The following is a 115,343-nucleotide window of genomic DNA, read 5'->3' on the forward strand; positions in this document are numbered from 1 at the left end:
CGGTTGAGGGGGCGTGAGCGCCATGGATGGCGCGACCGAGGCTACATGGACGTATTTACGCCGTCCCCCTCAACCGGACCCACCCCGCCATCCCACGGAATGCCCGCTTTTGACGTTGACGTTGACGTCAGCAGGTGCAGGGCTGCAAGCCCTGCGAACCCACCACCCCCTCTCAGTACAGCGTGCGCTCCGGTGCACCGGCCGGCGGCGGGGTGTACTGGTACAGCCAGGTCTCGGTGAGGGTCTTGCCACCACTGCGCAGGAACAGGCGGATGTCGATCTGCTCGGTGCTGCCTTCCGGCGGCACCAAGTCGAACATCGCGCGGTAGCCGTTGATCTCGCGCAGCGGCCGTGCCGACACGATCTCGACCCGGCCGCGGCTGGCTTCCACCACCGCTTCAACCTCGGCCTTGTCGATCAACGAGGCCAGCTCGCCACCTTCGAAGTCCACCGCGAAGCGCCAGCTGAAATACTCGCGCTTCTTGCCGATCACGCCGCCCAAGCCGGTGCGGCTGGCGACGCAGTGCGCCAGCGGCGGCCGTGCCGGCGGTTCGGCGCCCCAGTACAGGCGGTAGCCGACCAGCAGTTCCTGGCCCGGCTGCGGCTTTTCCTTCGGGTTCCAGAACGCCACGATGTTGTCGAAGGTCTCGTCCACGGTGGGAATCTCCACCAGCTGCACCGAGCCCTCGCCCCACTCGCCCTTCGGCTCCACCCACAGGCACGGGCGCTTCTCGTAGAACACGCCATCGTCCTGGTAGTGATCGAAGTTGCGGTCGCGCTGCAGCAGGCCGAAGCCGCGCGGGTTGCGGTCCACGAACATGTTGAAACGCAGGTTGCGCGGGTTCAGCAGCGGCCGCCAGATCCATTCACCGGCACCGGTCCACAGCGACAGGCCGTCGGTATCGTGGATTTCCGGGCGCCAGTCCCAGCCCATGCGGCGGTCGTTCTCGCCCACCTGGTACATGCTGGTGCACGGTGCGATGCCCAGGCGTTCGATGGCCTTGCGCGGGTACAGCGCGCTGTCGATGTCCATCAGCAGCACGTCGCCATTGGTGATGGCGAAGCGATAGGCGCCGGCCACGCTGGGCGAATCCAGCAGCCCATAGACCACGATCGTCTCCGAATCGGCCGACGGCTGTTCCAGGTAGTAGGCGATGAAATCCGGGAATTCCTCCGGCTTGCCCATGCCGGTGTCGATCGCCAGGCCGCGTGCGGACTGGCCATACTGGCCCTCCTTGCCCACCGCGCGGAAGTAGCTGGCGCCGAGGAACGCGGCGAAGTCGCGGTCGGTGTCCTTGCGTGTGTTGAGGCGGAACCCGGCGAAGCCGAGGTCGGCCGGCAGTTCGCCATCCTTGATGCCGCTCTTTCCGTAGTTGAACGCCGCGCCGTCATAGGCCAGCTCCTGCGCCTTGCCGTCGACCACATCGAACATGCGTACCGGCGAGTGGAAGTACAGGCCCAGATGGAAGAACTTGGCCTGGAACCTGCCTGGCTGGTCCGCCCACAGCGCGTGGTCCTGGCGGTAGCCGATCGACTGGTACTGGTCCCAGTCCAGGCCTTCCAGGCGGCCCGGCAGCACCCGCTTGTGGCTCTTGTAGGGCGCCTGTGCCAGCGCGCGTGCCTGGCCCTTCAGGGTGGCAAAGTCGAACGGCTGCGGCTGGCCGAGGCGGCGCAGGCCCATCTGGCCGCTCTTGCTGGCCGCGCATGCGGGCAGGGACGGCAGGCCGAATGCAGCCAGGGCGAGGGAGGCATTGCGGATGAAGTCGCGTCGTTGCATGCAGGCGCGTCAGGCACAGAAGGAAGGTCGGCCATCATAGGCAGACAAACGTTAACGGGCAGCGGAGACGGCCCCTGCCCGTTCAGCTGCCGCTGGCCGCCCGGCTCAGCGCTGGCAGTGGCTGCACCAGACGCTGGCACGCTGGCCGATGGTGGCGTGCTTCAGCGCGCGGCCGCAGTTCGGGCAGGGCAACCCATCACGGCCGTACACCAGCAGCTCCTGCTCGAAGTAGCCCGGTGCGCCGTCGGGGCTGATGAAATCGCGCAGGGTGGTACCGCCACGGGTGATCGCATACCCGAGGATCTCCTTCACCGCATCGGCCAGCCGCTGGTAGCGCTCGCGCGAAATCTTTCCCGCCTCGCGCAGCGGGCTGATGCCGGCCTTGAACAGGCTTTCGGCGGCGTAGATGTTGCCCACGCCCACCACCACCGCCTGGTCCATCAGGAAGGTCTTCACCGGCGCGCTGCGGCCACGGCTGCGGGCGAACAGGTAATCGCCATCGAAGGCATCGTCCAGCGGCTCCGGGCCCAGGCCCTGCAACAGCGGGTGGATCTCGCCGGCCGGCTGCCACAGCAGGCTGCCGAAGCGGCGCGGGTCGTTGAAGCGCAGCAGGCGGCCATTGTCGAGGCTGATGTCGACGTGGTCGTGGGCACGCAGCGGGGTATCGCCAGGCAACACGCGCAGGCTGCCGGACATGCCAAGGTGCAGCACCGCGCTGCCGATGGCGGTGTCCAGCAGCAGGTACTTGGCGCGCCGGCGGATATCCTCGATGCGCTGCCCGGGCAGCAGTTCGGCCACTTCCGGCGGAATCGGCCAGCGCAGATCGGCGCGGCGCAGGATCACCCCATGCACGCGGCGCCCCTGCAGATGCGGCGCCAGGCCGCGACGGGTGGTTTCGACTTCGGGCAGTTCAGGCATGCGGCGATTCTACGCCTCAGCGCCGGGCATCGCCGGGCGCCGGCAGGCGTGCTCAGCGCGGCGGCGCGGCCAGCTCGCGCGCATCCAGGAAGCCGTCGCCATTGGCATCCTGCTTATGGAAGCGCTGCACGATCACCTGCCGCTGCTGATCGCGGCTGATCGCCCTGCCCTTGCCACCGGGCAGCTCATCGGCGGTCAGCATGCCGTCGCCATTGCGGTCCATGCGATCGAAGGCGTACAGCATCCACTGCACGTACTCGGCCTCACTGACCTTGCCGTCGCCATCGCTGTCCATCCGCTGCAGGTAGCTGGCTGTATCGGTGACCTGGGCCAGCGCAGCACCCGGCAGTAACGCCGCCAGCAGCAGCCCGAGCCCTGCCCTCACGCGCCCACCAGGCTGTAGCCCTTCAAGCGTGCGGCGTAGGCCTGCAGCGCCGCGATGCCGCTTTCCTCGGCCTCGCGGCACCAGGCCTGCAGTTGATGCAGGCGCTCGGCGGCATCGTGGCCGCGGGCTTCCAGCAGCGCGGCCAATCGCCCGCGGTACTCGACCAGCGTGCGGATGCGCGGCCGCTGCGCCACCCATTCGCTGAGCTGGGCACGGCTGTCCGGCTTCAGCCAGCGGCCGTCGTTGACCAGGCCACGGCGCAGCCGGCGTGGCAGCAGGCGGCGCAGCTTGGCCCCGGCGTGGGCGGCCTCCTCGCGCAGGGCCGGCATGAATACATTGCGCTGGTAATCGGTCATCGCCTGGAAACGGTGCGACAGCAGCGCCTTCAGGGTTTCGGCATCAGGCACGGCGATATTCGGGCGCACGTCCATGGCCGGCGCCACCCGCAGCACCTTGGCCAGGCGCAGCACCTGCAGCAGGCGGATCGCACTCCAGCCGATGTCGAATTCCCAGCGCCGCATCGCAAAGCGCGCCGAGCTGGGGAAGGCATGGTGGTTGTTGTGCAGCTCCTCGCCGCCGATCCAGAATCCCCACGGCGTCAGGTTGGTGGAGGTATCGGCCGACTCATAGTTGCGGTAGCCCCACCAGTGGCCAAGGCCATTGACCACGCCGGCCGCCCAGAACGGAATCCATGCCATCTGGATCGCCCACAGGGCCACGCCGGGCAGGCCAAACAACACGGTATTGATCGCCAGCAGCAGCACAGGCCCGAACGTGGCGTGCGGGGTATACAGGCGGCGCTCGATCACGTCGTCCGGGGTGCCGCGCCCGTACTGCTCGATGTCCGCGCGCATGCCGCGCGCTTCGCGGTACAGCTCCACGCCGTGCCAGAACACCTTGCCGATGCCGCGGGTGACCGGGCTGTGCGGGTCCTCCTCGGTCTCCACCTTGGCGTGGTGCTTGCGGTGGATGGCCACCCATTCGCGGGTGATCATCGAGGTGGTCAGCCACAGCCAGAAGCGGAACACGTGGGCCAGCGCCGGGTGGAAATCGACCCCGCGGTGGGCCTGGCTGCGGTGCAGGTAGAGGGTCACCGAGAAGATGGTGATCTGGGTGAAGACCAGCAGGACCGCCAACATGGCCCACCACCCCAGGCCGAGCACACCACCGGTCAACAGGGACATCAGGTCATCTGGCATGACGGCGCTCCGGTTCGGTGCGGGGATGGCAGACATCATGGGCGCTTGCGTTGCAAACTGCATCCCTGCGGCGGTGATCTGCACCGCCATCCGTGGCACCGTTCACAGTTGGGGACCCGAGTTGTCGAACCTTGATCCACGCGCCAGCGCCATGACCGCCGCCGCGCCCGCCGCGGCACTGCCCCCGTTGATCGAACTGGACCGCGCCACCGTGGTGCGCGGCCAGGTGAAGGTGCTGCACGGGCTCAGCCTGCGCATCGCGCAGGGCCAGCACACTGCCCTGCTCGGCCCGAACGGCTGCGGCAAGTCGACCTTCATCAAGCTGATCACCCGCGAGCTGTACCCGCTGGCGCAAGGTGACGGTTCGGTGGCCGTCAAGGTGCTGGGCCAGAACCGTTGGCAGGTGGACCGGCTGCGCTCGCAGCTGGGCATCGTCACCGGCGACCTCAGCAGCAACCTGGCCGACATGCCCGGGCTGACCGTGGAACAGGCGGTGCTGTCCGGCTTCTTCGCCAGCTACGTGGTACCCGCCTTCCGCGAAGTGACCGCCGACATGCGCACGCGCGTCGGCGAGACGCTGGCGATGACCGGCGCCCTGTCGCTGCGCGAGCGCGCCTATGCCGAGCTTTCGGCCGGCGAGACCCGCCGCGTGCTGATCGCCCGCGCGCTGGTCAACCGGCCGCAGGCGCTGCTGCTGGACGAGCCGTCCACCGGCCTGGACCTGGTCGCCCGCGAGCAGCTGGTGGCAACCATGCGGGTGCTGGCGCAGCAGGGCATCACCCTGGTGCTGGTGACCCACCACATCGAAGAAATCATTCCCGAGATCGAGCGGGTGGTGCTGCTGCGCGATGGCCGCGTACTGGCCGATGGCAGCCGCGCCGAGCTGCTGCGCAACGAACCGCTGTCGGCGGTGTTCGGCGGCGCGATCACGGTGATCGAGCAGGAAGGCCGGCTGACCGCGTACGCGGGGTAATCGACATGCCGTTGTAGAGCCGAGCCCACGCTCGGCTGCTCGTGATCACGGCAAACGGCAGCCGAGCATGGGCTCAGCTCTACAGGATGCAATGCAGCGGGCCGGAACCCGGCCCGCTGCACGCAACCTCAGAACTGCAACGCCAGCGCGCGCGACTCGATCGGTGCCATCCGGCTCTGGTCCTGCAGCTGCAGGTCACGCAGTTCGTACGGCGCACCGAAGCCCGCGGGCAATGCCGCCTGGTCGAACGGCAACACCAGCTGCCCAGCACCCGGGCCATCGAACCACGCCGCCGCATGTGCCTGTGCCACCGGCTTCAACTGGCCATCGCGGGCAGTGGCATACAGCGTGCCCCGCGCCTCGTAGCGGCCGGCGGCGGCCACCTGCAGCGGCAGCGCCACCTGGCGGCTGGCCGGGTCCGGCGTCGCCTGGCCACTGAAGCGCGCGGTCGGTCGCGCCACCGCGAAGGCCACCTTGCCATCGCGCAGCACACCGTCGGCCTGGGCGAACACCTGCAGCTCCCATAGCCCCTGCACGCTACCGACATCGGCCGGAATCCGCACCTGCGCGCGCAGGCTGCCATCGGTGGTGCGTAACAGGCGCTGCGGCCAGCTGCGGCCGTCCGGCGCGACCAGCAGGGCTTCGCCGCCCAGGCCGCCACGCCGCGATGCCAGCTGCGCGGCGGTGGCGCCGTCTTCCAGCAGGCGTGCCTGCAGCTGCACATTGCCACCGGCCAGCACCTGCCCCTGGCTGGCCTGCACCTCCAGCCGCAGCGGGCTGTTCGGCTCCAGCACCTGCACCACGTAGCGGCCCTGCGCCTGTGCACTCTGCAGCGTGTAGGCACCGGCCGCGCTGGCCGCGCCGGTACGCAGCATGCTGCTGCCATCACCCACCGGCATGCCGGCGTCCTGCAGTGCGCGTGCATCGACACTGCGGGCCACGCTGCTGCGGCCGGCCGGGTCGCGTACCTGCAGGGTGCTGGCCGGCAGCGCGCGGGCACCTTCGGCCGGGCTCAGCTGGATCACCGCATCGGCCGCCGTCAGCTGTAGTGCCAGGCCGCGCTGCAGCTGCGTGCCGTCGACCTGCTGCCAGTAGCTGCGGCTGACCGAGGCATACGGCGTGGCGGCCTGCAGTGGTTGTGCCGGGTCCAGCACCCAGGCAAACGACAACGGCGCGTGTTCGCTTTCATCAACAGGCAGCGGCGCGGGCACCAGTGCCGCAGGCACCTGATCGCCTGCGCGGGCGGCTTGCAGTGGCTGTGCGGCGTGCGCCGCGGACAGTGAAAGGGGCAGCACCGCCAGCACGGCACTGGCCAGCAGGGTGGAATGGATCGTCATGGTCGTCTTCCTCACTGGGCCAGGTCGTTGCGCAGGATCGTGCCGAGGCCGAAGCACTCGCGTCGGCTCTGATTGTGGCTGAGCGGCTCTGCCCCCTGGGTGCGCGCCTTGTCGGTGAACCAGGTGGTGCCGGCGGCCTTCTGGCTGCTGCACTCCAGGAACCCATCGGAACAGGACGACAGCCAGTTCTGGGTGAACTCCAGGCCGACATTGGCGGCATAGCCTCCGCAGTAGCTGTTGCTGTCCCACACCGCCGATTCGACATCACTGCCGACCATCGCGCGGAAGGGTTTGGGCAATGCTGGGCGGCCGGCAGTGCCGTACAGGTTCTGCGCGTTGTAGGTGGCCATGCTCGCCACCTGTTGCTGGCGCACCGCGTCGTTCTTGTAGCCCAGCAACCAGCCCAGCGAGGTTTCGAAGGTGTTGCCATTTAGCACCGCATCGGCCAGTGGCGTGCCCGCCGAAGACGGTGCCAGCGCGTTGACCTTGCGTACCGTGCGGATGATCTTCGGATAGCGGCTGTCGTAGGTCGGGTTGGACAGGATCCAGCGCATCACGTTGCCGCCGTTGGAATGGGTGATCACCACCAGCTGGGTGATGCCGCGGCTGTCGATGAAGCTGGTCAGCTGGTTGGCCAGGCAGCCGGCGGCTTCCGGCTTCCACATGTACTGGGTGAAATCGCAGTTGATGACGACGTAGTTGCTGCTGTTCGGCAGGCCCTGGCGCACGGTGTCGATGATGGCCGGCTGCCAGTAGTCCTGGGTGGCATTGGTCTGCGCGCCGGTGCCGTGCACGAAGGCCACGCCATGGACATCGGCGGCCTGGGCGGGGGTGCAGGCCAGGCCCAACAGCAGGGCCAGGGCGGTACTTCCTGTTGCGGTGCTGCGCATCGCATCTCTCCCTCGTCAGCAGATCCCCCCGGCCCGGCTGTGGGCCGATGCTGGCTGCGAATGCGCGTGAAAGTCCGTGCGCTGCGCCCGTATTCGGGAGATTGGCGAAGATGGATGATGTTGTTTCAGGATGATGACTACCCAGAGCCACCATGCCGGGTCTGGCCGTATGACCGATGGGCGCTGCGGGCGGCGGAAGGGGCTGCGATCATGGCCGCTGTGTTTTCTGTCTCGAGCCTGCCCATGTCGTTGCCCACCCTCCCCGCCCGCCCCCTGCTCGGCCTGGCCATTGCCCTGTCGCTGGCCGGTTGCGCATCCACCGCCACCGCGCCGACTGCGGTGGAAGCCAACATCACCACCAAGACGGTGGGTTACCTGGACAAGGCCGCCGTGCCGGCCAGCATCGCCCTGGTACCGGCACCGCCGGCCGCCGGTTCGGCCGGCGGCGCACTGGACGAACAGGTCAGCCGCGAAGCCCGCGCCCTGCGTGGCACGCCGCGCTTCGCCCAGGCCACGAGCGATGCCGAACTCGGCTTCCCGGCCGGCGCCAACCAGTTCTCCTGCGCGGCCGACATCGATGTGGACGCGGTGAAAACCCCGGCCCTGTACCGTCTGCTGGAACGCAGCCGCATCGATGCCAGCGCGGCCACCAAGGCAGCCAAGAACCAGTACCAGCGTCCGCGCCCGTTCATGGTCAACGGCGAGCCGACCTGCACGCCCGACGACGAAGCCGGGCTGCGCAAGAACGGCTCCTATCCGTCCGGCCATACCTCCATCGGCTGGGCCTGGGCGCTGATCCTGTCGGAGATCGCGCCGGACCGCGCCGACGCCATCCAGGCGCGAGGCCGCAACTACGGTGAGAGCCGCCTGGTGTGCAATGTGCACTGGCAGAGCGACATCCTCGAAGGGCGTTTCATGGGCGCCGCCGCCGTGGCGCGCCTGCATGCCAACGCCGCGTTCAACAAGGATCTGCTGGCCGCACGCAAGGAGATTGCGGATGCGCGCAAGGCCGGACTGCATTCCAGCCGCGACTGCGCGGCCGAGGAAGCGGTGCTGAAGGTGCGGCCGGAAAGCGCGCTGTAAGACATCGCCGCTGCGCTCGCGGTTCCGCGGCGCTACCGACTGCGCCGCGGAACGGCGGCATCGGCGATGGCCTTTGTCAGCGTCGCCTTGTTGCCGCCGCGTGGCCAGCCCACCACCCGCGCGGCGACCCCGCCGTCGCGCAGGATGTAGAACGTGGGTGTTCCCCAGTAGCCGACCTCTGAAAAGCCGGACTGACGGGCCACAATGTGGATCGGCAGGTCAGGATGACGGTCGTTCCAATCCCTGAAGATGCGCGGATCGAGCGTTCCATCCTGTGGCGACAGCCACAGGGCGCGTGGACCGGAAAGCACCCGCATCAGCTCGGGGTCTGTGCGGGCGGCTTCTGCGGCCGCCCGCGTGAAGCCGCAGGCAGGATGCGCGATGACGATGATGTCCAAAGACGCCAGGTCAGCCTGAGCGGAGCTGAAGCGCTCGCCATCGGGACCAGGAGTCCAGTACTCGAGCGGCCTGATGACATCGGGAAATCGCGGCACGGGACGACCATTGAACGCCGCCAGCCACGGCGATACGGGCGTCAACGCAGTGGCATCACGGCTCAGCATGGCAATGGCTGCTCCGGCGCGTGCGTCGGCAGGATGCAGCTCACCTCGCCTGCGCAGCTCGACACCCACGCGCAGTGCAATGGTCGAGTAGCGCGGCTGTTTGCTTGCCACAGCGGCCGCGTGGGTCGCCCGCAGCAGTACCCGCAGGTCAGATGCAGCCAGCGAGGACAGCGTACCGGTGTGAGGCAGGACACTGGTGTCGAATGCACGATCAACCAGTGCCCCGCGCTCGCGCCAGTCATGATCCGGCCCCGAGAGGCTTTCCCACGTTTGCTGCACGATGGCGTGGCCCTCCTCCAGGGATTCGCCGGCAGCACAGGGAAAGGACAGGATCACCGCCATCATGGTGGCGACCGGGAGCAACCCACGCGTGACGGTGCGTGGGCGCCGCAGGGCCGTGATCAGCAGTTGGACGTGCATATGTGCGCCGTCGATTCCTCGCAGGTGGCGTGCGAGATGCACTTGTAGCCGGGATAGTCGGCCTCGTTGCAGTGTTCTCCCACACCACAACGCAGGCTGCGTGCGGTGTCCAGTATCTGCAGAACCGCCTGGTCTTCCTCTGAATTGACCCTGACATCGGGCATGACCGCCACCAGATGCTCAAACCCAAACGGCTTCAGCACGCGATGGAGATCGGCCGCCCCCAGTTCCCGTGCCAGATCGGAGTAATCGAAAGTGGTCAGTCCGAGGTCATTGAACCGTAGCGATGCGGTGAAGCGCGCGCGCGATGCAGGCGTCAGTTTGTAAAGGGGAAAAGTATCGGTATCCCCGAATGTCTTTGCATACGCATCGAATGATCGCTGATCGGTGATCGACGCTGTTCTCTTTTCCAGCTGCAGTCGCTGGTCGTCCAGGCGCGTCGTTGTTGCCGCTCCGTCAGCCTTGAACCCTGCAGATGCCTGCGTCGACAGCAGGAGCATGACGAAGCCGACTGTCAGCCGCGACGTTTTCCTCTTCATTGCAGTACCCCGGTTGCCCGGAAGATTCCGGTAGCCACGGTTGTACGCCGATTCTGTCCGAGCGCGCCGACCCAAGGTCAGGTTCGCGGAAATTGAGACATATCTTTGCCTCCGCTCACACTTTTCAAGCCCTACCCGCATTGCGGACATGTCCATTTGCGACATGGTCGCGCATCAAAAGAAAGGGCCGGCATTGCGCCGGCCCTTCTTCATTGCATCACGCCATCAACCGCATCAGAACTTCGCGGTGAACTCGACGCCGAACGTGCGCGGCTCGTTGAGGAAGCCGGTCAGGTTGTTGAAGTCGATCGCGCCGACCACGCGGGTCTGGTTGGTCAGGTTGCGGCCGAACACAGCCACGTCGTACTGGCCGTAATCCCAGTTGTAGCCCACGCGCAGGCCACCTTCCAGCGAGCTGCGGCTGCGGAACTCCGGCGACTCGTACAGGAAGAAGTTCACCGCGCTCTTGTATGCCCAGTCGGTGTAGACGTAGACCTCGCTGGCGTCGTTCACCGGGAAGCCGGCACGCAGGGTCAGGTTGTGGATCCACTTCGGCGCCTGCGGCAGTGGGTTGCCGTTGACCAGCGCGTAGGTGCCGCCGTTGATGACGGTGGTCGGGTCGGTGATGGTGCAGCCACCGCCACAGATCGCCACGGCCAGATCCTTGTCCTTGATCTCGGTGTCGTTGTAGCTGCTGCCCAGGGTCATCAGCACGTGGTCGGTCAGGTACGCCTCGAAGTCCAGCTCGAAGCCCTGGCCGATGGTCTTGTCGGCGTTGAGCAGGGTGGCGGTGTTGTTGCTGCCACCCACGGCGATCAGCTGCTGGCCATCGACGTTGTAGCGGAACACGTTGAAGCCCAGGCGTGCGCGACGGTCGAACAGGTCGGCCTTGATGCCGGCTTCATACGAGATCACCTTCTCCGAATCGGCCTGGGTGACGCCGCCGAAGGCCAGACGGCCCTGGATCGACGGTGCACGGAAGCCCTTGGCCACGCGCGCATAGGCGTTGATGTTGTCGGTGATCTGGTAGACGCCGCTCAGGTCCCAGCTGACATCGTCGACATCGCTGTTGGCCAGGTACGGACCGCTGACCGGGGTGCCACCCGGCACGGCCTGCAGCACGCTGGCGGTGAAGTCCTTCTTGTCCTGGGTGTAACGCACGCCGGCACGCAGCTTGAAGCGGTCGGTCACGTCCAGATCGCCCGAGGCGAACGCCGCCCAGGCCTTGTTGCGCTGGCTCTGCACGGCATGGCCGGTCTGCGGGTTGCCCGGGGTCAGCGAGTCGTAGTTGAAGCTGTCGATGGTCACGTCTTCATCGAAGTAGAAGACGCCGGCCTGCCAGTCGAAGCGGCCCCACTCGTTGGATTCGACGCGGAATTCCTGCGTCCACTGGCGGTGGTGCGGCAGGCCGTCAGCCGATTCGGACGGGAACGGAATGTTGCCCGGGCCGTAGTTGCCGGCGCCCAGGAACGAGGCACCGTAGCCGCCGTCGACGTCGCCGTGGTTCAGCGATTCGGCGGTTTCATAGCCGGTGATCGAGTGCAGGGTGACGCGGCCGAGGTCCCACTTGATGCGTGCGCTGCCGCCCCAGGTTTCCAGGTTGGAGAAGTTCAGGCCGTCGGTGGAGACCTTGTCGCGGTCGAAGTTCTCGACCAGCGCATTGCTGCCCTTCTGGATGATGTTGGCGCGGAACAGGCGGGCGGTGCCGTTGAGCTTGCGCTTGTGCAGGTTGAACAGCGCTTCGACGTCATCACCTTCGTACAGGAACTGCACGCGGCCCGCGGCTTCGTCATAGCCTTCGAATCCCGAGCTGGGTGCATTGGCAACGGTGTTGTCGACGTAGTTGTCGCGGCGCTGGTACAGCGCCGACACGCGCGCCGACCAGCGGCTGGTCAGCGGGCCGCCGTAGGCGCCCTGCACGTTCCAGGTGTCATACGTGCCGTAGGACATCTTCACGTAGCCATCGGCGTCCTGCGACGGACGGGCCGAATCGAACTTGACCACGCCGGCCGGGGTGTTGCGGCCGAACAGCGTACCCTGCGGGCCACGCAGCACTTCCACGCCGGCCAGGTCGAACAGCGGGAAGCCCTTCAGCAGCGGGCTTTCCTGCACCACGTCGTCATACACCAGCGAGACCGGCTGCGACGCGTTGAGATCGAAGTCGGTGTTGCCCAGGCCGCGGATGTAGAAGCGCGGGAAGGCACGACCGTAGGACGATTCGATGTTCAGGCTGGGCACGCGGGCCGACAGGAAGCGGATGTCATCGCCGGCAGAGCCGAGCACATCCAGCTTCTCACCCTGGATCGCCGTGATCGCGACCGGCACGTCCTTGGCGTTCTCGACGCGGCGCTGTGCGGTGACCTGCAGGGCGTCGAGGGCAACCGGATCCTTGGCAGCGGAGGTTTCCTGGGCAGCTGCTACCAGCGGCAGCAGGGCGGAAAGAGCGGCAACGAGGGGACGCGCGACCGGAAATCGGCCACGGGAAGTGCGGGTCGGAGACATGGCGGTAGGCTGTGTTTGGAGGGGTGGTGAAACGGCGCTACCAGATAATTGTTGCAATACAGCACCTGCGCCGCAAATGCCGATCGTTCATGGCGTTTGCCCGCAGCGCCACCGGCAGGCCGCTAGACTCGGTGTTTCCCCTTGCTACAGAGCTGCTGCAATGACCCAGTGGTACTTCCATGCCGCCGGCCAGGCCGAGCGCATCGGCCCGCTCGATGAGGGCGACGCGCGCCGTTTTGCGCAGGAGAATCCGCATGCACTGGCCTGGAGCCAGGGCATGGACGGCTGGACACCCGTGTCCGAAACAGCCGCATTGCAGGGCGCTGCGCCCCCGGTTGGGCCCACCTCGCCCGTCCCCGCGCCGCCGGTGCCGACTGTTGCCGCGACGGCCGCAACGCAGACCGTCAGCAGCAGTGGCGGCCAAGGCGATCCCATCGATTTCCGCATCGTCGGCCATGAAATGCAGTTCGTGGAGATCGGCCTGGACCCGGGCGAAAGCGCGATCGCCGAGGCCGGCGCGCTGATGTTCAAGGAATCCACGGTGCAGATGGACACCGTGTTCGGCGACGGCTCGCAGGCCAGCAGCGGCTTCATGGGCAAGGTGATGGCCGCCGGCAAGCGCGTGCTGACCGGCGAGAGCCTGTTCGCCACCGTCTACACCCAGAGCGGCCACGGCAAGGGCAAGGTCGCCTTCGCCGCGCCCTACCCCGGCACCGTGCTGGCGATGAAGCTGGACCAGCATGGCGGCCGCCTGATCTGCCAGAAGGACAGCTTCCTGGCCGGCGCGCGCGGCGTGCAGATCGGCGTGCAGTTCCAGCGCAGGATCATGACCGGGCTGTTCGGCGGCGAGGGCTTCATCATGCAGAAGCTGGAGGGCGACGGCTGGGTGTTCATCCACGCTGGCGGCTGCGTGGTCGAGCGCGAGCTGGCGGCTGGCGAGCGCCTGGACGTGGATACCGGCTGCGTGGTGGCCTACCACCCGACCGTGGACATGGATGTGCGCCGTGTCACCGGCGTCAAGAGCATGCTGTTCGGTGGCGAGGGTGTGTTCCTGGCCACGCTGACCGGCCCGGGCAAGGTCTGGCTGCAATCGCTGCCGTTCTCGCGCCTTGCCGGGCGCATGTGGATGGCGGCGCCGCAGGGCGGTGGCCAGAGCCGTGGCGAGGGCTCGGTGCTCGGCGGACTCGGCCGGATGCTGGACGGCGACAACCGGTTCTGACCGCCTCCGGTAGTGCCGGCCGCTGGCCGGCAACCTCATGGACCTCTGCCGGCATCCCAGCAATTGCCGGCCAGCGGCCGGCACTACCTTTATGAATAGGTAACTCCCCCACCCTGCCCGCCCCGCCAGCGCTTCGGTATGCTGGCGCCCTTTCCAGAATCCGGCGCCGCGAGCGCATTGCCGATGAGCCTGTTCCGCCCCCGCATGCTGCTGTCCGTCGCCCTGATCGGCCTGCTGGCCGGCTGCGGCGGCGATCCGGTCCGTCCCACGCCGCCGTCGGCACCGACCGTGGTGCCGCAGGCCAAGCCGGTGAAGATCGGCATCGCGCTGGGTGGCGGCGCAGCCAAGGGCTTCGCCCACATCGGCGTGATCAAGATGTTGGAAGCCAACGGCTTTGAACCGGTGGTGGTGTCCGGCACCAGCGCCGGCAGCGTGGTCGGCGCGCTGTATGCCAGCGGCATGGACGCGTTCCAGATGCAGAGCAAGGCGGTGGCGCTGGACGAAGCCAGCATCCGCGACGTGCGACTGTTCTCCGGTGGCCTGGTGCAGGGCCAGAAGCTGCAGGACTACGTCAACGAACAGGTGGCCAACCGCCCGGCCGAACGCCTGAAGAAGCCGTTCGCCGCCGTCGCCACGCAGCTGGAAACCGGCGAGCGCGCGATCTTCGTGCGCGGCAACGTCGGCCAGGCCGTGCGTGCGTCGAGCAGCATCCCCGGCGTGTTCGAGCCGGTGAAGATCGGTGGCCACAACTACATCGATGGCGGCGTGGTCAGCCCGGTGCCGGTGGATGCCGCGCGCCAGCTAGGCGCCGACTTCGTGATCGCCGTGGACATCTCCAGCAAGGCCAGTGGCAAGGCGCCCACCGGCATGCTCGGCATCGTCAACCAGTCGATCTCGATCATGGGCCAGCGCCTGGGCGAGCAGGAACTGGCGCGCGCCGACATCGTGATCCGGCCGAAGGTACTGGACATCGGCGCTGCCGATTTCAGCCAGCGCGGCACCGCGATCCTGGAGGGCGAGAAGGCCGCGATGGCGGCGATGCCGCAGATCCGCGCGAAGATCCAGCAGCTGCAGAAGGCACGTGCTGCGGCAGCCGCACCCGCGCCGGTGGCGGCGCCGAAGTGCGAGGAAGCCTCGCGCCTGGGCAAGCTGATGGGCCGCAAGGACAAGTGCTGATCGGTTGATGCCTGGCCACCGGACACGCCCGGTGGCCGCTCAGGACTCCAGCTGCGACAGCGGCAGTGCCTGGAAGCCCTTGACCGTGCGCAGCACGAAGCTGGAATTGGCATCGGCCACGCCCCCGGCGTTGAGCAGCCGGTCCAGCAGGAAGTGCGAGAAGTGTTCCAGGTCGCGCACGTAGACATGCAGCAGATAGTCCATGTCGCCGGTCAGCGCATGGCAGGCCACTACTTCATCCCAGCCCTGCACGCTGTCCACGAAATGGCCGATGGCGGCCTGGTCGTGCTTTTCCAGCTGCACGCGCACGAAGGCCTGCAGGCCCAGGCGCAGCTGCCGTGGCTCCAGCCGCGCACCGTAGCCGACGATCACGCCCTCGCTTTCCAGCCGCTGCAGGCGCCGCAGGCAGGCCGAGGGCGAAAGGTTCACCCGCGCCGCAAGCTCGGCGTTGGTGGCGCGCCCATCCTTCTGGATTTCCGCCAGCAGGCGTATATCCGTGCGATCGAACTGGACTTCTCCGGCCATTGTTGCCCCGCAACATGGTGAGTACGCAAGGATATTGCGCCAACAAGGCCAATCGGCGCAACTTTTGCAACCCTGTTGCGCGCGCCCTGCCCTAGTATCGTGGGTATCCCTTCAAGGAGTGCCCCATGGACCTCGCCCAGCCCCGCCGCGTCGAACACCAGCAGACCGACAAGGGCTACGTGCCGGTGTACACCACCGCGCTTGTCGAGCAGCCGTGGGACACCTACAGCGCCGACGACCACGCCACCTGGAGCACGCTGTACCAGCGCCAGCGCGAGCTGCTGGTCGGCCGTGCCTGCCAGGAGTTCCTGGATGCGCAGGACGAGATGGGCATGAGCGCGCACATGATTCCGCGCTTCGACCAGCTCAACGAAGTGCTCGGCGCCGCCACCGGCTGGACCCTGGTCGGCGTTGAAGGCCTGCTGCCGGAACTGGATTTCTTCGACCACCTGGCCAACCGCCGCTTCCCGGTGACCTGGTGGATCCGCCGCCCGGACCAGATCGACTACATCGCCGAGCCGGACCTGTTCCACGATCTGTTCGGCCACGTGCCGCTGCTGATGAACCCGGTGTTCGCCGACTACATGGAGGCCTACGGCCGCGGTGGCGTCAAAGCCCACGCGATCGGCCCGGATGCACTGCAGAACCTCACGCGCCTGTACTGGTACACGGTGGAATTCGGCCTGATCGACACGCCCGACGGCCTGCGCATCTACGGTGCCGGCATCGTGTCGTCGAAGGGTGAATCGCTGTACTCGCTGGAATCGGCGGCGCCCAACCGCATCGGCTTCGACCTGCAACGGATCATGCGCACGAAGTACCGCATCGATACCTTCCAGAAGACCTACTTCGTCATCGACAGCTTCGAACAGCTGATGCAGGCGACCTCGCCGGACTTCACCCCGATCTATGCCGCACTGGCCGACCAGGCGCACCTGCCCGCCGGTGATGTACAGGCCGATGACCGCGTGTTCCAGGCCGGTACCGGCGAAGGCTGGGCCGACGGCGGCGACGTGTAGACACGCGGTCGCGCAGGTAGTCTGCGGGACATGACTGATGTGTTTGCTGCCTTCCGCGTCACCGACGTCGCCTTCGACGACGACTTCATCCTGCTGACCCTGGCCGATGGCCGGCGTACCCGCCAGCCGCTGCGTTGGGCGCCGGCACTGTTCGAAGCCACGCCCGAGCAGCGCGCGCAGTGGGTCGCCACGGCCAATGGCCTGGGCGTGAACTGGCCGGCCCTGCTGCCGCCGCGCGAGGATGGCGTGGTCGATGTTCCCAACCAGGTGTGGGACGACCGCTACGAGGCGGCGCTGGCGCGCTTGAAGGCGGCCGCATGGGCGCTGGATGCGTTGTCCGATGAAGACCAGCAGCTGGTGGCGCTGTGGCGCATGGAAGCGGACATCAACAACGGCGGCTTCATGCAGTTCCTGTGCAACTGGGGTGACCCTACCTGCCAGCTGGCGCTGCGTGCGTTGCAGGCGATGGGCGCGGTGCAGACCCACGCGATCCTGGCCGGCATGCGCGGGTTGCTGGACCGGCTGGAGGACGACCCGGCGATCACGCAGCTGCACGAGCTGTACGGCGCGATGACCGAGGAGGAGCAGGCCGCCCTGCACGCCTTCGACGAAGCCTATTTCGAGCGGCCGGAAGACCTGGCGCGGTTGGGGCTGAAGCATTTCGGGCCGGAGCCGTTGTAGAGCCAAGCGCGGATCGCGTTGATCTGTAGAGCCGAGCCCATGCTCGGCTGCGTTCAATCACGCGGGTACGCCAGCAGCACCACCAGATCCTCCTCACCCACCTGCTGCAGCGCGTGCGTGCTGCCCGTGCGCGTCAGCAGCGCGTGGCCCGCGCGCACGTCATGCTGCTTGCCATCCAGCACGTAGCTGCCCTGCCCGCTCACGATGTAGTAGATCTCGTCCTTGTGCTGCGGGTGCAGGCCGATGCCGGCGCCCTTGTGCAGCACCCGCTTGCGCAGCACTAACGGCAGATTCGCCGCGCCAGCGAAGAACGGATACGCGGTGGTCGGCCCTGCACCACCGTGCGGGCCGGGCTGCGTACGCGCAACCGTGTCTTCGTGCAACACCTGCGAGGGCCACTGCGCATCGGCGCCCTGCCCTGCGCCCGTCACATCGCAGTCGATGTCACGCACCAGCGCCGGTTGCAGCGCCGGCAGCAGCGGCACCGCCTCGCGCAGCACCAGGCAGGCCACCGCATTGGCACCGGCCACGCTGAAGTGTGTGCCGTCGGCCTTGTTCTGCTCGGGCACGAACAGGAAATACGGCCGCGCGCCCTGCTCGCCCAGCGCGCGGATCCAGCGTGTGCTGCGGTCGTTGAGCTCGATCAGCGCGACGTGCTCGCGCGCCGCCAACTGCTGCATCGCCAGCGTGTAGCGCGCGTGCGTGTCCAGCAGTGAACCGAAGTCGTACAGCAGTCGCGCCACCGGCGTGACCAGTATCGGTGTCGCGCCCTTGTCGCGCGCCACCTGCACATGGCGCATCAGCAGGCGCGGATAGTCAGTGTCCGGATCGGTGTAACGCGTGCGGTCTTCGAACTTCGCATCGTTGTGGCCGAACTGGATCAGCAGCACGTCGCCGCGGCGAAGCTCGCTGGCGATCGCCTCCAGGCGCCCTTCGTCGATGAAGCTGCGCGTGCTGCGCCCGCTCTTGGCGTGGTTGTGTACTTCGAAGCGCGCCGGGTCCAGGTAGCTCTGCAGCGCCTGGCCCCAGCCCGCCTGCGGCGCACGCTCCGGCCCGTACTCGGCGGCGGTGGAGTCACCGGCGATGAACAGCCGCACCGGCGCCGCCTGCGCGGTGGTGCACGAGAGCAGCAACAGCAGCAGCAGGTTGCGCATGGCGGAGCCCCGGTAGTGCCGGCCGCTGGCCGGCAACCTCATTAACGATGAAAGCACCGCCTCGATGCCGGCCAGCGGCCGGCACTACCCAAGACCGCGCGTCAGCGCGCCAGCCAACCACCATCCACCGGCAGCACCGCACCGTTGATGTAATCCGACGCCGACGAAGCCAGGAACACGGCCGCACCGGCCAGGTCGTCCGGGGTACCCCAGCGGCCGGCCGGGATGCGGTCGAGGATGGCCTTGTTGCGGTCCTGGTCGGCGCGCAGCTGGGCGGTGTTGTCCGTTGCCATGTAGCCCGGCGCGATGGCGTTGATGTTCACGCCCTTGCCTGCCCACTCGTTGGCCAGCAGGCGGGTGATGCCGGCGATACCGCTCTTGCTGGCGGTGTACGACGGCACGCGGATACCGCCCTGGAACGACAGCATCGAAGCAATGTTGATGATCTTGCCGTGGCCCTGTTCGATGAAATGGCGGCCGGCAGCCTGCGAGATGAAGAACGCAGACTTGATGTTGACGTTCATCACGTCATCCCAGTCCTGCTCGCTGAAGTCCACCGCATCGGCACGGCGAATCAGGCCGGCGTTGTTGACCAGGATGTCCAGCCCGCCCAGGCCCTCGATGGTTTCGCGCACCACGCGCGCCACCGGCTCGATGCTGATCAGGTTGGCCTCGATGGCCAGGCAGCGGCGTCCCAGCGCGGTGATCTTTTCGATGGTTTCGGTGGGCGGGGCGATGCCGGCCACGGCGACGTCGGCGCCAGCGGCGGCCAATGCCACGGCGATGCCCTGGCCCAGGCCGGTATTACCACCGGTTACCAGAGCGACCTTGCCTTCCAGGCTGAAGGGATTAGCCATTGCGTATGCATTCCTTGATAGAGGCGAGCGGGATCAGCGGCAACGGCCGCCGGCACGCGGTGCGTGGCGGCCGGGCAGGGCTTACTTGAGCTGGCAGATGTCCAGCACGTGCATGTCGGTGTAATCGAGGTTCTCGCCACCCATCGCCCAGATGAAGGCGTAGTTGCTGGTGCCGGCGCCCATGTGGATCGACCACGGCGGTGACACCACCGCTTCGTTGTTCTGGATCACGATGTGGCGCTGCGCGGCCGGCTCACCCATGAAGTGGTAGACGCGGTCGCTGTCACCGAGGTCGAAGTAGAAGTAGACCTCGCTGCGGCGGTCGTGCAGGTGCGGCGGCATGGTGTTCCAGACGCTGCCCGGCTTGAGCACGGTCAGGCCCAGCAGCAGCTGCGAGGACTGGCAGGTGGCCGGCACGATGTACTGGTAGATGGTGCGCTCGTTGCTGGTTTCCAGCGCGCCGCGATCCAGCGCCACCGCATCCTTGATCGACAGCTGCCTGGTTTCGAAGCGAGCGTGGGCGGGGGTCGAAGCCAGGTAGAACTGCGCCGGGTTGGCGGCGTCCTGCGAGGCGAACACGACATCCTTGCTGCCCATGGCCACGTACAGGCCGTCCTTCGGGCCCAGCGTGTAGACCGTGCCGTCGACGGTGATGGTACCGGTGCCACTGCCGACGTTGATCACGCCCAGTTCCCGGCGTTCCAGGAACGGATGGCCCGCCGCCGACGCCGGTTCGGTCTGGGTCGGCAGGGCCAGCGGTGCGTCCACCGGTGCGGCACCACCGATCACGAAGCGCTCGTAGTGGGTGTACTTGAGGGTCACCGCACCGGCATTGAACAGGCCATCGAGCAGGTACAGGTCGCGCAGCTGGTCGTTGCTGGCACCGTTGATGGCATCGGGATGGGTGGCGTAGTGGGTCTTGCAGTACATGGCATCTCCAGAGCGGGGGGCGGGCCGACGGGTCGGCCCCGGCACGGTTCACGGTCGATTCTAGCCAGACAGGAAACCGGTGTCATTTTGCGTCGCACGATAGCGGGGGCTGGCCGGGCGGGGCGAGGTAGAGGGGGTGGGAAGGTGAAGTGTCACCACCAACGGTGGTGACCTTCCGGATTGAGGCCTTCGGCCTCAGTCCTCTGGCGGCTGGCAGGAATCGCGCACGATCAGGTGCGGCCGCACGCTGGCAATGGGCAACGATGCCTGGCCTTCGGGCTGGATCAGCATCGCCGCAGCGGTACGCCCGGTGTCGCGGGTATGCCTGCGTACCGAGGTCAGCGAAGGCCACAGGCGGGAGGCCAGCGGGCTGTCGTCATAGCCGACGATGGACAGCTGACGCGGAATGTTGATGCCGGCGCGCAGCGCCACCTTGTAGATGCCGGCGGCCATTTCGTCGTTGCCGGTGAAGATGGCGGTCGGGCGGCGCTTGCCCAGCAGCAGTTTCTCGGCAGCGGCCACGCCGGATTCGAAGGTGTAGCCCGCCTCGATGATGCGGTCCTTCGGCAGCTCGATACCGCGCTGTGACAACGCGTCGATGAAGCCGGCGGTACGTTCATGGGCGGAACGGTAGGCGCTGGGACCGGTCACCAGGGCAATGTCACGGTGGCCGAGCGAAAGCAGATAGTCGGCGGCTTCGGCTGCACCGTCACGGTCATGGGTGACCACCATCTGTGAGCTTTCATCCAGCGGCAGTGCAGCGACGCGGGTGAAGCGGCAGCCGATCTCATCGAGCATGTCCGCCAGCGCCTGGTCTTCCGAGGCGCGCGGCACCAGGATCACGCCGTGTAGCTTCTGCTGCTGCACGAAGCGGCGCACGCCCTCGATGTAACCTGGGCTTCGGCTGTCACAGGGGTGCACCACCAGCTCGAAGCTGGATCCGCGCAGTGCGTCCAGCGCACCGTACTGCATGTCCACGATGTACTGTGCGGTGGGGTTGTCGTAGACCATGCCGATCAGGAAGGAGCGGCGGAAGGCCAGTCCACGGGCCAGCGGATCGGGCATGTAGCCCACTTCACGCATCAACGCTTCCACCTTGTCGCGCGTGTCCTTGCGCACCAGCGGTGAGTTGTTGATGATTCTTGAAACCGTTTTCTTGGATACACCCGACAGTCGCGCGATGTCGTTGATGGTGGCTGCCTTGCCCTTCGCCAATGCCGGCGTAGCGGCATCGTTCTTGTTGCGCACTGACATGTTTTGAACCCGATAAGTCTGGGGATTCCGGCTCCGCGCTCAATCCAGCGCGCGGTAGCGGAAGTTGCGGAAGGTTACCGTACCGTCGCCGGCCGCATACAGCGCCGGCTTCAGCGCCAGGAACCTGCCCGCTACATTGTGATGGTAACCGGACACTTCCATCTGAACCGGATACTTCTGCCAAGTGTGCCCGTCGGTACTGGAGTGGAAGGTGACGATGTGGCGGTTGTTGGTGACCCGCAGCCACAGCCGGCCGCCACGCGCACCGGCCGCCAGTCGGGCAGGGCGCTCCTCGCCGTAGCGATGCATGATGAACGACTCGCCATTGCTGCCCACTCCCGCATACAGGCGGTCGCTGTAGAACAGCAGCGCGCCGCCCACGGCGCCGGGGGCGATCTCCATCTCCACGTCGAACTGGTAGGCCGGGTCGCCGGCGATGGTGGTCAGTGGGGAGGCGTCGCGCGGGCTGTTGCCCTTGCCCTCCAGGACCAGACCGTTGCCGCTGAAACCCAACCGCCGGTACTCATCCGGTGCCGGGTTGAAGAACGCCCACTGCGGGCCGAGCGTGCTGCCTCGGAAATCGTCCGACAGCGCCATGCCATGCGGGGCCAGTGCCTGTCCGGCCGGCTTGCGCAGCGGCTGGCCGAGATCGCCGCCGGTGGCCCGGAACCAGCCATCGCCGGTCCACTCGATCGGCTCCAGCAGGGCCTGCCGCCCCAGCGTCCAGAAGCCGTTCTCGTAACCGTGGTACATCATCCACCAGCGTCCATCGGTGCCTTCGATCACCGTCGCGTGGCCCCGAGACCACCAGGGTTCGGCCGCCGACCGCGTGCGCGTGATCGGATTGTTGGGGGCATTCACCCAGGGACCGTGGATCGAACGCGAGCGCGCGGTGATCACCATGTGCCCGGTCGGTGGGCCGGCAGTACCGCCCACCGCGGTGGTCATGTAGTACCAGCCATCGCGGAAGTGGATCTTCGGGCCCTCCTGCGCGTAGGCCTCCACGTCCCAGCTTTCCGGGTAGCGCCAGCCGTCATAGACATGCGTCGGCGTGCCGACCACGCTCAGACCATCGTCGGCCAGCTGCACATAGTCGCCGCCGCTCAGGAACAGATAGCGCTTGCCGTCCTCGCCCACCGCATGACCGGGATCGATGTAGCCCCCCAGGCCGATATCGATCGGCGCGCTCCACGGGCCCTTGATGTCATCGGCCCAGACCACGAAGTTGCTGCGCCGGCCAGCGGTACGGGCCGGGAAGTAGATGAAGTAGCGCCCCTTGTGCTTGACGATGTCCGGCGCCCAGATCGCGCCGACGTTGCGGGTGATGGCATGGCCGAGCGGCTGCCAGTTCACCAGGTCGCGCGAATGCCAGATCGGCAGGCCGGGATAGGCATCGAACGAAGACAGCGTGAGGTAGTAGTCGTCGCCGTCCTTGAGCACCGACGGATCAGGGCGGTCACCGGCCAGTACCGGGTTCAGGAAAGTGCCATCGCCCCGGTCGGCCTGGCGCTGGTGTTCCAGCCCCCGCGCCCACGGCGTCGGTACCGGCGCGGCATCGGTGGCCGCCACCGGCAACGCCGGCATCAGCAGAGCGAGCAGGGTGGCGGCGGTGACGATACGCAGCGCGTGCATGGCGGCCTCCTCCGGTCTCAGCCGCGCAGCGCGGCTGGCAACCACAGTGACAGGGCGGGGAAGAAGGTGACCACCAGCAGCACGCCCAGCGCGGCGAACCAGAACGGCCAGATGGTGCGCATGCTCTGGCCCACGCTGATCTTGCCGATGGAGGTCCCGATGAACAGCACCGATCCCACCGGCGGTGTCACCAGGCCCAGACCGCCCGTCAGCACCAGCACCAGGCCGAAGTGGATCGGATCGATGCCGTAGGCCCTGGCCACCGGCAGGAAGATCGGCGTGCAGATCAGGATCATCGGCGCCAGGTCCATGAAGGTGCCCAGCAACAGCAGCATCACCACGATCATCAGCAGCACCATGAACTGGCTGTGCGCGAACGACTGCAGGAAATCCACGGCCGCAGCCGGTACCTGCAGGTAGGCCAGCAGCCAGCCGAAAACGGCGGCGGTGGCGATCACGAACAGGATCACGCCGGTACTGCGCGCGGCATGGATGACGGTGTCGAAGAACTCGCGCCAGCGCAGCTGCCGGTACAGCACGGTGGTGACCAGCAAGGCATAGACCACGGCGATGGCCGCGCTCTCCACGGCGGTGAAGATGCCGGCACGGATGCCGACGAAGATCAGCGCGACCAGGCCCAGGCCGGGCAGGGCGGAGACAATGCGCAGCGCCACGGCGCGCCAGCCGGGGAACACTTCCACGCCGTAGCCGCGACGTCGTGCCACCACATAGCCGGTGATCATCAATGCCAGCGTCATCAGCAGCGCCGGTACGATGCCCGCAGCGAACAGATCGGCGATGGACAGGCCCCCTCCCGCCGCCGCCGAGAACAGGATCAGGTTGTGCGATGGCGGTACCAGCAACGCCACCAGCGCAGCGGTGATGCTGACATTGACGGCGAAATCGCGGTCATAGCCGCGCTTGACCATCTGCGGAATCATCGTGCCACCGACCGCCGACACATCGGCGATGGCTGAGCCGGACACGCCACCGAAGAACAGCGAGGACAGGATCGAGACCTGGCCCAGGCCACCGCGCAGGCGTCCGACCAGTGACGAGGCCAGCGCGATCAGCCGCTCGGAGATGCCGCCGCGCATCATGATCTCGCCTGCAAAGATGAACAGTGGAATGGCGATGAGCGAGGCGGAGCCGGTGCCGGCCGAGATCTGTTGCACCAGCACGATGCTGGGAATGTCCAGGTAGAGCAGGGTGGCCAGCGCCGCGGCGGCCAGCGCGTAGGCCACCGGCACGCCCAGCAGAAGCAGCACGGCGAATACGGAGAACAGGATGGTGATGCCCATGGATCAACGATCTCCTTCAGCGTCGTCGCTGCCGGCGTCGCGGGCCTGCAGCGCTTTCCACGCACGGTTCAGCGCGAACAGCACCATCAGCGCACCACCCACGGCCAGCGGCAGGTAGTTGATGCTCTGCGGCAAGTTGGCGCCGGCGGTCTTGATGTCCAGCCCGTCCAGCAGCAGGTCGGCCGACCAGAAGGCGATGAACCCACCCAGCACGGCCACCACCACCTGCACCAGCACATCCACCGCGCGGCGCACGCCAGGGCCCATGTGAGCGTGCAGCAGGAAGAAGCCGAAGTGGCGGTTGGTATGCACGCCGCAGGCGGCGCCCAGGCTCATCGCCGTGGCCAGCAGCAGCAGGGTGACCGGCTCGGTCCAGCTGGGCGAATCGTTGATGACGTAGCGCGCGAACACCTGCCAGCCCTGTACCACCACCAGCCCCAGAAGGGCAGCGACGGCACAGTAGATGGCGATGTCGGCGATGCGGTCCAGCAGTCGCTGTGCGGGCCCGGCGGTGGCCGGCAGGGTCTTGGTCATGGCAGATGTCCTCAGGCAGCGCGGATGCGGTCAACCAGCGCGGCGATGTCCGGGTGTTGCAGGTACTGCTTGAGCAGCGGCTGGGCGGCGGCCCGGAAGGCGGGCATGTCGACCTCATTGGCTTTCACGCCATAGGCCAGCACGGCGCGGCGTGCAGCGTCCTCCGACGCGTCCCAGTGCTCGCGCATCACCGTCACCGATGCGCGTGCGGTGTGCAGCAACAGCTGGCGATCATCCGCGCCCAATCGTTCGAAGCGGGCGCGCGACATCAGCAGCACGTCCGGTGCGTACGAATGGTCGCTCTGCGACCAGTAGTGCGCCGCCTCGAAGTGGCGGCTGGAGTGGAAGCTGCGCATGTTGTTCTCGGCACCATCGATCATGTGCGTTTCCATGCCCGAGAACGTGTCGCCCAGCGACATCGGCGTCGGATTGGCACCGAGCAGGCGCATCAACTGGATGAAGATGTCCGAGGAGGCCACGCGCAGCTTCAGGCCATGCAGATCCTTCGGCGAAATGATCGGATGCTTGGTGTTGTAGAAGCAGCGTGCGCCGGAATCGTAGATCGCCAGTCCGACCAGGTCGCGGCTTTCAAAGCCGCGCAGCACCGTGTCTGCCACGCCGCTATCGAGCGCGGCGCGCTGGTGCGCGACCGACCTGAAGACATAGGGCAGGCAAAGCGCCTGGGTCAGGGGAAATGCATTGTTCAGTGCACCGGCATACACGCGGGTGATGTCGATGGCACCGAAGCGTGCCATGTCGATCGCTTCCGACTCGCGGCCCAGCTGCCCTGAATGATACTGGCGCAGGTGCAGCCGGCCGTTGGTCTCACGCTCCAGCGTTTCGCCGATCCACTTCACCGCAGTGACGGTCGGGTAGTCGGCCACGTGCACGTCGGTGGCGGTCAGCAGGGTGCTGCCGTCCACGCTGCCGTCCGGCCCGCGGCCGCAGGCGGCGAGCATCGGCGTAGCCAGTGCGGCAGCGCCACCGGCCAGGAAGTTACGTCGTGTGATCATCTGCGCCCTCCCGCGCGTGTTCACCAGGGCAGGCCAGCGGTCAACCCGCTGGCACGGCCCGGCAGGCAATGTCACCGAAGCCGGCAAAGCGCACCAGCGCCGTTTGTCCTGCCTCGATGTCGTGGATGCCGGTGGCATTGCCGGTTGCGATCAGATCGCCCTTGCGTAGCGGCCGGCCGCGCAGCGCCGAACGGGACAGTGCGAAGGCGTAGGCCGCACGCAGGCCACCGGGCAGGCGGGGCGCACCACCGGAACCGACCACCTCGCCGTCGATGAGGGTTTCCGCGCGCAGGTCGATCTCATCGCGGGCCGTCCAGCCGGCAATCTCCTGCCCCAGCACCAGCCCGTTGTTGTTGCCGAAGTCGGATACCACGACGCGCGGGCCCAGTTCGTTGATGGTGGCCAGCGGGCTGCTGGCCACTTCCACGCCGATGTAGAGGCGCGCGGGCAGGGCCTCAGCCTGCTCCGGAGACCAGTGCAGCTGACCGGCCGGCGCGTCTTCCAGCAGCTCCAGCACATACTCTGCCTCCACTGCACCGAAACCGCCGACGAACACCGGGATGTCCGTTGTTCCACCGGTATCATTCCAGAGCTGACGTTTGAAGATCGGCCCCAGCAGGCGCTCATCCCCGGAACCATCGCGACGCTCGGCGGCGATGTATCCCACCTTCCAGCCGATCACCTGGTCGTCCCAGAGATCAATCGCCTGGTCCTGGACCAGGTAGGCATTCACCAGATCTGCCGGGATAGCGCCTGGAAACGCAGGCAGGGTGTTGCCTGCGCGGCGTGCGGCGGTGAAGGCGCGGGCGATCGCGGCTGCATCGTCCGGCGTCGGCGTCTGCCCCTGTGTGCCGTGTTCGTTGCTCAAGAACGGTCTCCCTCTGCGTTGTTGCACTGCCCATCGACAGCGTCTGCAGGAGGTGTATATGGTAAACCGGTGTCATCACGCAAGCCGCAGCGCACCACGCCCTCTTTCCCGGCGCGTGCGGCACGCTGCCCACCCCCGCTGGAGCCCGGTCCGACATGCGTTTGCCCCCCCTTGTACTGTGCCTGTCCGTTCTGCTGGCCGCTGCGCCCGCACCTGCCGCCGAGGTCCCACTGCGCGACGGGCAGCGGCTGGGCAGGGAGGTCGCGGGCGAACGCCTGCCCCTATGGCCAGACGGCCGGGTGCCCGGCGAAAGCAGCCCGGCACGGCCGGCGCGCGTGGTTGAACGCAGCCCCGACCCGGCCCATCCGGACCGGTTCGTGGATGGCATCGATGCGCCCTACCTGATGGTGCACACCCCTGTACATCCGAACGGCCATGCCGTGCTGGTCATTCCAGGCGGTGGTTACCAGCGGGTGGTGATCGACAAGGAAGGCAGTGCGCTGGTACCCGACTGGGTGCAGCGCGCCGGGTTTACCCTGTTCGTCCTTCGCTACCGTCTGCCGCAGCCGGGCAGGGACCGCCAGGCCGCGCTGGCCGATGCCCAGCGCGCGCTGCGGGTGGTGCGCGACCAGGCCGCGCGGCGCGGCCTGCGCACCGACGACGTAGCGGTCGTTGGCTTCTCCGCCGGCGGCCACGTGGCTGCGCGGCTGGCCACCGGTTTCGATGCTCCGGTCTATCCCGCAGGTGATGCGATCGATCAGTTGAGCGCGCGGCCGGCGCGGGCGGTGCTGGTCTATCCGGTCATCGACATGGGCGCGCATGCACACAGCGGTTCGCGCGGGCGCCTGCTGGGCGAGCATCCTGATGCCGCCCTGGCTGCGCAGTATTCCCTGCAGCAGCATGTCCGCCCGGACATGCCACCGACGATGCTGATACATGCCAATGACGATCGGGTGGTCAGCGTGCACAACAGCCAGGTGATGGCGCAGGCCCTGGCCGCCGCGGGTGTCGAGCACGAGCTGCATGTGTTCGCCCATGGTGGACATGGCTTCGGCATGCACCTGCAGCGCGGTTCGACGCTGGCGCTGTGGCCGGCCCTGGCACAGGCCTGGCTGGTGGCAGGGGCCGGTGCGGAGGACGGCCGGTGACGGGAGCGCCAAGCGATCTGCAGCGCCGCCGCTTTCTGCGCGACAGTGCGCGCTGGGCGTTGGCCACGGCCACTCTGGCAGCCCTGCCGGCAACGGCGGTGCCGGGCGCACGCGACGACCGCCTGCCGATCGTCCGGCTGCGCGGAGGGCGTGTGCGTGGCCAGCGTCAACAGGGCGTGCTGGTGTTCCGTGGCCTGCGCTACGGCGCCGATACGGGCGCCTATCGCTTCCAGCCACCACGCCGGGAAGCGGCCTGGAACGGGATCGCCGATGCGCTGGACTATGGCGCGGCCGCACCACAGGGCGGCACCGAAGGTCCGGGGAGCGAGGACTGCCTGTACCTCAACGTCTGGACGCCCGCGCTGGGCGATGGCGCCCGTCGCCCCGTGCTGGTCTACATCCACGGCGGTGGTTTCAACAATGGCGCCGGCAGCGACCCCCTCTACGACGGCAGCGCGCTCTGCCGTCGCGGCGACGTGGTGGTGGTCACCCTCAACCATCGCCTGAACGCCTTCGGCTATCTGTATCTGGGTGCGCTGGGTGATGCACGCTACGCCGCGTCGGGCAATGCCGGCCAGCTCGACCTGGTGCAGGCGCTGCAGTGGGTGCGCGAGCATGCGGCCACCTTCGGCGGTGATGCCGGCAACATCACCGTGTTCGGCCAGTCCGGCGGAGGGGCCAAGATCGCCACGCTGATGGCGATGCCGGCCGCGCGCGGCCTGTTCCAGCGCGCCTGGACGATGAGCGGACAGCAGGTCACTGCAGCCGGCCCGCGTGCAGCGGCACAGCGCGCGGCGATCGCCATGCAGGCCGTGGGCGCGAAGGACCTGGCGGCATTGCTGCGGTTGCCCGCCGCCGATCTGCTGGCGGCCACCCGTGCACGCGATCCCTCACGGGTGGAAAGCTCGTCGCTGTACTTCGGGCCGGTACTGGACGAGGTCTGCCTGCCGGTCCATCCGTTCTGGCCGCAGGCACCGCGGCAATCGGCCGGCATTCCGATGGTGATCGGCAATACCCGCGACGAGACCCGTGCGTTTCTCGGCAATGATCCGGCCAACTTCGCCTTGACGTGGGACACCTTGCCGGCGCAGCTGGAACGCCAGCAGTTCGTCGATCTGCTGCCGCAGACGGTGATCGCCGAGTACCGGCGCCTGTACCCGCACTACACGCCGTCGGAAGTGTTTTTCGCCGCCACCACCGCCGGGCGGTCCTGGCGCGGTGCGCTGGAGGAACTGGAGGCGCGTGCGCGCCAGCCCAGCGGCGCGGCGCCCACCTGGGCGTATCAGCTGGAGTGGGGATCGCCGGTGGAAGAAGGCCGGCTGCGCGCCTTTCATACCCTGGACATTCCGCTGGTGTTCGACAACGCCGGCCTGCCGGGGGCCCGCACCGGAGGCGGTGCAGATGCGCAAGCGCTGGCCGCGACGATGAGCGATGCGCTGATCGCGTTCGCGCGCACCGGCGACCCCAATCATCATGGAATGTCGCAATGGGCCCCTTACGGCCTGCCGCAGCGGCAAACCATGCTGTTCGACCGCCACAGCCGCGTGGTCGATGATCCACGTGCGGGCGAACGGGCGCTGTATGGAAAAGTACCGTTCGTGCAGCGCGGCACGCAGTGATGACACCGCAGTGCAAACATTCCGTTAACTCTTCTCGGCTAGAGTCGGGTCATGGGAGAGATGTCCTCGCCACTGTCGTTCACCGGACGGGAGCGCCTGCTCGCCGCGATCGATACCGCGGTGATGCTGCGCAGGCCCGAGGCGATCACCGGGGCGCTGCAGCAGGTCCTGCGTGAGGCCATCGTCGATCCTTCGATCCAGCTGCCACCCAGCGTGCGGCGCCCGGTCGAAGGACACTATGCCCGCCGCGAACTGCACCGCAGCCCGACCCTGGGCTACAGCGTCATCGCGATGTGCTGGGGCCCGGGCCAGGGCACGCCACTGCACGACCACGATGCGATGTGGTGTGTGGAGGGCGTCTGGCAGGGTGAACTGGTCGTCACCCCGTACGCACTGCTGGAGCAGGATGGCGAACGCCATCGCTTCGCCGCCCAGCCGACGCTGTACGGCCATCGCGGCAGCGCGGGCAGCCTGATCCCACCGCACGAGTACCACACGCTGTGCAACGCCAGCGATGCGGATGTGGCGGTATCGCTGCACGTGTACGAGGGCGTGATGGAACGCAGCGCCGTGTTCGAGCCGCTGGGTGAAGACTGGTACCAGCGGCGGGTGAAGCGCCTGGAAACCGAGGCGTCCTGACGGTACCCGCCGGGACACGCCCTGCGAAGCGATGGAATCACTGCGGCACGGCTGCCACGTTGTTCAACCGTGTCACTTCCTCGCCGCCGTCGGCCAGCGCCACGCGCACGCGCAGCCCACTGCGGACACCGGCCGGCAACGGCAGCAGGACCCGCACGGTCTTCGGCTGCAGGTCGGTCGGTGCCGCCATCGCGGGCACCTCGGTGCGTGCGATCTCGCGGCCACGCGCATCTTCCAGCACGGCCACGCCCACGCCACTGCCAACGTGGCCCAGGCTGTGCACGGTCACCTGCAACTGGCGGCCGTCCACATGCAGATCGCCACGGCCCACGCCCAGGTCCGCGCGTGTCTCCACCGCCGTGCCCGCAGACACACGCTCGAACTCGAACACCTCGGTGCGGCCCGGGCGGAACTGCATCGGCACCGAGGCACTGGTCTCCAGCTTCACGCTGCGTTCGACCGGCGTGCCGTCGATGCGGCCATCGCCGTTGGTATCCACGCCACTGCGGATGCGCCAGGTACCGCTGGCCACGTTCCAGCCGGTCATGTCAGCGGCAATGGTGCGCGCCCCCAGGTTGTAGCTGGTCACGGTGAAGCGCTCGCGCGAGGGCGCATGCACCAGCAGGGCGACCTGCTCGGCGGCACCATCGCGGTCGAAGCGCCAGCTGACGGTGTGGCCGGGCCAACTCTGGTTGCGCTTCAGCGCGATGCCGCCCAGGCGTGCGCGCTGCAGGAATTCGCTCGGTGCTTCCACCCGATCGGACCACCAGTGTCCATCGGTGTTCATGTAGGCGCGTTGCACCTTGGACTGGAGACCCTCGGCATGCAGCGCATCGATGTACTTCATGTCACCACTGGCCTGCCACGCCATCAGGCTGGCGAAGCCGGTCCTGCCGGCATCGGCCTCGGCGGTCAGCTTCGGGTACCAGTCCTGCTGCCGGGCGAGCACGTCGACGTAGTTCTCGCCGAGGTTGGCCAGCGCACCCGGGCCACCGCGCGCTACCCGGTAATCCAGCGCCTGCAGGTACTTCGCATCGCCGGTCCAGCGCCACGCCGCCCAGAAGGTGTGCATCGTGTCGCCGCCGCCGGAGCCGTTGTTCAACTCGCCGCCGCGGGTGGCACCGGTGGCCCAGTTGATCTCGTTGGGCAGGGTGAAGCGCCCCTGGTCGTCCTTGCCTGCATGGGCCAGGTAGCCATCGGCCAGGCCGATCACCAGCCTGCGGCCAGTCGGGTCGGCGTTGTACTGGCCCAGCAGGAAGGCTGGGTGCAGCACCGGGAACGAGTACGGCTTCTGCCACTGCCAGTTGGGTTCGCGGTAGATCTTGTTGCCACCGAACCAGTTGCTGGAGAACAGCAGGTGGCCCTGCGGATTGCGCAGGATGATGCGCTCGTCGAAAGCCTTCACCGTTTCCATCAGCCGCTCCAGCGTCAACGGGTCGCCCCAGTTGAGGTAGAGCATGGCGCTGTTGGTGTTGATGCCTTCCTCATAGGAATGCAGTTCGTCGGTTTCGATGGTGCTCAGGCCATTGCTGAACATGCCATTGCGGTACACCGCATCGGATAGCGCGGTCAGCGAAGCATTCAGCCGCTCCGGCTGCACGCCCATCAGCGCCAGCCCCGGCCACTGCTGGGTCAGGTCGGAATCATCGGAAATGCCGCCGCCGAAATCACCGTAGGCCACCTGCCGCTCATCGATCCACCAGTCAACGAACCGGCGCACCTGGGCCAGATCCTGCACCTGGTTGAACGCCCACGCCGGCACGCCCCTGGGTACCTCCGGCGCGGTGTAGGGCGGTCGACCCTGGCTGTTGTAGCTGATGTAGTTCCAGTACAGGCGACCGAGTTCGTGGTCCGGGTCCACGCGCAGCAGATCGCTCAGATCGGCGTACACGCGTGCATAGAGGCGCTGCCGCTTGGAGGTGGTGTGTTCCTCCACCAGGAAGCCCCAGTTGTCGCGCACCTGGTTGAAGCGGTCGGCCACGTGTTCCTTCAAGGCTTCGGCACGTGGCTTGAACACCAGGCGGATCTGCGCGCCGTCCAGCGCGCCGGCATCGAAGCCCGGTGCGGCCGAGGCGATGCTCAACCACAGGCTGTCCGGGGTAAGGATGCGATCGCGCAGGTCCAGCCACAGCGTGCGCTGCTGCCCCGGCGGCACCGACACCGAGACGTCGATCATGTCGCGTGCCGGCCAGATCGGATCCTTGATGCGGATGTTGAGCGGGATCAGCCCATCGTGGGTGGCCGGCAGGTCCAATGCAGGAAGGTCGATGGCCACGCCATCCAGGCCGTCATGCATGTTTTCCCAGCTGTAGGCCCAGCTGCGGATCAGCGGCTGGTTGGCCGGGGCGTCGCCCACGCCGGAAGGAATCAGTACATGCACGATCGGGCGAGGTTGCGCCGGCAGGCTGTCGGCGCTGCGCCGGCGCGAACCGGCGCCCTTGGGCAGGGCCATCACCGTGCTGCGCTCGGACACCGGGAAGCGGCCATCGATGTAGCGCCGAAGCACTTCCAGGTTGGTGTAGTCGGGCAGCGCCTGGCTGTCAATCACGTAGGCCTGTGTCACCGTGCCTTCCGGTTCGGCGCCTTCGCTCACGTTGTAGGCCCAGACTTCCTGGATCGGCGTTTCCTGTTCCACGTTGCTGAAACGCAGCACGCCTCCCTGCTGCGCGGGGATGTCCTGCACGCTGCGCACCACGCCGCGCGGGCGCGTGGCCAGCACGTCGGTGGCATGTTCTGCGTCGGGCCCGTGGCCCAGCGTGCCGAAGGCCGCACCGCGGATCTCCACGCGGTTCACGGTCTCGCCCACCGGCAGGGTCAGGTCCAGGTACTGCCCGCTTTCCACGTAGGTGTTCCAGTCCGGCAGCTGGAAATAGTCGTTGCGGCCGGGCAGGCGCGAGCGGTTGTAGACGCCCGGCCAGGTGGTTTCGGCGATGCCATCGGTGGCCTTCCACATCCATGCCTTCATGTCGCGGGTGTCGGCGAATTCGATCTTGCGGATGCGCGTTCCGCCCGCCGCCAGCGCAGGCGGTGCCGCGCCGTCCCAGCCGAAGCGGTGGCGCCATGCGCGCTGGTCGGAGGCCGGCGCCACCGCGCTGGCCGCGACCTTGCCGGCGGCCAGCGCCTGCACCGCCGCCGCGTCCAGCATGCGGTCATACACGCGGATGTGCTGGAAATCACTGCCGCGCAGGAAGTTGTAGCGGCTCTGCACCTGGTACGGAGCCATCACCCGGCCCGCCAGGCCAAGCTGATCCAGCGCGGCATCGTAATCGCCGGTTGCCTGCGCGCGCGCCACTTCACGACCATCGACGAACAGGCGCACGCCCTGGTCTTCGTCCCAGGCGAAGGCCAGGTGCAGCCACTGGTCCGGCCCCGGCGGCGTGTCCATGCGGAAGGACACGCGGGTGCGTGCGAGGTTGGCATCGGTGACGAAAGCATCGAAACCGCGTCCGTTCCAGTCGATGCGCAGCCAGGCCATGTCCCAGCTGCTGTGGTCGGCGTAACCGACGCGGAAGATCACGAACGGAGCCTCGCCCACCGCATAGCGCGAGCGCCAGTCGAAGGCGAGAGTGCCGCGCTGGGCGAGGATGTTGCCCGGCGCGTCCCAGGCCAGCACGCCATCGTCTTCCCACTGGATCGCCTTGCCACGTACACCGTCGTCGACCACCGCCACCTTGTCGCGGAAGTTCGGTACGGCCTCGCCCTGTGCTGTCGCAGCCTGCAGGCCGTGGTTGGCATCGACGTGGAAGAGCAGGGTGGGAGCAAGCAGGTTGGCGGCATCGGCGGCGGCCGTCGCGGGGCCAGCAGCCAGCGCCACTGCCAACAGCAGGCAGCGAAACACAGTCGTGCGGTGCGGCATGGAGATGTTTCCTTTCAACGGGCCACGGCCGGCGGTGGGCCGCCGGACCGTAGCAAGGCCACGCCGCGACGGCACCTTGCGGCGCAGCAGTGGTCACGGCAAACGGCGGCGCGCATCGATGCGCGCCGCCGGCGTTGCTCAGAACTTGTAGCGCACGCCGAGCAGGAACTGGCGGCCGGTTTCGGTGTACTGCAGCGGCAGGCGGCCGGTCGCCGGCGAGTACACCCACTCGTCCGACGCTTCGTTGGTCAGGTTGATGCCTTCCAGGCTCAGTTCCAGCTGATCGCTGATCTTGTAGCGGATCGAGGCATCAATGACTGTGGTACCGGTCATGCCGTGGTAGCCGTCCAAGTTGAAGCCGGTTTCCTGGCCGGGTACCTGGGTGAGGTAGTCGTCGCGGTTGGTGGCCGAGACGCGACCGGCAAAGGTTTCGCCTTCGTAGAACAACGTCGCGTTCCAGGACGACTTGGACAGCCCCAGCAGATCGTTCTTCATCACCGGCTGGCCGGCCGAGTTGATGTACTGGATCTTCGATTCCACCCAGGTGTAGTTCAACTGCACACCGAGGTTGGACCACTTGCCCGGCAGGAAAGTGAAGGGCTGCGTGTAGTTGGCTTCTGCACCGTACAGTTCACCACCGGGGGTGTTGACCGGGCGGGTGAAGGTGAAATCGTCGGTGGGCGAGGCGCCGGTACCGATCAGCAGTTCGGCGGGCAGGCCGCTGTCGGTGTACGGGCGGTTCTCGCGCAGGGTCTGCACGGAGGTCTCGATGTCCTTGTAGAACAGGCCCAGGCCGGCCATCGCACCTTCAGCGAAGTACCACTCGAAGCCCAGGTCGACGTTGGTGGCGCGCGTCGGGTCCAGGTTGGGATTGCCGCTGGAGATGGTACGTGCACCGCCGGCCACGGCCACTGTTGCACCGGGCGTCAGGCTACCCAGGCCCGGACGGGTCATCACCTTGGCCGCGCCCAGGCGGATCAGGAAATCAGGCGTGACCTCGGCCACCAGGTTGAACGAAGGCAGGGTGTCGTCGTAGGTGCGGGTGGCGGTGGTCGAGGTGGTGCCACTGGCCAGCGTGGAAAGCCCGGTGGACGACTGCTTGGTGCGCACGTAACGCACGCCGACGTTGCCCGACAGCGGCAGCGAGCCGATCTCGGTGCTGAACTCGCCCATCAGGTACACACCGCGATCCTTCTCTTCCACGCTGCGCACGTTGTTGGCGCGCGGTGCGACGGCGTAGATGCCGCTGTTGCTGTAGATGTCGAACTGGTCGGCGATCGCGTCCAGGTTCGGCACCACCCAGTTGGACGGGTTGCCGTTGATGCCCTTCAGGCCGGCGGGGCTGGTCATGTCCACCGGCACGATGCGGCTGCCGTTGGCGAAGGTGGGCACGGCCAGTTCGCTGGCACGGCGCAGCTCGGTGGTCTTGAACGTGTAGTCCTTGGCCAGCACGCCGCCCTTCAGTCGGAAGCCGGGGCTGATGTTCCAGTTGAAGTCGATCTGGCCGGTGTCGAAATCATTGTCCACGTACTGCGGGCGCAAACGGATTTCGGCCAGCTCCCAACCATTGGGATCGGTCGGGTCGATGCCGTAGTTGAGGATGGGGAAACGGCTGTTGCCACGGTAGTCGTAGCTGTAACCCTTGACGTCGTACTTGTCCATGATGACCGTGGTCTGCACCGGGTTCTCGTGCCTGGAGCGCGAGATGCCCAGCTTGCCGGACACGGTGAAATCATCACCGAAACGGTGCTGGCCGTTCAGGCTGATCTGCTTGAACTCGGTACTCCACTCGTCGTGGCGGTTCTCGGTGCGGATGTCGACGTTGTCGAATTCGCCGTACAGCAGCGCACCGTTGCGGATCTCGCCGTTCTTGACGATGGTGCTCGGCTTGCCGACCAGGCGCGGCGTGCTGCTGCTGCCACGGCTGAAGGAGATCGCTTCGATGTACTGCTCATCGCGGGTGGCATCGATCTTCGAGTACAGCACGTCCAGCGAGACTTCTGTGGCGGTGCTGGGCTTCCACTGCAGCGAGCCGGTCACGCCCAGGCGCTTCTGCTCGTGCTCCATCTGTACATAGCGCGGGAAGCGCGGGTGGAAGACATCGGCCGCACGCGCTGCGGCAAACGGTGAGGACGCGGCGAAGTTGCCGTTGCTGGGGCCATTGGCCCAGCGTCCGGTGTTGGAGCCCTCCTCCAGCACCTGGCGCTCGGAGTAGGCCAGCGACAGCAGCGCGCCGAAGGTGCCATCGGCGAAGGTGTTGGAGATCAGCGCGGCCAATCGCGGGTCGGCTTTTTCAGCCATCTGGTTGTAGCCGGCCTGGCCACTGGCGGCGAAGGTGAAGCCGTCATAGTCGAACGGGCGCGCGGTGCGCAGGTCGACCGTGGCGCCCAGCGATCCTTCTTCCACGTCGGCCGAGGCCGTCTTGCGAACCAGCAGCTGCGAGAACAGGTCCGAAGCGAACACATTGAAGTCGAAGCCACGGCCACGGTTGGTACCGCCGCTCTGGTCACCGGCACCCACGGTGGTGAGCGCCTCCATGCCGTTGATGCGCACGCGGGTGAAATCCGGGCCTAGCCCGCGCACCGAAATGTTGCGACCCTCACCGGCCTCGCGGGTGATCACCACGCCCGGGATGCGCTGCAGCGATTCGGCCAGATTGAGGTCGGGGAACTTGCCGATGTCCTCGGCGACGATGGCATCGACCACGCCGGCCTCGCCACGCTTGATGTCCAGGGCTTTCTCGACGCTGGCGCGGTAGCCGGTGACATTCACCGTGTCCAGGTCGGTAGCGGTCTGCTGCTGGGCGGTCGCGTTTGCCGACAGGGCCAGTGCAACGCCCATCGCCAGCAAGGTAACCGGTGTCTTTTTTCCATGGATCCGAGATTGCATGCCTTTCCCCTCTCCCAAAGGTCTGGTATCGCGGCTGTATAGCGGAATGACACCGCTGGTCAAAGTCGACGTTAGCAGCACGATTGGGATCGGGCATCTTGCACCGCAACAGATCTGTAATGTCTCCAAGATGCTTGCGGGACAATGCTTTCGACATCATGACCAAGCACGTTCAAGGCAAACTCGGTCTAGAATGACACCGATAGTCAATTGCCACGCCCCCTCGCGTGGTCCACTTACATGCCATGCAGTGTCCCATGCTGGTGGCGCGCGTGAAGGAGCTGATATGGGTCGTATCGTCTGTTTCGGTGAGCTGTTGCTGCGCTTGGGCGCGCCCGGCCACGAGCTGCTGCTGCAATCGCCCCAGCTGCAGGTTCATGTGGGTGGCGCCGAGGCAAACGTAGGTGTCTCGCTGTCCCGGCTGGGACATCACGTGGCGATGGTGGGCGCGGTGGCGGGCAATCCGCTGGGTGCCCATGCGCTGGGCGAACTGCGCCGGCACGGCGTGGATACCCGTCATGTGCGCGAAGTACCGGACGCACGCATGGGGCTGTACTTCCTCACCACCGGCGCGGTCCAGCGTGCCAGCGAAGTGGTCTATGACCGCGCCGATTCGGCGTTCGCGCGCAGCACCGCGGCTGACTATGACTGGCCCGCGCTGCTGCAGGGCGCACAGTGGCTGCATGTATCCGGTGTCAGCCCGGCACTGGGACCGGAGGTGGCGGCCGCCACGCTGGCGGCGGCATGCGCGGCTCGACAGGCCGGTGTCCGGGTCTCCTTCGACGGCAATTTCCGGCCCCGGCTCTGGCAGCGCTGGGGCGGAGATGCCCAAGCGGTGTTGCGCGAGCTGTTCGCGCAGGCTGACATCGTGTTCGCCGACTATCGCGACATGGAAGTCGTATTGGGCACGCGCTTCAGTCAGCCCGAGGTGATGGAGCGGATCGACGCGGCTGCAACCGCCGCGTTCAGTGCATTTCCGCAACTGCAGTGGATGGCATGCACACAGCGGCAGGTGCTGAGCGTGGACCATCATGCGATGGGCGCGTTGCTGCTGGGTCGTGACGGGACGCGCGCGCACGCCCCGCCGCGCCATCTGCAGGGCATTGTCGACCGCATCGGCGGCGGTGATGCCTTCGCGGCCGGCATCCTGCATGGCATCCTGTGCGGCCTTGATGCCGACGCCACCGTACGTTTCGGCCTGGCCGCCGGGACGTTGAAGCACTCCATTCCCGGCGATTTCAATCCTGTCAGCGAAGCTGACGTGCTGGCCCTGTTGGGCGAGGAGCGATTCGATGTCCGCCGCTGATCCGCGCCTGCGCGCACTGTTGAAACTGGCACCGGTGATTCCGGTGTACACCCCCGAAGATGTGAACGAAGCGGTCAACGTGGCCCAGGCGCTGTTCCGCGGCGGCCTGCCGGTGATCGAAGTGACCCTGCGCACGCCGCAGGCGCTGGATGCGATCAAGGCCATGGTCGAGGCGGTGCCCGACGCGGTGATCGGTGCCGGCACCGTGCTCAACGCCGCGCAGATGCAGGCGGCCAGGCAGGCCGGCGCGCGTTTCGCGGTATCGCCGGGTGCCACGCCGGCGCTGTATGCCGCGGCGCGTGATGCCGACCTGCCGTACCTGCCTGGCGCTGCCACGGCCTCGGACCTGATCCTCGGCCTGGAGCACGGCCACGACACCTTCAAGTTCTTCCCGGCGGTGCAGGCCGGTGGTGCCGCGCTGCTGGCGGCCTGGCACGGCCCGTTCGCCGACGTGCGCTTCTGCCCGACCGGCGGCATCAGCGCGCAGACCGCGCCGCAGTTCCTGCACCTGCCCAACGTGCTGTGCGTGGGCGGTTCGTGGCTGACCACGCCGGCGCTGCTGCAGACCCGTGACTGGGACGCCATCGAGCGCCTGGCCCGCGAGGCCTCGGTGCTGGCCAGCTGAACCAGCGGCACGAATCTTCAAAGGTTTGATCGTGATCAAAGCGCCGGCCCCGGGCCGGCGTCATTCTGTGGGCAAGCGCACTACGGAGATCCGGACATGAATCCAACCATGAAGGCCGCTGTCGTGCGTGAGTTCGGCAAACCACTGGTGATCGAGGAAGTCTCGGTACCGCGCCCGGGGGCGGGCGAGGTACTGGTCAGGATCGAGGCCTGTGGCGTATGCCACACCGACCTGCACGCCGCCGAGGGCGACTGGCCGGTGAAACCGAACCCGCCATTCATCCCCGGCCACGAGGGCGTGGGGCACGTCGTGGCCGTGGGAGGCGGGGTAGGGCACGTCAGGGAAGGCGACAGGGTCGGCATCCCCTGGTTGTACTCGGCGTGTGGCCATTGCGAACACTGCCTGGGTGGCTGGGAGACGCTGTGCGAGACGCAGCGCAACACCGGTTACTCGGTCAACGGCGGCTTCGCCGAGTACGCACTGGCCGATGCCAACTATGTCGGCCTGCTTCCGAAGGAAGTGGGCTTCGTCGAGATCGCGCCGGTACTGTGCGCCGGCGTGACCGTCTACAAGGGGCTGAAGGTCACCGACACCAGGCCCGGTGACTGGGTGGTGATCTCCGGCATCGGCGGCCTCGGCCACATGGCCGTGCAGTACGCCCGTGCGATGGGCCTGAACGTGGCCGCGGTGGACGTGGACGACAACAAGCTGGCGCTGGCGCGGCAGCTGGGTGCCCAGGTCACCGTCAACGCGCGCACCACCGATCCGGCCGCCTACCTGAAGAAGGAGATCGGCGGCGCACACGGTGCGCTGGTCACGGCGGTATCGCCGAAGGCATTCGAGCAGGCACTGGGCATGGTCCGCCGTGGCGGTACCGTCTCGCTCAATGGTTTGCCGCCGGGCAACTTCCCGCTGGACATCTTCGGCATGGTGCTCAACGGCATCACCGTGCGTGGCTCGATCGTCGGCACCCGGCTGGACCTGCAGGAGTCGCTGCAGTTTGCCGCCGAGGGCAAGGTCGCCGCCACGGTCAGCACCGATCGCCTGGAAAACATCAACGACGTGTTCGCGCGCATGCACGCGGGCACCATCGAAGGCCGCGTGGTGCTCGACTTCGCCGCCTGACCGCCTGTGCATGGCCGCCGTTGCACCGTACCCCTCTCCCACGGGCACGGCGGCCATGCCGATCCACCGGTAGCGCCGGCTGCTGGCCGGCAAGCGCAGGCGCTTCGTGCAGCCGTACAATGCGCGCATGCCCGGCCTGCTCAAGACCCTGTTCCTGTCCATCGTTGCCCTGATCGGCGGCGTGCTGTCGCTCGCGCTGGTCAGCAGCGTCGCCAGCTGGCTGCCGCCGCTGCTGGGCCTGTCGCCGGACAGCAACAGCGTGCAGCTGGGCTGGGACCTGGCGTTCAGCGTGCTCGGTGGCGTCGCCGGCATTTCCTTCGCCACCTATTACGCGCCCTGCTGGCCGCGCTCGCATGGCTTCTCGATCTGGTCGCTGATCGCGCTGGGCTGCGGCTACGCGGTGTGGAGCGTGGGCGCGGATTTCCCGATGTGGTTCGTCGTTTCCCTGCTGGTCTCGCTGCCGCTGCAGCTGCTGGTTGGCTGGTGGTTCGGTCGCCGCGCGTCGCGCGATCCGGGCTGAGCGCATACAGGTCGTGCCGGCCGCTGGCCGGCAACTGTGGGATGGCCGAGGTTGCCGGCCAGCGGCCGGCACTACCGCTTCAGCGGCGGCAGCGTCTGCTTCAACCGTTCGATGCCCTGCCAGGGGTCACCCTTCAGCCGCTTCGCACGCGCCAGCGCCCTGGTCATCGGGAACGCATCGGCGGCGGTCACCTTTGCCAGTTCCTCCCAGCGTAACGGCACCGCCACGCCAGCGTTCTCGCGCGCCCGCAATGACCACGAACACACGCTGGTGGCACCGCGCGTGTTGCGCAGCCAATCGATGAAGATCACGCCGCTGCGCTTCGCCTTGCTCATCGTCGCCACGTAGCGATCAGGCTGCTGCAGTGCCATCGCCTGCGCGAATGCCTCGCAGAATGCCTTGGCCTTCTCCCAGTCCGCCTTCGGCTGCAGCGGCACCACCACGTGCACGCCCTTGCCGCCAGACAGCCGCACGAAGCTCTGCAGGCCGATCTGCAGCAGGCGGTCGCGGACATCACGCGCCCCCGCTTTCACCTGCGCCCAGCTCACGCCGTCGCCGGGGTCGAGATCGAACACCAGGCGGTCCGGATGCTCCGGGTCGTCTACCGCCGCACCCCACGGATGCAGCTCCAGCGTGTTCATCTGCACCAGCTGGAGCAGGCCACGCGCGTTGTCGATATAGACGTAGTCCTCGCGTCCGCTCTTCTGCTGCAGGGGCACCGCATGCACGGCATCACCCAGCCCGGGGCCATGGTGCTTCTGGAAGAAGCAGGTCTTGCCGACACCGTCGGGACAGCGCAGCACTGACAACGGCCTGCCGGCAATCTCCGGCAGGATCCAGCGCGCCATCTGCCGGTAGTAGTCGGCCACGTCGCCCTTGCTGAGTTTCTGATCCGGGAATACCACGCGTTCGGGGTGCGTGATCTGCACCTCGCCCACGGTGTCCACGTCTGCAGCGTTCACTTCCAGGTCCTCCACCTGCTTGTCGTTGCGCAGCCGCTTGAAGCTGGCCTGGCGCAGCAGTCCTTCCTTGCCCCAGCCACGGAAGGCGACCTCGGCCACCGCCACCGGCTTCACCCAGCGCACGCTGGACGCACTGAACGGCACATGCGCCGGCAACGGCAGAACGGGGGCCTTCACCGCCAGCGGCTGCAGTGCCTTGTGCAGCGCGCGCAGGCGTTCATCGTCGAAGCCGGTGCCTACGCGACCGACATAGCGCAGGCCGGCCTTGTCCTGCGCGGCCAGAAGCAACGAGCCGAATCCTACCCGCGAACCCTTGGGTGCCGTGTGACCGACGATCACGAACTCGTCGGTGTCCTCGTGCTTGACCTTGACCCAGCTGCGCGCACGGGCATTCACATAGGGCGCGTCGACCTGCTTGCTCACGATGCCCTCGAAACCCGCCTTGCCACTGGCAGCGAACACCTGTGGCCCGTGATCGATCACATGCTCACTGAAGGCGAGGATGCCGGGTACATTGCCCAGCAGCGCTTTCAGCAGCGCCTTGCGTTCCAGCAAGGGGGCGTGGCTGATGTCGGCACCGGCAACACCTGGCAGGTCGAAGACGATGTAGCGCAGCGGCTGTTTCGAACTGCCGTCGATCACCCGTTGCAGTGCTGCGAAGTCACTGCGGCCCTGCGCATCCAGTACCACCAGTTCACCGTCCAGGCGCGCATCGCGCACCGGCAGCGCCCGGATGGCCTGCACGACTTCGGGAAAATCGGCCGTCCAGTCCAGGCCATTGCGCGAACGCAGTTTCACTTCGCCATCGTGCAGATCAGCCAACAGTCGATAGCCATCCCACTTGATCTCATGCAGCCAGTGCTGGCCATCCGGCGCGGTGTCGCGGTGATCGGTCAATTGCGGTTTGAAGGCGCGTGGGTAGGGCGTGTCACGTGCACCGTCCAGTTTCAGCGCCCGCGCATGCCAGTGTGCATCGGCCTTGCGGGTAGTCCTGCGTGCGGCCGGCGTAGCGCGCTCTGTCCTTCCTGCCGTGCGCGCCTTCGCCGCCGATGAGCGTTTCGGCACGGGCGCTTCCAATAGATCATCCGCTTCGGCATCGCGCGCTTGCTCATCATCGCGCTTGATCAGCAGCCATTGCACCTGGCGCCCCTTCATCGCCGTGCGCACCAGCTTCCAACTGCCGGCCAACCGCTGCCCGTGCAGCACGAAGTCGATCTTGCCCGCCGCCAGCGCCTGCAATGGATCACCTTCACAGGCCCAGGTGCCATGATCGAAGACCTCCACATGGCCCGCGCCGTAATGGCCTTCGGGAATGTCGCCCTCGAACCCGGCGTAGGACAGCGGATGGTCTTCCACTTCCACCGCCAACCGCTTCTCGCCAACGCGCAGCGAAGGCCCCTTCGGCACGGCCCAGCTCTTCAGTACACCGTCCATTTCCAGGCGGAAATCGTAGTGGCGCGAACTGGCGTGATGCAGCTGGATGACGAACGTTGGCCGACGCTTCGGGTCACCGTGGGCGGGGGTGTCGTCAGGCTCCGGCGTCTGACCGCTACCTCCGCCGAGGCGACGCTTGCGCCGGTACTGATGCAGCGACATGGCTCAACCTGCCTTGCGCCGCGTGGTCTTCTTGACGGCCTTCTTGACGGCCTTCTTTGCCACCTTCTTCGCAGGCGCCTTGCGGGCCGCAGTCTTCTTCGCCGGTGTGCGCGTGTTCGCATCCAGGCTTTTCTGCAGCAGCGCCATGAAGTCGACCACATTGGTGGCCGCATCCTCATGCGGCGCCGGCTCCTCTTCCACCCGGGTGGTGCCGCCCTTGGACTTGATGCGCTTGTTCAGCACCTGCTGCAGGCGCTCGCGGAACTCGTCGTGGTACTGCGAGGGGTCCCAGTCGCCAGCCATCGACTCGATCAGCTGCTCGGCCATTGCCGATTCCTTGCCGGTGATGCGGTAGTCGGACAGTTTCCCGGCGGGCAGCGCGTAGTCCTCCGGGTCCACCAGCTCCTGTGGATAGCGCAGGATCATCAGCACCAGCGCGTCTGCCTGCGGCATCACCGCGCACAGGTACTCACGCGTGCGTACCACCACCCGCGCGATGCCCACCTTGCCGGTTTTTCGCAGCGTCTCGCGCAGCAGCACATAACCCTTCTCAGCCTTCTTGCCTGGCACCAGGAGATACGGCTTCTCGTAGTAGCGCGGATCGATCTGCGCTGCATCCACGAACGATTCCACTTCCACCGCTTCGTGGCTTTCCGGCGCGGCCGAGCGGATATCGCCTTCCTCCAGCACGACATAGCTGCCCTTGTCGTACTCGTAGGCTTTGACGATGTCCTTCCAGGGTACTTCCTCGCCGGTATCGGCGTTGACCCGCTCGAAGCGGATCGGCTTGCGGTCGCGCGAATCGAGCATGCGGAACTGCAGGTCGACCTTGCGTTCGCCGGACATCAGCGACACCGGCACGTTGAGAAGACCGAACGACAGCGTGCCGGTCCAGATCGGGCGGGCCATGGAGATACCTGTGACGGGGCAGGGGACAGCCAGCTTCAGCCCGGCGATGTAAACCACCCGTGTCGGTGCCGTGCACGTGGGTTCTACGCAGATGCGGTAGTGCCGGCCGCTGGCCGGCAACCCCAGAAAACTCCAGGTAGCGAACCTCTGCCGGCCAGCGGCCGGCACTACTGCAGCAGTGGCCGCACTGCCGCGGCCGGAATATGGTCCAGCGCGCGCCAGGCGTCTTCCACCACCGGCCGCGCCTGCGACCAGCTCAGCCGCGACTGCCCGCGCATCTGCTCCCAGTGCTCGGCCAGTTCCTCGCAGGTATCGGCGGCGTCACCGCGCGGCCAGTCGGCGGCGTGGGTGGTCAGCGCGAAGGCATAGACCGGGCACAGGTCACGCCAGTTGCGATGGCCGGGCCCGCGACGCTCCTCGTAATCGCTGAGCATGTACTGCAGGTAGTCCTGCGCCACCGCCTGCGGGTCTTCATGGCGACGCGTGCGGCGCGGCGCGGTGCGCTGGCCGAGCGGATCGAGCAGGGCGTTGAACACGGACGGTGCGGGTCGTTCAAGACGGGGCATGGCCGGCTCCTGCAGCGGGGGCGGGTGGGCAGGAATACGCGCGGTGCCGTTACCAGCGGGTGAGCGAGATGTTCATGACGCCAGGTTCGCGGCGGCTTTACCTTGCTGGCGGTGTAGTGGAGGCCCCGAGCGCAGGTAGCCAGACCATGAGCCGTGAAACCTCCCGAGACCCGCTGCGGGAAAACCACCCGCCCATTGCCGGCGAGCAGCGTGGCAAGCGCGACGCCGACACTGCCGACTACCGCGGTACCGGGGCCCCCTTCTTCGATGCCGCGCAGGGCGACGAGCACCTGCCGGTGAAGCATGAGGCTGAACAGGCGGCCCAGGACCGCAAGGACGGCGGCGACCGCCATCGCGGCGGCCAGGAAAGCCCGCTCAAGCGCCGCGAGCGCAAGCAGCGGGCCAGCGACAACCAGGACGAGGCACTGGAGGAAACCTTCCCGGCCAGCGACCCGACCTCACCGTTCGTGCCGGCCAAGGCGCCCGATTGAAGGGTAGTGCCGGCCGCTGGCCGGCAACCTCCGCAGATCCCGAACGGCGCGATGCCGGCCAGCGGCCGGCACTACCGGGGATCTTCCCGGCCAACAGCCGGCACGGCCGCTTCAGCGCCACGACCACTGCAGTCCCACGCTGGACCGCCGCCCCGGTCCGGGCTCGTAGAAGCGGCCGTTGCCGTCGTTGACGATCACCGAGCCGATGTAGGCCTGGTCCAGCACGTTCTCCAGCCGGGCGAAGGCACGCAGCTCGCCGCCGGGCAGGGTCCAGCGGCGGCCACCTTCCAGATGCAGCAGGGCGAAGCCCGGCGCTCGCTCGGTGGCCACGTCGTTCACCACCGTGTCGCTGCTGGCATTGGCTTCCAGCGCCCACTGCCAGTCGCCCGGCGTCCACTGCAACCGGGCGAAGGCCTGCTGGCGCGGCACGCCGGGCAGGCGGCTGCCGGTGGTAACCACGGTATTGGAGGTCAGGTAGGGCGAGCGCACCTGCGCCTGCAGCCAGGTCCAGGCCAGCTGCAGTTCCAGCTGCTCGGCCAGCGGCTGGCGGTACTGCAGTTCCAGCCCCTGGCGACGGGTACGGCCAATGTTGCGATAGGTGCTGCGTCCGCCGATATTGCTGGCAACAGCCAGCTCATCGTCGGTATCTGCACGGAAAAGGCTGACATCAAGCTGGGTTCCATCCTGTGCGTGCCACTTGCTGCCCACTTCCACGGAGCGGCTGCGCGCGGCGGCAAGATCCAGTGCCAGTCCCGCCTGACCGTCGGCGCGGTAACCCAGTTCGTTGAAGGTAGGCGTCTCGAAGCCGCGGCCAACGGCAGCGTGCAGGCGCCACTGCGGACTGGCCTCGAAGCTGATGCCGGCCACCGGGGTGGTCGCCTGGTAGCGACGGCGGCCGCTGTCGTCCGGGTTGCGGCCGGTGATGTAGCGATCGTCCGATTCGAAGCGCACGCTGCTGTGGCGCACGCCCGCCAGCAACGACCAGCGCGGGCTCCATTGCCACCAGGCCTGCGCGAACTGGTCCACGTTCTGCACGACGTCGATCTGGTCGCGGCGCAGCTGCCCGCGTACGCCCAGCGTGCTGCCGATGAAGTTCTCGTAGCCGGTGCGGTGCTGGCGCTGACGGTCGGCGCTGAGCCCGGCCACCAGGTCCAGCGGCCGTCCGGCGAGATCGCCGTGCCAGCCCCAGCGCGCGTCCAGCCCGCCGTAGCCTCCGTCCAGGTCGATCACCCCGCCCGCATGCAGGGGATTGGCCTGGGCCGCCGGCGGAATCGGCAGGTACTGACGCACCGCGCGCTGGCCGGCATAGCCCATCAGCTGCCAGCGCTGCGCGCCGGCCTCGCGGGTCCAGCGCAGCCCCGCCTGCTGCTGGCGCACCGATTTGCGGGTGTTGTACTGGTGTGCCACGGCGGTAGCCTGGCGCGGGTCCGCCGCCACCTGCGCGCGGGTCAGGCCCAGCGGATCCTGCGCATCGGGCGCATCCAGCGCATTGAGCAGCAGCTCCAGCCGCCCACCGCCCAGCTCACCGCCGATGCGCGCGTTGAGCGATTCACGGCGCGCCCGGCTGTGGTCACGCCAGCCATCGGTACGGAAGTGGTTGGCGGCGATGTTGTAGTCCAGCCCGTGGCCTGCGCCCTTCAGTTGCGCGCCGACACTGAGCGTGTTGTCGGCGCCGGCATTGAGGCGCAGCCGCCACGGGTCGCCGGCCTGGCCCTGTGCGCTCCACACCTGCAGCACGCCGCCGGAGGAGTTGCCATACAGCGCCGAGAACGGCCCACGCAGCACGTCGATGCGCTCGGCGCCGAGCAGGCTGGCATGCGACAACTGACCCTGGCCGTCGGGCATGGTCGCCGGTACGCCGTCGATCAGCACCCGCACCCCGCGCACACCGAAGGTCGAGCGCGCGCCGAAGCCCCGGATCGACAGCTGCGTGTCCTGCGCGAAGTTCTGCCGGTCGCGCGCGACCAGGCCCGGCACCCCGGCCAGTGCTTCGGACAGCTGCGCCCCGGCCCCGGCGCGGCGGGCGTCGATCCAGACCGTGTCCAGGCTGGCCGGCAGGGCGAACGGGTCGATGCCGGGTACGCGTGCGGCCTGCACCTGCACGGCGGGCAGGGCGGTGGGGGCAGGCTCGGCCATGCTGGCAAATGGCGACAGCAGCAGGGCGGACAGCGGCAGGCAATGGCGTCGTGCGGCGGGATTCATGATTCAGGTTGATGGATCGGGCGGCAACGCACGCCATGGTACGGGCCCGGGGATGACGATGGCGGCGGCCAGCCCCGGCAGGCTTTGTTACGATGGGCTGTTTCCGGCTGGAAAGCCGCAAGCCGCGTGGCGCAATTCCTCCCCCTTTCCGTCTACCGAACGAGTACCGCCGTGTCCTTCTTTGCAAACGTGGAACTGGTCCCAGGCGACCCGATCCTGGGCCTGACCGAGGCGTACAACGCCGACAGCCGCCCGACCAAGGTCAACCTGGGTGTGGGCATCTACTACGACGAGAGTGGCCGCATTCCGCTGCTGCGCGCCGTCAAGCAGATCGAGCAGCAGCTCGCCGCTGAAGCCAAACCGCGCGGCTACCTGCCGATCGATGGCCTGCCGGCGTACACGCAGGCCACGCGTGAGCTGGTGTTCGGCAAGGATTCGCCGCTGCTGGCCGCCGGCCGCGTCACCACCGCACAGACGGTGGGTGGCAGCGGTGCGCTGCGCGTCGGCGCCGACGTGCTGAAGAAGCTGCTGCCGCACGCCACCGTCGCGCTGAGCAACCCGAGCTGGGAAAACCACCGCGCCGTGTTCAGCGCGGCCGGCTTCGAGGTGGTGGATTACACCTACTTCGACCCAACCACCCATGGCGTCGATTTCGACGGCATGCTGGCCGACCTGGGCAAGCTGCAGGCCGGCACCGTGGTGCTGCTGCACGCCTGCTGCCACAACCCCACCGGCGCCGACCTCACCGTCACCCAGTGGAAGCAGGTCGCGCAGCTGCTGAAAGACAAGCAGCTGTTCCCCTTCATCGACATGGCCTACCAGGGCTTCGACAAGGGCATCGAGCAGGACGGCGCCGCCGTGCGCATCATCGCCGAGGCCGGCATTGACAGCTTCATCGTCGCCAACTCGTACTCCAAGTCGTTCTCGCTGTACGGCGAGCGCGTGGGTGCGCTGTCGATGGTCGCCCCGACCGCCGCGGACGCCAAGGCCGTGCAGTCGCAGGTCAAGCGCGTGATCCGCACGATCTACTCCAGCCCGTCCACCCACGGTGCCGCGCTGGTGGCCGGCGTGCTGACCAACCCGGACCTGCGCGCGATGTGGGAGCAGGAGCTGACCGAGATGCGCGAGCGCATCCATGCCCTGCGCCACGGCCTGGTCGAGAAGCTGGCCGCCGCCGGTGCGCCGCAGTTCGGCTTCATCAACGAGCAGGCCGGCATGTTCTCCTACTCCGGCCTGAGCCGTGAGCAGGTCGAACGCCTGCGCGACGAGTTCGGCATCTACGCCGTCGGCACCGGCCGCATCTGCGTGGCCGCGCTGAACCAGAACAACCTGGAATACGTCGCCAAGGCCGTGGCCACCGTCGCCAAGGGCTGAAACAACGCACCAGTGGTTTGATCGCAAAGGCGCCGCGAGGCGCCTTTGTTTTTTTGCATTTGCCCCTGCCTTTGCCACACCCACCGCGCTCGCGGCGAACCCTGAAGCGCGTGGGAGGGGGAGGCGATGCAGGACCGTTGGCGCCATGGATGGCGCCATCGAGCTTACATGGACGTACTTGCAGCGTGTCCTGCATCGCCTCCCCCTCCCACGAGCCTCGACAAAAGGAAGGCGCCACGAGCGCAACGCATCTGGAAACGATTACGCCTTCCCGCGGTCACGCACGTCCCCTCCAGACCGGCGACAATAGGCGTTTTCCCGCTGCCGAGACCTGCCCGCTCATGTCCCGTACTTCGTTGACCCGCTTCCTGATCCAGGAACAGCACGCCGGCCGCATCAATGCCGACCTGCGCCAGCTGATCGCGGTCGTCGCCCGCGCCTGCACCAGCATCTCCATCGCCGTCAGCAAAGGCGCCCTCGGCGGCGTGCTGGGCGAGGCCGGTACCGGCAACGTGCAGGGCGAAGCGCAGAAGAAGCTGGACGTCATCAGCAACGAGATCCTGCTCGAAGCCAACGCCTGGGGTGGCCACCTCGCCGCCTGCGCCTCGGAAGAAATGGACCACAGCCAGCCGGTGCCGGACATCTATCCGCGTGGCGACTTCCTGCTGCTGTTCGATCCCCTCGATGGCAGCTCCAACATCGACGTCAACGTCTCGGTCGGCACCATCTTCTCGGTGCTGCGCTGCCCGACCAACGTGGAACTGCCGGGCGATGACGCGTTCCTGCAGCCGGGCAGCAAGCAGATCGCCGCCGGCTACTGCATCTACGGGCCCAGCACCCAGCTGGTGCTGACCGTCGGCCATGGCACCCACGCTTTCACCCTGGACCGCGAGAAGGGCGAGTTCGTGCTGACCACCGAGAACATGCAGATCCCGGCGGCCACCCAGGAATTTGCCATCAACATGTCCAACCAGCGGCATTGGGAAGCGCCGATGCAGGCCTACGTCGGCGACCTGCTGGCCGGCAAGGAAGGCGCACGCGGCAAGAACTTCAACATGCGCTGGATCGCCAGCATGGTCGCCGACGTGCATCGCATCCTGACCCGCGGCGGCATCTTCATCTACCCGTGGGACAAGAAGGACCCGTCCAAGGCCGGCAAGCTGCGCCTGATGTACGAAGCCAACCCGATGGGCCTGCTGGTCGAGCAGGCCGGTGGCGCCGCCTCGACCGGCCGCGAGCGCATCCTCGATATCCAGCCAGACCAGCTGCACCAGCGAGTGCCGGTGTTCCTCGGCTCGCGCGAGGAAGTGGCCGAAGCCGTGCGCTACCACCACGCGCACGACGGCGCGCAGGGCTGAGGGTTCGTCACTGACAACGGTCATGGCAGTTCGATGACATGACCGTGGGGTGACACCACGGGCGGCAAACGGCACCATCGAGCCATTGCCGCCTAAGGAATGCACGCATGCACGAGCAGGGCCCGGTCGATTTCATCGAAGTCATCCACAATGCCGTCCCCAGCGACGTCTGCGCGGCGATCGTTGAGCGCATGCGTGCAACGCGTGGCCTGCTGCCCGGTGCGGTGGGCAGCGGTGTGTTCCCGGAACTCAAGCACAGCAAGGATCTGCGCATCAGTGGACTGGACGGCTGGCAGGATGTCGACCAGCAGCTGCAGATCGCGGTGTTCAACGGCCTGCTGACTTATCTACGCCGTTATCCACAGGCGTTGATCGCTCCACTGATGTTGCAGATCCAGGACAGCAATGGCCAGCCGCGACGCCTGTCTGCCGAAGACTTCCCCGACATGCCGCCGCAGCAGCTGGCCGACCTGGCACGCACCTGCCTGCGCCCAGGCGCGATCAACCTGCAGTGGTACGCGGCGGGCGAGGGCGGCTATCCGTACTGGCACTGCGAGCTTTACCCGAAGGATGCCCAGGCCGAGACCCTGCACCGGCACGTGCTGTGGACGCTGTACCTCAACGATGACTTCGAGGAAGGCGAAACCGAGTTCCTGTTCCAGGGCCGCAAGATCGCGCCACGCACCGGCAGCCTGCTGATCGCCCCGACTGCGTTCACCCACACCCATCGCGGCAACCGGCCGCAGGGCGGCGACAAGTTCATCGCCACCAGCTGGATCCTGTTCCAGAGCGCGCAGAAGTTGTTTGGGGCGTAGCGTCGAGCTTGCTCGACTTCGTTGTATTCCCCGTAGAGTCGAGCTTGCTCGACTGCTTTTCCGTCGCCAGTCGAGCAAGCTCGACGCTACTCAGAACAACGAGCCCTGCGGCGAATCCTTCTTCGGTGGCAATGGCTTCAGGAACCGGCTGCAATCCAGCTTCGGCCAGTGGCTGTTCTGTGCATTGAACCCGAGGCGCTTGCGCGCCAGCTTGAAGCGGTTGTTCAACAGATCCGCATACACGCCTTCGCCGCGCATGCGCGTGCCGAACTGGCTGTCGTAGTCCTTGCCACCGCGCAGCTGCTGGATGGTGCTCATCACGTGCGCGGCGCGATCTGGATGATGGGTATCCAGCCAATCGCGGAACAGCGGCGCCACTTCCAGTGGCAGGCGCAGCAGCACGTAACCCGCGGTGCTGGCGCCAGCGTCATGCGCGGCCTCCAGCACGGCTTCCAGTTCGCTGTCGTTGATCCATGGAATCACCGGCGCCACCATCACCCCGACCGGAATGCCGGCCTCATGCAGGCGCTTCATCGCGCGCAGCCGTGCATGCGGTGCCGATGCGCGCGGTTCCAGCTTGGCCGAGAGATGCGGGTCCAGCGAGGTCACCGAGAAATGCACGCTGACCAGGTTTTCCGCGGCCAGCGGCGCGAGCAGATCGATATCGCGCTCGACCAGCGCGTTCTTGGTGATCAACGAGAACGGATGCCTGGTTTCCAGCATCACTTCGATCAGCTGGCGGGTCAGCTTGAACTTGCGCTCGATCGGTTGGTACGCATCGGTGTTGATGCCCAGCGCGATCGGCTGCGGCACGTAACCCGGTTTCGACAGCTCCTTGCGCAGCAGCTGCGGCGCATTGGTCTTGGCGAACAACTTGGTCTCGAAATCCAGGCCCGGCGACAGGTTCAGATAGGCATGCGAGTGGCGCGCAAAGCAGTACGAGCAGCCATGCTCGCAGCCCCGATACGGATTCACCGACTGGCTGAAGCCGACATCCGGCGAGTTGTTTCGGGTGATGATGCTGCGTGCGGTTTCGGCGCGCACCTCGGTGCGCAGGCGCGGGGCCAGGAACTCCTCGCTCTCGTCGACCGCCCAGCCATCATCTATCGCCTCGCTCACGGTGCTTTCAAAGCGCCCGGCAAGGTGGGACGTGGAACCTCGGCCCTTGATCGCAATACCCATGCACGCAGAGTACGCCGCGACCGTCTCAACGGCTGCGACGGCCGCCTGAAGGGTTCAGCCCCCTTGTAGAGTCGAGCCATGCTCGACTCCATTTCCCATCCGTCCCGGGGCAGTCGAGCATGGCTCGACTCTGCTGGGTAAGGGTCAGAGCAGCGCCAGGTACCCGCGCACGGTGGCATCCAGGCCGTCATACAGCGCTTCGCCGATCAGCGCGTGGCCGATCGACACCTCCAGCACATCCGGCACGTGGGCCAGGAAGTCGCGCAGGTTGTCCTGCGACAGATCGTGGCCAGCGTTGACGCCCAGGCCGACGGCCTGCGCTCGACGTGCGGCAGTGGCGAACAGCGCCAGCATCGCCTCGGCGTCGCCGGCGGCGTGTGCCTCAGCGTAGGGGCCGGTGTACAGCTCGATGCGGTCTGCGCCGACTTCAGCTGCCTGCTCCAGCAGTGGGTTGCCGGCGTCGACGAACAGGCTGACCCGGCAACCCATTGCTTTCAGTTCGGCGACCAGCGGGCGCAGGCGCTCGGCGTCGCGCTCGAAGTCGAAGCCATGGTCGGAGGTGATCTGGCCGTCGCCGTCCGGCACCAGGGTGGCCTGTGCCGGGCGGGTCTGCTCGCACAGCGGCAGCAAGCCCGGGTAACCCTCGCGTGGCGGAGCGAACGGATTGCCTTCGATGTTGAACTCCACGCCACGGGCGCGGGTCAGCGTGGACAGGGCCAGCACGTCCTCGGCGGTGATATGGCGGCGGTCCGGCCGCGGGTGCACGGTGATGCCATGCGCGCCGGCATCCAGGCAGGCCTGGGCGGCACGCACCACGTCCGGTTCGGCGCCGCCACGCGAGTTGCGCAGGACGGCGATCTTGTTGACGTTGACGCTGAGCTGGGTCATGGAACGGAACTACTTGGAAAGAGGGGACGGATCGTGGTCGTTGCCGTCGTCGTTGCGGCGGGCCCGGGCCTGTTCGCGCAGGCGCCGCAGTTCCTCGGCATCGACCAGGGTGGCAGGGTCGCGCTGCAGGTCGCCAAAGCGGGCCACGTAGCGGCCGCGTACCCAGGCCAGCAGGAAGGCGAGGGCAGCCAGCAGGCACAGGGTCATCAGCCCGGCGCTGGGGGTCTTCAGCGCAAAGGCGAAACAGCCCAGCGCCAGCAGCAGGTACAACCAGTACATAGTCGGGCTCCCCGGATGATCGGCGCAGTGTAGCGCTGCGTCAGAGCAGCGGCGAGGCCAGCCGCGCGAACGCCTCGGGCAGGCGGTGCAGCCACAGCGAGCGGCCGGCCTGGTCGTGCACGCGGGTGGCACGGTCGAATTCGCCCTGCAGCAGCTCGGCCAGGGCGGCGACGCGGTCACGGTCGCTGATCATCATCGACAGCTCGAAGTTCAGCCGGAAGCTGCGGTGGTCGAAGTTGGCGCTGCCGACGATGCAGACATCGTCGTCGGCGATGAAGGCCTTGGTGTGCAGCATGCGCGGGCCGTACTCGTAGATCTTCACGCCGGCATGCAGCAGCTCGTCGAAGTAGGAGCGCGCGGCCTGGGTGACGAACCAGGAGTCACTCATCTTCGGCACCAGCAGGCGTACGTCCAGGCCGCCCAGCGCCGCCGAGGTCAGCGCCATCCGCGCGGCCTCGCCGGGCACGAAGTAGGGCGTGACCAGCCAGACGCGTTCGTGCGCCTCCTGGATAGCGGCCACATGCAGGCGGTGGATCGTTTCCCATCCCGAGTCGGGCCCGGACACCAGCACCTGGGCGTTGATGGGGCCGTCCGCGCGCAGCGGCATTTCGGCCGGCCACAGCCGCGCGATATCGAAGCGCGAATGGTCCTGGCCACTGGCGTAAAGCCAGTCCTCGGCGAACACCAGCTGCAGGCTGCGCACCACGTGGCCGCGGATGCGCATGTGCAGGTCACGGTAGGCGTCGGCCCTGCGGCTCTCGTCTTCGTCGTCGGTGATGTTGATGCCGCCGGTGAAGGCCAGGCGGCCGTCCACGATCACCAGCTTGCGATGGGTGCGCAGGTTCAACCAGGGCCGCTTGAACGGCTTCAGCAGTTGCCGCGGATGGAACCAGATCGCTTCGCCGCCTGCATCCAGCAGCGGCTGCAGGAAGCGGCGGGGCAGGGCGGAAGAACCCACGGCATCCAGCAGCAGGCGTACCTGCACACCGGCACGGGCACGTTCGACCAGGGCATCGCGCAGCGCGGTGCCGGCGTGGTCCGGGTTGAAGATGTAGTACTCCAGATGCACGTGGTCGCGCGCCTGTGCGACGGCTTCCAGCAGGGCAGCGTAGGTGGCGGCGCCATCCACCAGCCAGGTCACTTCGGTGGCGCTGCTCGGTGCCAGCCCGGTGGTGGCCTGGGCGATCTTGGCCAGCTCGGTGCAGTCGGCATCGGGTGGGCAGACGTCGCTGTAGTGCTCCATGCCCGAACGCGCACGGCCACGGCGCAGGCGCTGCCGCTTCACCTTCTGCGGGCCGAGCAGGTAGTAGATGAAGAGGCCCAGGTACGGCAGCAACGCCAGCGACAGGATCCAGCTCAGCGTGGCCACCGGCTCGCGCTTCTGCAGCATGATCCAGCCCGCCAGGGCGAACAGGTACAGCAGGTAGGCCACCGCCAGGATGGTGCCGAGGTGGGCGATGCCGTCGAGCCAGTGGCGCAGGGAGTCGAAGAGGGCGAGCATCCGCCGATCATAGCGGCCCGGGCGGCCAGGGATAAAAAAAGACGCCCCTGTTTCCAGGGGCGTCTGCAGTCGCGTCATGACTGTTGTGTTGCGGTGTAGCGATTACTGCTGCACAAAACCGATCTTCTTCATCTGAGCATTCTTCGCGGCGGCCAGGACCTTGGCCATCACGTCGTACTCGGAATCCGGGCTGGCGTCGATGCGCAGTTCCGGCTGGTTGGTCGGGTCACGCTGGACCTCCTGCTCCATCCGCTGCTGCAGCTCGCTCGCATTGATCGGGCTGTTGTTCCACGAGACCTGGTTGCTGGCGTCGATCTTCAGTTCGATCGGCGGCGGCGGTTCGACCAGCTGCGGCGGTGGGTTGAGCACGCGCTGCGGCAGGTCCACGGCGATCGGGTACGTCATGATCGGCGCGGTCACGATGAAGATGATCAGCAGAACCAGCATCACGTCCACGAGGGGCGTGACGTTGATGTCTGCCATGGGGCCCTTGCCACCACCACTACTGAATGCCATGGCTTATTGCCCCTTTTCTTTGGTCGCGACGAAGCCGACGTCCAGCATGCCCTGCTCCTGCGCGACCTTGGTCAGGTCGTTGATGACGCGCATCTTGGTGGTGCGGTCACCACGCAGGTTCAGCGGCGGCTGCGGGGTCTGCTGGGCGGCGGTCGCCAAGCGCGACTCGAGAGTCTGCTTGTTGATTTCTTCGTCGTTCCAGTAGATCGAGCCGTCTTCCTTGACTGCCAGGGTGATCGGGCCGGCACGCTTTTCAGCGTCTTCCGGCTTCTGGATCAGGTTGGCTTCCGGCAGATCCACCTTGACCTTGTGGGACATCAGGGGCGCCGTGATGATGAAGATGATCAGCAGCACCAGCATCACGTCCACGAGGGGCGTAACGTTGATGTCGGCCATGGGGCCGCCGCTGTTACCACTACTGAAAGCCATAACGGGCTCCGTCTAGATCGTGTTGACTACGTTCTCGCTGGGTACAGCGCGTCGCAATTAGCGGACGCGCGAACCGGTGGCGAAGAAGTCGTGCAGGTCGTGCGCGAAGGTATCGAACTTGCTGATGGTCGCGCTGTTGACCTTGCTGAAGAAGTTGAAGGCGAACACGGCCGGGATTGCGACGAACAGACCGATCGCGGTCATGATCAGCGCTTCACCCACCGGGCCGGCAACGGCGTCGATCGAAGCGGAGCCGGTGGCACCGATCTTGATCAGCGCGCCGTAGATGCCCCACACGGTACCCAGCAGACCGACGAACGGAGCGGTCGCACCGACGGTCGCCAGCAGGGTCATGCCCGACTGCAGCTTGTTGCTTTCGCGGGTGACGGCCTGGCGCAGGGCGCGGTCGACGAACTCCGAACGGCTCAGGTTCTCACCGACGCCGCCGGTAGCACCGCCTTCAGCGCGCTGGTGGTGGGCAGCTGCCTGGGCAGCGTCCAGGGCGATCTTCGAGAACGGCTCGGATGCCGGCTGTTCTTCCATCGCACGGATGGCGTCCTGTGCGTTCGGGGTGTCCCAGAACAGGCTGACGACGCGATCAGCGGCGCTCTTCAGACGGACCGAACGGAAGATGTTGATGACGGTCCAGTACCAGGACATGGCCGACATCACGATCAGGGTCAGCAGCACGACCCAGGAAACCGCGAAATCACCCGGCTTGGTGGTCATTTCGTGGATCAGGTGCTCGAAGCCCATCTGCGACAGGGCGTTGGACGGATTGCCCCCGGCAGCAGCGGCGATGAAAAGTTCCTGCAGCATGACGCTTACCTTTGTTGTGTGTGGTGATAAAGGGTGTAGCTAAGCTAAACAATCGAACCGTGGGCGGGGGTGGCCAGGCGGCCACCCGGCCCATCAGTTCAGCGCAAAGTTGACCGGGACGCGAACGCGACCTGCCGCCTTCTTACCGCCAGATTCAGCGGCGTTGAAGCGCCACTTGCGAGCTGCTTCCATCGCAGCACGGTCCAGGTCGCGGTTACGGCTGGACTTTTCCACCGTGACATTGGTGACGTTGCCGCTGGCATCGACATCAATGATCAGGATCACTTCGCCCTGGATACCGGCGCGGAAGGCTGCCGGCGGGTAGCGCGGCGGATTCATGGCCTTCGACGAGATGTCCACGCTGGCCTCGATCGTGCTCGGCGGTGACGGCGGCGACGGCGGCGACGGCGGGGTGACGATGTCGTTCGGGCGCGGTTCCGGCACGTCCACGACCGGCGCCTGCGGCGGCGGCGGGACCGGCGACGGCTTCGGCGGCGACAGATTCTTCACCGGCGGCGGTGGAGTATCGGTCGGCGGCGGCGGCGGCGGCGGCGGGGGCGGCGGCGGGGGCGCATCGACGATGGTCACCATGACGTTGCGCTCCTTCTCCGCAACGGCCTTGGGAGCCACGGCGGGAATGAGGAGCATCATGAAGGCGGCCAGATGCAGGGCAATTACAAACGCGATGCCGACGATGCGAGGCCAGCTCAGCCCCTTGTCATCGGGTTGTTCGTACCGGTGAACGACTAGTTGTTCCGTCATGCGCCAAGAGCTCAATAGTGGGGCCGGGATGCCGGGGGCGGAATCCCTGATCAGCGGTGCATGACACCGCAGGAACCTCCAAGCTTATACCAATCCTGAGCGCCTGCGCATCAACTGAGCAGGCATTCAGGCGTTATTCCTACTTACTTCAGGTTGATGATTTTTTTGGCATCAGCCTGGTTCTTCACACCCTTCGCCAGCGCCTGCTGGGCGGCCTGCTTGGCCTCCGGGATGCGACCTTCGGCATGCAGGACGCGTGCCAGGTTCAGGTAGGTCTCACCGTCCTTGGAGAGCGGGGCGGCCTTCTGCCACGCATCGATCGCCTGCGGCACCTGGTCGGAGTAGTAGTAGGACTGGGCCAGCGCCAGGTAGACCTGGTAGTCCGGCTTCAGGATGCCCTTCTGCAACCCTTCGTTGATGACCGCGATGACGTCCTTTTCCTTGTGCTCGGTGTTGGCATAGATCGAGTACAGCTGCTTGTACTCGCGCTCGTCGGTGAGCTGGCCGCTGCTGCGCAGCTTGTCCATCACCGCAGCCGCCTTGTCCATCTGGTCGGCCTGCATGTACATGCTGGCCAGGTTCAGCTGGGTCTTCTTGTCGTTCGGGTTCTTGGCCGCCAGTGCTTCGGCTTCCTTGACCGCCTCACCGGACTGGCCGGCTTCGGACAGGGCCGCCATCAGCAGCTGGTTCCAGTTGTCCTTCGGCTCGGTGGCGCCGGCGATGGCCTGCTTCAGCACCGGGATCGCTTCCTGGTAGCGCTCCAGCTGGTACAGCGCCTGGCCCTTGGCGATCAGCTCTTCCGGCTTGGTCGACTTGCTCTCGGCGAAGTACTTGTCGAGGGTGGCCAGGCCTTCGGCGGTCTTGTCTTCCTGCAGCTGCAGCTGGCCCAGCATCAGCATCGACTGGAAGTGGCCGTTGTTGTCCAGGCCGTTGAACTGCAGGACCTGCTTCAGGTAGGCGATCGCCGCCGGGGTGTCGTCGGTCTGGTAGGCGGCCTGCGAGGCCAGCTGCGCGGCCAGCGACTTGTCGTACTCGTTCGAGGCACTGTCGGCCAGGATCGCGTCAGCCTGCGTGCGCGTCTCCGGGAACTTTTCCTTGTTGTAGCTGTCGATCATTTTCTGCAGCTTGCTGCCCATCTTGGCCGAGGCCTTGACGGTCGGCTCCTCGCGGGTCGCGTTCGGGTACAGCGCCTCGGACTTGGCCTGCTTGCTGCCGCCACGGTTGCCACGCTCGGACGAACGCGAGGACTGCGCGAAGGCATCGGTGACCACGGCGCCGGTCAGGGCGGTCGCGACGAGGACGGAAAGCACAGCTTTGTGGTTACGGAAAATCATCGTTCACCTCGATCGAACCGCCGGTTAGCGGCAAAGTCGGACTGTCAGAAAAATCTGAGCCGCCAAACGTATCAGAAACAGATGGCGTGAGAAATCGTTTTATGTGCTGCAATACAGCATAGAACTGCGCACTCATCCGCACTTTGGCCGCAGTCCAGCCGCCTGCGCCTGCTGGTAGACCGGCGTCAGCGCCGGTGCATCGCGTCGCAGCTCCTGGATCCGGTTGGCCGGGTCGGGGTGGGTGGACAGCCATTGCGGGCTGCGACCGCCACTGGCGGCCATCATGTTCTGCCACAGATCGACCGCCTGCGCCGGGTTGAAACCGGCCTGGGCCATCAGTCGCTGGCCTAACTGGTCAGCCTCGGTTTCCTGGACGCGTGAACCCGGTAACAGGAACATCGTTTGCGCGCCCATCCCACCAAACTGGTTTAGTACGTTGGCTGCCGACTCACCTGCATAAGCTCCAACCAAGGCACCAGCAACCGCTAAGCCGGTCTGCGCGCCCATCTGGCGGGTAATGCGCTCTTCGTGGTGGCGCGCGATGACGTGGCCGATTTCATGGCCGATCACGGCAGCCAGCTGGTCCTGGTTCTTCGCCACGGTGAAGATGCCCGTGTTCACGCCCACCTTGCCACCGGGCAGTGCGAACGCATTGGGTTCCTTGTCGACGAACACCGCGGTCTCCCACCGTACACCACGGTATTGAGGCGGCAGCTGCGCGACCAGCGCGTTGACCACGCACTGCACGTAACCGTTCTGGCGGCCGTCGGTGCTGATCTTTTCCTTCTGCTTGGTTTCAGCAAACGCCTGCGCGCCCAGCTGGTCCAGCTGGGCCTGGGAGACGCCGCCCACCATCTGCCGGCGCCCGGTCGGGGACGTCGTGGTCGCGCAGGCGCTGACCAGGGTGGTGATGACAAGGGCCAGCAGCAGTTGTTTCATGGAAGCTCCCCCGTGTTCATGTCCGCAGTGTGTAGCGTACCGGCTTAATCTTTCGTCAAGCGGGCACGGCGTTACGTTGACCCCAGGAACACCATCGCGGCAAGCGCAACGGCGTTGTTCAATGCATGTGCGGTGATGGCCGCCCACAACGTGCCGGTTCGCTGGTAGAGCCAACAGAACGCGGCGCCCATGCCGCCATACACCAGCCACAACTGGAGCATGCCCAGCAGGGAGTTCTTGCTCAGACCCGGCACTTCGTGCACGAGGGCAAATGCCAGGCTGCTGAGGATGATGCCCAGCCAGGGACGGCCGGCTTTCCACAGGCGCCCGAACAGCACACGGCGGAACAGCAGTTCCTCGTAGGCCGGTGCCAGCACCACCGCGAACAACACGAGGAACAGCGGGAAACGCGCAATCGCGTTCTGCATCAGTTCCACGTTGGTCGGCACCGGTTCGATGCCGAACTGCCTGGCCAGGAAGGCGATGCCATTGCTGCCGATCACGATCAGCGCAGCCACCAGCACGGTCCAGCCCCAGGTCGAGGGCCGCCGCAACGCCTGGCGGGAAGTGGAGCGCTCGTCCGTCGTGGCCGGACGCCGCCAGAAGTACACCACCAGTGCCGCGCCACCCGTGGCGATCAACGCCATCAGGATCTGCGCCAGTGCACCCGGCTGGCCAACCGCCGCGCCGATCGCGTCGGGCGACAGCCCGCCACCCTGGGCCTCCGCATTGGCACGGCCGACCACGATCGCGCGGTAGAACCCCCAGAACAGCCCGGTGATCAGGCTCAGGCTGAACAGGGTGACGATGGCGATGCCCAGGTCGATGAAGAAACCCGCCAACGGGGAACCGGCGCGCGGCGCGGCCGATGCCGGCGGAATCGGGGGCGGGGCGGAAACCGGGGCGGAAGCGGACATCAGGTACCTGCGTTCAAGGGGCGAAGGCCGGCGCGCCTCCCCGCGCACCGGCCGTGTCCCGATTGTGTCAGATATCCAGGTTGGCGACCTTCAGCGCGTTGTCCTCGATGAAATCGCGACGCGGTTCAACCACATCGCCCATCAGGGTGCTGAAGATCTGGTCGGCGGCAACGGCATCTTCGATGCGCACCTGCAGCAGCCGACGGGTTTCCGGATTCACGGTAGTGTCCCACAGCTGTTCCGGATTCATTTCACCCAGACCCTTGAATCGCTGGATCTGGCGGCCGCGCTTGGCCTCTTCGAGCAGCCAGTTCTGCGCCTTGGCAAAGCTGTCCACTTCGATCGACTTGGCGCCGCGGGAAATGGTCGCACCTTCGCGGATCAGGCCATGCAGCAGCTTGGAGGCCTGGTGGATCGCGCGCAGTTCGCCGCTTTCGAAGGCCGACATCGGCAACACCTGGATGTGCTGCTCGCCCATATGGCGACGGGTCACCAGCACGGCGGCCGGGCGCTCGTCGTTGGCTTCCTGCAGTTCCAGGCTGAAGCGCGGGCTGCCCAGGCTGCCCTGGTTGAGGCGCTTGGCCAGTGCATCCAGGCCTTCGCCTTCGCCGGCAGTGCGCAGGCTGTCCATGTCCATCGGCACGAAATCGACCAGCGCCTCGAGCAGGTTGCGGTCGTAGCGGTGTGCGTTGCGTTCGATCGAATCCAGTGCAGCCGCGTAGGCCAGCAGCAGCTTTTCCAGCGCCAGGCCTTCGATGCCCGGCTCGCCGGTGGCCGGCACCAGCGCGGCGTTTTCCACTGCGCTGCTGGCCAGGTAGCTGTCCAGCGCCGGGTCGTCCTTCAGGTACAGCTCCTGCTTGCCCTGCTTGATCTTGTACAGCGGCGGCAGGCCGATGTAGACGTAACCGCGCTCGATCAGCTCCGGCATCTGACGGTAGAAGAACGTCAGCAGCAGGGTGCGGATGTGCGCGCCGTCGACGTCGGCGTCGGTCATGATGATGATCTTGTGGTAGCGCAGCTTGTCCGGGTTGTACTCGTCACGGCCGATGCCGGTGCCCAGCGCGGTGATCAGCGTACCGACCTGGTCCGACGACAGCATGCGATCGAAGCGCGCGCGTTCCACGTTGAGGATCTTGCCGCGCAGCGGCAGCACCGCCTGGTTCTTGCGGTTGCGACCCTGCTTGGCCGAGCCACCTGCCGAGTCACCCTCGACGATGAACAGCTCGGACAGCGCCGGATCCTTTTCCTGGCAGTCGGCCAGCTTGCCCGGCAGGCCGGCGATGTCCAGCGCGCCCTTGCGGCGGGTCAGGTCGCGGGCCTTGCGCGCGGCTTCACGTGCACGCGCGGCATCGACGATCTTGCCGGCGATGGCCTTGGCTTCGTTCGGGTTTTCCTGCAGGAACTCTTCCAGGCGCGCACCAAAGGCGTTTTCCACCGCCGGGCGCACGTCGGAGCTGACCAGCTTTTCCTTGGTCTGGCTGGAGAAGCTCGGATCCGGCACCTTCACCGACAGCACCGCGATCATGCCTTCGCGCATGTCGTCGCCGGTCAGGTTGATCTTGGCCTGCTTGGCGATGCCGTTCTGCTCGATGTAGTTGTTGAGCACGCGGGTCAGCGCACCACGGAAGCCGGCGAGGTGGGTACCGCCGTCCTTCTGCGGGATGTTGTTGGTGAAGCAGTACATCGTCTCCTGGTAGGAGTCGGTCCACTGCAGCGCCACGTCCACCACGATGTTGTTGTGCTCGCCGGTGACCGAGATGACGTTCGGGTGCAGCGGGGTCTTCAGCTGCGCCAGATGCTCCACGAAGCTGCGGATGCCGCCTTCGTAGTGGAAGTCGTCGCGACGGCCGTCGCCACGCTCATCGGCAAGGACGATCTTGACGCCGGAATTGAGGAACGACAGTTCGCGCAGGCGGCGGGCCAGGATGTCGTAGTGGAATTCCACGTTGTCGTGGAATGCCACGGTCGACGGCCAGAAGCGCACGGTGGTGCCACGTTTGGTGGTGGTTTCCAGCTTGGCCAGTGGGGTCACGGCCGCACCGTTGCTGAATTCCTGCTGGTAGTGGAAGCCGTTCTGGAACACATCCACCAGCAACTTCTGCGACAGCGCGTTGACCACGCTGACACCCACGCCGTGCAGGCCGCCGGACACCTTGTAGCTGTTGTCGTCGAACTTGCCGCCTGCGTGCAGCACGGTCATCACGACTTCGGCTGCCGAAACCTCACGGCCCAGCTTGGCGCTCATCTGCTCATGCTTGCCGGTCGGGATACCGCGACCGTTATCGGACACCGAGACCGAGCCATCGGTGTGGATCGTCACTGCCACGTGGTCGGCGTGGCCGGCCAACGCTTCGTCGATCGAGTTGTCGACGACCTCGAACACCATGTGGTGCAGGCCGGTGCCGTCATGCACATCACCGATGTACATGCCGGGACGCTTGCGGACAGCCTCCAGGCCTTCCAGGGCGGTAATGCTGTTGGCGTCGTAATTGCCGTTGTTTGCCGGGGTGTTCTGTTCGTCGCTCATTGCGCTTGCCGTAGGCTCCGCAGGTCGGCCACCGCGTGGAGCGATGCGCCGAGAATGAAAGGATTCCAACCCGAATTATACCAGCCGGGGTCGAGCGGCCCTGGTGTGACCACTATGGCACAGCCACGATCTGTGCATGTTCCACGTGGAACCGGGTGATGTCGGCCAGATCCTGCAGTGCCGACGGGGTTTCGGTGGCGGTAATGAAGATCTGCGCCGGGCCATCGAGCAGGCGTTGCAGCACGCGCGCCTGATGGGTGCGATCCAGCTCCGAGGCCAGGTCGTCAAGTGCGATCACCGGCCACTCGCCGCGTTGTTCCGCATAGTCCTCGGCCTGCGCAAGCAGGCACGCCAGCGCGGTCAGCTTGGCCTGGCCACGTGACAGTGCGTCGCGACCGGGAATGCTGTGGAAATCCACGCTCCAGTCCGCGCGGTGCGGGCCCACCGAGGTGTAGCCGGCCTGGCGGTCCCGCTCCCGGGCCAGAAGCAGGGCGTCGGCCAGAGGAAGTTCGTGGCGACGCCAGCCTGGGCTCAGTTCCAGCCCCTGGATTCCGAGTTGCGGAGCAAGGGTGGCTGCCAACGACACCGTGCGCTGCTGCAGTCTCTCCAGGTAGTGCTGGCGGCGGCTGGTCAGCGGTTCTCCTGCCTCGGCCAGCTCGTGATCCCAGGTATCGAGCATCCGCGACGGCCCGCCCTGTTTGAGCAGCGCATTGCGCTGCTTCAGTGCCCGCGAGTAGCGGCGCCACAAAGCGAGGAAATCAGGTTCCACGTGGAACAGGCCCCAATCGAGGAAGCGACGACGGGGTTCACCACCACCACTCACCAGCGCATGACTGCCTGGCTCGAAGGTCACCACGGCCAGGGCGGCGCAGAGATTCCCGAGCTGCGCGACATCCTCGCCGTCCAATCGCCCTTTCCAGTCCTGACCGCTGTGGCGCAGGCCCGCCTTGCGGCGATGGGGCGGGTGATGGGCGCGCTGCTCGTCCCATTCAACGAAGATTTCCAGCGCCTCCTGGCCCTGACGGACCAGACCATCGCGAACCCGGCCGCGAAAGCTGCGGCCATAGGCCATCAGGTGCAGGGCCTCGAGCACGCTGGTCTTACCGGCACCGTTGTCGCCGGTCAGCAGATTCAATCCTGGCTGCGGCAACAGGTCCACCGCGCTGAAGCGACGCAGTTGGTGCAGGGCGAGGCGGCGGATCTGCATGGGGCGCGAAGGACCATCCGCACTGGGCGGTAGAAGGGTGGGTAATCCATCAGCTTACTGCATCGGTCAAGCCGGTCGTGTTGCGGGCACCATCCGCCCCGGAACGCGACGGCTGCCGGCCACTGCTCGCTCGTTTCACGTGGTGTGCGGCTCATGCCTGCGGCCCCGCCGCAATCGGGAAGGGCGCGAATTCCTTCAAATCTGGGCACGGCACCACTCAGTAGGCCCACAGATTTCAGCAGTTTCACGGCCATCCAGTGGGAATCGCGGGATGCCTCAACGGCGATGCCAGCGGCAAACCACCCGGATTCCTTCAATTCTGCGGTCCAGGACCCTGGAGGGTTCCACAGAATTCAACGAATTCAGACCGACAGTTCCACGCTATCCACAGCGGGACGGTATGACTTATACACAAGGTATGGGCAATCTGTGGATAAATAAGCCCTTTTACCGTGCCGGCGAAACTATCCACAGGTTCCCCCCCAGCCCGAAGGCCCTCTATACAGGGGGTTTCAGCCTCATAAAACTTTTTAAAATCAAACAGATAACGCGTTTTTCCACGAAATCTGGCCCTACCATCACCACCATGCTTTAGATTTATACCCAGATTTAGAAGCTAGGCCCAGCCCGATCTGCCTCGAACGGGCCCTGTGGACAGTGGCGTCTGCAGAAACAGGAGTCATTGCTTCGCAGACGATCGCGAGGCCTGCTTCACCTGGGACAAGAAGGCCATTCGACTGAGCATGACGATCCAGCAGCCGGAATCCTGATTGCCTCCAATCCGAGAGCCCACTCGCACCGTCAATGTTGGAACCCAACGACGGGACAGCAGAGATCCCCGTTCCAAGGCGTCGAATCAGCGCCTGTAGCAGGACGAACACTCATGCTCCACGTGGAACAAAAAAAACGCCCGGGAAAATCCCGGGCGTCATTCGGTTCCACGTGGAACAGCGCTGGTGTCAGAGACGCAGCGGCATCACCACATGACGCGACTTCTCGCTGCTGGATTCACGCACCAGCGCCGAGGAGTTGGAGTCGCGCAGCTGGATGATGACTTCCTCGTCGCGCAGCGCCGACAGGGCATCCAGCAGGTAGTTCACGTTGAAGCCGATGGCCAGGTCGCTGACCGTGGTGTCGGCTTCGATCTCTTCCTGGGCTTCTTCCTGTTCCGGGTTGTGCGCGCTGATCTTCAGGTTGCCCGGCGAGACTTCCACGCGGATACCGCGGTACTTCTCGTTGGACAGGATCGCGGCACGCTGCAGCGAGGCACGCAGGGCTTCACGGTCAACCTTCACTTCGCGGTCGGCGCCGATCGGGATGACAGCCTCGTAATCCGGGAAACGGCCGTCGATCAGCTTCGAGGTGAAAGTGACATCGTCGCGCTTGACGCGCACGTGGCTGCGGCCGACTTCCAGCTCGATCTCGCGATCACCGCTTTCCAGCAGGCGCTGCAGTTCGGTCACGCCCTTGCGCGGCACGATGATCTGGCGCTTGGACCCGCTGGGCTTGGCCAGATCGGTTTCACACAGCGCCAGGCGATGACCGTCCGTGGCGACGGTACGCAGGGCGTCACCGCGCAGATCGAACAGCAGGCCGTTGAGGTAGTAGCGCACATCCTGCTGGGCCATCGCGAACGCGGTGCGTTCGATCAGCTCCTTCAGGGTCGCTTCGCCGATGGCCACGCGCTCGGTGGCTTCCACTTCGTCCACCGACGGGAAGTCGTTGGAGGGCAGGGTGGCCAGGGTGAAGCGGCTGCGACCGGCCTGCACGGTGATCTTGTCACCGGTCTGCGAGACGGTGATCCGGCTGCCGTCGGGCAGGGCGCGGATGATCTCGAACAGCTTGCGGGCGGGAATGGTGGTTTCGCCGTCCTGGGCATCTTCAACCGCGATCCGCGACACCATCTCCACTTCCAGGTCGGTACCGGTCAGCGACAGCTGGCCGTTCTGCACCTGGACCAGGAAATTGGCCAGAACCGGAAGGGTCTGGCGGCGTTCGACCACGTTGACGACCTGTGCCAACGGCTTGAGAAAGGCTTCGCGCTGCAGTGTGAAACGCATGTGGTTCCGTGCCCCTATGCTTTAAAAAATGTGGAGTAAATCAAAAGCTTGGTGGTGCTGGTAGAGACAGAATCGCTGGAAAACAACGCTAAGTCTTTGTAAATAAAAGAATTTCAGACCTCGAAACCCTCTGTATTACCGACCCCCAGGGGGTGGGGAAAGCTGTGGATAGAATCGGCGCGATTTCAGACGCCATTTTTATCCACAACGTGCCCCGCGCTTGCTACCGGATTCTGCACCGTTTTGTGCGATGACGCCTCATCGGCATCCGTGCATCATTCGCTCAGCTTCCGGATCAGCTTGTCCCAGTCCTCGCGGAGCTTGCCGTCGGTTTCCATCAGGGTCCGGATCTGGCGGCAGGCATGCAGCACCGTGGTGTGATCGCGACCGGCAAAGGCATCGCCGATCTCGGGCAGGCTGTGCTCGGTCAGTTCCTTGGTCAGGGCCATGGCGACCTGGCGCGGGCGGGCCAGCGAGCGGGTCCGACGCTTGGACAGCAGATCCTTGATCTGCAGGCCGTAGTAGTCGGCAACGGTTTTCTGGATGTTGGGAATGCTGATCGCCTGCTGCTGGGCACGCAGCAGGTCGCGCAGGGTTTCCTGGGCGAATTCGGTGGTGATCGCGCGGCCGGTGAAATTGGCGCGGGCGGTCAGGGTATTGAGCGCGCCTTCGAGGTCGCGCACGTTGGAGCGCATCTTCTTGGCGATCAGGAACGCAACGTCATCGGGAATCTCGGCACCGCGTTCGCGCGCCTTGGCCAGCACGATCGCGGCACGGGTCTCGAAGTCCGGCGGTTCGATCGCGACCGACAGGCCCCAGGCAAGCCGCGACTTCAGGCGCGCTTCCAGGCCTTCGACTTCGCGCGGATAGCGGTCGCAGGTCAGGATGATCTGCTGCTTGCCATCGAACAGCGCGTTGAAGGTGTGGAAGAACTCTTCCTGGGTGCGGTCCTTGCCGGCGAAGAACTGGATGTCATCGATCAGCAGCGCGTCCACCTGCTGGAACTGGCGCTTGAACTGATCCATGGTCTTTTCCTGCAGGGCCCGGATCATCGCGCTGAAGAACTGCTCCGAACGCAGGTACAGCACCTTCGCTCCCGGGTTGGCCTGGCGCATGGCGTTGCCGGCGGCGAACATCAGGTGGGTCTTGCCCAGGCCGGTGCCTCCGTACAGCAGCAGCGGGTTGTGCGCACGGTCGCCCGGCTTCTGCGCCGCCTGGAAGGCAGCGGCCAGGCCCAGCTGGTTGCTGCGGCCTTCGACGAAGTTGGCGAAGGTGTAGTGGTTGTCCAGGTTGCCGGCGAACGGCACCTGCGGTTCGCTGGAGACGTGCGCCGACGGCGTGGAAACCGGCGCGTTCTGCGCCTCCACCGGGCGTGGGCGCGAGCCGATTTCAAGAAAAACGTCGCTGAAACCGGCGAAATGAGCCAGCAGTTCGCGGATTCGGGCCAGGTACAGCTCGCGGACCTGGTCGACGATGAAGGCATTCGGTGCATACAGCACCAGGCTGTCCACGCGCAGATCGGCCTGCAGCGGCTTCAACCAGGTATGAACGTCTTCCGGCGGGAACTCCGCTTCGAGGCGCTCGAGACTACGGGACCAAGCATCCATCAGCAATAATCGTCCGGTGGCCGGGGCGTGGACGCGACAAGGCGCCCAAACACAGGCCGGAAAGGGGGGAAATGGATGGCTCAGACTACCACCGAGCGCCCGCCTTCGGAATGCTTGTCCCCTACTTATTCACAAAAACATCCACAGCTATTGCACAGGGCAGTGAATTGGCGTAGCTGCCAGGGCTTGACTTGGGGCGGGGTACCTCTCTAGAATTTCCGGTTCTTTCCGTCCCATTCATACGAGAGGCCCCCAATGGCCACGAAGCGCACCTACCAGCCCAGCAACCTCAAGCGTAAGCGCGACCACGGCTTCCGTGCCCGTATGAAGACCGCTGACGGCCGCAAGATCCTGTCGCGTCGCCGCGCCAAGGGCCGCAAAGTCCTGAGCGCCTGATTGCCATGCCGCACCTCGCGGCAGACGCAATCCCTTCGACAGTGAATACTGCAGACCCGCGCAAGCGATTCCCTCGCTCTGCGCGGGTTCGCACGCGTGCCGAATACTCAACGGTCTTCAACGGCGCCCGCCGTGTGTCCGATCCGCTGATGACCCTGCACTGGCTGCCGGCCGACCGGCCGGCCAGGCTGGGTCTGGCGGTTTCCCGCAAGGTTGATCCGAACGCCGTCGGGCGTAACCGGATCAAGCGCGTCCTGCGCGACATCCTGCGTCAGACACGTACCGAAATCCAGCCAGGCGACTTCGTCGTCGTGGCTCGTAGTGCTGCGCGTTCTGCCAGCAACGACGAGATCCGCCAGGCCTTCCTGCGCCTGCTGCGTCGCCTGCGTGCATTGCCCACGCCGGGCGTGGACGGCACAATGCCGCCGCCTGATGGCATCGCAACTCCTTCTTTGACCGAGCCGGCATCGCGTCCCGGCCCCGCCGAGCCTGTCCGCTGATGAACCAGACCCGCGTATTCCTCATTTTTGCCTGGCTGATGGTGGCCGTGCTGCTGTGGATGGAGTGGAGCCGTGAAAAGGCTGCTCCGACCCCGGCCCCGACGACCACGTCGGCCCCGGCCGCCGCACAGAGCGTTCCGGGTGCAACCCCGGGCGCCATCCCCAGTGCCCAGGTCCCGGGTGCCCCCGGCCAGGCCGCCGTGCAGGCCCAGGCCAGTGCCACCCCGGCCAGCCAGCGCGTGACCGTCACCACCGACGTGCTGCGCCTGGTGCTCGATGGGGGCCGCGTGCTCGATGCCGAGCTGCTGCAGTTCCCGCAGACCAAGGACGAAGGCAGCCCGCCGGTGCGCCTGCTGACCGAAGATCCCGCGCATCCGTACAGCGCGATCAGCGGCTGGGCCAGCGAGGACAAGAACACCCCGGTCCCGGGCGCTGACGGCTTCAAGCTGGTCGGTGACACCAACGACTTCGTGCTGGCCAAGGGCCAGAACGAGCTGCAGATCCCGTTCGTGTGGACCGCCGACAACGGCGTGACCATCAAGCGCACCCTGACCGTCTCGCGCAACGAGTACGCCGTGCGCTTCAAGGACGAAGTCAGCAACACCGGCACCGCGCCGTGGAACGGTTACGTCTACCGCACCCTGGACCGCACCCCGACGATCCTGTCGCGGAGCATGACCAACCCGGACTCCTTCAGCTTCAACGGCGCCACCTGGTACGACAACGACAAGAAGTACCAGCGTCGTGCGTTCAAGGACTACCTGGAAGACGGCACGCTGAACCAGAACATCACCGGCGGCTGGCTGGCGATGCTGCAGCACCATTTCTTCACCGCGTGGATCCCGCAGAAGGACCAGACCGCACACTACGTGCTGTCGCAGGTGGCCGGTCGTGACCTGATCGAAGCGCGTGGCCCGGCCTTCACCGTGGCCCCGGGCCAGTCCACCAGCACCGAGGCCCGCCTGTGGGTCGGCCCGAAGCTGGTCAACCTGATCGCCAAGGAAGACGTGCCGGGCCTGGACCGCGTGGTCGACTACAGCCGCTTCTCGATGATGGCGGTGATCGGCCAGGGCCTGTTCTGGGTGCTGAACCAGGTGCACAAGCTGGTCGGCAACTGGGGCTGGGCGATTGTCGGCCTGGTGGTGCTGCTGAAGCTGGTGCTGTATCCGTTGTCGGCCGTGCAGTACAAGAGCGGCGCCAAGATGCGTCGCTTCCAGCCGCGCATCGCGCAGCTGAAGGAACGCTATGGCGACGACCGCCAGAAGTTCCAGACCGCGATGATGGAGCTGTACAAGAAGGAAAAGATCAATCCGATGGGCGGCTGCCTGCCGATCCTCATCCAGATGCCGATCTTCTTCGCCCTGTACTGGGTGCTGGTCGAGTCGGTCGAGCTGCGCCAGGCGCCGTGGCTGGGCTGGATCCAGGACCTGACCGCACGCGACCCGTACTTCATCCTGCCGGTCATCAACGTGGCGGTGATGTGGTTCACCCAGAAGCTGACCCCGGCACCGGGCATGGACCCGATGCAGCAGAAGATGATGCAGTTCATGCCGCTGGTGTTCGGCGTCATGATGGCCTTCATGCCGTCCGGCCTGGTGCTGTACTGGGTGGTCAACGGCGGCCTGGGCCTGCTGCAGCAGTGGTGGATGACCAAGCGCCATGGCGGCGATCCGGTCCCGGCCACCACTGCCCCGGCCCCGGTCAAGAAGAAGTAACGGGTAGAGCCGGCCGCTGGCCGGCTGACCTCAGCAGAAGCCCGCCGCAAGGCGGGCTTTTCGCATGCGGCGTTAGAATTCCCGGCACACCGTTCCTCCCACCTTCGAGTCCACCATGCCGCGTGCGCTGTCGTTCCGCCTGTTCCTGCCCTCGCTGTTGTTGACCCTGGCCGTGGCCGGGTGTGGCGACAAGGATGCGAAGGCACCGGCGGCCACCGTCACCCAGCCCAGCGCGCAGGCCGCGGCCGCCGCTGATCCGGCCGCCGCACCGCTGCTGGCCGCGCTGCAGAAGCAGCTCGACGGCTACCGCCGGATCATCGTGCTGCTGGCCGACGAGGAACAGCAGTCGGCCGCAGACCGCGGTACCTCCACGCGTGTGGGGCAGCAGCTGTTCCACGATGGGCTGGAACAGCGCACGGCCATCGCCGCGCAGTTCGACACGCTGTTGCGCGGTTCCAGCCCGCAGCGCTTCGCCACCCTCGGCACCGTTCTGGACTACATCGAATCGGCACCGGAACTGTTCGATGCCGACCGCCTGGCGTTCCGCGAAGTGCTGCGTGATCTGCACGAACGGGTCGGTACCGATTCGTCGCTGCCGGCGGTGAAACTGCACCAGCGCATCGGCGAAGACCTGGAAGCACTCGATGAAATCGAGCGCAACTACAACCAGGAACTGACCCGGATCTTCAGCCGCTTCGAGCGCACCCGTGCCATCGAACTGAAGCGCGAGAAGTGGGACGACTACATCGCCCACCTGCACAAGGACTACAGCCGCGAAGCGATCCTGCGCGACTACGGGGTGATCGAGCCGTACCCGATGTCGATGGAGGACAGCGACCGCGAGATCTTCGGCCGCGACCTGCCGCCGAAGACCGTGGTGCTGACCTTCGACGATGGCCCGCACAAGGCCTACACCGATGAAGTGGTGGCCATCCTCAAGCGCTACGACGTACCGGGCGTGTTCTTCGAGGTGGGTCGCAACCTGGGCAAGGTCGAGGCGGACGGCAAGGTCAGCCTCGGGCCGATGGCCAAGATCAGCCGCAGCCTGATGGAAGAGGGCTATGCGGTCGGCAACCACAGCCTGACCCACGCCCAGCTGTCGCGCACCACCGGCGACGCGCTGCGCCAGCAGGTACTGGACACCGATACGCTGCTGAAGGACGTCGACAGCAAGCGCGCGCCCCTGTTCCGCTTCCCCTACGGTGCACGCAACGCCGAAGGCCTGCAGCTGCTCAACGAGGCAGGGCTGAAGTCGATCATGTGGAACATCGACTCGATGGACTGGGCCGATCCGGTGCCGGAATCGATCGTGCAGCGCGTGTTCGACCAGGTGGACAAGGAACAGCGCGGCATCATCCTGTTCCATGACATCCACGACCGCGCGGTGAAGGCGCTGCCGCAGATCCTCGATCGCCTGATCGCCGACGGCTACCAGTTCGCCGGCTGGAACGGCCGCGACTTCACCGTCGCCCGCGCGCGCAAGGGCGCGGCCAGCGACGCCACCGTCACCACCGGCTACGAGAAGTCGTGGGCGATCGTGGTAGGCATCGACAGTTACGCCAAGTGGCCGAAGCTGGAGTACGCCAGCCACGATGCGCAGGCGGTGGCCGACACGCTGACAGGCCAGTTCGGGTTCCCCTCTTCGCAGGTGATCGTGCTGAAGAACGAGCAGGCCACCCGCAACAACATCCTGGCCGCCTTCCACGACCGCCTGGCCGACGACCGCACCGGCAAGGACGATCGCGTGTTCGTGTTCTTCGCCGGCCATGGTGCGACCCGCCAGCTCGCCTCCGGGCGCGACCTTGGCTACATCATCCCGGTGGATTCGGACCCGAAGGAGTTCGCCACCGACGCGATCGCGATGACCGACATCCAGAACATCGCCGAGAGCATGCAGGCCAAGCACGTGATGTTCGTGATGGATGCCTGCTACAGCGGCCTGGGCCTGACCCGTGGCGGCCCATCATCGTCGTCGTTCCTGCGCGAGAACGCACGCCGCAGCGCGCGGCAGATGCTGACCGCCGGCGGTGCCGACCAGCAGGTGGCCGATGCCGGCCCGAACGGCCATTCGGTGTTCACCTGGGTGCTGCTGCAGGCGCTGGCCGGCAAGGGCGACCTCAACGGCGACGGCCTGATCACCGGTACCGAGCTGGCCGCGTACGTGGCGCCGGCGGTGTCGGCGGTTTCGCACCAGACCCCGGCCTTCGGCAGCCTGCCCGGTTCGCAGGGCGGCGAGTTCGTATTCCAGGTGCCGGACAGCCAGGAGTTCCTCAACGCCGGTACGCGCCAGCTGACCGCCGATGCGATCGCGTTGAACAACAAGGTCGATGCGGCCAGCGAAGCCAAGGGCAGCCAGGCGCCGGTGACCGTGGCCGACCTGCAGGGCGGCAAGGCCAGGCTGGTGGTGCCCAGCGCCGGCCCGGCCTCGGACCGCCAGCGCGCGCAGCAGGCCAATGACCGTGGCCTGCAGCTGTATCGCGAGAAGCAGTACGACCAAGCCGCTGCCGAGTTCACCGAAGCACTGAAGCTGCGCCCGGACTTCGCGCAGGCGGCGAACAACCTCGGTTTCGTCTACTACCGCCAGCAGCGCTACGCCGAAGCGGCGCGCTGGCTGGAGAACACGCTGAAGATCGATCCGTCGCGCGCGGTCGCCCATCTCAACCTGGGCGATGCCTACTTCAACGCCGGCGACAAGCCCAAGGCCAGGCAGGCCTACACCACCTACCTGGCGCTGCAGCCGCAGGGCAGCGGCGCCGCGCAGGCGCGCGCGCAGCTGGAGAAGCTCTGAGCCATGGACACCACGATCCACACGGACACCATCGTAGCCATCGCCAGCGCGCCCGGCGCCGGGGGCGTCGGCCTGCTGCGCCTGTCCGGCCCGCGCGCGGCGGCCATCGCCAACGCACTGGGTGCGCCTGCACTGCGCCCGCGCCATGCGCATTACGCGCGCCTGCGCGACGCCGACGATGAGGTGATCGACGATGGCATCGTGCTGTGGTTCCCGGCGCCGAACAGCTTTACCGGCGAAGAAGTGGTGGAACTGCAGGGACACGGCAGCCCGGTGCTGTTGCAGCTGCTGGTCGCGCGCTGCATCGCGCTGGGTGCGCGCCAGGCGCGGCCGGGTGAGTTCAGCGAACGGGCGTTCCTCAACGGCAAGCTCGACCTGGCCCAGGCCGAGGCCATCGCCGACCTGATCGCCGCCGGTGACAACCGTGCCGCGCGCGCTGCGCGCCGTTCGCTGGACGGGGTGTTCTCGCGCCGCATCGAGGCGGTGGTCGAGCAGCTGGTGCTGCTGCGCATCCACGTGGAAGCGGCCATCGACTTCGCCGACGAACCGCTGGATACGCTCGGTGGCGCGCAGGTGCGGCGCGGGCTGGAACAGGCGCGCAGCGATCTGGCCCTGTTGCGCCGCGACGCCGAGCGCGGCCGTCGCCTGCGCGATGGCCTGCACGCGGTGCTGATCGGGCCACCGAATGCCGGCAAGAGTTCATTGCTCAATGCGCTGGCTGGCAGCGAGCGAGCGATCGTCACCGACATCGCCGGTACCACCCGCGACACCCTGCGCGAGACCATCCGCCTGGATGGCCTGGAACTGACCCTGGTCGACACCGCCGGCCTGCGCGACGGTGGCGATGCCATCGAGCGCGAGGGCATGCGTCGCGCCCATGTGGAAATCGAGCGCACCGACCTCGCATTGATAGTGCTGGATGCGCGGGACCCCACCGCCGGTGAAGCGGCCCTCGGCGAGGCGGTGAGCGCGGTGCCGCACAAGGTCTACATCCACAACAAGTCGGACCTGCTGGATGTGCTGCCGGCGCTGGACGATCCGGACCGCGTGTTCGTCTCGGCCGCCACCGGTGCTGGCCTGGATGACCTGCATGCGCGCCTGCGCTCGATTGCGTCGGCCGGGGCAGGGGAGCAGGTGGACGGCGAGTTCTCCGCGCGCACCCGCCACGTCGATGCGATCGAGCGCGCGCAGGAGCATGCGCAGCGCGCCGACGGTGAGCTGTCCCACGAACACCTGGAACTGGCCGCCGAGGAACTGCGGCTGGCCCACGATGCACTGGGCGAGATCACCGGGCAGATGAGTGCCGATGACCTGCTGGGGCGGATCTTCTCCAGCTTCTGCATCGGCAAGTAACGCTGGTGCCAGATCCCCGAACGGGCTCACGCTCTGGTGGGTGCCAACCTTGGTTGGCACAGGGCATCCGGGGTCATCGACGTCAGCCGGCAGGGCGCCGACCAAGGTCGGCGACTACCGGACGCGTGGCTTCCCCCGCCTGTCACATTGCCGCCGCATACTGACGCTCATCACATACCGCTTGGGGAAGTCGCAGTGAAGTCGTGGGGTTGTGCGTTGCTGTTGTCGCTGGCCGTGGCACCATCGGTGGCCATGAGTGCTGAATCCTCCACCCCGGCCGCACACAAGGTGTCGGTCTATGGCCACCGCGGCGCAAGCGCGCTGCTGCCGGAGCACACCCTGGCCGCCTATGCGCAGGCGATTGCCGATGGCGCCGACTACATCGAACCGGACCTGGTGATGACCAAGGACGGGGTGATGGTGGCCCGCCACGAGAACGAGATCAGCGGCACCACCGACGTGGCCTCGCATCCCGAGTTCGCCAGCCGCCGCACCAGCAAGGTCATCGACGGGCAGAAGGTTGAGGGCTGGTTCACCGAAGACTTCACCCTGGCCGAGCTGAAGACGCTGTACGCGCGTGAGCGCCTGCCAGAACTGCGCAGCACCGCCTACGACGGCCAGTTCCGCATCGCCAGCCTTGACGAGATCCTGGCCTTCCTGGTGCAGCAGGCAGGGCGTGCCAACCGTGGCATCGGCCTGGTGCCGGAGATCAAGCACCCGACCTACTTCCAGTCGATCGGCCTGCCGATGGAAGACAAACTGCTGGCGGCGCTGCGCGGCAACGCCTATACCAACGTCGGCCCGGTCACCATCCAGTCGTTCGAGACCGCCAACCTGCGCTACCTGCGCGGCAAGATCCCGCGCGACAGCAACATCCGCCTGCTGCAGCTGCTGTGGAAGGGTGACACCCAGCCGGCCGACATCGCCAAGGCCGGTGGCACGCTGACCTACGCACAGATGATGACCCCAGCCGGCCTGAAGGACATCGCCGTGTACGCCGACAGCATCGGCCCGGAGCTGCGCTCGATCATTCCGCTGGATGACAAGGGCGCGCTGGGCACGCCCACCTCGCTGGTGCGCGATGCGCATGCGGTGGGGCTGATGGTGATTCCGTACACCTTCCGCCCGGAGAACCACTTCCAGGCCAGCAACCTGCGCAAGGGCGCCGACAACGCACGCAACGCCGAGGGTTCGATCGCCGAGATGCGCGCCTACCTGGCCACCGGCATCGATGCCTTCTTCACCGACGACCCGGCACTACCACACCTCAGCCGCGCGGATCGTCCGGCCGCCGGAACGGAATCACCACGTAGTCCTGGCCCTCGCGCGGCTGCCACAGCACCGGAACGCGCTGCGGTGACGGCGGCTCCAGCTCGCCGTCGGCCAGCGGTTCGGCCTCATCCTCTTCGTCTTCCCAGCTGTAGCGCTGGCGCGGCGGCAGCGGGTCGGCGTTGCGGAACAGCAGCGCGGCAATGATGCCGGCGAAGGCGCCGCCCATGTGCGACTGCCACGACACGCCGTCGGCGTGCGGCAGGACGGTCATCAGCATGCCACCGTAGAACAGCATGCCGATCAGGCCGGTGGCGATCGCCGCGCGGTCGCGGCGCAGCAGGCCGAGGCTGGCGAGCAGGAACATCAGGCCGTGGGTCACGCCACTGGCGCCCAGGTGCACGCTGCCCGGATTGCCCAGCATCCAGGCACCCAATCCCGAACCCAGCCACAGCAGGGGCAGGGCGCGCACGGTGGCTTTCGGATAGACGCTGCCGGCCAGGGTGCCGAGGATCAGGATGGCGATGCTGTTGGCGACGATGTGCTCGACCGAGGCATGCAGCATCGGGCCACCGACCAGGCCGAGCAGGCCCTTGGCTTCCAGCGGCGCTACCGCCCAGGGGCGCCAGTCGAACGTGCCCTGCAGGGCGAACACGGCCACCAGCACCAGCACGGCGGCCAGGCTGACATTGAACGCCCGCAGGATGCGCGAGCGGTCATTGCGGGGGGCCGGTACGTCGCCGGCGGGCAGGGGCGCGTTGTTGTCCATACCTCAGCAATGGCGGTGGTTGCCGCGAAACCAAGGCCGCCGCGGCGGGAGAGTGGAGACGGCCGGCGGGACAATCCCGCCGGCCATGCCGTTCAGCGATTCAGGTTCAGGCGTGGCCCGATCCTTCCTTCGGCGGGTACTTCAGGCTCAGCACCACGGTGGCGGCGATGATCACTGCAACCACGCCCAGCGACACCGGGGTCGGGATCTTGAACAGGTCGATGATCATCATCTTGATGCCGATGAAGCCCAGTACCAGCGCCAGGCCATACGGCAGCAGGTGGAAGCGGTCGGCCATGCCGGCCAGCAGGAAGAACATCGCGCGCAGGCCCAGCACCGCGAACACGTTGGAGGTGAGCACGATGAACGGGTCGGTGGTGATCGCGAAGATCGCCGGGATGCTGTCCACGGCGAAGATCACGTCGGTGACCGCGATCAGGATCAGTACCGCGAACAGCGGGGTGAACCAGCGCACGCCATCGCGCTTCACGCTCAGCGCATTGCCGGCGTAGTCCGGCAGCAGGCGCAGGTGCTTGCGCATCCAGCGCAGGGCCGGATTGGTCTCCAGATCGGGCTCCTGGCCGGCGGCGAACCACATCTTCCAGCCGGTGAACAGCAGGAAGGCACCGAACACGTAAAGCAGCCAATGGAACTGGCTGATCAGTACGCTGCCGGCGAAGATCATGATCGTACGCAGCACGATCGCACCCAGGATGCCGATGATCAGCACCTTCTGGCGCTGTTCCTCCGGCACCGCGAAGTAGCTCATGATCATCAGGAAGACAAAGATGTTGTCGACCGCCAGCGCCTTCTCGACCAGGTAGCCGGTCAGGAATTCGAGGCCGACCTTGTTGGCCACGACCTGGCCGGCGGTCTCATTCAGGTAATACCAGAGGCCGGCGTTGAACAGCAGGGCCAGCGCGACCCAGCCGATCGACCACCACAGGGCCTCCTTGAAGGTGACCTTGTGCGGTCCACCATGGCGCATCAACACGAGGTCGACCAGCAGGGCGATGACCACCACCGCTGCGAAGCCGCCCCACAACCACACGTTACCGATCGTCTGCATTGGGAATGTCCGTTGGAAAGATGAATGCCAGGCCGGACGGCGAGGATCTGCAACGGAGGATCGGGAGGGGATCCAGGGACAGAGCTTCGCCAGTACGGCGAAGGTCTCGCTCGCAGTTCCAATGGCTGGAACTGCCGTTGCACCGGAGCCTGCGGGCTCGAATTGACGGCGACAACGTCTGGGAGCTACTCCCCTTCTGGCGCCGATTCTGCCGTCTGCCCGGGCCGCCGTCAATTGCCGCGCCCGTGCTGGATTTCCGGCCCCCGCCGCCCCCCGGCTACAATGGGCGGATGAATACCCCCCTTCCGATTGTCCGCCTCAAGAACGCGTGGCGTTCCAGCCACCCGTGGATCTTCCAGAAACTGGTCGAGAAGCCGACCGTCCGGCCCAAGCCCGGCTCCATCGTCGACGTGGTCGGCATCGATGGCGAGTTCATTGGCCGGGGGTTCTACAACGGGCATTCGCGCATTGCCGTGCGCATCCTCGAAACCGACCCGAACGTGCCGGTCGATGCCGGCTGGTTCTCGCGCAAGATCGCCCAGGCGGTGTCGCTGCGCCGTGAGGTGCTGAAGCTCGATGCGGTGTCCGATGCCTGGCGCGTGGTGCACAGCGAAGGCGACGGCCTGTCCGGCCTGGTGGTCGACCGCTATGGCGACCTGGTGGTGGTCGAATTCTTCGCCGCCGGCATGTTCCGCCACCGCGAGTGGATCTACGACGCGCTGCGCGAGCAGTTCCCGGGCTGCCGCTTCCACAGCTTCGCCGACGAGCACGTGCAGAAGCAGGAGAGCTTCGACTTCCACGGCAATACCACCACCGAGGCATCGGTGATCACCGAGTACGGCATCAAGTTCCGCGCCGACCCGGCCGGTGCCCACAAGACCGGCTTCTTCGCCGACCAGCGCGAGAACCGCGAGTGGCTGAGCCAGCAGGTGGAAGGCAAGAGCGTGCTCGACCTGTGCTGCAACACCGGCGGTTTCGCGGTGTACGCGGCCGCGCGCGGCGCTTCTGAAGTGGTCGGCATCGACATCGATGAAGACGTGATCCAGATCGCCAAGGGCAATTCGCGCCTGAACAACGTGCGCCCGAAGTTCATCCAGTCCGACATCTTCCCGTGGCTGCGTGATGCCGCCAACCGCGGCGAGCAGTACGACGTGGTGATCCTGGACCCGGCGAAGATGACCCGCGACCGCGACCAGGTGATCACCGCGCTGAAGAAGTACCTGGACATGAACAAGCTGGCGCTGGGCGTGGTCAAGCCCGGTGGCCTGTTCGCCACGTTCTCCTGCACCGGCCTGGTGGCCGAGGACCAGTTCCTCGACATGCTGCGCCGCGCGGCCTATTTCTCTGGCCGCACCATCCAGATCCTGAAGGTGGCCGGCGCCGGTCCGGACCATCCGTTCATGGCCCATGTGCAGGAATCGCGCTACCTGAAGGCGGTGTTCTGCCGCGTGGTGGATTGATTCGCAGGATTCCGGCTACGTTCGGCATCGGGTAGTGCCGGCCGCTGGCCGGCTCATCCTGGTCTCCGACTCTCGCTGAGAGCCGGCCAGCGGCCGGCACTACCGTTTGTTGTCATCTCGGCGCTATGGTCTGACGCTTCCCATCGAGGTGAAGCGTCATGACGTTGCGCAGTCTGTCTTTGCTGGTCTCGCTGGCGCTGTGCGCGCCGCTGTCCGCCCACGCCGTTGAGTTCAGCGCGCAGGAGCTGGCCCGTGCCAAGGCGCTGCAACAGCGCCTGGTCACCCTCGACAGCCATCTGGATACGCCGGCCAACTTCGGTCGCAGCGGCTTCGACATCGAGCAGCGCCACGACCGCAACGCGCTTTCGCAGGTGGACTACCCGCGCATGGTCGAAGGCGCGTTGGACGGCGGCTTCTGGGCGATCTACACCGATCAGGGCGACCGCAGCGCAGCGGCCCACCTGGCCGAGCGTGACCATGGCCTGCAGCGGTTGCTGGAAATCCGCGAGATGCTGGCGGCCAATCCCGAGCGCTTCGCGCTGGCGCTGACCGCCGATGATGCGGCGCGGATCAAGGCCGCCGGCAAGCGCGTGGTCTACATCAGCATGGAAAACGCCAGCCCGCTGGTGGCCGATCCCAGCCTGCTGTCGTTCTATCACCGCGCCGGCCTGCGCCTGCTCAGCACCGTGCACTTTGCCAACAACGAGTTCGCCGATTCGGCCACCGACCCCAAGGGCGCGGAGTGGAAAGGCCTGAGCCCGGCCGGCAAAGAGCTGGTGCGGCAGGCGGTGAAGCTGGGGATCGTCATCGACCAGTCGCATGCGTCGGATGCGGTGTTCGACGACCTGCTGGCGATGATGCCGGTGCCCTTCGTGCTGTCGCACAGCTCGGCCAAGGCGGTCTACGACCACCCGCGCAACCTCGATGACGCACGCCTGCGCAAGCTGGCCAAGGCGGGCGGCGTGATCCAGGTGAATGCCTACGGCGGATACCTGATCGACACCGCCAAGACACCGGAGCGCAAGCAGGCCGAAGAAGCGCTGAGCAAGCAGCTGGGTGGCTGGGAAGGAATGGGCATCGAGCAGGGTGTCGCCCTGCTGAAGGCCGAGCAGGAACTGGACCACGAGCATCCGGTGCGCCATGCCAGCCTGGACGATTTCTTCGCCCACTTCGAGCACATCCTCAAGGTGGTCGGCCCCGAGCATGTGGGGATCGGCCTGGACTGGGATGGCGGCGGCGGCCTGAGCGACCTGCCCGATGTCAGCCAGCTGCCGAAGATCACCGCCTGGCTGCTGCGCAAGGGCTACACCGAGCAGCAGATTGCCGGCATCTGGGGCGGCAACCTGCTGCGGGTGATGCGCCAGGCGCAGGATTACGCGGCAAAACAGGGCGGGTGAAGCGCCCTGCGGTAGTGCCGGCCGCTGGCCGGCATTGCCCGTATCAACAGGCTCCGGGTTGCCGGCCAGCGGCCGGCACTACCGGTGATCCATTTATTTCGCGATCAGCGCATGGCGACGGCTGTACAGGAAGTACAGCACCAGGCCGGCCACGTTCCACAGCAGGAAGTACAGCTGCGTGCGGTGCGGCAGGCTGATGAACAGGTAGATGCAGCCCAGCGCCGCCAGCGGGCCGACCACGAAGGCCAGCGGGGTGCGGAAGGTGCGCTCGCGGTTCGGTTCGCGCAGGCGCAGCACCACCAGGCAGATGCCCACCGCGGTGAACGCGGCCAGGGTACCGGCGTTGGCCAGTGCCGCGATCTCGTCCAGGCGTGCCACGCCGGCCAGCGCCGACACCACCACCGCGGTGAACAGCGTGGTCGCCACCGGTGTGCCGGTACGGGCGTTGACCTTGGACAGGCCACGCGGCAGCAGGCCATCGCGGCTCATCACGAAGAAGATGCGGCTCTGACCGTACAGGAAGGCCAGCAGCACGGTCGGCAGGGCGATGATCGCGATCACGCCGATCACCATCGCTGCGGTCGGGTGGCCCAGCTGGCGCATGATCAGGGCCAGCGGCTCGGCGCTGTGGCCGAACACCGCGTAGCTCATCGCACCGACTGCCGCCAGCGCCACCAGCACGTAGACGATGGTGCAGCCGATCATCGAACCGATGATGCCGATCGACAGGTCGCGGCCCGGGTTCTTGGTTTCCTCGGCGGCGGTGGAGATCGCATCGAAGCCGTAGAAGGCGAAGAAGATGATTGCCGCCGCTGCCATCACGCCGTGCTCGACGCCATCGGGGCCGATCGACTTGGCGAAGCCGTAGGGCATGAACGGCTGCAGGTTGGCGCTGTCGAAGGCGGGCAGGGCGACGGCGACGAAGATGGCCAGCGCGATCAGCTTGAACACCACCAGGATGGCGTTGAGGGTGGCGCTCTCCTTGGTGCCGGCCATCAGCATGCCGGCCACCAGCCAGGTGATGACGATCGCCGGCAGGTTGATCATGCCGCCTTCCACGTGCGGGCCGGCGGCAAGCCAGGCCGGCAGGTGCACGTTCCAGCCGAACTGGGTGTGCACCCATTCCAGGAAGCCGACGAAGTAGCCGGACCAGCCCACTGCCACCGTACTCACCACCAGCGAGTACTCCAGGATCAGGCTCCAGCCCACCACCCAGGCGAACACCTCGCCCAGCGCACTGTAGCTGTAGGTGTAGGCGCTGCCGGCGGCCGGCATCATCGTCGACAGCTCGGCATAGGACAGCGCCGCGCAGGCGCAGACCGCGCCGGCGATGGCGAAGGAGATCAGCACGGCCGGGCCGGCCAGGTTGGCGCCGACGCCGATCAGCGTGTAGATGCCGGTACCGACGATGGCGCCGATGCCCAGCGCGATCAGGTGTGGCCAGCTGAGCGTGGGGATCAGACGCCTGCCGGCTTCGTGGACGGTGACGGAATCTAGGGACTTGCGCCGGAACAGGGACATGCAGGCCTCGGAAGGGGTGACTAAGAACGACAAGTTCCCGAGTGTGACCGAACGCAGCGCAGCATTACCACTGACGGGGGTCGTGCATGTGTTGAATGCGTCAGCGATGGTGGCTCGCCATCAGCTGAAGTGACGAAATCAGCACAATTGCGGGCAAAAATCGAATTCGTCCGAGGGCCCTCCGGTCGGCAGAGCCGATTCAGCGGGCGGGCGTCCAGCGCAGTGGGGTCAACGGGTCGGCCGGTTCAACCATTCAGCCCCAGGCGGATACCGAACCCCACCAGGAACAGGCCGGCCACGCGGCGCAGTGCGTCGCTGATCCGCGGGTGCTGGATCAGGCGGCGACGGGCCAGGTTGCCCACGCCGATCAGCATCGAGCAGTAGGCGATGCTGACCACCAGGATGATGCCGGCCAGCGCCGCGAAGGTGGCGATGCCCTGGTGCGCCTTCGGGTCGATGAACAGCGGCAGGAACGCCATGTAGAACAGGATCGCCTTCGGATTGAGCAGGCTGACCAGAATGGCCTGCTGGAAGTAGCGGCCCGGCTGCATGCGGATCGGCCCGGCGTCACCCCCTTCGTGCTTCGGGGTCCGCAGCAGGCTGATGCCGACCCACACCAGGTAGGCCGCACCGAGGTACTGCACGGCATGGAACACCAGCGGATTGGCCTTCAGCAGTGCGGCCACGCCGGCCAGGGCCAGCCACATCAGGATCTGGTCGCCGACCAGCAGGCCGGCCAATGCGGTGTAGCCGCCACGCACGCCGCCACGGCCGGTGGCGGTCAGCAGGGTGAAGGTACCGGGACCGGGCAGGGCGAGGAACACCAGCACGGCGACCAGAAACGTCCACAGGTCCTGGATGCCCATCCACGGCATGGCGGTGTCCTCTTGTTACGGGGGGCCGCCATTGTCGGCCAGCGCCGCGCTTGGCGACAGAGGGCTGGCGGGGCCGCCGGGCATGCCAGACAGCAGCGGTTGCAGGTGCTGGCGCAGCTGCGCGTGCAGCTGCCGCACCGCCGGCGAGAACTGCTTGCGATGCGGGCACACCAGCTGCAGCGGAATGCTGCTGCCAACGCCGTCGAGCAGCAGCTGCAGGCGCCCGGCCTGCACATCCTCGCGCAGGTCCAGCCAGGACTTGTAGGTGATGCCTTCGCCGGCCACGGCCCAGCGCCGCACCACATCGGCGTCGTCGCAGACCAGCGGACCGCGCACCGGAATCACGCTGCGGCGCCCTTCGACGTCGAATGACCAGCGATCGTAGGCGCGGCCACTGAGCTGGTAGACCAGGCAATCATGCTCACGCAGGTCCTCCAGACGGCCGGGTGTGCCGCGCCGCTGCAGGTAGTCGGGCGAGGCCGCGAGCACACGCCGGTTGCCTTCCAGCAGGGGCAGCGCGACGTAGTTGGCGTCGTCGAAGTGGCCGATGCGGATCGCTACGTCGACGGGATCGCGGAACACATCAGCGACTTCGTCGGACAGGCGCAGGTGCAGCCGCAGCCGCGGATGCGCGGCGCGGAAGGCGCTCAGCCAGGGCAGCAGCAGGTTGCGGCCGAAGTCCGACGGCGCCGACAGCTGCAGGGTGCCGTGCAGCTCGGTGTCCTCGCCCTGCACGCGCGCCTGGCCCTCGCGCAGGGTGGCAAGCACCTCCTGCGCATACGGCAGGTACAGCGCACCCTCGCCGGTCAGGCGCAGGCTGCGGGTGGTGCGCACGAACAGGCGCAGGTCCAGCTCGCGCTCCAGCCGCGCCACGGCGGCCGCGACCTGGCCGGGCAGCAGATCGGCCTCGCGCGCGGCCTGCGAGAAGCTGCCCAGCGCAGCCGTGCGGACGAACAACTGCAGGTCGTCGAAACGGATCATTTTCATTGCCGGAGTGAAAGTGCTGCCCGATTCTGCGCCTTTCTGCGGGAGCGCGCGCGGCGCAACCTGTCGCCTCCTTCCCCACTGGACCGCTGCCATGCGCGCCATTGCCTACACCCAAGCCGGCCTGCCGATCGATGATGCCCAGGCCCTGATCGATATCGAACTGGAGCTGCCGCAGCCCGGCCCGCGTGACCTGCGCGTCGCCGTGCGCGCGGTGGCGGTCAATCCGGTCGACACCAAGGTGCGCCGCGGCGTGGCCACCGATGGCCCGCGCGTGCTCGGTTGGGATGCGGTCGGCATCGTCGACGCGGTGGGCAGCGAGGTGACCCTGTTCCAGCCTGGCGATGCGGTCTACTACGCCGGCGTGATCGACCGCCCCGGCAGCAATGCGGAGTACCAGCTGGTGGACGAGCGCAGCGTCGGCCGCAAGCCGGCCAGTCTCGACGATGCCGCCGCCGCGGCGCTGCCGTTGACCGCGATCACCGCCTGGGAACTGCTGTTCGACCGCCTGCGCATCGCCGAGGGCGGCGGCGAAGGCCAGACCCTGCTGGTGATCGGCGCTGCCGGTGGCGTCGGATCAATCCTGGTGCAGCTGGCGCGGAAGCTGACCAAGCTGACGGTGATCGGCACCGCCTCGCGCCCTGATACCCAGGACTGGGTGTATGCGATGGGGGCGCACCATGTAGTCGACCACAGCCTGCCACTGGCCGAGGGCCTGGCGCGGCTGGGCATCAGCGAGGTACATCACGTGGCCAGCCTGACCCACTCCGATCAGCACTACGCGCAGATCGTCGAGCTGCTGGCGGCGCAGGGCCAGCTGGGGCTGATCGATGATCCCGGCCAGGTCGATGTGATGGCACTCAAGCGCAAGGCGTTGTCGCTGCACTGGGAATCGATGTTCACCCGCCCGCTGTACAAGACCGCGGACATGCAGCGCCAGCACGACCTGTTGAACCGGGTGGCCGAGCTGATCGACACGGGTGTGCTGCAGACCACGCTGGGCGAGCACTTCGGGCGTATCGACGCGGCCAACCTGCGGCGCGCGCATGCACTGCTGGAGAGCCACCGCGCCAAGGGCAAGATCGTGCTGGAAGGCTGGTAAGGCCGGGTCGTTCCCGCGCCCCTGCCTCAGGCCACGCCGTTGTCGACGTGTTCGGCAAAACCGGGTTGCTGGCGCAGGCGTTCGAACCAGGCCCCCACGTTCGGCAGCGCAGGCGTGCTGCCGGGCGTGCTGCGCCAGCGCTGGGTCGACAGGCCCAGCACGACATCGGCGAGGGTGAAGGTGTTGCCCGCCACGTAGCTGTCCGTAGCGGCGAGCTGCGCATCAAGCACGCCCATCAATCGATTCCACTGCACCAGGCTGGCCTCGGCGCGGGCATCATCCGGGTAGTCCGGGTGTTGCCGCACCCGGGCCATGAACACGTGGCGCCAGGCGCTGTTGAGGTCGCTGGCCTGCCAGTCCATCCACTGCTCGACGCGGGCCCGCGCCTGAGTGGTGGCGGGCAGCAGGTCGTCGCGCCCGGCGCGTGTGGCCAGGTAACGGCAGATGCTGTTGGACTCCCACAGCACGAAGCCGCCGTCGCGCAGTACCGGTACCTGCCGGTTGGGGTTCAGCGTGGCCAGCAGGTCCGGCGGCGGCGCCGGTTCGTGGTGCAGCGGCAGGTCGAGCCCGGCGCACAGCCACAGCACCTTGCGGACATTGATCGAGGTGGGCTTTCCGTACAGAGCGAGCATGGTCCTGACGCAGCGGCTGAGACTCGGCCAGCCTACACTTGGCCCATGCAAACCGAATATCTGCTCATCGGCGGCCTTCTATTGGCCGTGCTCATCCTGCAGCTGGTCGCCCTGCTGCGCCGCCCACCGCACGACCGCCTGGAACAGGCGGTACGCGAGGAGGCCCGCTCCGGGCGCAGCGAACTGCGCGAGCAGCTCGATGGCTTCGCCCGCGCGCTGACCGACCTGTCGACCCGCACCGACCAGCGCCTGGACCTGCTGCGCGAAGCGCTCGGCGAAGACGCCCGCAAGGCGCGTGCCGAGGCCGCCGACAGCCAGCAGCGTGGCGCGGCGCTGATGGGGCAGCGCCTGCAGGAACTGCGCGGCCAGCTGGAAACCTTTGGCCAGCAGCAGGAGGCACGCATCCACGCCTTCGGCCAGCAGTTGCAGGAGCTCACCGCGCGCACCGATACCCAGCTCGGTGCACTGCGCCAGACCCTGGTGGACGACGCGCGCAAGGGCCGCGAGGAAGGCGCGCAGTCGCAGCAGCGCCTGACCGAGAGCCTGGGCCTGCGCCTGCAGGAACTGACCCAGCGCAACGAGCAGCGCATCGCCGAGATGCGCACCACGCTGGAAGAACAGCTGCGCGCGCTGCAGAACGACAACGCGCAGAAGCTGGAGCAGATGCGCCACACCGTCGATGAGAAGCTGCAGTCGACGCTGGAAACGCGGCTGGGCAATTCCTTCAAGCTGGTCTCCGAGCGCCTTGAGCAGGTGCAGCGTGGCCTTGGCGAGATGCAGCAGCTGGCCACCGGCGTGGGCGACCTCAAGCGCGTGCTCACCAACGTCAAGAACCGCGGCAGCTGGGGCGAAGTGCAGCTGGAGAACATCCTCGAGCAGACCCTGACCCAGGAGCAGTACGCGCGTGCGGTGAAAGTGCGTCCGGACAGCGGTGAAATGGTCGACATCGCGGTGCGCCTGCCGGGGCGCAGCAGCGACGACACGCCGGTGTGGCTGCCGATCGACTCCAAGTTCCCGCGCGAGGACTACGAACGCCTGCTCGATGCGCAGGAGCAGGGCGATGCCGAGGGCGTGCGGCTGCAGGGCATCCAGCTTGAACGCGCGGTGCGCGTGCAGGCCAAGTCGATCTGCGACAAGTACATCGCGCCGCCGCACACCACCGACTTCGCGGTGATGTTCCTTCCCACCGAAGGCTTGTATGCCGAGGTGATCCGGCGCCCAGGCCTGGTCGACCTGCTGCAGCGCGAGCATCGCGTGGTGGTGGCCGGGCCGACCACGGTCACCGCGCTGCTCAACAGCCTGCAGATGGGTTTCCGCACGCTGGCCATCGAACAGCGCTCCAGCGAGGTGTGGAGCCTGCTGGGCGCGGTGAAGAGCGAGTTCGGCAAGTTCGCCGGCATCCTCGAGAAGGCCGAAAAGCAGATCACCACCGTCGGCCGCAGCATCGGCGAGGCCAGCCGCAAGACGCGCACCATCGAGCGCCGCCTGCGCGGCGTGGAATCGCTGGCTGCCGAACAGGCGCAGTCGCTGCTGGGCGACCTGGCCGAGGGGGACGCCACGGGAGAGGCCGAGGACGAGGGCAGCGACGGCGAGGAGGCCTGAGCCGCACTGACACGCCGCCTGCATCGTCGATGCGTATGCTGGCGGCCTGTCCGTTTCGATCAGGTATCGCCATGCGCCTGCGCTTCTATACCAGTCTTGTCCTGACCGTGCTGCTTGCCGCCTGCAGCAGCGCGCCACCGGCCGTGGCCACGGCGGGGCAGGCCGGCGTGGCCGCCACGCCCGAAGCCACCGAGGCCTACCGCGAAGCACGCGACGTCGACTGCCAGGCCGCCGGCGGCACCCTGCAGCGGCTGGGCCGCCTGCAGCGCGAGCAGTGCGTGATTCCCTATGCCGATGCCGGCAAGGCCTGCAGCGGCAAGAGCGACTGCACCGGCCAGTGCCTGGCCGGGGGTGAGGTGGCCGCTGGCAGCACCACCACCGGTACCTGCCAGCGTGATGCCAGCCAGAACTTTGGTTGCCGCCAGCGAATAGAGGACGGCAAGGCGCAGGGCACGATCTGCGTGGACTGACGGAACTGCCGGCCAGCGGCCGGCACTACCGGCATCGCGCGGCGCTATGCTGGTGGGCCATTCCCCGCTGTAGCCGGAGCCCCCGCGTGAGCACTTCGATCCAGGACATTTCCCTCACCACCATCGACGGCCAGCCGTCCTCGCTTGCCGACTACCGGGACAAGGTGCTGCTGCTGGTCAACGTCGCCTCCAAGTGCGGCCTGACCCCGCAGTACGAAGGCCTGCAGGCGCTGTATGCGGAAAAGCACGCGCAGGGCCTGGAAGTGCTGGGCTTCCCCGCCAACAACTTCCTCGGCCAGGAACCGGGCAGCGATGCCGAGATCCAGCAGTTCTGCCAGCTCACCTACGATGTCAGCTTCCCGATGTTCTCTAAGATCAGCGTGGCCGGTGAGGACACCCACCCGCTGTACCAGCAGCTGACCGCCGCGCAGCCGCAGTCGATCGGTGAAGGCCCGTTGCGCGAGCGCCTGGCCAGCAAGGAAATCCCGATCCATCCGGCACCGGCGGTGCTGTGGAACTTCGAGAAGTTCCTGGTCGGCCGCGACGGCAAGGTGATCGCGCGCTTCGCCCCGGACGTGGCTGCCGACGATGCGCGGGTGCGCGAGGCCATCGAGGCGGCGCTGGCGGCTTGAGGAAAGCGTGCCAACCAAGGTTGGCACCCACCGGAAAGAAACGCCTGCAGGCGCGTATCGCGCCTGCACTTCCGCTTGCGCGGGCACTACGCAGCGGCGAGGATGTCACCGCCGCGCTGCTCGCGGCATGCCGACAGGGGACGCGGCTTGGATCTGCTTACGCTTGAACACTTTGCCGGCTGCGTGGATGAAACCTTCGCCGCCGATCTGGATGGCATGCGGGTTGATTTCGTGCTGGTCGAGGCGCGTGCGCTGCCGGGGGCGCGCGCCGACGCACCACGAGCACCGTTCTCACTTCTGTTCCGCAACGCCGCGCCCATCCTGTTCCCGCAGCAGACCTTTCCCATGCGGCACGCACGGGTGGGCGAGGTCGGCATTTTCCTGGTGCCGATCGCTCAGGAGCGCGCAGGCTTCCTCTACCAGGCCGTGTTCACCTGATGCCGGCGTGGGCCGGCTACGCCAACGGATTCCAGCGCATCGCAACATGAAGGCTGCTGCCTGACGCATCACTTGCGATGAATCCCAGGCGCTCGTAAAGGCGGCGTGCCCCGGGGTTGTGAATCTGCACGTGCAGGCACAGCGCGCGCCGGCGTGCCGCCGATGCCTGCTGCAGGCAACGGATCATCGCGCTGCCGAGTCCGTTGCCCTGGCAGTGCGGCAGCAGGCTGATGTCGATCAGCAGATCATCGGCGCCGGTCGGGTCCAGGTAGACCCGACCGATCGCCTGCTCGTCCTTCTCGACCGCGAGGTAGTGCGCCTGCGGGTGGTGCTGCAGATAGTGCTGGTGCTGGGCCGCGAACTGCTGCGCCAGGAACTGCTGCTTGGCCAGGTCCGGCCATGGCACGGCCTGCAGTTCCTCCTGGCGGGTGCTGGCATACAGCGCCTGCAACCACGGCAGGTCGGCATCGCCGAGCGCACGCCAGCGCCAAGCCGCTGGCGTGGGTGCTTCGACGCATGGGCGGAGCCGTTCCGTCGGGAACGGCGCCAATGCCCGCACCGGGATCATTCGAACTGCGGGAAGTTGCCGTGCAGGGCGATGCAGAAGTTCACCGCCAGATACGGTTGCCGGTTCTCATGCGGCTGCCCGCCGCCGGCAGGGCCGAGCAGGGTCGGTGACATCGGCGTGGCCGGTGGCTCTGCGCTGAAAGGCTTGATCGCGTTTGATCCGGGCATCGACAGCGCACCGTTGGCAACGGGCGTGGCGGTGCGCTTGGCGGCGGGCTGGGCGTAGGCCACCAGGTCGTGGCGGTGTGCCGGCAGCATGGCCGTGGTGAGCGAGACCGCAGCCTGGCCGAAGGTTTCGCCAGCGACGCGCGGGGTCAGGCCGGGCCCCGCGCCCTGGTGGGTGGCGCCACGCGCGACCAGGTTCGGCAACTGGAACGTGTTTACGCCATCGCCGCCATACTGGGTGCCCAGCAGCGAGTACAGCGCAGGGTTCTGCCGGATGGGAATCAGTGCTCCGTTGCAGAACGCCCAGTCTGCCGGACTGTAGTTGAAGGCGAACATCTGGATTTCGCCGTAGAAGGGGTCGGTCATGATCGGGTCTCCGCCGGTTGCGAAAGGAAGGTCAGCCGCGTGACGGGAAAATGCCCGACCAGGCGATGCAGTACTGAACGGTCAGGGTCGGCATGCAGTTCTCGTGCGGCAGGCTGCTGCCGGTGGCGGAGACTGCAGCCGAATCCAGCACCATTGCGGTGGCGCCGTTGGTGTCGGTGACGTAGTAGGGTTCGCCGCTGGCCGAGCCCGGGACGGCGGTAGCCGAAGGTACGTCCGCCGTGGCGGCGGCGCTGGTGAGGTTCAGTGGGTGGTTGTGCGCTGGCAGCTGCGGCAGGGTCAGGGTTACCGATTCGGTGCCGCCGGATTGACCGATCACGCGCTGGGTCAATCCCAATCCCTGGCCCTGGTGAACGGGCAGGCGACCACGCAGGTCGGGCAGGCCGAAGGTGTTCTGGCCATCCCCACCGTAGGTGGTACCGATCAGAGTAAACAGGGCTTCCTGCCCGGCGACCGGCACAAGGCGGCCGTCGCAGGGAAACCAGCCAACCGGCAGGCGGCTGAATCCGAACATGCGGATCTCGCCGACAAAAGGCGTACTCATCTGTGCGTGCTCCTGGAAAGTAGGGCGGAACGGAGTGCGTTGGTGCCGGCGCGATCAGTCGCGCGGCGGGTACAGTCCGCCCTGGATGCAGATGAAGAAGTTGATGACTCCGAAGGGCTGCATGTTCGCGTGTGCCTGGTTGCTGCCGGACACGCCCACCGACCCGCCGGCCTGCGGCACGGCCGGGCTGGCTTGGGTGGCATACATCTTCGGGTTGCTGGCGGTGCCGGCGAAGGTGGCACCGGTGGGGTTGCGCACGGTGCCGGCGCTGGTCACGCCCAGCACCCCGTGCGTATGCGGCGGGATGTTGCTGACCAGCAGGGTGATCGACTCGGCGCCGGCGGCTGTGCCTACCGGCTGCGCCGGCGGCTGCCAGGCGGAGTCCACCGAGATGCCGGCCGATACCGGCACGCGGCCGCGCAGGTCGGGCAAGGCGAAGGTGGTGCGGCCATCACCGCCATACTGGACCCCCAGCAGAGCGAACAGGGCCTGGTTGGTCTGGACCGGCATCAACTGGCCGTCGCACAAGGCGAAGCCCCTGGGTGCAAAAGGAAAACCGGCCATGATGATCTGGCCGAGATAGACATCGCTCATCGAAATCCCCCTTGGATGCTGAGCGCGGGGCGCCGGACTGGCGCCCGCGTACTCTGAAGGCCATTCAGGTTGTGTACAAGTCCCTGCCCCTGCCGGCGCATCGCCAGACCCTATCTTCTGGTCGGGGACTCTGTTCCAATGGCGCCACGGAGGGGCGTGGATGGCCTACCGCTGGCACCGCCGGGGATTGGCAGGGGAGAACCTCCCCGGAAGCACCGCCAGCTGGAACGCGCACCTCGATGTTGTTCCACATCCAGGTGGGATTCTTCTAAGGGGGAAGAGTCATGGCGTTCCTTTCCGGTACCGCGCGTTCCGCGCGTGCGTTCGCGTTCGTCCTGCTGCTGTCCTGCCTGGCCCTGCTATGGCCCGGGCTGGCCTCCGCCGCCAATACGTCCACCCTCTGCGGCCCCTTCTCGGTGCACGTGCCGAGCGGGGGCAGCGTGCCGATCAACGTCACGGCCTGCGCCAGGAACATCAACTTCGCCGGTGATGGTCCCGTCGATGGACCCGCGCTCCCGCAGCGTGGCAGTGCCATCCTGCGCATCGCCGGCAGCAGCTGGTTCGTCGATTACAGCCACAACGGGCTCAATACCGTCGGCGATGTCTTCGAGTTCTCCGACACCGACGGCAATACGGTCACGGTGACGATGATCATCGACCCGCCGGCGTCGTCGATCGTGGTCAGTCCTGCGGTCCTCGACCCGATGACGGCCGGCACGTCCTTCAGCCAGACCTTGAGTGCTACAGGCGGTGCTTCGCCATATACCTACGCAATCAACGGCGGTCAGTTGCCACAGGGACTGGCCCTGAACAGCAACGGCACGCTCTCGGGTACCCCGACCCGGCGTGGCGCCGTCAGCTTCACCGTGCGCGCCACCGACAACCTGGGGGCCGTGGTCGACAAGGCGTACGCGCTGACGGTGCAGAATCCGTCCCTGTCGATCACGCCGACCGCCGCGACGGCAGTGATCGGCAATGCGTTCTCGCTGGCCCTGAATGGCAGTGGCGGCGTTGCGCCGTACACCTATGCGGTGGAATCGGGCGCCTTGCCGCCAGGCATCACGTTCAACGGCGTGGACACCTTCAGCGGTACGCCCAGTGGCCCTGCGCAGGCCTATCCACTGACCCTGCGGATCACCGACAACAGTGCAGGCGCGGCGCCCTACTACGAACTGAAGTCTTTCACCCTCACGGTCAGCAACGCGCCCACCGTCAGCATCAATGTATCGCCGAGCAGCGTCGCCGAGGACAGTGGCACGCCGCTGGTGTACACGGTAACGCGCAGCGCCAGCCAACCGACCGCGATGCTGGTGAACCTGACGCTTTCCGGGACGGCGGCCAGCGGCACCGACTACACCGGTGCGGTGTCCAGCGTGACCATCCCGGCCAACGCCACCAGTGCCACGTTCAACATCGTTCCCGTCGCCGATACTCAGGTCGAATCCGATGAAACGGTGATCTTCACCGTGGCCGCGGGCGCCGGTTACACGGTGGGTGCACCGGCCAGTGCCACCGGCACCATCGTCAACGACGACTTCCCGGTGGCCACGGTCAGCGTCTCGCCAGCAACCGTCAACGAGAATGGCGGTGTGCCGCTGGTCTACACCATCTCCCTTGATCGGCCCAACCCGGTGCCGTTGTCGATTGCCTTCACCCTGGGCGGCACCGGAGCCAGCGGTACCGACTACACCGCAGTCAGTTCGCCGCTGGTGATCGGCGCAGGTGCCACCAGCGCGACCGTGAGCATCGCGCCCATCCCGGACGCGATTCCCGAACCTGACAAGACCGTGGTGTTGACCCTCGCCCCCGGCGCCGGGTATCAGATCGGCGCGCCGGCCAGTGCCACCGGTACCTTGCGCGACGATGACCTGCCGGGGCTGAGCATCAACGACGTCAGCGCCAACGAAGGCGACAGTGGCACCACCGGTTTCACCTTCACGGTATCGCTGAACGCGCCTGCGCCCGCCGGCGGGGTCAGCTTCGACATTGCCACTGCCAATGGCACTGCCACTGCGGGCTCGGACTACGTCGCACGCAGTCTGGTCGCACAGACCATTCCTGCCGGAAGCCAGACCTACAGTTTCGTCGTGCAGGTCAATGGCGACACACTGCATGAGTTGAACGAGGACTTCTTCGTCAATGTGACCAATGTCAGCGGCGCGACGCTGACCGACGGCCAAGGCCGGGGCACGATCATCAATGATGACGCGGCACCCTCATTGTCCATCGCCGACATCAACGTCACCGAGGGCAACAGCGGCACCACGCCGGCGGTGTTGACCGTGACACTGTCAGCGGCAAGCGCGCTGCCGGTCCAGGTCCAGTACGCCACGGCCAATGTCACCGCCGTTGCGCCGACCGATTACACGGCTGCCAGCGGCACGCTCAGCTTCCCGCCCGGCACGACCACGCAGACGATCACCGTGCTGGTCAACGGCGATACCACGGTGGAGCCCGACGAGACCTTCCAGGTCAATCTGAGCAACCCGGTCAACGCCAGCGTGGCCGACGGCTCGGCCGTGGTCACCATCGTCTCCGATGACGCACCGGTGGTGGTGGGGCCGACGGTGCTGCCGACGGCGAAGGCAGGCGTTGCCTACAGCCAGACGTTCTCGGCTACCGGCGGCACCGGGTCCTACACCTACGCGCTGTCGGGCACGCTGCCCACCGGCCTGACGTTCAACACCAGCACCGGGACACTGTCTGGCACGCCGACCCAGGCGGGCACGTTCTCGTTCAGCGTGAGTGCCACCGACAGCAGCCCGACACCGAACATGGGGACGGCGTTCTACGGGCTGATTGTGTCCGGGCCGACCCTGGCCCTGCCAGGCGCTGCGCTGCCAGCAGCCGTGCGTGGCCAGCCGTTCAGCAGCAATCGTGGCCCGGTCAGTGGTGGCAATGCGCCCTATACCTTCAGTGTCACAGGCGTACTGCCGACAGGATTGGCGATCAGCCCCAACGGGGTGATCAGCGGCACGCCGACCGCGGTGGGCACGTTCAACTTCACGGTCGTCGCCCGTGACAGCACCAGTGGCACAGGTGCGCCCTTCGACGTTACCGAGAACCTGACCATCACCGTCGCGGAGTCACTACCGCTGGCAGGCAACAGTACGTTGAGCGTGGGCTTCAATGCTCCGGCGGCGAACGTAGCACTGATCCTGAGTGGCGGCCCCGCCACCTCGCTGACGCTGGCGGCGGCGCCCACCCATGGCACGGCACTGGTGACCGGCCCGACCACGATCAGTTACCAGCCGGCAACCGGTTATGCCGGGTCGGACAGCTTCTCCTATACCGCGACCGGACCGGGCGGAACGTCCACACCGGCGACGGTGACGGTCACGGTCGCCGATCCGACCATCACCATCGGTGCCAGCGGCGGTTTCACCGCTGTGGCCGGTATGCCATACAGCCAGACGTTCACCTGGTCCGGCGGCAGCGCGCCCTTCAGTGGTTACCAGGTGTCCAACCTGCCGGCCGGACTGTCGGTCACCGCGACTACCGCCAACAGCGCAACCGTCAGCGGCACGCCGACGGCCTCGGGTACCTTCAACATCAACGCATCAGCCAGGGACAGCAGTACCGGCAACGGCCCGTATACGGTCGGCCAGCTGTTCAGCCTGGTGGTGGCGGGTCCGAGCCTGTCGGCGACACCGGCCGTGCTGCCGACCGCAACGGCGGGCAATCCCTATCAGCAGGCGATCACCGCGACGGGTGGCATCGCGCCGTACCAGGTGGCACTGACCGGTACGTTGCCGGTTGGCATGAGCTTCAACGCCGCCAGCGGCACGTTGTCGGGTACGCCGACGCAGTCGGGCACGTTCGCGCTCAGTGCGACGATCACCGACAGCACCGGCGGTACGCCGGCCAGCATCACCCAGAGCTACAGCCTGGTGGTGGCCAGCCCGAGCCTGTCGGCGACACCGGCCGTACTGCCGGCCGCAACGGCGGGCAATCCCTATCAGCAGGCGATCACCGCGACGGGTGGCATCGCGCCGTACCAGGTGGCACTGACCGGTACGTTGCCGGTTGGCATGAGCTTCAACGCCGCCAGCGGCACGTTGTCGGGTACGCCGACGCAGTCGGGCACGTTCGCGCTCAGTGCGACGATCACCGACAGCACCGGCGGTACGCCGGCCAGCATCACCCAGAGCTACAGCCTGGTGGTGGCCAGCCCGAGCCTGTCGGCGACACCGGCCGTACTGCCGGCCGCAACGGCGGGCAATCCCTATCAGCAGGTGATCACTGCGACGGGCGGCATCGCGCCGTATCACGTGGTGCTCAGTGGTTCGCTGCCGGCCGGTATGACCTTCGATGCGGCCAGCGGCACGTTGTCGGGTACGCCGACACAGTCGGGCACATTCGCGCTGAGTGCGACGATCACCGACAGTACCGGCGGTACGCCGGCCAGCCTCACCCAGAGCTACAGCCTGGTGGTGGCCAGTCCGGTGCTGGTGGCGACCCCGGGCACGCTGGCGGGCGGCACCGCAGGCAGCCCTTACCAGATGGTGTTCACCGCCAGCGGCGGCATCGCGCCGTATCACGTAGCGTTGTCGGGCACGCTGCCCGCCGGGTTGTCGTTCGATGCCGCCAGCGCCACCTTGTCCGGTACGCCAACGCAGTCGGGCAGCTTCACCGTCAGCGCGACGATCACCGACAGCACCACTGGCACACCGGCCCGTCTGGTACAGGCCTATACGCTGACGATCGCCGCGCCTGCCCTGTCGCTGACTCCGGTCGCCGGCGCGTTGCCGGCCTCGACGGCCGGCAGCAGCTACACGCTGGCTTTCGCGACCACCGGCGGTCTGGCGCCTTATCGCTACACGCTGGCCAGTGGTGCGTTGCCAGCGGGCCTGGTGCTGGATGCCAGCACCGGACGCGTCGCGGGTACCCCGAGCGTGGCGGGCAGCTTCGGCTTCAGCGTCGCTGTCAGTGATGCCACCACTGGTGGCGCAGGTTCGGCCACCCAGGCCTACACGTTGAATGTGTCGGCACCCGTACTGACCCTGACCCCGTCTGCCCTGCCGGCGGGACTGTTCGGCCACCGCTACGAGCAGCGCCTGGCCGCTGCTGGTGGCACCGCACCCTATCGCTATGTCCTCAGCGCCGGTGCACTACCGGATGGAGTGACGCTGGAACCGGCCGGTGGCCTGGCCGGCACGCCGACCGCCGCGGGTGCGTTCGCCTTCACTATCACTGCGACCGACGCGCTGGGCTTCAGCGGAAGCCACGACTACGTCGTGCAGATCGCGCCGCGGCCCGATCCGAGCCGGGATCCGGAAGTACGTGGCCTGCTGTCGGCACAGCGCGATGCGGCCCGTCGATTCGCCAATTCGCAGATCGAAAACCTGCAGCAGCGCATGCAGCGGCTGCATGGCGCCAGCCGCAGCAACGGCTTCAGCAACAACCTGAGCTTGTCGTACGCGCCACGACGCTGTGAACCGATGGTGGGCAACGTGCCGGGCCCGGACTGCGATGCGCAGCGTCGCCAGCCGTTCGATCGCGAACCGGCGCCGGCGGTGTCCGATCCGGCAGCAAACTCGCAGGCACCGTTGGGCCTGTGGGTGGGCGGCACGATCCGCTCCGGGCGCAACGAGGGCGGCCAGCGCAGCGGAGTCGACTTCGAGACCGATGGTGTCACCATCGGTGCCGACCGCCGGCTCAGTGACACCCTCGCGGTGGGTGCCGCGCTGGGGTATGGACGCGATCGCAGCGATGTTGGCGAGCGTGGCAGCCGCAGCGATGGCCAGGCCTACAGCATGGCGTTGTATGCGAGCTACAGCCTGGGCCGCAGCCTGTTCGTGGATGCGCTGGTCGGCCACCAGCTGCTGGACTACACCCTGCGTCGCTACGTGACCGCAGATGGCAGCTTCGCGCATGCACGCCGCAACGGCAGCCAATGGTTCGGTTCGCTGGCCTTCGGCGCCGACCTGGCCCGCGGCGACTGGCAGTTCACGCCATATGCGCGCCTGGATGCCTCCCAGGGCTCGCTGGACCGTTATGCCGAACAGGGCAGCGATCTGTTCGCGCTGCGCTATGGCAGCCAGGATGTCGATGCCACCACCGGCAACGCCGGCCTGCGCGTCGAAGTACGGCGGGTTGCACGGTGGGGCGCGTGGACGCCGCAGCTGAGGGTGGAATACCAGCATGATTTCAGCGGCAGCGGTGTGGCCACCCTGCAATATGCCGACCTCGGCGAGCTGCCGTTCTACCGCACCACGCTGGATGGCTTCGACCGTAACCGATGGGTGCTCGGCGCCGGAGTGATGTTCGACTTCGGCCGCAACTGGGGCCTGAAAGTGGACTATCGCGGCCTGGTCGGCAGCGACGACGACCGCGACCATGGGGTGCAGATCAGCCTGGACAAGCAGTTGTAGCCCATCACCACTGGCGGCAGTGGCTGCGGTGAGGCTCCCGTCTGGATTCAGGGCGGGAGCCCCGGACTGCAATCGAAGGCAAAGAAAAACCCCGCCGAGGCGGGGTTTTTCATGCAGCGATGAAACGACTCAGTGGGTCCACTGCGGCATCGGCATCGCATCGACGGGAATCGGCGAATTGGCATCGTCATGGCCGCGCTCGCGCTTGCTGCGCAGATCGTTCTCGATCTGGTAGTTGCGGCGCTGCATCCACGCATCGCGGACCAGCGAGTACTCGTCCACCGCGGTGTCGCGCAGGTCGTCGATCGCCAGCAGCTGCGCGCGGGTATCGACCAGCTGCAGGCCCTGCAGGCCGATGCGGACCTTGTCTTCTTCGATGCGGCGGATCGGCGACAGCGGAATGTCACCGGCCAGGCCGAACACATCGCGCACGGTGCGCGGGCCGAAGAACGGCAGTTCCACGTAGCGCGAGCGACGCCAGCCCCACACGCCCAGGGTCTGGCCGAAGTCTTCATTGCGACGCGGCACCATCGCCTTGCTGGCCGGATCGAACAGGCCACCGATACCCAGCGTGCTGTTCATCAGGAAGCGGCCGAGGCTGTCCCACGCATCGGCCCCGCGGCCCTGCAGCAGCTGGTTGGTGATGGTCACCGGCGCACGCAGGTTGCTGAAGAAGTTGCTGACGCCGGTACGGGCGAAGCGCGGCACCACATGGGTATAGGCGGTCGCCAGCGGACGGGCGATGCCGCGGTCGACCGCGTTGTTGAAGGTATGCACCTTGCGGTTGAACGGTTCCCACGGATCGTAGGCCGCCGCGTTGGTGGTATTGCCGGCGCCGCCATAGAGGGCGTCGAAATCATCGTCGCCGCCGGGTGCGGTGGCTGCTGCGGTGTTCGCTGCATTGCCATCAACGGGCGCTGCCGGAGTGGCCGGCGATGGGGCCGTGGCAACCGGCGCCTGCGCCGCCGGAGCGGCCACGGCAGGGTCGACCGTTCCGCCATCGGCAACTGCAGAGGGGGCTTCGGCAGCGGCATTGGCCGGAACCACGGTGCTGGCCACCGGTGCATCGCTGCGTGCGGGCTTGCCGGCGCAGGCGGTCAGGGCGGTGGCCAGGACGATCAGGGGGAGAGTGCGTACGACGTTCATGTCAGCTCGCAGCAGAAGTAGCGTTGAAATCCAGGTCGGGCGACAGCCGGTAGGCCGCGCTCAGCTCGTTGTAGCCCGCCGGCGCGCCGGAGATCGCCAGCGGGTGGCCGGCCTTGCGTGCACGTGCCGCCAGTTCGGCCAGCAGGGCAAGGCCGGCGCTGTCCACGCGCTCGACCTCGCCCAGCTCCAGCCGTGCCAGCTGGGCGGGCAGCGCCTGCAGCTGCGGCCACAGTGCGATCACTGCGGCACGATCCAGCATTCCGCGCAGGCGCAGGGTGTCGCCTTCCAGCAGTGCCAGTGCGTTACTTGCCATTGCCCGCGGGCCCGGCCTGCATGCTGCCGCTGTGCAGCTCGCCGGCCACCTGCTTGATGCCCTTCTGGCGCAGCGGGGTGTCGAACTGGTTGCGGAAGGTCTGCACGTAGGAGATGCCTTCGATGTTGACGTCGAAGATCTTCCACTGGCCGTTGACGTTGCGCATCCAGTACTCGACCGGGGTCGGCTCGCTGCCGGCACGCACCAGTTCGGTGCTGACGCGCACGCCGCGGTTGCCCGGCAGCGGGCTCTCGCCCTTCAGGCGGAAGCTCGGCTTGCCCTGGATGTTGAGCAGGGTCGAGCCGTAACGCTGCATCAGGCTGTCGGCCATGGCATCGGCGAACAGCTTGATGTCGGCATCCGAAGCGCCGCGGGCGTGCGGGCCCAGCACCAGGCGCGCGGCATAGTCGCGGTCGAAGGTGCGGTTCAGTTCGCTGTCGATGTAGCTGCGCAGGCTGGCCGGGTTGCTGCTGAACTCGCTCCGGCGCTGCTGCAGGGTGGTGAGGATGCGCGTACTGGCATCGATCACCACCTTGCCGGCCTGGCCCTGCGTCGCGGCTGCGGCGGGGGCGGCGGCCTGGGCCTGGGCGAGGAACGGAGTAGCTGCCAGCAGCGCCGAAGCGAGCAGGGCCGGGATCAGTTTCATCTTCATGGTTGCGGTTCCGTTGCAGGCGCCTGCGCGCCATCGTTGGGCTTCTGGCCAGCGCCGCCACCGGCGCCGCCACTGAACATGTACTTGCCGACCAGCTGGATCAGGTCCACGGCCGGCTGGGTGAAGACGATCTCGTCGCCGGCCTTCAGCACGTCCGGATCACCGCCCGGCTGCAGACCGATATAGCTCTCGCCGAGCAAACCACTGGTGAAGATGCCGGCCGAGGTGTCTGCCGGCAGGTCCTTGACCTTGCTGTCCATGCGCAGGGTCACGATCGATTCGAACTTCACCGGGTCCAGGTCGATCGAGGCGACCTGGCCGACGGTCACGCCGCCGATCTTCACCGGGGCCTGCTTGCGCAGCTGGCCGACCTGGGAGAAGCGTGCTTTCAGCTCGTAGCCCTGGCTTCCCCAGCTCCAGCGCTGGTTGGTCGAGGCCACGGCCAGCACCATCAGCGAGGCCAGGGCCAGCAGCAGGAAGGCGCCGACGGAGAATTCGAGTCTGGGACCGCGGATGGCCATGTGGATTACCTGATCGAGTCGTAGTGGCCGCGCGCGCCTGCGCACCGCCGGTGGAGGGGTTAGGTGAACAACATTGCCGACAACACGAAGTTGAACATCAGCACGAGCAGCGAGGCGTTGACCACCGCACGGGTGGTCGCCACCGAGGTGCCCTCGATGGTCGGCTCGGCGTGGAAACCAACGTAGGCGGCGACCAGCGCGGCGGTGCCGCCGAAGATCGCCGACTTCAGCATCGCCACGCCGAAGTCATCCCAGAAATCGACGCTGTTGCGCAGCGCCGACCAGAACACGCCGTTGTCCAGGCCCAGCACATGCACCGCTTCGAAGTAGCTGGCACTGATCGCCAGCGAGCAGAAGATGCCGGTCAGCAGCGGCACGGTCAGCACCGCCGCCCAGAAGCGCGGCGCCACCGCCTTGGCCACCGGATCGATCGCCATCAGTTCCAGCGCCTTGATCTGGTCGGTGGCACGCATCAGGCCCAGTTCGGCGGCGATGGAACTGCCGGCGCGACCGATGAACAGCAGCGCGGTCAGCACCGGCGCCAGTTCGCGGTACAGCGACAGGCCGAGCAGGGTCGACAGCGCGTCGGCCGCACCGAAGGTGGTCAGCGTGCGGTAGCCCTGCAGGGTCAGCACCAGGCCGACGAAGGCGCCGCCGACGGCGATGATCGGCAGCGAGCGCGCGCCGATCTTGTAGATCTCGCGGGTCAGCTCGGCCAGGAAATCACGCGTGGGCAGCGAACCGCGCAGCACGGTCAGCGAGAACAGGCCGGCGCGGCCCAGCGAACGGGTGGCTTGCACGAACGGCATCAGGCAACCCTCGCGCGCGGCGCGGCATCGAACGGAATGGGGCCATCGGGCTGGCCATGCAGGAACTGCCGCAGCAGCGGGTCCTGGCTGGACTGCAGCGCCTCGGGCGTGCCCTGGAACACGATGCCGCCGTTGGCGATGGCGATCACCCGGTCGCAGATCGGCAGGGTCTCGTGCACGTGGTGGCTGACGATGATGCTGGTCAGGCCCAGGCTGTGGTTGAGGCGCTGGATCAGGCTCATGATCACCCCCGAGGCGATCGGGTCGAGCCCGGTCAGCGGCTCGTCGTAGATCATCAGCGGCGGGTCCAGTGCCAGCGCGCGGGCCAGTGCCACGCGGCGCGCCATGCCGCCGGACAGCTCGCGCGGCCAGGCCTCGGCGGCGGCCAGCAGGCCCACCGCGTGCAGCTTCATCTGCACCAGCCGGCGCAGCACGACCGCCGGCAGGCGGGTATGGGTGCGCAGCGGCAGCGCCACGTTCTCGGCCACGGTGAGGTCGGTCAGCAGGCCGTTGCCCTGCAGCAGCACGCCCACGCTCTTGCGCATTTCCAGCAGCGCGCTGCTGTCGTGCGGGATCGGCCTGCCGAACAGGGTGACCTCGCCGGCGACCGGGCGCAGTTCGCCGGTCAGTGCCGCCAGCAGGGTCGACTTGCCGCTGCCGGACGGACCCAGTACGGCGGTGATGCTGCCTTTGGGCACCTGCAGCGACACATCGCGCAGGATCGTGCGCCCGCTCCGGTCGATGCGGACGTTGGATAACTGCACCAGACTGGAGGCGGAAGCCGACATGGGCACCATTAACGTTTTTTAGACATCGAAGGATCGGGCCCGTCGGCTGAACATAAGCAGACTGGACGGTCCAGTATTGTTGCACGACAAGGCTTGGCGCTGGCCGGGACAATCGGTGCGTACCCCGGAACAATCCGTACCGGTGGCGGGCCGACCATTGAATACTGCCTGCCGTCCTGCACACTGTGCATGATGAGTGACCCAGGCAGCGATTTCCGCCTCTACCATTCCAATTCCCTGGACGTGCTGGCCGCGCTGCTGGCGCGCAATGTGCGTGCGCCGGTCGCGGGCCAGCCGCTGTTGGCACCGGAAGTGGTGCTGATCCCGCAGGTGGCGATGCGGCGCTGGCTGCAAGCGACACTGGCCGCCGAGTTCGGTGTTGCCGCCAACCTCGAATTCCTCACCCCGGGCGAGTTCGTGGCCCGCGCGCTGAAGGCCAACGTCAGCGGCGAGCAGGACGACCTGGACGCGGCCGGCCTGCACTGGAAGCTGTACCAGGCACTGCGCGATCCGGCGCTGCTGGCACAGCCACCGATGCGCGCGCTGCAGTCCTACCTTGCCGGTGGCGACGCATTGAAGCCGTGGGCGCTGGCTGGCGAACTGGCCTCGGTGTTCGAGAAGTACCAGGCCTGGCGCCGCGACTGGCTGCTGCGCTGGGCGGCCGGTGCCGATCCGGCCGATCCGCAGGCGATCCTGTGGCGCACCATCACCCATGGCCACGACTACCGTGCGCGCCGCATCCAGGAATACCTGGACCGCTTCGAAGGGGCGGGCCAGCCGTTGCCGAAGGGCTTGCCGCTGCGCATGTCCGCGTTCGCGACGCTCAACATCTCCCCCGACGTGCTGCGGGTGATGGCCACCCAGGCACGGGTGGGCGAGCTGCATTTCTACATGCCCACGCCCGTGCAGTCGTACTGGGGCGACCTGCAGACCCTGGCCGAACGCCTTCGCAGCGGCGCGCCGGATCCGTTTGGCGAGGCCGCCGGCGAGAACCGTCTGCTCGAAGCCTGGGGCGCCGCGGGCCGCGACTTCATGGCGGTGCTGGGCAGCTACGAGGTGGTGCACCCGGCCGGTGAGATCGCCGCCTATTCCGATCCGGAAGAAGACACCCGGCCGACCCTGGACGAAGGCGGCCTGTCCGACAGCCTGCTGCATCGCCTGCAACGCGATCTGTTCCACCGTCGTGCACTGCCTTCGGGCGAACTGCGCGATGGGCTGCGCAGCGACGACCCCAGCCTGCAGGTGCATGCCTGCCATACCCGCCTGCGCGAGTTGCAGGTGCTGCACGACCAGCTGCGCAGCCTGCTGCAGGACGCGCGTTTCGACCCGCCGCTGCAGGCACGCGAGATCGCGGTGCTGGCGCCGGACATCGATCCCTACGTGCCGTACCTGGAAGCCGTGTTCGGCGGTCGTGGTGGTGAGGAAGAGCACATTCCCTATGCGCTGGCCGACAGCAGCCCGCTGGCCGGCGAGCCGCTGGCCGATGTGTTCGTGCATCTGTTGGGTCTGCCGGTCTCGCGCTTTGGCCTGAACGAAGTGCTGGACCTGCTGGCCAGCGCACCGCTGGCCGAAGCGGCCGGCTTGGAAGCGGTGGACTTCGACCGCCTGCATGGTTGGCTGCAGCAGGCGGGTGCGCGCTGGGGCCTGGACGCGAAGCATCGCGACCAGCACCAGGCACCGGCCGACGATGCCTACACCTGGCAGTTCGCGCTGGACCGGCTGGTGCTTGGCCATGCCACCGGCAGCGAGGCCGACCTGGCCGGTGTGGCGCCGTGGATCGAGCTGGAGGGCGGTGCGTTGGAAGCGCTGGACCGGCTGCTGCGCCTGTTGCGCGTTCTGGCGGTCTACCAGCGCCGACTCGGCGAACTGCTGACCCCGGCGCAATGGCGGCAGCGCCTGCTGTCGCTGCTGGACGCGCTGCTGCCGACCGCGCCCAGTTCGCCCAACAGCCAGCGCGCGCTGGAGCGCCTGCGCAAGCTGCTCAACCAGTTTGCCGAGGACGCTGCCAAGGCCGGCTTCAACGAAGGCGTGCCACCGGAGGTGGTGCGTGCGCACTTCGCCGGGGCACTGGGCGAGGCCGATACGCGCGCACCGTTGCTGACCGGTGGCATCAGCTTCGGCCGCATGGTGCCGATGCGCCTGCTGCCGTTCCGGGTGATCTGCGTGCTGGGCCTGAATGACGGCGATTTCCCGCGCCGCGACCCGGCCGCGGGCCTCAACCAGCTCACCGCCGAACTGGATACACCGCGCCGCCGCCCGGGCGACCGTTCCACCCGCGAGGACGACCGCTTCCTGTTCCTGCAGTTGTTTGCCGCGGCGCAGGAGGTGTTCTATCTGAGCTACCTGGGTGCCGATCCCCGCGATGGCAGCGTGCGCGAGCCGTCAGTGTTGGTCAGTGAACTGATCGATGCCGCCGCTGCCTATCACCTGGATCCGACGATGGCGGTGCGCGACTTCACCGTGCGCCATGCCTTGCAGCCGTTCTCACCGGCGGCGTTCGGCGATGGCGATCCGCGTCGATTCAGCTATCGGCGGCAGTGGCATCCGGCGGCCGGCCGCCTCACCGGCCAGCGGGGTGGCCTGCTGCCCTGGTTCGACGCGCCGTTGCCGCCACCGGTCGACGATGCCGTGGAGGACGAGGTCGCACTCGATACCCTGCGCCGCTTCCTGTGTGACCCGGCCGGGCAGTTCCTGGCGCAGTCGCTGGGCCTGCGCCTGGCCGACGAGGTCGAAGAGGTGGATGACCTGGAGCCGCTGGTGCTGTCGTCGCGCGGCCCGGAAAAGCGCAGCGTGCAGGCAGCGGTGGTACGTGCCACGCTCAATGGCGATACCGAGCCGCTGTATCCGCGGTTGCGTGCGCGTGGGCTGTTGCCGTCCGGTGCACTGGGTGAGCGCCAGTTCGAAGTGGAGCAGCTGAAGACCCGTCCGTATGCCAGCGCGCTGCTGGGCTGGATGCAGGGCGAACCATTGGAAAGCCGCCGGTATGAAGTCGATATCGACGGCGTGCGCCTGCATGGGCGGGTGACCGATCGGCATCCCGAAGGGCTGGTGCGCCTGCGCGCCGGCACGCTCAACGGCAATGCGGTGATCCGCCAGGGCCTGGACTGGCTGTTGGCCAACGCCGCCGGCGATGCCCTGCCGTTGGTGCAGTTCCACGATGGCGGTGATGCCGGTCCGGGCCCGCATGTGCTGCCAGCACTGAGCGTGCCTGCTGCCCGCGCCGCGCTGCGCGCACTGCTGCAGCTGCGCCAGCGTGGCCTGCGTGAACCGCTGCGCTTCGCCCCCTATACCGGCTGGGTGCTCTACAACACGGCAGGCGAGAAGCAGCGCAGCGAAGGCTGGAAGCAGTGGCATGGCAGCGACCGCAGCTGGGGTGAATCCAGCAGTGACGCCTGGCAGCTGCTGCTGCGCGGCGCCGATCCGTTCGCCACCGACGCCGGCTATGCCGATCTGCTGCGCAACAGCCAGGTGGTTTTCAGCGCGGTGCGCGAAGGCCGCACCCTGGGTGTCGCGGCAGGCCCGGAGGGCAACGCATGAACAGCACCATCGCCGACGAGGGCATCGACGCCACCGGTCACGACCCCTATCTGGCCCTGCCGCTGGAGGGCATCCGCCTGATCGAGGCCAGCGCCGGCACCGGCAAGACCTTCACCCTGGCCACGCTGTTCACCCGCCTGGTGGTGGAGCAGGGGCTGCGCATCGGCCAGATCCTGGCGGTGACCTTCACCGACGCCGCCACCCAGGAACTGCGCAAGCGCATCCGCGAGCGGCTGGCGCTGGCCGCGCGCCTGGTCGATCTGGAACCGGCCGAGGGCGAGGCGCCGGACGTGTGCTTGACGCGCGAAGTGCTGCAGCGCCATCTGCAGGGTGGCACCGAGAGCGCCATTGCGCTGAAGCGTCGCCTGCAGGTCGCCGCCGACGAGATCGATCTGGCTTCAATCTTCACCATCCACGGCTTCTGCACCCGCGTGCTGCGCGAGCACGCGCTGGAAAGCGGCCATACCTTCGACCCGCCGGAGCTGCTGGCCAGTGACCGCGAGCTGCTGGAGGAACTCGCCGCCGATCTGTGGCGCGTGCACGCCAATGATCCGGCCACGCTGGAGCCGCTGACCTGGCTGTGGTCCACCCCGGATGCACTGGCCGCCGATCTGCGCGCGCTGCTGGCCGCGCCGCCCCTGCACCCGTCGCCACGTCCGGTGGCGCTGGCCGATCCACACCCGGCATTGCAGGCCAACGCCGCCGAACTGCAGCGGGCGCTGCGCGAGCATGGCGAGCAGTTCTTCATCGACCTCTGCGATGCGGTCGACAACAAGTGGATCAACGGCGTGTCCTACAAGCTGGGCTGGCTGCACCCGCTGGGCCGGCAGATGCTGGCCTGGGCCGAGCGCGCCGATCCGCGCGAGCTGCTGGCCAGCGAACGCCTGCCGGCACTGCTGCCGGACGTGTTGGCCGACAAGACCAACAAGAAGTTCCCCGGCCGCACGCCGTCGTCGCCATTGCAGGCGCCGTTGGCGCGCCATGTCGCACTGCTGGCCGAGCGTGATGCCTGGCTGCGTGCCACCGCGCTGAACTTCCTGCACCGCCTGCGCGACGAAGCCATGCAGCGCCTGCACGCGCTGAAGCGCACGCGCCGGGTGCAGACCTACGACGACCTTATCGATGGCGTGGCACTGGCCCTGGAAGGGCCGCAGCGCATGGCGCTGGTCAGGCAGCTGCGCGCGCAGTACCGCATCGCGCTGGTCGATGAGTTCCAGGATACCGATGATCGCCAGTGGGGCATTTTCCACACCGTGTTCGGCGATTCACCGGAAGTGCGCGAGCTGGGCCTGGCACCGGCGCTGTTCCTGATCGGCGATCCCAAGCAGGCGATCTACGGTTTCCGCGGTGGCGACATCCATACCTACCTGACGGCCAAGCAGGTGGCGCAGCAGGCGCCGGTGCTGGACCAGAACTTCCGTTCACGCCCGGCCGTGCTGCGTGCACTGCAGGCGCTGTACGACAACGGCGGCGAAGACGCGTTCCTCGAGCGCGACATCCAGTTCGAACCGGTGCGCCCCGGTGGCGTGCGCATCGATGCGGACTACCTGCGCGACGGCCGCGCCGCCGTGGCACTGACCCTGCGCGTGCTGCGCAGTGGCGGCGACAAGGCGATGAGTGCCGACGCCTCGCGTGATGCAGCGACCCAGGCCTGCGTGGCCGCGATCCACCAGACCCTGGTCGATGCGCGCGCCGGTAATGCCGTTTTGCGCGGGCGCCCGGTGCAGCCGGCCGACATCGCGGTACTGGTGCGCTCGCATCGCGAGGCCACCCTTGTACAGCGCGCGCTGGCCGCGGTCGGTATTCCTGCCGTGGCGGCGGGCAAGCAGAGCCTGTTCGCCACCAGCGAGGCACGTGACCTGCGCACACTGCTGCTGGCACTGCTGCAACCGGCCGATGAAGGACGCCTGCGTGCGGCGCTGGCGACCGTGCTGCTTGGCCAGCGGGCGAGTGCGATCGCGGCGATGGAACGCGAGGGCGACCTGCAACGCGGCTTCCAGGCGCAACTGTTGCACTGGCGCGAGCGCTGGCAGCGCGGTGGACCGTTCGCGGTGATCGCCGATGTCTGTGCCGAACAGGGCGAACGCCTGCTGGCGCTGATCGATGGCGAGCGTCGCCTGACCAACTACCTGCAGCTGGGCGAACTGCTGCAGGAAGCCTCGGCGCAGGCGCTGGGCATGCATGGCCTGCTGGACTGGCTGCAGGGCCAGATGGCCAGCGCCGACCAAGATGACGAGCAGCAGCTGCTGCGCCTGGAATCGGATGCACGCCGCGTGCAGATCATCACCCTGCACAAGAGCAAGGGCCTGGAATACCCGCTGGTGTTCCTGCCGTTCGTCGGCATCGACGGCGGCGCACCGAACACCGCTTCGCACTGTACCGTGCACGTGGGTGGGCAGCGCCAGCTGCACTGGAAGCTGGACAAGGACGAGGCCTGGGAAACGGCCAGCGCCCAGCGCGAGCGCGAACAGCGCGCCGAGGACGCGCGCCTGCTGTATGTCGGCCTGACCCGCGCCGAGCATGCGCTGTGGATTGCGGTGGGCGATCTGGCCGGGCTGGCAAAGACGCGGCTCGCGCCGCTGCTGGGTGACCTGCAGGCGCTGCGCGCGCATGCCGATGTGCACATCGATGACAGTGAGGCACCGGCCGCACTGCCGCAGCTGGCGGCCGAAGTGGAAGGTGAGCTGCCGGCCGTGCGTGCACTGACCCGGCGCGTGCCGCACGACTGGTGGGTGTACAGCTTCACCCAGCTGGCCCATGCAGACGCTGGCGCGGGCAGTGACATCGAAGCCGCCGCCACCGAGCTGCCGGCGCCCGCCGCCGACGAACCCGCGGGGCCGGAACTACCGCTGGAGCCCGCGCTGCCGGAACCCGCTGCGGCAGACGAGGACAGCGCAGCGGTCGACCCGCGCTTCATGGGCAGTCGCTTCGGCAACGTGCTGCACGAAGCGATGGAGAACGTCGACTTCGCTGCCTGGGCTGACTGGCAGCCGGGTCTGGAAGCCCCGGAGGGCCAGGCCGAGGTGCTGCGCAAGGCCCTGCACGACGAAGGCTATGCCGACGCCGACCTTGAGGATGGCGTGGCCGTACTGGTGCCGCTGGTCGGTCACACGCTGACCGTGCCGCTGCCGGAGGGCGGTGCGCTGCACAGCCTGGATGAAGACGAGCGCCGTGCGGAAATCGACTTCCATTTCGCCATCGAACCGACCACGGTACCGGCGCTGCTGCAGGTGCTGCATGCACATGGGGTTTCCAGTACGCGTCGCGGCTTCGGCCAGCGCCGCCGCCTGGAAGGGCTGATGACCGGCATGATCGACCTGACCTACGTGCGCGACGGGCGCTGGTACGTGCTCGACTACAAGTCCAACCGCCTGCCCGGTTACACCCCGGACCTGCTGGCCATTGCCATGCGCCACAGCGAGTACGACCTGCAGGCGCTGATCTATACGGTGGCGCTGCATCGCTGGCTGCGTTTCCGGCTGGGTGCGGCCTACGACTACGAGCGCGACATGGGCGGCATCCGCTACCTGTTCTGCCGCGGCCTGGATGCCGCCGGCAATGGCGTGCACGTGGACCGCTTCCCGTTGGCGCTGGTCGATGCCCTCGACGCGTTGTTCGCCGGTGGCGAGCAGGCCCAGGCCGAGCTGGCCGCACGTGCCCGTGGAGCCAGCGCATGAGCCTGCTGAAGGAACTGCACCAGAAGGGCCTGCTGCGCACCCTCGACCACGCACTGGCGACCAGCTTGCAGCGATTGCGCGACGACACTCCGGACAGCGTGGCGCTGGCCGCCGCGCTGGCGTCGCTGGCGGTCTCGCAAGGCCATGCCGCGTTCGATCCGGCGCAACCACAGCGGTTGCTGGAAGGCGTGCCCGAATGGCCCGCCGCGCAGGACTGGCTGACACAGCTGCGCGCATCACCCTGGGTGGCGACGCCGGAGCAGGCCGATGCCATCGCCGTGGACGCGCCGCTGGTGCTGGAAAACGGATTGCTCTACCTGCGCCGCTACCGCGAGTACGAACGCCAGCTGGCCGTCGGCCTGCAACGCATTGGCCGGCATCCGCTGCCGGCGCCGGACATGGCAGCGCTGGCACCACTGTTCGCGCATCTGTTCCCGCAGGCGTCCGGCAGCGAAGATCACCAGGCGCGCGCGGCCGGCGTGACCCTGCGCCATCCGCTGGCGCTGGTCACCGGCGGCCCCGGTACCGGCAAGACCACCACCATCGCGCGCCTGTTGCTGCTGCTGGCCGCACAGGCCCGGCAAGCCGGCCAGCCGCTGCCCGAGGTCGCGCTGGCCGCGCCCACCGGTCGCGCCGCCGAGCGCATGGCCGAGAGCCTGCGCGTCGCCGTGCAACGCCTGCAGGAACAAGGGCTGGATCCAGCGCTGTGCGCGGCATTGCCCGGTACCGGCACCACCCTGCATCGCCTGCTCGGGGTAATTCCCGATTCACCGCGCTTCCGCCACCATGCTGACAATCCGCTGCCGGTGGACGTGGTGGTGGTCGACGAAGCCTCGATGATCGATCTGCCGATGATGGCCAAGCTGGTCGATGCGATCGCCAGTGGCACCCGGTTGATCCTGCTTGGCGACCCCGACCAGCTGCCGTCGGTGGAAGCCGGCGACGTGCTCAGCGCGATCCTGCGTGCCAGCGGCGATGGCATCGGCACCCGTGCCGACGATGCGCAGGCCTTGCATGGCCTGCTGGCGCCGGCCACGTTGCAGCCGCAGGCCACACCACGCGCTTTTGCCGGGCGCCGCGTGCAGCTGCAGCGCGGTTACCGGCAGAGTGATGCACTGGACCTGGCACCGCTGGCGCATGCCGTGAGCGAAGGCAACAGCAGCGCCGCATTGCAGCTGCTGCGCAGCGGTGAACTGGCGGGCGTGCACTTCCACGAAGGCGAAGCCGATCCGTTGCGTGGCCAGCGCGAGCACCTGCTGGGCCACTGGCGTGCGCTGGCGGATGCCGCCGATCCGGTACTGGCCCTGCAGCAGGCCGGACGCCTGCGCGTGCTGACCGCACTGCGCGAAGGCCCGCAGGGCGCACGCGGGCTCAACAGCCGCATCGAACAACTGCTGGCCGGCAATATACCGGGCTATTTCCAGGGCCGGCTGCTGCTGGTCACCGAGAACAGCTACCGTCATCGCCTGTTCAATGGCGATATCGGCATCTGCCTGCGCGATGGCAGCGGCGCGATGGTGGCCTGGTTCCCCGGCGACACCGTCGACCAGCCACGCGCCTTCCACCCGGCCGCACTGCCCGCGCACGAAAGCGCCTTCGCGATGACCGTGCACAAGGCGCAGGGTTCGGAGTTCGACGAAGTATGGTTGCAGCTGCCGCGCCAGGACAGCCGCGTGCTGTCGCGCGAACTGGTCTACACCGGCCTGACCCGTGCCCGCCAGGTCCTGCACGTGGCCGGCAGCGCCGAGGTGCTGCAGGCCGCTTTGAAGCGTCACGCCAGCCGGTTGGGCGGGTTGGCCTGGCGACTGGGTGCGGAAGAGGTGGCCGAACAACCAACGCGCATCGAACAGCCCACGGTGCAGGGCACGCTGTTCTGACGTGGGCGCGATGCGCTTCCTGTAGAGCCGAGCCATGCTCGGCTGATGGACCCCGGAGTCGAGCATGGCTCGACTCTACAGAAGCGCGCTTCGATCGTTTCGGCGTGGATCTACGCGATCAGTACCAGGCCATCGGGGAACACGATCGCCGCTTCATCGGCGCTCACATCGAAGAAGCCCACGCCGTGCTTCTCGGCCAGGTCCTGCACGCGGCCATGCGCATGCTCTGCCACCGAGTAGGCAAACGCACCGTAGATCACCTGACTACCGATGCTGTACTCGGTCACTTCGGCACGGTCGTCATCGTCATTGCCCAGCGGCCCGTTCATCGGCGGGAACTCCTGCGCCATCTCCGCGAACCAGGCCTGCAGTGCCGGGCTGCTGACTGCCGGGTCGTCGTACTCGTGGCGCTCGTTCCACTGCGTCTGCTTCTCGAACCAGGCGATGAAGGCTGCCACCTCGCGTGGGGCGGCGCTCGCCTCGAACACCATCATGTCGTAACTCATTGAACCGTCCTGTTGCCATGGCGAAAGGCCGCCGGGAATGGCCCGGCACTGCCGAGCATTATCAGGCCGATGCAACGCCGGCGTCCGCCCACCCTGGCGCCAATGCCTTCGCCTCCGGGAACAGCGCGAAGCGCAGGCCGATCAGGCCCATCAGCGCCTCGTCGCGCGCCTTGCACGCGGCCACACTGCCAACCCGGCCCAGCGAGGTGTCCAGCCGCTCGCGCAGCGCTTCGGCGGCCACCATCGGCCTGCGCGCGGCAATCTGCCGCCGGTAGTGCGCGGCGATCTCCTCCAGGATGTGTTCGACCGCTTCGCGGCTGCGCTCGGGCAGTTCCAGGCGGGCGCGGCGCAGCTGCAGGATGTTCAGGCCGATGCGTGCCTCGTTGAGCATGTCCACCGACGCGATGTCGCTGCCCTCCGGTGTCGCCGCCAGGCGCGGTGCGAGCAGGCCCAGCAGGTCGAGCATGCGCGCGGCAAAGCGCTGGCGGTCCTGCTGGCCGCGGCCTTCGGCGGCTTCGGCCAGCGTAGTCCAGCCCTGCCGCACCAGCCGGCGTGCGGTCCACTCGGCACCCACCGAACGGAACAGGCGGGTCATCACCACCGCAAAGCCAATGCCGATGAACATCGCGATCGACGAATTGAGGAAGGTCTGGATGTTGGCGCTGTAGGTGTTCTGCAGGCTCAGCAGCGCGGCCAGGTTCACCGTCAGCGGCAGTGCGAACAGCGCGCTCTTCGGGTGATGCAGCATCAGCCCCAGTGGCAGGAACACCGCCGCCAGCACCAGCGCCAGCAGGCCGAAGTCATGTACGGCCGGGAACACGCCGAACAGGTACACGCCGGCCACCACCGAAGCGACCATCGCCCACACCAGGAACGACACCATGCTCGGCGCCGGATCATCCTGCGCGGCGAAGAACGCGGCGGTCACCGCGGCCATCATTGCGCCGTTGCCGCCGCCTTCCCAGCCCAGTGTGATCCACAGCACGCAGTAGCTCATCAGCGCCACGCCGGCACTGAGCGCGGAGAACAGCGCCATGCCGTAGTCGACGTGCTTGTCGGCGGCCACCCGTTCGGTGCGGATGCGGTAGTGCGCGCGGTCCAGCGGTGCGGTGCCGTGGTCGATCGCCTGCTGCAGCGTGCGGCAGTCCTGCCACAGGTCCACCAGTTCCTCCAGGCGCAGCAGCAGGCTGGCCAGCTGCAGGTGCTGCAGATCGCGGTCCACCTGCGGTTTCAGCGCACTGATGCGCGCGCGCAGGCGGGCGTACTCGCTGGCGCTGGTCGGCCCGTCCAGCCAGTCGTGGAGGTCGTCGATCAGTTCCGGCAGGCCCTCCGGCAGCGCCTGGCCTTCGCTGCGCAGCGCACTCAACCGATCGGCGATCGACGACAGCACCGGCAACAGCAGCAGCATGCGCTCACGCAGGCGCTCCATCGACACCGCCGAACCGGCATGGCGCGGATCATCGCGGCGCAGGAATTCAATCAACGCCTCGAACTGCACCAGGTCGGCGGCCAACCGGTTGCGTGGCGCGTGCGCGCGGCCGCGTTCAAGAATCTGCCGGCACCACTGCGCGGCGTCCTCCATCCAGGTGCCGATGCGTGCACGCAGCATCGGCCGCACCGAGGCCGGGAACAGCAGCGAAGCAAACAGCACTGCCACCACCGTGCCGAGGATGATCTCCTCGCTGCGCGCCACCACGGTGTCGAAGATGGTCTCCGGCGAGGTCACTGCCGGGAAGCCGATGAAGGCGGTGGTGTAGCCGGCCAGCAGGAACGCGTAGCCGCGCGGACCGCGGTTGAGCAGCGCCATGAACAGGCAGCCGGCCAGCCAGATCGACATCGCCGCGCTCAGCACCAGCGGAGTCTCCACCAGCGCCGGCAGCACCAGCAGGGTGGCCAGGCCGGCCACCAGCGTGCCGACGATGCGATACACGCCTTTGGCCCGGGTCGGGCCCAGCAGCGGCTGGCTGACGATGTACACCGTGCCCATCGCCCAGTACGGGCGCGACAGGTTGCCGGCCATGGCGATGTACAGCGCGGCCACCGCGGCCAGGTAGGTCTTGATCGAGAACAGCCAGGCCTGGCGGTCGGTCAGCGCGTTCATGGCTTACTTCGCGGCGGTCGTGGTGGCGGCCGGGGTGGCACTGGCCTGCCAACCGCCACCCAGCACCAGGAACAGGTGGATCTGGTCGCGCGACACCTGCGCTTCGGCCGCGGCCAGGGTGGCATCGCTGGTGGCCAGGCTGCGGTCGGCATCCAGGCTGGACAGGTACGGCGTGCGGCCACCCTGGTACAGCCGGCGGTTCTGCTCGGCGGCCAGCGCGGCCTGTTCCTGCGCGGTGCGCAGCGACTGCAGCCGGCGCAGGTCCTGCGCGTAGCGGTCCAGTGCGGTCTGGGTCTCGCGCAGCGCCTGCAGCACGGTGTGGTCGAACTCGGCCAGCGCCGCATCGGCACCGGCTTCGGCGGCATGGATGCGTGCGTGGGTGCCGGACGATGGCAACGTCCACGAGATCAGCGGGCCGATCGACCACTGCTGGGTCATCGGCGTGCCGAAGTCCTCCAGCAGGCCGGCGGCACCGAGCGAGGCACCGAGGCGGATGTCCGGGTACAGCTCGGCGGTGGCCACGCCAATCCGCGCGGTGGCCGAGGCCAGCTTGCGCTCGGCCTGGCGCACGTCCGGGCGACGCTGCAGCAGCGCACGACCATCGCCCACCGGCAACGGCTGGGCCAGGGCGGGGGCGTGCGCGCAGTCGATCACGCCGGCCGGCAGCTGGCCCGGGGTCTGCCCGAGCAGCGCAGCCAGCGAATAGGCGGCCGCCGAACGCTGCGCATGCAGCGGCGGCAGCGCAGCTTCCAGCACGGCTACCTGGGCATTGGCGCGGGCCAGTTCCGGTGGCGTGCCGCGACCGGCGTCGATCAGGCGTTCAGTGACCGTGCGGCTGCGCTGCTGCAGTTGCAGCGAATGCTCGGCCACATGCAGTTCGTGGTTGGCATGGCAGATTTCCAGATAGCTGTCGGCCACCTGCGCGACCACGCTGACCTGGGCCAGGTCACGCGCGGCGGCCACCGACTGTTCGTCGGCGCGCGCCGCTTCGGCGCCGCGCTTGAGCTTGCCGAACAGGTCGAACTGGTAGCTGACCGCGAACTTGCCGTCGGCCAGGTTGATCACCGGCAGCTCGTGTTCCTGCAGGAACGATTCGGCCGACAGCTGCGCGCGGCTGACGCCGGCCTCGGCCTCGTACTCGAAGCCACCGGCGTCCAGCGCCTGCTCGTATACGGCGGCGGCACGGCGCAGATGCGCATCGGCGGCCTTAAGTTCCACGTTGTCGCGCAGCGCCTGGGTGATCAGCCCGTCCAGCACCGGGTCGTTGTACAGCGACCACCAGCGGTCGGGCAGCGCCTGGTTGGCGGCCACCTGCGGGTTCTGGGTGTCAATGAAGGCCGCATTGGCCTGCGGGCGCTTGAACGCCGAGTCTTCCGGCAGGGCGTAGTCGGGGCCGACGGTCCTGCACGCGGCCAGGCTGGCCAGCGCGACGATCAGGCCGAGACGGGGCAGGGTGGTGTTCATAGGCCCGCCTGTGTCGGCGCGGTGCCGGCCTTGCCTGCGTGCTTCGTGCTGCTGGTCTGGACGGTCACCGTGGCGGTGCGGCCGGCGATCAGTTCCACGCCCTTGGGCACCTCGTCGATGCTGATGCGCACCGGGATACGCTGCGCCAGCCGCACCCAGTCGAAGGCCGGGGTCACGTTCGGCAGCAGGCTGCTGCCGTTGCTGCGGTAGCGGTCCTCGATGCCGGCAGCGATGCTCTCGACATGGCCGCGCAGCGGCACCGATTCGCCCATCAGGCGGATGTCGACGCTCTGCCCCGGCGCCACGCCGCGCAGGCGGGTTTCCTCGAAGTAGCCATCAATGCGGAACGAACCGGTATCCAGCAGCGCCAGTACCGGCTTGCCGGCCACCACGTAGTCGCCCACGCGCAGGGTGCGGTCGTTGACCCGGCCATCGGCCGGTGCGCGCACCTCGGTGCGGCCCAGGTTGAGTTCGGCCAGGTCGACTGCGGCCTGTGCGGTGGCCAGCGCGGCCTGTGCAGCCTGCAGCTTGGCGCGGCGCACTTCGGCGTCCTCGGCGGCGACCAGGTCCTGCAGGCTGCGGTCGCGGCCGATCTCGCGGCGCAGCTGCGCCACCGAGGCCTGGCGCTCGGCCAGG

The 115,343-nt window shown here is 67.2% G+C and carries 92 protein-coding genes and 2 pseudogenes (1 of these 94 running past the window's edge); 34 read left to right on the top strand and 60 right to left on the bottom strand.

Annotation, left to right across the window (positions count from 1 at the left end; all coding sequences use genetic code 11):
• Positions 1-172 precede the first annotated feature (172 nt).
• The 4 genes from N7590_RS00850 to N7590_RS00865 all read right to left on the bottom strand — a co-directional run bounded on the left by N7590_RS00850 (position 173) and on the right by N7590_RS00865 (position 4,279).
• Positions 173-1,777 carry a glucan biosynthesis protein D gene (locus N7590_RS00850; protein WP_164242955.1) on the bottom strand — a complete coding sequence of 535 codons (1,605 nt, stop codon included), beginning with the start codon at positions 1,775-1,777 and terminating at the stop codon, positions 173-175.
• A gap of 105 nt (positions 1,778-1,882) precedes the next feature.
• A complete protein-coding gene (gene mutM / locus N7590_RS00855) occupies positions 1,883-2,695 on the bottom strand; it encodes a bifunctional DNA-formamidopyrimidine glycosylase/DNA-(apurinic or apyrimidinic site) lyase (RefSeq protein WP_005421105.1) in 813 nt (270 codons plus the stop codon).
• Between the two features lie 52 nt (positions 2,696-2,747).
• The gene (locus N7590_RS00860; protein WP_164242954.1) at positions 2,748-3,080 is read right to left on the bottom strand and encodes an EF-hand domain-containing protein; all 333 of its coding nucleotides are present in this window, start codon (positions 3,078-3,080) and stop codon (positions 2,748-2,750) included.
• Positions 3,077-4,279, bottom strand: coding sequence for a fatty acid desaturase (locus N7590_RS00865; RefSeq protein ID WP_164242953.1), 1,203 nt, complete (start codon positions 4,277-4,279; stop codon positions 3,077-3,079). Before N7590_RS00865 ends, N7590_RS00860 begins: the two co-directional genes overlap by 4 nt.
• Before the next feature lie 151 nt (positions 4,280-4,430).
• Between N7590_RS00865 and N7590_RS00870 the strand changes: the two genes are divergently transcribed.
• On the top strand, positions 4,431-5,252 hold the full coding sequence (locus tag N7590_RS00870; RefSeq protein WP_164242952.1) for an ATP-binding cassette domain-containing protein: 822 nt from the start codon (positions 4,431-4,433) through the stop codon (positions 5,250-5,252).
• A gap of 128 nt (positions 5,253-5,380) precedes the next feature.
• Here N7590_RS00870 and N7590_RS00875 read toward each other — a convergent pair whose 3' ends face one another.
• Positions 5,381-6,589, bottom strand: a complete 1,209-nt coding sequence (locus N7590_RS00875) for a DUF4785 domain-containing protein (protein ID WP_279934976.1) — start codon at positions 6,587-6,589, stop codon at positions 5,381-5,383.
• 11 nt (positions 6,590-6,600) lie between these two features.
• Positions 6,601-7,479: a hypothetical protein gene (locus N7590_RS00880; RefSeq protein WP_164242950.1), complete on the bottom strand. Its 879-nt coding sequence runs from the start codon at positions 7,477-7,479 to the stop codon at positions 6,601-6,603.
• 243 nt (positions 7,480-7,722) lie between these two features.
• Between N7590_RS00880 and N7590_RS00885 the strand changes: the two genes are divergently transcribed.
• Positions 7,723-8,562, top strand: a complete 840-nt coding sequence (locus tag N7590_RS00885) for a phosphatase PAP2 family protein (protein WP_279934977.1) — start codon at positions 7,723-7,725, stop codon at positions 8,560-8,562.
• A 32-nt stretch (positions 8,563-8,594) separates the two neighbouring features.
• Here N7590_RS00885 and N7590_RS00890 read toward each other — a convergent pair whose 3' ends face one another.
• From N7590_RS00890 to N7590_RS00900, 3 genes are all read right to left on the bottom strand, one after another.
• The gene (locus N7590_RS00890; protein ID WP_204275162.1) at positions 8,595-9,545 is read right to left on the bottom strand and encodes a hypothetical protein; all 951 of its coding nucleotides are present in this window, start codon (positions 9,543-9,545) and stop codon (positions 8,595-8,597) included.
• Complete coding sequence (locus tag N7590_RS00895; protein ID WP_053508024.1) at positions 9,527-10,084, bottom strand: hypothetical protein; 558 nt, start codon at positions 10,082-10,084, stop codon at positions 9,527-9,529. The genes N7590_RS00890 and N7590_RS00895 overlap by 19 nt, the downstream gene beginning before the upstream one ends.
• Positions 10,085-10,318: 234 nt before the next feature.
• Positions 10,319-12,586 carry a TonB-dependent receptor gene (locus N7590_RS00900; RefSeq protein WP_164242967.1) on the bottom strand — a complete coding sequence of 756 codons (2,268 nt, stop codon included), beginning with the start codon at positions 12,584-12,586 and terminating at the stop codon, positions 10,319-10,321.
• A 160-nt stretch (positions 12,587-12,746) separates the two neighbouring features.
• Here N7590_RS00900 and N7590_RS00905 point away from each other — a divergent pair, with 160 nt between their 5' ends.
• A complete protein-coding gene (locus tag N7590_RS00905) occupies positions 12,747-13,805 on the top strand; it encodes a TIGR00266 family protein (protein WP_164242968.1) in 1,059 nt (352 codons plus the stop codon).
• Positions 13,806-13,988: 183 nt separating this feature from the next.
• Positions 13,989-14,981, top strand: a complete 993-nt coding sequence (locus N7590_RS00910) for a patatin-like phospholipase family protein (RefSeq protein WP_164240930.1) — start codon at positions 13,989-13,991, stop codon at positions 14,979-14,981.
• A 39-nt stretch (positions 14,982-15,020) separates the two neighbouring features.
• Here N7590_RS00910 and N7590_RS00915 read toward each other — a convergent pair whose 3' ends face one another.
• Positions 15,021-15,506 carry an Lrp/AsnC family transcriptional regulator gene (locus tag N7590_RS00915; RefSeq protein ID WP_053508030.1) on the bottom strand — a complete coding sequence of 162 codons (486 nt, stop codon included), beginning with the start codon at positions 15,504-15,506 and terminating at the stop codon, positions 15,021-15,023.
• A gap of 125 nt (positions 15,507-15,631) precedes the next feature.
• On the opposite strand from N7590_RS00915, the gene phhA reads away from it, so the two are divergent.
• Complete coding sequence (gene phhA / locus N7590_RS00920) at positions 15,632-16,525, top strand: phenylalanine 4-monooxygenase (RefSeq protein WP_053508031.1); 894 nt, start codon at positions 15,632-15,634, stop codon at positions 16,523-16,525.
• A 30-nt stretch (positions 16,526-16,555) separates the two neighbouring features.
• Positions 16,556-17,206, top strand: a complete 651-nt coding sequence (locus N7590_RS00925; protein WP_164240928.1) for a DUF4375 domain-containing protein — start codon at positions 16,556-16,558, stop codon at positions 17,204-17,206.
• 53 nt (positions 17,207-17,259) lie between these two features.
• Here N7590_RS00925 and N7590_RS00930 read toward each other — a convergent pair whose 3' ends face one another.
• The 9 genes from N7590_RS00930 to N7590_RS00970 all read right to left on the bottom strand — a co-directional run bounded on the left by N7590_RS00930 (position 17,260) and on the right by N7590_RS00970 (position 26,749).
• Positions 17,260-18,360, bottom strand: a complete 1,101-nt coding sequence (locus tag N7590_RS00930) for a GDSL-type esterase/lipase family protein (RefSeq protein WP_164240927.1) — start codon at positions 18,358-18,360, stop codon at positions 17,260-17,262.
• Between the two features lie 101 nt (positions 18,361-18,461).
• Positions 18,462-19,217: a 2-dehydro-3-deoxy-D-gluconate 5-dehydrogenase KduD gene (gene kduD / locus N7590_RS00935; protein WP_049456664.1), complete on the bottom strand. Its 756-nt coding sequence runs from the start codon at positions 19,215-19,217 to the stop codon at positions 18,462-18,464.
• A gap of 81 nt (positions 19,218-19,298) precedes the next feature.
• Complete coding sequence (gene kduI / locus N7590_RS00940) at positions 19,299-20,147, bottom strand: 5-dehydro-4-deoxy-D-glucuronate isomerase (RefSeq protein ID WP_049456665.1); 849 nt, start codon at positions 20,145-20,147, stop codon at positions 19,299-19,301.
• A 195-nt stretch (positions 20,148-20,342) separates the two neighbouring features.
• On the bottom strand, positions 20,343-21,401 hold the full coding sequence (locus tag N7590_RS00945) for a LacI family DNA-binding transcriptional regulator (RefSeq protein WP_004153364.1): 1,059 nt from the start codon (positions 21,399-21,401) through the stop codon (positions 20,343-20,345).
• A 39-nt stretch (positions 21,402-21,440) separates the two neighbouring features.
• Complete coding sequence (locus N7590_RS00950) at positions 21,441-22,985, bottom strand: family 43 glycosylhydrolase (protein WP_195842630.1); 1,545 nt, start codon at positions 22,983-22,985, stop codon at positions 21,441-21,443.
• Between the two features lie 65 nt (positions 22,986-23,050).
• A complete protein-coding gene (locus N7590_RS00955; protein WP_053508035.1) occupies positions 23,051-24,334 on the bottom strand; it encodes a TRAP transporter large permease in 1,284 nt (427 codons plus the stop codon).
• A gap of 3 nt (positions 24,335-24,337) precedes the next feature.
• Entirely contained in the window at positions 24,338-24,868 is a 531-nt protein-coding gene (locus N7590_RS00960; protein WP_053508038.1) for a TRAP transporter small permease, read from the bottom strand.
• Positions 24,869-24,879: 11 nt separating this feature from the next.
• Positions 24,880-25,881: a TRAP transporter substrate-binding protein gene (locus N7590_RS00965; protein WP_164240926.1), complete on the bottom strand. Its 1,002-nt coding sequence runs from the start codon at positions 25,879-25,881 to the stop codon at positions 24,880-24,882.
• A 40-nt stretch (positions 25,882-25,921) separates the two neighbouring features.
• Positions 25,922-26,749: a hypothetical protein gene (locus N7590_RS00970; RefSeq protein ID WP_004153358.1), complete on the bottom strand. Its 828-nt coding sequence runs from the start codon at positions 26,747-26,749 to the stop codon at positions 25,922-25,924.
• 155 nt (positions 26,750-26,904) lie between these two features.
• Here N7590_RS00970 and N7590_RS00975 point away from each other — a divergent pair, with 155 nt between their 5' ends.
• The 3 genes from N7590_RS00975 to N7590_RS00985 are packed head-to-tail and all read left to right on the top strand — an operon-like array spanning position 26,905 to position 30,155.
• Positions 26,905-27,897: an alpha/beta hydrolase gene (locus N7590_RS00975; RefSeq protein ID WP_164240925.1), complete on the top strand. Its 993-nt coding sequence runs from the start codon at positions 26,905-26,907 to the stop codon at positions 27,895-27,897.
• Complete coding sequence (locus tag N7590_RS00980) at positions 27,894-29,516, top strand: carboxylesterase family protein (protein ID WP_006479419.1); 1,623 nt, start codon at positions 27,894-27,896, stop codon at positions 29,514-29,516. Before N7590_RS00975 ends, N7590_RS00980 begins: the two co-directional genes overlap by 4 nt.
• Positions 29,517-29,567: 51 nt before the next feature.
• Positions 29,568-30,155 (top strand): cysteine dioxygenase family protein, encoded by a 588-nt coding sequence (locus N7590_RS00985; protein ID WP_053508051.1) that lies wholly within the window; start codon positions 29,568-29,570, stop codon positions 30,153-30,155.
• Positions 30,156-30,192: 37 nt separating this feature from the next.
• On the opposite strand, the gene N7590_RS00990 is transcribed toward N7590_RS00985, so the two are convergent.
• Entirely contained in the window at positions 30,193-34,011 is a 3,819-nt protein-coding gene (locus N7590_RS00990) for a LamG-like jellyroll fold domain-containing protein (RefSeq protein ID WP_164240924.1), read from the bottom strand.
• A gap of 138 nt (positions 34,012-34,149) precedes the next feature.
• A complete protein-coding gene (locus tag N7590_RS00995) occupies positions 34,150-36,900 on the bottom strand; it encodes a TonB-dependent receptor (RefSeq protein WP_053508063.1) in 2,751 nt (916 codons plus the stop codon).
• A 286-nt stretch (positions 36,901-37,186) separates the two neighbouring features.
• Here N7590_RS00995 and N7590_RS01000 point away from each other — a divergent pair, with 286 nt between their 5' ends.
• The 4 genes from N7590_RS01000 to N7590_RS01015 all read left to right on the top strand — a co-directional run bounded on the left by N7590_RS01000 (position 37,187) and on the right by N7590_RS01015 (position 40,476).
• Positions 37,187-38,206, top strand: a complete 1,020-nt coding sequence (locus N7590_RS01000) for a sugar kinase (protein ID WP_053508071.1) — start codon at positions 37,187-37,189, stop codon at positions 38,204-38,206.
• Positions 38,193-38,831 (top strand): bifunctional 4-hydroxy-2-oxoglutarate aldolase/2-dehydro-3-deoxy-phosphogluconate aldolase, encoded by a 639-nt coding sequence (gene eda / locus N7590_RS01005; protein WP_053508077.1) that lies wholly within the window; start codon positions 38,193-38,195, stop codon positions 38,829-38,831. The genes N7590_RS01000 and eda overlap by 14 nt, the downstream gene beginning before the upstream one ends.
• 96 nt (positions 38,832-38,927) lie before the next feature.
• Positions 38,928-39,956, top strand: a complete 1,029-nt coding sequence (gene adhP / locus N7590_RS01010) for an alcohol dehydrogenase AdhP (RefSeq protein WP_053508081.1) — start codon at positions 38,928-38,930, stop codon at positions 39,954-39,956.
• Between the two features lie 127 nt (positions 39,957-40,083).
• Positions 40,084-40,476: a hypothetical protein gene (locus N7590_RS01015; protein ID WP_053508198.1), complete on the top strand. Its 393-nt coding sequence runs from the start codon at positions 40,084-40,086 to the stop codon at positions 40,474-40,476.
• 71 nt (positions 40,477-40,547) lie between these two features.
• Here N7590_RS01015 and ligD read toward each other — a convergent pair whose 3' ends face one another.
• The 3 genes from ligD to N7590_RS01030 all read right to left on the bottom strand — a co-directional run bounded on the left by ligD (position 40,548) and on the right by N7590_RS01030 (position 44,509).
• Entirely contained in the window at positions 40,548-43,034 is a 2,487-nt protein-coding gene (ligD, locus tag N7590_RS01020) for a DNA ligase D (RefSeq protein ID WP_053508082.1), read from the bottom strand.
• Positions 43,035-43,037: 3 nt separating this feature from the next.
• On the bottom strand, positions 43,038-43,943 hold the full coding sequence (locus N7590_RS01025) for a Ku protein (RefSeq protein WP_053508084.1): 906 nt from the start codon (positions 43,941-43,943) through the stop codon (positions 43,038-43,040).
• 167 nt (positions 43,944-44,110) lie between these two features.
• Positions 44,111-44,509, bottom strand: a complete 399-nt coding sequence (locus N7590_RS01030) for a hypothetical protein (protein ID WP_053508086.1) — start codon at positions 44,507-44,509, stop codon at positions 44,111-44,113.
• A 146-nt stretch (positions 44,510-44,655) separates the two neighbouring features.
• Between N7590_RS01030 and N7590_RS01035 the strand changes: the two genes are divergently transcribed.
• On the top strand, positions 44,656-45,000 hold the full coding sequence (locus tag N7590_RS01035) for a hypothetical protein (protein WP_053508091.1): 345 nt from the start codon (positions 44,656-44,658) through the stop codon (positions 44,998-45,000).
• Positions 45,001-45,111: 111 nt separating this feature from the next.
• On the opposite strand, the gene N7590_RS01040 is transcribed toward N7590_RS01035, so the two are convergent.
• The gene (locus N7590_RS01040; RefSeq protein ID WP_053508096.1) at positions 45,112-47,202 is read right to left on the bottom strand and encodes a TonB-dependent receptor; all 2,091 of its coding nucleotides are present in this window, start codon (positions 47,200-47,202) and stop codon (positions 45,112-45,114) included.
• 171 nt (positions 47,203-47,373) lie between these two features.
• On the opposite strand from N7590_RS01040, the gene N7590_RS01045 reads away from it, so the two are divergent.
• From N7590_RS01045 to N7590_RS01055, 3 genes are all read left to right on the top strand, one after another.
• The gene (locus N7590_RS01045; RefSeq protein ID WP_053448367.1) at positions 47,374-48,576 is read left to right on the top strand and encodes an amino acid aminotransferase; all 1,203 of its coding nucleotides are present in this window, start codon (positions 47,374-47,376) and stop codon (positions 48,574-48,576) included.
• Positions 48,577-48,917: 341 nt separating this feature from the next.
• Positions 48,918-49,934, top strand: a complete 1,017-nt coding sequence (locus N7590_RS01050) for a class 1 fructose-bisphosphatase (protein WP_008265475.1) — start codon at positions 48,918-48,920, stop codon at positions 49,932-49,934.
• Between the two features lie 107 nt (positions 49,935-50,041).
• Positions 50,042-50,749, top strand: a complete 708-nt coding sequence (locus tag N7590_RS01055) for a 2OG-Fe(II) oxygenase (RefSeq protein WP_008265923.1) — start codon at positions 50,042-50,044, stop codon at positions 50,747-50,749.
• A gap of 90 nt (positions 50,750-50,839) precedes the next feature.
• Here the strand turns inward: N7590_RS01055 and N7590_RS01060 are convergent, their stop codons facing one another.
• The 15 genes from N7590_RS01060 to dnaA form a co-directional block, all read right to left on the bottom strand.
• A complete protein-coding gene (locus tag N7590_RS01060; protein ID WP_164240922.1) occupies positions 50,840-51,931 on the bottom strand; it encodes a PA0069 family radical SAM protein in 1,092 nt (363 codons plus the stop codon).
• Positions 51,932-52,075: 144 nt separating this feature from the next.
• Entirely contained in the window at positions 52,076-52,819 is a 744-nt protein-coding gene (locus N7590_RS01065; protein WP_053448362.1) for a pyridoxine 5'-phosphate synthase, read from the bottom strand.
• A 9-nt stretch (positions 52,820-52,828) separates the two neighbouring features.
• Complete coding sequence (locus N7590_RS01070; RefSeq protein ID WP_053448361.1) at positions 52,829-53,098, bottom strand: hypothetical protein; 270 nt, start codon at positions 53,096-53,098, stop codon at positions 52,829-52,831.
• A 40-nt stretch (positions 53,099-53,138) separates the two neighbouring features.
• Positions 53,139-54,599, bottom strand: coding sequence for a cardiolipin synthase (gene cls, locus N7590_RS01075; protein ID WP_053508105.1), 1,461 nt, complete (start codon positions 54,597-54,599; stop codon positions 53,139-53,141).
• Between the two features lie 102 nt (positions 54,600-54,701).
• Positions 54,702-55,115 (bottom strand): biopolymer transporter ExbD, encoded by a 414-nt coding sequence (locus N7590_RS01080; protein ID WP_004132666.1) that lies wholly within the window; start codon positions 55,113-55,115, stop codon positions 54,702-54,704.
• A gap of 3 nt (positions 55,116-55,118) precedes the next feature.
• Entirely contained in the window at positions 55,119-55,544 is a 426-nt protein-coding gene (locus tag N7590_RS01085) for a biopolymer transporter ExbD (protein WP_040006786.1), read from the bottom strand.
• A gap of 57 nt (positions 55,545-55,601) precedes the next feature.
• The gene (gene exbB / locus N7590_RS01090) at positions 55,602-56,363 is read right to left on the bottom strand and encodes a TonB-system energizer ExbB (RefSeq protein ID WP_008265438.1); all 762 of its coding nucleotides are present in this window, start codon (positions 56,361-56,363) and stop codon (positions 55,602-55,604) included.
• A gap of 93 nt (positions 56,364-56,456) precedes the next feature.
• Positions 56,457-57,014, bottom strand: a complete 558-nt coding sequence (locus N7590_RS01095) for an energy transducer TonB (protein WP_180878546.1) — start codon at positions 57,012-57,014, stop codon at positions 56,457-56,459.
• 254 nt (positions 57,015-57,268) lie between these two features.
• On the bottom strand, positions 57,269-58,459 hold the full coding sequence (locus N7590_RS01100) for a tetratricopeptide repeat protein (RefSeq protein WP_053448358.1): 1,191 nt from the start codon (positions 58,457-58,459) through the stop codon (positions 57,269-57,271).
• 132 nt (positions 58,460-58,591) lie between these two features.
• A complete protein-coding gene (locus N7590_RS01105; RefSeq protein WP_053508116.1) occupies positions 58,592-59,398 on the bottom strand; it encodes a M48 family metallopeptidase in 807 nt (268 codons plus the stop codon).
• 71 nt (positions 59,399-59,469) lie between these two features.
• The gene (locus N7590_RS01110; protein WP_053508119.1) at positions 59,470-60,315 is read right to left on the bottom strand and encodes a CPBP family intramembrane glutamic endopeptidase; all 846 of its coding nucleotides are present in this window, start codon (positions 60,313-60,315) and stop codon (positions 59,470-59,472) included.
• Between the two features lie 67 nt (positions 60,316-60,382).
• Positions 60,383-62,842 carry a DNA topoisomerase (ATP-hydrolyzing) subunit B gene (gyrB, locus tag N7590_RS01115; protein ID WP_053508123.1) on the bottom strand — a complete coding sequence of 820 codons (2,460 nt, stop codon included), beginning with the start codon at positions 62,840-62,842 and terminating at the stop codon, positions 60,383-60,385.
• A 112-nt stretch (positions 62,843-62,954) separates the two neighbouring features.
• Positions 62,955-64,049: a DNA replication/repair protein RecF gene (gene recF, locus N7590_RS01120; protein WP_053448354.1), complete on the bottom strand. Its 1,095-nt coding sequence runs from the start codon at positions 64,047-64,049 to the stop codon at positions 62,955-62,957.
• Positions 64,050-65,008: 959 nt separating this feature from the next.
• Positions 65,009-66,109 carry a DNA polymerase III subunit beta gene (gene dnaN, locus N7590_RS01125; protein ID WP_005411731.1) on the bottom strand — a complete coding sequence of 367 codons (1,101 nt, stop codon included), beginning with the start codon at positions 66,107-66,109 and terminating at the stop codon, positions 65,009-65,011.
• Between the two features lie 275 nt (positions 66,110-66,384).
• Entirely contained in the window at positions 66,385-67,716 is a 1,332-nt protein-coding gene (gene dnaA, locus N7590_RS01130; protein ID WP_005411730.1) for a chromosomal replication initiator protein DnaA, read from the bottom strand.
• Between the two features lie 255 nt (positions 67,717-67,971).
• On the opposite strand from dnaA, the gene rpmH reads away from it, so the two are divergent.
• The 6 genes and pseudogenes from rpmH to N7590_RS01160 form a co-directional block, all read left to right on the top strand.
• The gene (gene rpmH, locus N7590_RS01135) at positions 67,972-68,112 is read left to right on the top strand and encodes a 50S ribosomal protein L34 (protein ID WP_005411729.1); all 141 of its coding nucleotides are present in this window, start codon (positions 67,972-67,974) and stop codon (positions 68,110-68,112) included.
• A 5-nt stretch (positions 68,113-68,117) separates the two neighbouring features.
• The gene (gene rnpA / locus N7590_RS01140) at positions 68,118-68,612 is read left to right on the top strand and encodes a ribonuclease P protein component (RefSeq protein ID WP_006479316.1); all 495 of its coding nucleotides are present in this window, start codon (positions 68,118-68,120) and stop codon (positions 68,610-68,612) included.
• Positions 68,612-70,327, top strand: a complete 1,716-nt coding sequence (gene yidC, locus N7590_RS01145) for a membrane protein insertase YidC (RefSeq protein WP_053451218.1) — start codon at positions 68,612-68,614, stop codon at positions 70,325-70,327. The genes rnpA and yidC overlap by 1 nt, the downstream gene beginning before the upstream one ends.
• Before the next feature lie 115 nt (positions 70,328-70,442).
• Entirely contained in the window at positions 70,443-73,115 is a 2,673-nt protein-coding gene (locus N7590_RS01150) for a polysaccharide deacetylase family protein (RefSeq protein ID WP_164240920.1), read from the top strand.
• A 3-nt stretch (positions 73,116-73,118) separates the two neighbouring features.
• On the top strand, positions 73,119-74,468 hold the full coding sequence (gene mnmE, locus N7590_RS01155) for a tRNA uridine-5-carboxymethylaminomethyl(34) synthesis GTPase MnmE (RefSeq protein ID WP_164240919.1): 1,350 nt from the start codon (positions 73,119-73,121) through the stop codon (positions 74,466-74,468).
• Between the two features lie 195 nt (positions 74,469-74,663).
• A pseudogene (locus tag N7590_RS01160) lies at positions 74,664-75,728 on the top strand (glycerophosphodiester phosphodiesterase); the annotation flags it as partial.
• A gap of 7 nt (positions 75,729-75,735) precedes the next feature.
• Here N7590_RS01160 and N7590_RS01165 read toward each other — a convergent pair.
• Positions 75,736-76,506, bottom strand: a complete 771-nt coding sequence (locus N7590_RS01165; RefSeq protein WP_053508143.1) for a rhomboid family intramembrane serine protease — start codon at positions 76,504-76,506, stop codon at positions 75,736-75,738.
• Positions 76,507-76,612: 106 nt separating this feature from the next.
• Positions 76,613-77,575: a TerC family protein gene (locus N7590_RS01170; RefSeq protein ID WP_005411722.1), complete on the bottom strand. Its 963-nt coding sequence runs from the start codon at positions 77,573-77,575 to the stop codon at positions 76,613-76,615.
• A gap of 290 nt (positions 77,576-77,865) precedes the next feature.
• On the opposite strand from N7590_RS01170, the gene N7590_RS01175 reads away from it, so the two are divergent.
• Together N7590_RS01175 and N7590_RS01180 are read left to right on the top strand one after the other, a co-directional pair.
• Positions 77,866-79,035 carry a class I SAM-dependent rRNA methyltransferase gene (locus N7590_RS01175; RefSeq protein WP_053451213.1) on the top strand — a complete coding sequence of 390 codons (1,170 nt, stop codon included), beginning with the start codon at positions 77,866-77,868 and terminating at the stop codon, positions 79,033-79,035.
• Between the two features lie 158 nt (positions 79,036-79,193).
• Positions 79,194-80,432, top strand: a complete 1,239-nt coding sequence (locus tag N7590_RS01180; protein WP_053508146.1) for a dipeptidase — start codon at positions 79,194-79,196, stop codon at positions 80,430-80,432.
• A gap of 93 nt (positions 80,433-80,525) precedes the next feature.
• Here the strand turns inward: N7590_RS01180 and N7590_RS01185 are convergent, their stop codons facing one another.
• The 3 genes from N7590_RS01185 to N7590_RS01195 form a co-directional block, all read right to left on the bottom strand.
• Positions 80,526-81,953, bottom strand: a complete 1,428-nt coding sequence (locus N7590_RS01185; protein WP_053451211.1) for an amino acid permease — start codon at positions 81,951-81,953, stop codon at positions 80,526-80,528.
• 245 nt (positions 81,954-82,198) lie between these two features.
• Complete coding sequence (gene leuE, locus N7590_RS01190) at positions 82,199-82,828, bottom strand: leucine efflux protein LeuE (RefSeq protein ID WP_005411716.1); 630 nt, start codon at positions 82,826-82,828, stop codon at positions 82,199-82,201.
• A 15-nt stretch (positions 82,829-82,843) separates the two neighbouring features.
• Positions 82,844-83,815 (bottom strand): LysR family transcriptional regulator, encoded by a 972-nt coding sequence (locus N7590_RS01195; RefSeq protein ID WP_080375914.1) that lies wholly within the window; start codon positions 83,813-83,815, stop codon positions 82,844-82,846.
• Positions 83,816-83,906: 91 nt separating this feature from the next.
• On the opposite strand from N7590_RS01195, the gene N7590_RS01200 reads away from it, so the two are divergent.
• Positions 83,907-84,914: a zinc-binding alcohol dehydrogenase family protein gene (locus N7590_RS01200; protein ID WP_164240918.1), complete on the top strand. Its 1,008-nt coding sequence runs from the start codon at positions 83,907-83,909 to the stop codon at positions 84,912-84,914.
• 26 nt (positions 84,915-84,940) lie between these two features.
• Here N7590_RS01200 and N7590_RS01205 read toward each other — a convergent pair whose 3' ends face one another.
• Complete coding sequence (locus N7590_RS01205) at positions 84,941-85,546, bottom strand: glutathione S-transferase N-terminal domain-containing protein (RefSeq protein WP_053508163.1); 606 nt, start codon at positions 85,544-85,546, stop codon at positions 84,941-84,943.
• Positions 85,547-85,591: 45 nt separating this feature from the next.
• Between N7590_RS01205 and rmuC the strand changes: the two genes are divergently transcribed.
• From rmuC to N7590_RS01225, 4 genes are all read left to right on the top strand, one after another.
• Positions 85,592-87,148 carry a DNA recombination protein RmuC gene (gene rmuC / locus N7590_RS01210; RefSeq protein WP_279934984.1) on the top strand — a complete coding sequence of 519 codons (1,557 nt, stop codon included), beginning with the start codon at positions 85,592-85,594 and terminating at the stop codon, positions 87,146-87,148.
• A 71-nt stretch (positions 87,149-87,219) separates the two neighbouring features.
• Positions 87,220-87,618 (top strand): hypothetical protein, encoded by a 399-nt coding sequence (locus N7590_RS01215; RefSeq protein ID WP_053508167.1) that lies wholly within the window; start codon positions 87,220-87,222, stop codon positions 87,616-87,618.
• 86 nt (positions 87,619-87,704) lie between these two features.
• Positions 87,705-88,250: a glutathione peroxidase gene (locus N7590_RS01220; protein WP_164240916.1), complete on the top strand. Its 546-nt coding sequence runs from the start codon at positions 87,705-87,707 to the stop codon at positions 88,248-88,250.
• A gap of 147 nt (positions 88,251-88,397) precedes the next feature.
• The gene (locus tag N7590_RS01225; protein WP_006478849.1) at positions 88,398-88,688 is read left to right on the top strand and encodes a hypothetical protein; all 291 of its coding nucleotides are present in this window, start codon (positions 88,398-88,400) and stop codon (positions 88,686-88,688) included.
• A 16-nt stretch (positions 88,689-88,704) separates the two neighbouring features.
• On the opposite strand, the gene N7590_RS01230 is transcribed toward N7590_RS01225, so the two are convergent.
• Genes N7590_RS01230 through N7590_RS01245 form a run of 4 tightly spaced genes read right to left on the bottom strand, consistent with a single transcriptional unit; the run spans position 88,705 to position 90,942 of the window.
• A complete protein-coding gene (locus N7590_RS01230) occupies positions 88,705-89,256 on the bottom strand; it encodes a GNAT family N-acetyltransferase (protein ID WP_164240915.1) in 552 nt (183 codons plus the stop codon).
• The gene (locus N7590_RS01235; protein ID WP_006478789.1) at positions 89,253-89,786 is read right to left on the bottom strand and encodes a tail fiber protein; all 534 of its coding nucleotides are present in this window, start codon (positions 89,784-89,786) and stop codon (positions 89,253-89,255) included. Before N7590_RS01235 ends, N7590_RS01230 begins: the two co-directional genes overlap by 4 nt.
• Positions 89,787-89,817: 31 nt before the next feature.
• Entirely contained in the window at positions 89,818-90,348 is a 531-nt protein-coding gene (locus N7590_RS01240) for a tail fiber protein (protein ID WP_164240914.1), read from the bottom strand.
• A gap of 54 nt (positions 90,349-90,402) precedes the next feature.
• A complete protein-coding gene (locus tag N7590_RS01245) occupies positions 90,403-90,942 on the bottom strand; it encodes a tail fiber protein (protein WP_164240913.1) in 540 nt (179 codons plus the stop codon).
• 284 nt (positions 90,943-91,226) lie between these two features.
• Here N7590_RS01245 and N7590_RS01250 point away from each other — a divergent pair, with 284 nt between their 5' ends.
• Positions 91,227-97,316, top strand: a complete 6,090-nt coding sequence (locus tag N7590_RS01250) for a putative Ig domain-containing protein (RefSeq protein ID WP_279934990.1) — start codon at positions 91,227-91,229, stop codon at positions 97,314-97,316.
• A 129-nt stretch (positions 97,317-97,445) separates the two neighbouring features.
• Here N7590_RS01250 and N7590_RS01255 read toward each other — a convergent pair whose 3' ends face one another.
• The 6 genes and pseudogenes from N7590_RS01255 to N7590_RS01280 form a co-directional block, all read right to left on the bottom strand.
• On the bottom strand, positions 97,446-98,462 hold the full coding sequence (locus N7590_RS01255) for a VacJ family lipoprotein (RefSeq protein WP_164240911.1): 1,017 nt from the start codon (positions 98,460-98,462) through the stop codon (positions 97,446-97,448).
• 1 nt (position 98,463) lies between these two features.
• Complete coding sequence (locus N7590_RS01260) at positions 98,464-98,775, bottom strand: STAS domain-containing protein (protein ID WP_164240910.1); 312 nt, start codon at positions 98,773-98,775, stop codon at positions 98,464-98,466.
• Positions 98,765-99,427 (bottom strand): ABC transporter substrate-binding protein, encoded by a 663-nt coding sequence (locus N7590_RS01265; protein WP_164240909.1) that lies wholly within the window; start codon positions 99,425-99,427, stop codon positions 98,765-98,767. The genes N7590_RS01260 and N7590_RS01265 overlap by 11 nt, the downstream gene beginning before the upstream one ends.
• A gap of 56 nt (positions 99,428-99,483) precedes the next feature.
• A pseudogene (mlaD, locus tag N7590_RS01270) lies at positions 99,484-99,948 on the bottom strand (outer membrane lipid asymmetry maintenance protein MlaD); the annotation flags it as partial.
• A gap of 59 nt (positions 99,949-100,007) precedes the next feature.
• Positions 100,008-100,757, bottom strand: a complete 750-nt coding sequence (locus tag N7590_RS01275) for an MlaE family lipid ABC transporter permease subunit (RefSeq protein WP_005414955.1) — start codon at positions 100,755-100,757, stop codon at positions 100,008-100,010.
• The gene (locus tag N7590_RS01280; protein WP_279934991.1) at positions 100,757-101,545 is read right to left on the bottom strand and encodes an ATP-binding cassette domain-containing protein; all 789 of its coding nucleotides are present in this window, start codon (positions 101,543-101,545) and stop codon (positions 100,757-100,759) included. The genes N7590_RS01275 and N7590_RS01280 overlap by 1 nt, the downstream gene beginning before the upstream one ends.
• Before the next feature lie 189 nt (positions 101,546-101,734).
• On the opposite strand from N7590_RS01280, the gene recC reads away from it, so the two are divergent.
• From recC to recD, 3 genes are read left to right on the top strand one after another with little or no spacing between them, the layout of a single operon-like run.
• The gene (recC, locus tag N7590_RS01285) at positions 101,735-105,082 is read left to right on the top strand and encodes an exodeoxyribonuclease V subunit gamma (RefSeq protein WP_164240907.1); all 3,348 of its coding nucleotides are present in this window, start codon (positions 101,735-101,737) and stop codon (positions 105,080-105,082) included.
• The gene (gene recB / locus N7590_RS01290; RefSeq protein WP_164240906.1) at positions 105,079-108,759 is read left to right on the top strand and encodes an exodeoxyribonuclease V subunit beta; all 3,681 of its coding nucleotides are present in this window, start codon (positions 105,079-105,081) and stop codon (positions 108,757-108,759) included. The genes recC and recB overlap by 4 nt, the downstream gene beginning before the upstream one ends.
• On the top strand, positions 108,756-110,636 hold the full coding sequence (gene recD / locus N7590_RS01295) for an exodeoxyribonuclease V subunit alpha (RefSeq protein ID WP_279934992.1): 1,881 nt from the start codon (positions 108,756-108,758) through the stop codon (positions 110,634-110,636). Before recB ends, recD begins: the two co-directional genes overlap by 4 nt.
• A 110-nt stretch (positions 110,637-110,746) precedes the next feature.
• Here the strand turns inward: recD and N7590_RS01300 are convergent, their stop codons facing one another.
• From N7590_RS01300 to N7590_RS01315, 4 genes are all read right to left on the bottom strand, one after another.
• On the bottom strand, positions 110,747-111,142 hold the full coding sequence (locus N7590_RS01300) for a hypothetical protein (protein ID WP_164240904.1): 396 nt from the start codon (positions 111,140-111,142) through the stop codon (positions 110,747-110,749).
• A 61-nt stretch (positions 111,143-111,203) separates the two neighbouring features.
• Entirely contained in the window at positions 111,204-113,243 is a 2,040-nt protein-coding gene (locus N7590_RS01305; RefSeq protein ID WP_164240903.1) for an FUSC family protein, read from the bottom strand.
• Positions 113,244-113,246: 3 nt separating this feature from the next.
• Positions 113,247-114,707: an efflux transporter outer membrane subunit gene (locus N7590_RS01310; protein WP_164240902.1), complete on the bottom strand. Its 1,461-nt coding sequence runs from the start codon at positions 114,705-114,707 to the stop codon at positions 113,247-113,249.
• Positions 114,704-115,343: the 3' portion of an HlyD family secretion protein gene (locus tag N7590_RS01315; protein ID WP_053508192.1), read on the bottom strand. Its footprint extends 278 nt past the window's final position; 640 of the gene's 918 nt are visible here — the last part of the coding sequence; its start codon lies off the right edge, out of view; the stop codon is at positions 114,704-114,706. The genes N7590_RS01310 and N7590_RS01315 overlap by 4 nt, the downstream gene beginning before the upstream one ends.

This window comes from Stenotrophomonas sp. GD04024, from assembly GCF_029837545.1.
Classification (GTDB): Bacteria; Pseudomonadota; Gammaproteobacteria; order Xanthomonadales; family Xanthomonadaceae; genus Stenotrophomonas; species Stenotrophomonas forensis.

Coding starts and splice junctions, on each gene's coding strand:
- dnaN (WP_005411731.1), bottom strand. CDS start 66,109: ATGCGTTTCACACTGCAGCGCGAAGCCTTTCTCAAGCCGTTGGCACAG.
- N7590_RS01240 (WP_164240914.1), bottom strand. CDS start 90,348: ATGAGTACGCCTTTTGTCGGCGAGATCCGCATGTTCGGATTCAGCCGC.
- N7590_RS00915 (WP_053508030.1), bottom strand. CDS start 15,506: ATGGCCGGAGAAGTCCAGTTCGATCGCACGGATATACGCCTGCTGGCG.
- N7590_RS01300 (WP_164240904.1), bottom strand. CDS start 111,142: ATGAGTTACGACATGATGGTGTTCGAGGCGAGCGCCGCCCCACGCGAG.
- N7590_RS00925 (WP_164240928.1), top strand. CDS start 16,556: ATGACTGATGTGTTTGCTGCCTTCCGCGTCACCGACGTCGCCTTCGAC.
- N7590_RS01170 (WP_005411722.1), bottom strand. CDS start 77,575: ATGCAGACGATCGGTAACGTGTGGTTGTGGGGCGGCTTCGCAGCGGTG.
- N7590_RS01265 (WP_164240909.1), bottom strand. CDS start 99,427: ATGAAGATGAAACTGATCCCGGCCCTGCTCGCTTCGGCGCTGCTGGCA.
- N7590_RS01065 (WP_053448362.1), bottom strand. CDS start 52,819: ATGACCCAGCTCAGCGTCAACGTCAACAAGATCGCCGTCCTGCGCAAC.
- N7590_RS01195 (WP_080375914.1), bottom strand. CDS start 83,815: ATGAAAATGATCCGTTTCGACGACCTGCAGTTGTTCGTCCGCACGGCT.
- leuE (WP_005411716.1), bottom strand. CDS start 82,828: ATGCCGTGGATGGGCATCCAGGACCTGTGGACGTTTCTGGTCGCCGTG.
- mutM (WP_005421105.1), bottom strand. CDS start 2,695: ATGCCTGAACTGCCCGAAGTCGAAACCACCCGTCGCGGCCTGGCGCCG.
- recF (WP_053448354.1), bottom strand. CDS start 64,049: ATGCAGATCCGCCGCCTCGCCCTGCACCAACTGCGTCGCTTCAGCGCG.
- yidC (WP_053451218.1), top strand. CDS start 68,612: ATGAACCAGACCCGCGTATTCCTCATTTTTGCCTGGCTGATGGTGGCC.
- N7590_RS01055 (WP_008265923.1), top strand. CDS start 50,042: ATGCACGAGCAGGGCCCGGTCGATTTCATCGAAGTCATCCACAATGCC.
- N7590_RS00870 (WP_164242952.1), top strand. CDS start 4,431: ATGACCGCCGCCGCGCCCGCCGCGGCACTGCCCCCGTTGATCGAACTG.
- N7590_RS00975 (WP_164240925.1), top strand. CDS start 26,905: ATGCGTTTGCCCCCCCTTGTACTGTGCCTGTCCGTTCTGCTGGCCGCT.
- N7590_RS00910 (WP_164240930.1), top strand. CDS start 13,989: ATGAGCCTGTTCCGCCCCCGCATGCTGCTGTCCGTCGCCCTGATCGGC.
- kduD (WP_049456664.1), bottom strand. CDS start 19,217: ATGGCTAATCCCTTCAGCCTGGAAGGCAAGGTCGCTCTGGTAACCGGT.
- N7590_RS00930 (WP_164240927.1), bottom strand. CDS start 18,360: ATGCGCAACCTGCTGCTGCTGTTGCTGCTCTCGTGCACCACCGCGCAG.
- N7590_RS00880 (WP_164242950.1), bottom strand. CDS start 7,479: ATGCGCAGCACCGCAACAGGAAGTACCGCCCTGGCCCTGCTGTTGGGC.
- rmuC (WP_279934984.1), top strand. CDS start 85,592: ATGCAAACCGAATATCTGCTCATCGGCGGCCTTCTATTGGCCGTGCTC.
- recD (WP_279934992.1), top strand. CDS start 108,756: ATGAGCCTGCTGAAGGAACTGCACCAGAAGGGCCTGCTGCGCACCCTC.
- N7590_RS00945 (WP_004153364.1), bottom strand. CDS start 21,401: ATGTCAGTGCGCAACAAGAACGATGCCGCTACGCCGGCATTGGCGAAG.
- exbB (WP_008265438.1), bottom strand. CDS start 56,363: ATGCTGCAGGAACTTTTCATCGCCGCTGCTGCCGGGGGCAATCCGTCC.
- N7590_RS01070 (WP_053448361.1), bottom strand. CDS start 53,098: ATGTACTGGTTGTACCTGCTGCTGGCGCTGGGCTGTTTCGCCTTTGCG.
- N7590_RS01310 (WP_164240902.1), bottom strand. CDS start 114,707: ATGAACACCACCCTGCCCCGTCTCGGCCTGATCGTCGCGCTGGCCAGC.
- N7590_RS00995 (WP_053508063.1), bottom strand. CDS start 36,900: ATGCAATCTCGGATCCATGGAAAAAAGACACCGGTTACCTTGCTGGCG.
- N7590_RS01150 (WP_164240920.1), top strand. CDS start 70,443: ATGCCGCGTGCGCTGTCGTTCCGCCTGTTCCTGCCCTCGCTGTTGTTG.
- N7590_RS01165 (WP_053508143.1), bottom strand. CDS start 76,506: ATGGACAACAACGCGCCCCTGCCCGCCGGCGACGTACCGGCCCCCCGC.
- N7590_RS00865 (WP_164242953.1), bottom strand. CDS start 4,279: ATGCCAGATGACCTGATGTCCCTGTTGACCGGTGGTGTGCTCGGCCTG.
- N7590_RS01040 (WP_053508096.1), bottom strand. CDS start 47,202: ATGAATCCCGCCGCACGACGCCATTGCCTGCCGCTGTCCGCCCTGCTG.
- N7590_RS01280 (WP_279934991.1), bottom strand. CDS start 101,545: ATGTCGGCTTCCGCCTCCAGTCTGGTGCAGTTATCCAACGTCCGCATC.
- N7590_RS01060 (WP_164240922.1), bottom strand. CDS start 51,931: ATGGGTATTGCGATCAAGGGCCGAGGTTCCACGTCCCACCTTGCCGGG.
- N7590_RS01185 (WP_053451211.1), bottom strand. CDS start 81,953: ATGTCCCTGTTCCGGCGCAAGTCCCTAGATTCCGTCACCGTCCACGAA.
- cls (WP_053508105.1), bottom strand. CDS start 54,599: ATGCTCGCCCTCTTCGACTCCCTGCGCCACTGGCTCGACGGCATCGCC.
- N7590_RS00850 (WP_164242955.1), bottom strand. CDS start 1,777: ATGCAACGACGCGACTTCATCCGCAATGCCTCCCTCGCCCTGGCTGCA.
- N7590_RS01015 (WP_053508198.1), top strand. CDS start 40,084: ATGCCCGGCCTGCTCAAGACCCTGTTCCTGTCCATCGTTGCCCTGATC.
- N7590_RS01230 (WP_164240915.1), bottom strand. CDS start 89,256: ATGATCCCGGTGCGGGCATTGGCGCCGTTCCCGACGGAACGGCTCCGC.
- dnaA (WP_005411730.1), bottom strand. CDS start 67,716: ATGGATGCTTGGTCCCGTAGTCTCGAGCGCCTCGAAGCGGAGTTCCCG.
- N7590_RS01275 (WP_005414955.1), bottom strand. CDS start 100,757: ATGCCGTTCGTGCAAGCCACCCGTTCGCTGGGCCGCGCCGGCCTGTTC.
- recC (WP_164240907.1), top strand. CDS start 101,735: ATGATGAGTGACCCAGGCAGCGATTTCCGCCTCTACCATTCCAATTCC.
- N7590_RS01245 (WP_164240913.1), bottom strand. CDS start 90,942: ATGAGCGATGTCTATCTCGGCCAGATCATCATGGCCGGTTTTCCTTTT.
- mnmE (WP_164240919.1), top strand. CDS start 73,119: ATGGACACCACGATCCACACGGACACCATCGTAGCCATCGCCAGCGCG.
- N7590_RS01180 (WP_053508146.1), top strand. CDS start 79,194: ATGACGTTGCGCAGTCTGTCTTTGCTGGTCTCGCTGGCGCTGTGCGCG.
- N7590_RS00885 (WP_279934977.1), top strand. CDS start 7,723: ATGTCGTTGCCCACCCTCCCCGCCCGCCCCCTGCTCGGCCTGGCCATT.
- N7590_RS00960 (WP_053508038.1), bottom strand. CDS start 24,868: ATGACCAAGACCCTGCCGGCCACCGCCGGGCCCGCACAGCGACTGCTG.
- N7590_RS01000 (WP_053508071.1), top strand. CDS start 37,187: ATGGGTCGTATCGTCTGTTTCGGTGAGCTGTTGCTGCGCTTGGGCGCG.
- N7590_RS00875 (WP_279934976.1), bottom strand. CDS start 6,589: ATGACGATCCATTCCACCCTGCTGGCCAGTGCCGTGCTGGCGGTGCTG.
- N7590_RS00965 (WP_164240926.1), bottom strand. CDS start 25,881: ATGATCACACGACGTAACTTCCTGGCCGGTGGCGCTGCCGCACTGGCT.
- kduI (WP_049456665.1), bottom strand. CDS start 20,147: ATGTACTGCAAGACCCACTACGCCACCCATCCCGATGCCATCAACGGT.
- N7590_RS00950 (WP_195842630.1), bottom strand. CDS start 22,985: ATGCCGGCGTTGCCGGTGGCGGCCACCGATGCCGCGCCGGTACCGACG.
- N7590_RS01105 (WP_053508116.1), bottom strand. CDS start 59,398: ATGAAACAACTGCTGCTGGCCCTTGTCATCACCACCCTGGTCAGCGCC.
- ligD (WP_053508082.1), bottom strand. CDS start 43,034: ATGTCGCTGCATCAGTACCGGCGCAAGCGTCGCCTCGGCGGAGGTAGC.
- recB (WP_164240906.1), top strand. CDS start 105,079: ATGAACAGCACCATCGCCGACGAGGGCATCGACGCCACCGGTCACGAC.
- N7590_RS01235 (WP_006478789.1), bottom strand. CDS start 89,786: ATGACCGACCCCTTCTACGGCGAAATCCAGATGTTCGCCTTCAACTAC.
- N7590_RS01100 (WP_053448358.1), bottom strand. CDS start 58,459: ATGATTTTCCGTAACCACAAAGCTGTGCTTTCCGTCCTCGTCGCGACC.
- rnpA (WP_006479316.1), top strand. CDS start 68,118: ATGCCGCACCTCGCGGCAGACGCAATCCCTTCGACAGTGAATACTGCA.
- rpmH (WP_005411729.1), top strand. CDS start 67,972: ATGGCCACGAAGCGCACCTACCAGCCCAGCAACCTCAAGCGTAAGCGC.
- N7590_RS00955 (WP_053508035.1), bottom strand. CDS start 24,334: ATGGGCATCACCATCCTGTTCTCCGTATTCGCCGTGCTGCTTCTGCTG.
- N7590_RS01080 (WP_004132666.1), bottom strand. CDS start 55,115: ATGGCATTCAGTAGTGGTGGTGGCAAGGGCCCCATGGCAGACATCAAC.
- N7590_RS01305 (WP_164240903.1), bottom strand. CDS start 113,243: ATGAACGCGCTGACCGACCGCCAGGCCTGGCTGTTCTCGATCAAGACC.
- gyrB (WP_053508123.1), bottom strand. CDS start 62,842: ATGAGCGACGAACAGAACACCCCGGCAAACAACGGCAATTACGACGCC.
- N7590_RS01255 (WP_164240911.1), bottom strand. CDS start 98,462: ATGAACGTCGTACGCACTCTCCCCCTGATCGTCCTGGCCACCGCCCTG.
- N7590_RS00890 (WP_204275162.1), bottom strand. CDS start 9,545: ATGCACGTCCAACTGCTGATCACGGCCCTGCGGCGCCCACGCACCGTC.
- N7590_RS01175 (WP_053451213.1), top strand. CDS start 77,866: ATGAATACCCCCCTTCCGATTGTCCGCCTCAAGAACGCGTGGCGTTCC.
- N7590_RS01200 (WP_164240918.1), top strand. CDS start 83,907: ATGCGCGCCATTGCCTACACCCAAGCCGGCCTGCCGATCGATGATGCC.
- phhA (WP_053508031.1), top strand. CDS start 15,632: ATGGACCTCGCCCAGCCCCGCCGCGTCGAACACCAGCAGACCGACAAG.
- adhP (WP_053508081.1), top strand. CDS start 38,928: ATGAATCCAACCATGAAGGCCGCTGTCGTGCGTGAGTTCGGCAAACCA.
- eda (WP_053508077.1), top strand. CDS start 38,193: ATGTCCGCCGCTGATCCGCGCCTGCGCGCACTGTTGAAACTGGCACCG.
- N7590_RS01050 (WP_008265475.1), top strand. CDS start 48,918: ATGTCCCGTACTTCGTTGACCCGCTTCCTGATCCAGGAACAGCACGCC.
- N7590_RS01110 (WP_053508119.1), bottom strand. CDS start 60,315: ATGTCCGCTTCCGCCCCGGTTTCCGCCCCGCCCCCGATTCCGCCGGCA.
- N7590_RS00990 (WP_164240924.1), bottom strand. CDS start 34,011: ATGCCGCACCGCACGACTGTGTTTCGCTGCCTGCTGTTGGCAGTGGCG.
- N7590_RS01260 (WP_164240910.1), bottom strand. CDS start 98,775: ATGGCAAGTAACGCACTGGCACTGCTGGAAGGCGACACCCTGCGCCTG.
- N7590_RS00905 (WP_164242968.1), top strand. CDS start 12,747: ATGACCCAGTGGTACTTCCATGCCGCCGGCCAGGCCGAGCGCATCGGC.
- N7590_RS01025 (WP_053508084.1), bottom strand. CDS start 43,943: ATGGCCCGCCCGATCTGGACCGGCACGCTGTCGTTCGGTCTTCTCAAC.
- N7590_RS01205 (WP_053508163.1), bottom strand. CDS start 85,546: ATGCTCGCTCTGTACGGAAAGCCCACCTCGATCAATGTCCGCAAGGTG.
- N7590_RS00895 (WP_053508024.1), bottom strand. CDS start 10,084: ATGAAGAGGAAAACGTCGCGGCTGACAGTCGGCTTCGTCATGCTCCTG.
- N7590_RS00900 (WP_164242967.1), bottom strand. CDS start 12,586: ATGTCTCCGACCCGCACTTCCCGTGGCCGATTTCCGGTCGCGCGTCCC.
- N7590_RS01030 (WP_053508086.1), bottom strand. CDS start 44,509: ATGCCCCGTCTTGAACGACCCGCACCGTCCGTGTTCAACGCCCTGCTC.
- N7590_RS01215 (WP_053508167.1), top strand. CDS start 87,220: ATGCGCCTGCGCTTCTATACCAGTCTTGTCCTGACCGTGCTGCTTGCC.
- N7590_RS00985 (WP_053508051.1), top strand. CDS start 29,568: ATGGGAGAGATGTCCTCGCCACTGTCGTTCACCGGACGGGAGCGCCTG.
- N7590_RS01250 (WP_279934990.1), top strand. CDS start 91,227: ATGGCGTTCCTTTCCGGTACCGCGCGTTCCGCGCGTGCGTTCGCGTTC.
- N7590_RS01085 (WP_040006786.1), bottom strand. CDS start 55,544: ATGGCTTTCAGTAGTGGTAACAGCGGCGGCCCCATGGCCGACATCAAC.
- N7590_RS01035 (WP_053508091.1), top strand. CDS start 44,656: ATGAGCCGTGAAACCTCCCGAGACCCGCTGCGGGAAAACCACCCGCCC.
- N7590_RS01095 (WP_180878546.1), bottom strand. CDS start 57,014: ATGATGCTCCTCATTCCCGCCGTGGCTCCCAAGGCCGTTGCGGAGAAG.